At 35.2% G+C, this 85,600-nt stretch carries 83 protein-coding genes, 1 pseudogene and 1 other annotated feature; of the genes and pseudogenes, 72 read left to right on the top strand and 12 right to left on the bottom strand.

The features are described 5' to 3' along the window. Positions 1–116: 116 nt before the first annotated feature. Positions 117–1,049 carry a COX15/CtaA family protein gene (locus ACH0B5_RS08050; RefSeq protein ID WP_341361847.1) on the bottom strand — a complete coding sequence of 311 codons (933 nt, stop codon included), beginning with the start codon at positions 1,047–1,049 and terminating at the stop codon, positions 117–119. Between the two features lie 1,118 nt (positions 1,050–2,167). Between ACH0B5_RS08050 and coxB the strand changes: the two genes are divergently transcribed. The 6 genes from coxB (at position 2,168) to ACH0B5_RS08020 (ending at position 7,715) form a co-directional block, all read left to right on the top strand. Next, a complete protein-coding gene (gene coxB, locus ACH0B5_RS08045; RefSeq protein WP_406927681.1) occupies positions 2,168–3,238 on the top strand; it encodes a cytochrome c oxidase subunit II in 1,071 nt (356 codons plus the stop codon). Between the two features lie 39 nt (positions 3,239–3,277). Further along, the gene (gene ctaD, locus ACH0B5_RS08040; RefSeq protein ID WP_122970243.1) at positions 3,278–5,170 is read left to right on the top strand and encodes a cytochrome c oxidase subunit I; all 1,893 of its coding nucleotides are present in this window, start codon (positions 3,278–3,280) and stop codon (positions 5,168–5,170) included. Continuing rightward, entirely contained in the window at positions 5,170–5,793 is a 624-nt protein-coding gene (locus ACH0B5_RS08035; RefSeq protein ID WP_122970244.1) for a cytochrome (ubi)quinol oxidase subunit III, read from the top strand. The genes ctaD and ACH0B5_RS08035 overlap by 1 nt, the downstream gene beginning before the upstream one ends. Before the next feature lies 1 nt (position 5,794). Continuing rightward, positions 5,795–6,136: a cytochrome C oxidase subunit IV family protein gene (locus ACH0B5_RS08030; protein ID WP_122970245.1), complete on the top strand. Its 342-nt coding sequence runs from the start codon at positions 5,795–5,797 to the stop codon at positions 6,134–6,136. A gap of 140 nt (positions 6,137–6,276) precedes the next feature. Further along, positions 6,277–7,203 carry a cytochrome c oxidase assembly factor CtaG gene (gene ctaG, locus ACH0B5_RS08025; RefSeq protein WP_122970246.1) on the top strand — a complete coding sequence of 309 codons (927 nt, stop codon included), beginning with the start codon at positions 6,277–6,279 and terminating at the stop codon, positions 7,201–7,203. 50 nt (positions 7,204–7,253) lie between these two features. After that, positions 7,254–7,715: a DUF420 domain-containing protein gene (locus tag ACH0B5_RS08020; RefSeq protein WP_122970247.1), complete on the top strand. Its 462-nt coding sequence runs from the start codon at positions 7,254–7,256 to the stop codon at positions 7,713–7,715. Positions 7,716–7,806: 91 nt separating this feature from the next. On the opposite strand, the gene ACH0B5_RS08015 is transcribed toward ACH0B5_RS08020, so the two are convergent. Further along, positions 7,807–8,172 (bottom strand): YugN family protein, encoded by a 366-nt coding sequence (locus ACH0B5_RS08015; RefSeq protein ID WP_122970248.1) that lies wholly within the window; start codon positions 8,170–8,172, stop codon positions 7,807–7,809. Positions 8,173–8,321: 149 nt separating this feature from the next. On the opposite strand from ACH0B5_RS08015, the gene ACH0B5_RS08010 reads away from it, so the two are divergent. From ACH0B5_RS08010 to ACH0B5_RS08000, 3 genes are all read left to right on the top strand, one after another. Further along, positions 8,322–9,386, top strand: a complete 1,065-nt coding sequence (locus tag ACH0B5_RS08010; protein ID WP_122970249.1) for a CAP domain-containing protein — start codon at positions 8,322–8,324, stop codon at positions 9,384–9,386. A 121-nt stretch (positions 9,387–9,507) separates the two neighbouring features. Further along, positions 9,508–10,986: a UDP-N-acetylmuramoyl-L-alanyl-D-glutamate--2,6-diaminopimelate ligase gene (locus ACH0B5_RS08005; protein ID WP_122970250.1), complete on the top strand. Its 1,479-nt coding sequence runs from the start codon at positions 9,508–9,510 to the stop codon at positions 10,984–10,986. Between the two features lie 161 nt (positions 10,987–11,147). After that, complete coding sequence (locus ACH0B5_RS08000) at positions 11,148–11,594, top strand: YlbF/YmcA family competence regulator (RefSeq protein ID WP_122970496.1); 447 nt, start codon at positions 11,148–11,150, stop codon at positions 11,592–11,594. A gap of 65 nt (positions 11,595–11,659) precedes the next feature. Here ACH0B5_RS08000 and ACH0B5_RS07995 read toward each other — a convergent pair whose 3' ends face one another. Next, positions 11,660–12,592 carry a glycerophosphodiester phosphodiesterase family protein gene (locus ACH0B5_RS07995; RefSeq protein ID WP_122970251.1) on the bottom strand — a complete coding sequence of 311 codons (933 nt, stop codon included), beginning with the start codon at positions 12,590–12,592 and terminating at the stop codon, positions 11,660–11,662. A 212-nt stretch (positions 12,593–12,804) separates the two neighbouring features. On the opposite strand from ACH0B5_RS07995, the gene ACH0B5_RS07990 reads away from it, so the two are divergent. Continuing rightward, complete coding sequence (locus ACH0B5_RS07990) at positions 12,805–13,077, top strand: YlbG family protein (RefSeq protein ID WP_122970252.1); 273 nt, start codon at positions 12,805–12,807, stop codon at positions 13,075–13,077. A gap of 23 nt (positions 13,078–13,100) precedes the next feature. On the opposite strand, the gene ACH0B5_RS07985 is transcribed toward ACH0B5_RS07990, so the two are convergent. Beyond that, on the bottom strand, positions 13,101–13,490 hold the full coding sequence (locus tag ACH0B5_RS07985; protein WP_122970253.1) for a DUF7147 family protein: 390 nt from the start codon (positions 13,488–13,490) through the stop codon (positions 13,101–13,103). A gap of 54 nt (positions 13,491–13,544) precedes the next feature. Here ACH0B5_RS07985 and ACH0B5_RS07980 point away from each other — a divergent pair, with 54 nt between their 5' ends. From ACH0B5_RS07980 to coaD, 3 genes are read left to right on the top strand one after another with little or no spacing between them, the layout of a single operon-like run. Beyond that, entirely contained in the window at positions 13,545–14,957 is a 1,413-nt protein-coding gene (locus ACH0B5_RS07980) for an RNA polymerase II (protein ID WP_406927680.1), read from the top strand. A gap of 21 nt (positions 14,958–14,978) precedes the next feature. Next, the gene (gene rsmD, locus ACH0B5_RS07975) at positions 14,979–15,536 is read left to right on the top strand and encodes a 16S rRNA (guanine(966)-N(2))-methyltransferase RsmD (RefSeq protein WP_122970255.1); all 558 of its coding nucleotides are present in this window, start codon (positions 14,979–14,981) and stop codon (positions 15,534–15,536) included. Positions 15,537–15,562: 26 nt separating this feature from the next. Beyond that, positions 15,563–16,051, top strand: coding sequence for a pantetheine-phosphate adenylyltransferase (gene coaD, locus ACH0B5_RS07970; protein ID WP_406927679.1), 489 nt, complete (start codon positions 15,563–15,565; stop codon positions 16,049–16,051). Positions 16,052–16,092: 41 nt separating this feature from the next. Here the strand turns inward: coaD and ACH0B5_RS07965 are convergent, their stop codons facing one another. After that, positions 16,093–16,890: a hypothetical protein gene (locus ACH0B5_RS07965; RefSeq protein WP_241559234.1), complete on the bottom strand. Its 798-nt coding sequence runs from the start codon at positions 16,888–16,890 to the stop codon at positions 16,093–16,095. A 213-nt stretch (positions 16,891–17,103) separates the two neighbouring features. On the opposite strand from ACH0B5_RS07965, the gene ACH0B5_RS07960 reads away from it, so the two are divergent. Beyond that, the gene (locus ACH0B5_RS07960) at positions 17,104–18,159 is read left to right on the top strand and encodes a SepM family pheromone-processing serine protease (RefSeq protein WP_406927684.1); all 1,056 of its coding nucleotides are present in this window, start codon (positions 17,104–17,106) and stop codon (positions 18,157–18,159) included. Positions 18,160–18,188: 29 nt separating this feature from the next. Here ACH0B5_RS07960 and ACH0B5_RS07955 read toward each other — a convergent pair whose 3' ends face one another. Further along, on the bottom strand, positions 18,189–19,397 hold the full coding sequence (locus tag ACH0B5_RS07955) for a nucleotidyltransferase (RefSeq protein WP_122970258.1): 1,209 nt from the start codon (positions 19,395–19,397) through the stop codon (positions 18,189–18,191). Between the two features lie 143 nt (positions 19,398–19,540). On the opposite strand from ACH0B5_RS07955, the gene ACH0B5_RS07950 reads away from it, so the two are divergent. The 36 genes from ACH0B5_RS07950 (at position 19,541) to ACH0B5_RS07775 (ending at position 56,808) form a co-directional block, all read left to right on the top strand. Next, positions 19,541–20,074 carry a YceD family protein gene (locus ACH0B5_RS07950; protein ID WP_122970259.1) on the top strand — a complete coding sequence of 178 codons (534 nt, stop codon included), beginning with the start codon at positions 19,541–19,543 and terminating at the stop codon, positions 20,072–20,074. A gap of 24 nt (positions 20,075–20,098) precedes the next feature. After that, positions 20,099–20,272, top strand: a complete 174-nt coding sequence (gene rpmF / locus ACH0B5_RS07945; protein WP_036202717.1) for a 50S ribosomal protein L32 — start codon at positions 20,099–20,101, stop codon at positions 20,270–20,272. Positions 20,273–20,469: 197 nt separating this feature from the next. Beyond that, positions 20,470–21,219 (top strand): enoyl-CoA hydratase/isomerase family protein, encoded by a 750-nt coding sequence (locus ACH0B5_RS07940; protein ID WP_406927683.1) that lies wholly within the window; start codon positions 20,470–20,472, stop codon positions 21,217–21,219. A 157-nt stretch (positions 21,220–21,376) separates the two neighbouring features. Then, a complete protein-coding gene (locus tag ACH0B5_RS07935) occupies positions 21,377–21,760 on the top strand; it encodes a transcriptional regulator (protein ID WP_122970261.1) in 384 nt (127 codons plus the stop codon). 363 nt (positions 21,761–22,123) lie between these two features. Then, a complete protein-coding gene (locus ACH0B5_RS07930) occupies positions 22,124–23,026 on the top strand; it encodes a ketopantoate reductase family protein (RefSeq protein WP_122970262.1) in 903 nt (300 codons plus the stop codon). A 5-nt stretch (positions 23,027–23,031) separates the two neighbouring features. Then, positions 23,032–23,415: a DUF3397 family protein gene (locus tag ACH0B5_RS07925; RefSeq protein WP_241559244.1), complete on the top strand. Its 384-nt coding sequence runs from the start codon at positions 23,032–23,034 to the stop codon at positions 23,413–23,415. Between the two features lie 131 nt (positions 23,416–23,546). Further along, positions 23,547–25,163, top strand: coding sequence for a bacillithiol biosynthesis cysteine-adding enzyme BshC (gene bshC / locus ACH0B5_RS07920; RefSeq protein ID WP_406927678.1), 1,617 nt, complete (start codon positions 23,547–23,549; stop codon positions 25,161–25,163). A 299-nt stretch (positions 25,164–25,462) separates the two neighbouring features. Next, on the top strand, positions 25,463–25,894 hold the full coding sequence (gene mraZ / locus ACH0B5_RS07915; protein WP_122970265.1) for a division/cell wall cluster transcriptional repressor MraZ: 432 nt from the start codon (positions 25,463–25,465) through the stop codon (positions 25,892–25,894). A 32-nt stretch (positions 25,895–25,926) separates the two neighbouring features. Further along, on the top strand, positions 25,927–26,877 hold the full coding sequence (gene rsmH, locus ACH0B5_RS07910; protein ID WP_122970266.1) for a 16S rRNA (cytosine(1402)-N(4))-methyltransferase RsmH: 951 nt from the start codon (positions 25,927–25,929) through the stop codon (positions 26,875–26,877). Beyond that, positions 26,878–27,246, top strand: a complete 369-nt coding sequence (ftsL, locus tag ACH0B5_RS07905; protein ID WP_122970267.1) for a cell division protein FtsL — start codon at positions 26,878–26,880, stop codon at positions 27,244–27,246. Continuing rightward, on the top strand, positions 27,243–29,450 hold the full coding sequence (locus ACH0B5_RS07900; RefSeq protein WP_483887697.1) for a penicillin-binding protein: 2,208 nt from the start codon (positions 27,243–27,245) through the stop codon (positions 29,448–29,450). Before ftsL ends, ACH0B5_RS07900 begins: the two co-directional genes overlap by 4 nt. Before the next feature lie 66 nt (positions 29,451–29,516). Next, positions 29,517–31,439, top strand: coding sequence for a stage V sporulation protein D (locus ACH0B5_RS07895; RefSeq protein WP_406927676.1), 1,923 nt, complete (start codon positions 29,517–29,519; stop codon positions 31,437–31,439). Between the two features lie 76 nt (positions 31,440–31,515). Then, positions 31,516–32,490, top strand: a complete 975-nt coding sequence (gene mraY / locus ACH0B5_RS07890; RefSeq protein ID WP_406927675.1) for a phospho-N-acetylmuramoyl-pentapeptide-transferase — start codon at positions 31,516–31,518, stop codon at positions 32,488–32,490. Beyond that, positions 32,487–33,836, top strand: coding sequence for a UDP-N-acetylmuramoyl-L-alanine--D-glutamate ligase (murD, locus tag ACH0B5_RS07885; RefSeq protein ID WP_341361853.1), 1,350 nt, complete (start codon positions 32,487–32,489; stop codon positions 33,834–33,836). The genes mraY and murD overlap by 4 nt, the downstream gene beginning before the upstream one ends. Positions 33,837–33,947: 111 nt before the next feature. After that, positions 33,948–35,039, top strand: a complete 1,092-nt coding sequence (locus ACH0B5_RS07880; protein ID WP_406927682.1) for an FtsW/RodA/SpoVE family cell cycle protein — start codon at positions 33,948–33,950, stop codon at positions 35,037–35,039. Positions 35,040–35,110: 71 nt separating this feature from the next. Continuing rightward, a complete protein-coding gene (locus ACH0B5_RS07875; RefSeq protein WP_341361854.1) occupies positions 35,111–35,953 on the top strand; it encodes a cell division protein FtsQ/DivIB in 843 nt (280 codons plus the stop codon). After that, positions 35,931–36,641: a DUF881 domain-containing protein gene (locus tag ACH0B5_RS07870; protein ID WP_341361855.1), complete on the top strand. Its 711-nt coding sequence runs from the start codon at positions 35,931–35,933 to the stop codon at positions 36,639–36,641. The genes ACH0B5_RS07875 and ACH0B5_RS07870 overlap by 23 nt, the downstream gene beginning before the upstream one ends. A gap of 53 nt (positions 36,642–36,694) precedes the next feature. Next, entirely contained in the window at positions 36,695–37,411 is a 717-nt protein-coding gene (locus ACH0B5_RS07865) for a DUF881 domain-containing protein (protein ID WP_341361856.1), read from the top strand. A 7-nt stretch (positions 37,412–37,418) separates the two neighbouring features. Next, positions 37,419–37,787: a small basic family protein gene (locus ACH0B5_RS07860; protein WP_122970276.1), complete on the top strand. Its 369-nt coding sequence runs from the start codon at positions 37,419–37,421 to the stop codon at positions 37,785–37,787. Between the two features lie 98 nt (positions 37,788–37,885). Further along, on the top strand, positions 37,886–39,178 hold the full coding sequence (gene ftsA / locus ACH0B5_RS07855) for a cell division protein FtsA (RefSeq protein ID WP_122970277.1): 1,293 nt from the start codon (positions 37,886–37,888) through the stop codon (positions 39,176–39,178). A gap of 33 nt (positions 39,179–39,211) precedes the next feature. After that, complete coding sequence (gene ftsZ, locus ACH0B5_RS07850; protein WP_341361857.1) at positions 39,212–40,381, top strand: cell division protein FtsZ; 1,170 nt, start codon at positions 39,212–39,214, stop codon at positions 40,379–40,381. A 256-nt stretch (positions 40,382–40,637) separates the two neighbouring features. After that, complete coding sequence (locus ACH0B5_RS07845) at positions 40,638–41,462, top strand: sigma-E processing peptidase SpoIIGA (protein ID WP_122970279.1); 825 nt, start codon at positions 40,638–40,640, stop codon at positions 41,460–41,462. Between the two features lie 134 nt (positions 41,463–41,596). Then, complete coding sequence (gene sigE, locus ACH0B5_RS07840; protein ID WP_122970280.1) at positions 41,597–42,304, top strand: RNA polymerase sporulation sigma factor SigE; 708 nt, start codon at positions 41,597–41,599, stop codon at positions 42,302–42,304. A 210-nt stretch (positions 42,305–42,514) separates the two neighbouring features. Beyond that, the gene (gene sigG / locus ACH0B5_RS07835; RefSeq protein ID WP_097072057.1) at positions 42,515–43,297 is read left to right on the top strand and encodes an RNA polymerase sporulation sigma factor SigG; all 783 of its coding nucleotides are present in this window, start codon (positions 42,515–42,517) and stop codon (positions 43,295–43,297) included. A gap of 100 nt (positions 43,298–43,397) precedes the next feature. Further along, positions 43,398–43,634 (top strand): PRC-barrel domain-containing protein, encoded by a 237-nt coding sequence (locus ACH0B5_RS07830; RefSeq protein ID WP_341361858.1) that lies wholly within the window; start codon positions 43,398–43,400, stop codon positions 43,632–43,634. A 76-nt stretch (positions 43,635–43,710) separates the two neighbouring features. Then, the gene (locus tag ACH0B5_RS07825; protein ID WP_122970282.1) at positions 43,711–44,379 is read left to right on the top strand and encodes a YggS family pyridoxal phosphate-dependent enzyme; all 669 of its coding nucleotides are present in this window, start codon (positions 43,711–43,713) and stop codon (positions 44,377–44,379) included. Between the two features lie 16 nt (positions 44,380–44,395). After that, complete coding sequence (locus ACH0B5_RS07820; RefSeq protein WP_406927674.1) at positions 44,396–44,869, top strand: cell division protein SepF; 474 nt, start codon at positions 44,396–44,398, stop codon at positions 44,867–44,869. 138 nt (positions 44,870–45,007) lie between these two features. Next, positions 45,008–45,289: a YggT family protein gene (locus ACH0B5_RS07815; RefSeq protein WP_122970284.1), complete on the top strand. Its 282-nt coding sequence runs from the start codon at positions 45,008–45,010 to the stop codon at positions 45,287–45,289. A gap of 133 nt (positions 45,290–45,422) precedes the next feature. Further along, positions 45,423–46,205, top strand: coding sequence for a YlmH family RNA-binding protein (locus ACH0B5_RS07810; RefSeq protein WP_406927673.1), 783 nt, complete (start codon positions 45,423–45,425; stop codon positions 46,203–46,205). 97 nt (positions 46,206–46,302) lie between these two features. Continuing rightward, positions 46,303–46,839, top strand: a complete 537-nt coding sequence (locus ACH0B5_RS07805; protein WP_122970286.1) for a DivIVA domain-containing protein — start codon at positions 46,303–46,305, stop codon at positions 46,837–46,839. Between the two features lie 81 nt (positions 46,840–46,920). After that, positions 46,921–47,204: a binding site (T-box leader), on the top strand. Between the two features lie 74 nt (positions 47,205–47,278). Then, a complete protein-coding gene (gene ileS, locus ACH0B5_RS07800) occupies positions 47,279–50,038 on the top strand; it encodes an isoleucine--tRNA ligase (protein ID WP_406927672.1) in 2,760 nt (919 codons plus the stop codon). A 395-nt stretch (positions 50,039–50,433) separates the two neighbouring features. Beyond that, a complete protein-coding gene (locus ACH0B5_RS07795) occupies positions 50,434–51,126 on the top strand; it encodes a GntR family transcriptional regulator (RefSeq protein ID WP_406927671.1) in 693 nt (230 codons plus the stop codon). Between the two features lie 119 nt (positions 51,127–51,245). Then, a complete protein-coding gene (uxuA, locus tag ACH0B5_RS07790; RefSeq protein WP_406927670.1) occupies positions 51,246–52,316 on the top strand; it encodes a mannonate dehydratase in 1,071 nt (356 codons plus the stop codon). A 139-nt stretch (positions 52,317–52,455) separates the two neighbouring features. Next, complete coding sequence (locus tag ACH0B5_RS07785) at positions 52,456–54,030, top strand: MFS transporter (protein ID WP_406927669.1); 1,575 nt, start codon at positions 52,456–52,458, stop codon at positions 54,028–54,030. Continuing rightward, positions 54,011–55,447 carry a glucuronate isomerase gene (gene uxaC / locus ACH0B5_RS07780; protein ID WP_406927668.1) on the top strand — a complete coding sequence of 479 codons (1,437 nt, stop codon included), beginning with the start codon at positions 54,011–54,013 and terminating at the stop codon, positions 55,445–55,447. The genes ACH0B5_RS07785 and uxaC overlap by 20 nt, the downstream gene beginning before the upstream one ends. Positions 55,448–55,467: 20 nt before the next feature. Further along, positions 55,468–56,808, top strand: a complete 1,341-nt coding sequence (locus tag ACH0B5_RS07775) for a mannitol dehydrogenase family protein (protein ID WP_406927667.1) — start codon at positions 55,468–55,470, stop codon at positions 56,806–56,808. 101 nt (positions 56,809–56,909) lie between these two features. Here ACH0B5_RS07775 and ACH0B5_RS07770 read toward each other — a convergent pair whose 3' ends face one another. Both ACH0B5_RS07770 and ACH0B5_RS07765 read right to left on the bottom strand, forming a co-directional pair. Next, positions 56,910–58,718: a UvrD-helicase domain-containing protein gene (locus ACH0B5_RS07770; protein WP_406927666.1), complete on the bottom strand. Its 1,809-nt coding sequence runs from the start codon at positions 58,716–58,718 to the stop codon at positions 56,910–56,912. After that, complete coding sequence (locus tag ACH0B5_RS07765) at positions 58,711–60,450, bottom strand: ATP-dependent nuclease (RefSeq protein WP_406927665.1); 1,740 nt, start codon at positions 60,448–60,450, stop codon at positions 58,711–58,713. The genes ACH0B5_RS07770 and ACH0B5_RS07765 overlap by 8 nt, the downstream gene beginning before the upstream one ends. 368 nt (positions 60,451–60,818) lie before the next feature. Here ACH0B5_RS07765 and ACH0B5_RS07760 point away from each other — a divergent pair, with 368 nt between their 5' ends. After that, complete coding sequence (locus ACH0B5_RS07760) at positions 60,819–61,424, top strand: recombinase family protein (protein WP_406927664.1); 606 nt, start codon at positions 60,819–60,821, stop codon at positions 61,422–61,424. Beyond that, complete coding sequence (locus ACH0B5_RS07755; RefSeq protein WP_341361596.1) at positions 61,408–61,614, top strand: hypothetical protein; 207 nt, start codon at positions 61,408–61,410, stop codon at positions 61,612–61,614. The genes ACH0B5_RS07760 and ACH0B5_RS07755 overlap by 17 nt, the downstream gene beginning before the upstream one ends. Before the next feature lie 486 nt (positions 61,615–62,100). On the opposite strand, the pseudogene ACH0B5_RS07750 reads toward ACH0B5_RS07755, so the two are convergent. Together ACH0B5_RS07750 and ACH0B5_RS07745 are read right to left on the bottom strand one after the other, a co-directional pair. Next, positions 62,101–62,799 (bottom strand): annotated as a pseudogene (locus ACH0B5_RS07750) (IS3 family transposase); the annotation flags it as partial. Between the two features lie 218 nt (positions 62,800–63,017). Beyond that, entirely contained in the window at positions 63,018–63,332 is a 315-nt protein-coding gene (locus tag ACH0B5_RS07745; protein ID WP_044748962.1) for a transposase, read from the bottom strand. A gap of 722 nt (positions 63,333–64,054) precedes the next feature. On the opposite strand from ACH0B5_RS07745, the gene ACH0B5_RS07740 reads away from it, so the two are divergent. From ACH0B5_RS07740 to ACH0B5_RS07725, 4 genes are all read left to right on the top strand, one after another. Continuing rightward, a complete protein-coding gene (locus tag ACH0B5_RS07740) occupies positions 64,055–65,011 on the top strand; it encodes a S8 family peptidase (protein WP_341361597.1) in 957 nt (318 codons plus the stop codon). Continuing rightward, on the top strand, positions 64,992–65,897 hold the full coding sequence (locus tag ACH0B5_RS07735) for an SAR2788 family putative toxin (RefSeq protein ID WP_341361598.1): 906 nt from the start codon (positions 64,992–64,994) through the stop codon (positions 65,895–65,897). The genes ACH0B5_RS07740 and ACH0B5_RS07735 overlap by 20 nt, the downstream gene beginning before the upstream one ends. Further along, the gene (locus ACH0B5_RS07730; RefSeq protein ID WP_141603098.1) at positions 65,873–66,364 is read left to right on the top strand and encodes a DUF7878 domain-containing protein; all 492 of its coding nucleotides are present in this window, start codon (positions 65,873–65,875) and stop codon (positions 66,362–66,364) included. Before ACH0B5_RS07735 ends, ACH0B5_RS07730 begins: the two co-directional genes overlap by 25 nt. A gap of 86 nt (positions 66,365–66,450) precedes the next feature. Continuing rightward, positions 66,451–66,873 carry a recombinase zinc ribbon domain-containing protein gene (locus tag ACH0B5_RS07725; RefSeq protein ID WP_406927663.1) on the top strand — a complete coding sequence of 141 codons (423 nt, stop codon included), beginning with the start codon at positions 66,451–66,453 and terminating at the stop codon, positions 66,871–66,873. Here ACH0B5_RS07725 and ACH0B5_RS07720 read toward each other — a convergent pair. After that, complete coding sequence (locus ACH0B5_RS07720; protein ID WP_406927662.1) at positions 66,803–67,876, bottom strand: restriction endonuclease subunit S; 1,074 nt, start codon at positions 67,874–67,876, stop codon at positions 66,803–66,805. The genes ACH0B5_RS07725 and ACH0B5_RS07720 overlap by 71 nt on opposite strands. After that, a complete protein-coding gene (locus ACH0B5_RS07715) occupies positions 67,866–69,329 on the bottom strand; it encodes a type I restriction-modification system subunit M (protein WP_406927661.1) in 1,464 nt (487 codons plus the stop codon). The genes ACH0B5_RS07720 and ACH0B5_RS07715 overlap by 11 nt, the downstream gene beginning before the upstream one ends. A 310-nt stretch (positions 69,330–69,639) precedes the next feature. Here ACH0B5_RS07715 and ACH0B5_RS07710 point away from each other — a divergent pair, with 310 nt between their 5' ends. The 16 genes from ACH0B5_RS07710 (at position 69,640) to pyrE (ending at position 85,520) form a co-directional block, all read left to right on the top strand. Next, positions 69,640–69,825 (top strand): hypothetical protein, encoded by a 186-nt coding sequence (locus ACH0B5_RS07710; protein ID WP_406927660.1) that lies wholly within the window; start codon positions 69,640–69,642, stop codon positions 69,823–69,825. A gap of 117 nt (positions 69,826–69,942) precedes the next feature. After that, the gene (locus ACH0B5_RS07705) at positions 69,943–70,113 is read left to right on the top strand and encodes a hypothetical protein (RefSeq protein WP_162835916.1); all 171 of its coding nucleotides are present in this window, start codon (positions 69,943–69,945) and stop codon (positions 70,111–70,113) included. Continuing rightward, positions 70,110–71,588 (top strand): recombinase family protein, encoded by a 1,479-nt coding sequence (locus ACH0B5_RS07700; RefSeq protein WP_406927659.1) that lies wholly within the window; start codon positions 70,110–70,112, stop codon positions 71,586–71,588. The genes ACH0B5_RS07705 and ACH0B5_RS07700 overlap by 4 nt, the downstream gene beginning before the upstream one ends. Positions 71,589–71,681: 93 nt before the next feature. Then, a complete protein-coding gene (locus ACH0B5_RS07695; RefSeq protein WP_406927658.1) occupies positions 71,682–71,921 on the top strand; it encodes a hypothetical protein in 240 nt (79 codons plus the stop codon). A 329-nt stretch (positions 71,922–72,250) separates the two neighbouring features. Further along, positions 72,251–72,730, top strand: coding sequence for a signal peptidase II (gene lspA / locus ACH0B5_RS07690; RefSeq protein WP_122970288.1), 480 nt, complete (start codon positions 72,251–72,253; stop codon positions 72,728–72,730). Next, the gene (locus ACH0B5_RS07685) at positions 72,727–73,641 is read left to right on the top strand and encodes an RluA family pseudouridine synthase (protein ID WP_122970289.1); all 915 of its coding nucleotides are present in this window, start codon (positions 72,727–72,729) and stop codon (positions 73,639–73,641) included. Before lspA ends, ACH0B5_RS07685 begins: the two co-directional genes overlap by 4 nt. Before the next feature lie 408 nt (positions 73,642–74,049). Further along, positions 74,050–74,595: a bifunctional pyr operon transcriptional regulator/uracil phosphoribosyltransferase PyrR gene (gene pyrR / locus ACH0B5_RS07680; RefSeq protein WP_122970290.1), complete on the top strand. Its 546-nt coding sequence runs from the start codon at positions 74,050–74,052 to the stop codon at positions 74,593–74,595. Positions 74,596–74,614: 19 nt separating this feature from the next. Continuing rightward, entirely contained in the window at positions 74,615–75,904 is a 1,290-nt protein-coding gene (locus ACH0B5_RS07675) for a solute carrier family 23 protein (RefSeq protein WP_122970291.1), read from the top strand. Positions 75,905–76,055: 151 nt separating this feature from the next. Continuing rightward, the gene (locus tag ACH0B5_RS07670) at positions 76,056–76,931 is read left to right on the top strand and encodes an aspartate carbamoyltransferase catalytic subunit (RefSeq protein WP_122970292.1); all 876 of its coding nucleotides are present in this window, start codon (positions 76,056–76,058) and stop codon (positions 76,929–76,931) included. Between the two features lie 2 nt (positions 76,932–76,933). After that, a complete protein-coding gene (locus tag ACH0B5_RS07665) occupies positions 76,934–78,208 on the top strand; it encodes a dihydroorotase (protein ID WP_406927657.1) in 1,275 nt (424 codons plus the stop codon). Further along, positions 78,208–79,308: a carbamoyl phosphate synthase small subunit gene (locus ACH0B5_RS07660; protein ID WP_122970294.1), complete on the top strand. Its 1,101-nt coding sequence runs from the start codon at positions 78,208–78,210 to the stop codon at positions 79,306–79,308. The genes ACH0B5_RS07665 and ACH0B5_RS07660 overlap by 1 nt, the downstream gene beginning before the upstream one ends. Next, positions 79,301–82,498 (top strand): carbamoyl-phosphate synthase large subunit, encoded by a 3,198-nt coding sequence (gene carB, locus ACH0B5_RS07655; RefSeq protein ID WP_122970295.1) that lies wholly within the window; start codon positions 79,301–79,303, stop codon positions 82,496–82,498. The genes ACH0B5_RS07660 and carB overlap by 8 nt, the downstream gene beginning before the upstream one ends. Continuing rightward, on the top strand, positions 82,498–83,271 hold the full coding sequence (locus ACH0B5_RS07650) for a dihydroorotate dehydrogenase electron transfer subunit (protein WP_341361861.1): 774 nt from the start codon (positions 82,498–82,500) through the stop codon (positions 83,269–83,271). The genes carB and ACH0B5_RS07650 overlap by 1 nt, the downstream gene beginning before the upstream one ends. Beyond that, complete coding sequence (locus ACH0B5_RS07645; protein WP_122970297.1) at positions 83,268–84,179, top strand: dihydroorotate dehydrogenase; 912 nt, start codon at positions 83,268–83,270, stop codon at positions 84,177–84,179. The genes ACH0B5_RS07650 and ACH0B5_RS07645 overlap by 4 nt, the downstream gene beginning before the upstream one ends. Next, entirely contained in the window at positions 84,180–84,887 is a 708-nt protein-coding gene (gene pyrF, locus ACH0B5_RS07640; protein ID WP_122970298.1) for an orotidine-5'-phosphate decarboxylase, read from the top strand. Beyond that, positions 84,888–85,520, top strand: a complete 633-nt coding sequence (gene pyrE / locus ACH0B5_RS07635) for an orotate phosphoribosyltransferase (RefSeq protein ID WP_122970299.1) — start codon at positions 84,888–84,890, stop codon at positions 85,518–85,520. Positions 85,521–85,600 lie beyond the last annotated feature (80 nt).

Raw genomic sequence — 85,600 nt, 5'->3', positions numbered from 1 at the left:
CCATTAACTAAAGAAAAAAAGAATTTACATACAAAAATAGAGAAAGGTGAATTTGAGTTTCCTCAAATTCACCTTTCCCACTATTTGAAGCTAGTTATGTCCCAGCCTCTTTAAATTTATTTACTATTTTTCTCATTATAGTTGCTTCGAGATACAAGTAAAATCATGTAACAGAATAAACCGAATAGACACGAAATAAAGAATGAATGTAATAAAGAAACGATTAAGTTAAGCTTTGTGAAAATAATTAACATACCCGTCATCATTTGTGCTAGTAGAATGAAGAAGGCAATAATCCATCCCCAGTAAATAACTCGCTGTTCTTTGTAATGTCTTATAACATGTATTGCAATATATGTAACCCAAACGAATATTAATAAAACCGCAAAACGATGTCCCATTTGAACCCATTGATGTAATCCCGTTGGCAATGCGAACGGATTTTCATTGTTACAAAACGGCCAATCAGAACAAACTAAACTTGCTTGTGTATGTCTTACTAACGCACCAGTATACACTACGATATATGAATATAAAGTGACACCGAAAGTGTGTATTTTAAGTTTTTTACTTATATAAACTTTATCGGCATCGAATTTTTTATCTACTTCGAAAACAATCATCGCTAATAATAAAACCGATGCAAATGAAATTAATGAAATACCGAAATGAAGTGCAAGAATGAAGTCGCCTTGTCCCCAAAGTACTTGAGCAGCTCCAATTAATGCTTGAGCTACTAAGAAAAAGATTGCTAAAATTCCTAAAAATTTTACTTCACGAATAGAACCAAGTTTACGCCATGTCCAAATGACTAAAATAAGAACGAGGATAGATACTGAACCTGTCACTAATCGGTGGGAAAATTCAATTAAAACTTCAGTTGTTATTTCTTTTGGAATTAGTGAACCGTTACAATCTGGCCAGTTTCGACCACAACCTAAACCGCTTTCAGTTTTTGTAACAAGTGCTCCTCCAATAAGAATAAGCAACATACCGATTGTCGTAGCAAAAGCAATCCATTTCAGTAATTTACTTTGATAATGTTGCATTTTAAGAGCCACCTACTTTTTCTATCTATAAACTTATAAAAAGCTTTTATGCCTTTTATGATAATAGCGAATAAATAGGTAAAAGACAACTTCAAACAGTTAGACCTTAGTTTGGGGCTATGTCTTTTCACAAATTGTTCATAAATTCGTGCTTTTACATTCACATTTCCCCCCCTAAAATGGATTACTATATAGATGTTCTTTTAAAACAATGTAGCTAACCCAAATTGCATTTTGGTCAACTTATCGAAATTTTACTTAATATCTAGAAATAAAGGACAAATTTCGATATAGTTATTGTTAGCGGAATATGCTTACAAAAATGAAAGGAGAGGCAAAATGTTATAGGGCGTGCATTGAATTGATGATATGTCCTAAAAACTTCGTTGATAAAAATTTCTGCACTTATTTTATGATAGGGATTGTAGATTGAAACATAGTACGAACTATTTTTTACATGGGTAAATACACAAATTTATTTCATTTAAAGAGTAATCAATCTCATAACAATAAACGAAGCATCGGACATTTTGTTTCCATTCCTTAAAATTGTAGGTAAATTTTTGTTATTACGGCATCTTTACGCCGTCATGTGGGGACGAGTTGGGATAAGAGCATAGTGTTCTATAGTCAAACTATAGTTTAGAACAGGGCAGTATCGATACTGTTGAAAAAGTTTATTTGACAACTTCGTACTGCTAATAAGTAGTAGCGGATAAATTCCTTTCGGTATGGAAGCGCTAGCTTTTTTCAAGTTTGTATGGCATCCACAGGATATTTACTTTACATATGAACCCATAGTGAGGAATATCGAATAGCAAATATACCAATGCTACTATAGGAAAAGTTTTAAAATGACTAATTGTTTTATGGTATTATAAAACTTAGTGCTTTTAACTTTAGGAAAGTTGGTCAGGCTTTATTATTTTAGCTATTATATTGAATATGGATAACTTGCTCATGTGGTTCAACTTTTAATACAAACGATGATTTATTATGATCAATTGACTTTTGTTATTTTTGGAATTCTTCTTTGAAAAGGGATTCACATAGAACTATAAAACCAACGTCCTAGTTACACATGAAAATACAACAAAGAAAGAGGGGTTAATTAAGCTATGATGAAAGGGCTTAAAAAATGGCGTCTTTTCTCGCTGTTAGCGGTAATGACAGTTTTTCTTTCTGCATGTGGTGAAGATTATATTTCAACACTTAAACCAGCTGGAGCAGTGGGAAAAGAACAATTAAACTTACTATTATTCTCCATCACAATTATGGCTTTAGTAGTAATAGTAGTATCATTCCTTTATTTATATGCTTTCGTTAAGTTCCGTCGTTCAAAACAAGGCGAGAACCACATGCCAAAACAAGTAGAAGGAAGTCATACATTAGAAGTAATTTGGACAGTTATTCCAATCATTTTACTTTTAATCTTAGCTGTTCCTACTTTAATTTCTACTTATAAACTTGCTGACGTAAAAGCAATGGATGAGGTTGACGAAGAAGGAAACAAATCAGCATTAACTGTTAATGTTACTGCGAAATTATATTGGTGGGAATTTGAATATCCAGAACAAGGTATTGTAACAGCACAAGAACTTGTTGTTCCTACTGGTGAAAAAGTTTACTTTAACTTAAAAGCTGCAGACGTTAAGCACTCATTCTGGATTCCATCTATCGGTGGTAAAATGGATACTAACGTAGAAAACGTGAACAAATTCTATTTACAGTTTGACAAAGAGTCAAAAGATCTTGAAGAAGGCGTATTCTTCGGTAAATGTGCTGAACTTTGTGGTCCTTCCCATGCGTTAATGGACTTCAAAGTAAAAACACTTGCTCCTGAAGAGTTTGAAAATTGGGTTGCTTCTATGCAAGCAACAGAAGGTCAAACAGCATCTGCTGATTCTGCCGATTTAGGGGAAGCAACATTTGCGAATAGCTGTTTAGCTTGTCACGCAGTATCTGGCGTTGGTGCTTCAGGTGCTATGGGGCCAAACTTAACAACATTTGGTGACCGTAACCGTGTTGCTGGTGTATTAGAACACAATAAAGAAAGCTTAGAAAAATGGATTACAGATCCAGAAAGCGTTAAACCAGGTAACTTAATGACTGGTAAATATGGTGAACTGTCTGAAGAAGAAATAAGTGCAGTTGCTGATTACATTATGAGTTTATCTGTAGAAGAATAATTTCTACTTCGATAGAAACACTTGAAGGAGGTTAAAGTTGTGAGCTCTGTTGCAGTTGCAAAGAAAAAGGGCTTTGGAGCAACATTATGGGACTACTTAACAACTGTCGATCATAAAAAACTAGGCGTTATGTATTTATTAGCCGGGACTTTGTTTTTCGCAATCGCAGGTTTAGAAGCGCTTTTAATGCGTATTCAGTTAATGTTACCAAATAATGATTTTGTTTCAGCCGGTACATTCAATGAATTATTAACAATGCATGGTACGACGATGCTATTTTTAGCAGCAACACCATTACTATTTGGCTTTATGAACGCCGTTGTACCTTTACAAATTGGTGCACGTGACGTTGCATTCCCATTCCTAAACTCTTTAGGATTTTGGTTATTCTTCCTAGGTGCAATCTTTTTACACCTATCATTCTTTTTAGGTGGAGCACCTGATGCTGGATGGACTTCTTATGCATCATTATCTTTATATTCACCTGGTCATGGTATTGACTTTTATGTATTAGGTTTACAAATTTCTGGTGCTGGTACATTGATTTCAGGTATTAACTTCATCGTTACGATCATTACGATGCGTGCACCAGGTATGACATTTATGCGTATGCCATTATTTACTTGGACTACTTTAATTACAAGTGCATTAATTTTATTCGCATTCCCTCCACTAACAGTGGCTTTATTCTTTATGTTAGTTGACCGCATGTTCGGAGCTAATTTCTTCGACCATGTAATGGGTGGTAATACAATTATTTGGGAGCATTTATTCTGGATTTTTGGTCACCCTGAAGTATATATCTTAGTTTTACCTGCATTCGGTTTATTCTCTGAGATTATTCCGGTATTTGCTCGTAAACGTTTATTCGGTTACTCTTCAATGGTATTCGCTACAATTTTAATCGGTTTCTTAGGATTCATGGTTTGGGCTCACCACATGTTTACAACTGGACTTGGGCCAACTGCAAACGCTATTTTTGCCGTTTCAACAATGGCGATTGCCGTTCCAACAGGGATGAAAGTATTCAACTGGATCTTAACAATTTGGGGCGGTTCGATTAAAGTAACAGTTCCAATGCTATATGCCCTTGGATTTATTCCATCATTCGTAGCTGGTGGTGTTACAGGTGTTATGCAGGCAACTGCACCACTTGACTATCAATTACATGATTCTTACTTTATCGTAGCTCACTTCCACTACGTAATCGTTGGTGGTATCGTATTAGCAATCTTTGGTTCAATGCATTTCTATTGGCCAATTATGTTTAACCGTGCTTTAAATGAAACATTAGGGAAATGGACTTTCTGGTTCTTCTTTATCGGATTCCATTTAACATTCTTCATTCAGCATTTCTTAGGTTTAATGGGTATGCCTCGTCGTGTATTCACTTACCAGGCAGACCAAGGATGGGATTTATTTAACTTTATTTCATCAATCGGTGCGATTATGATGGCCATTGGTGTTCTAATTTTAGTATTTAATATCATTATTTCTGCAAAATCTAAACCATTAAATTGTCGTGATTACTGGGGCGATGGACGTTCACTTGAGTGGGCTCTTAAAACACCAGTACCGTTCTATAACTTTAAACAAACTCCACTAGTACGTGGATACGACCCTTATTGGTTAGAAAAACATGAAGGTAATGAAGAAGGTATGACATATGCTGAACCACTTGGTGAAATCCATATGCCAAATAACTCAATTTTACCTTTAGTTATGTCAATTGGTTTATTCGTTGCTGCCTTCGGTGCACTATATCACCCAGATGGTGAAGCATGGTCTATTCCAGTTATTATTATTGGTTTAGCGATTACAGTTGGAGCTATGATTGTTCGCTCAATGAAAGATGATCTTGGTTTCCATGTACATGTTGAGGAAATTGTTGCTACTGAAGAGCAACTTTATGGAAAAGGGGGTAACAAATAATGGAAGAAACTAAATTCACCCCACAAACTTGGCCAGATAAACCGGAACAAGCTACTCCGGAAGCTAAAAATAAATTCGTAGGAATTTGGATTTTTATTTGTAGTGATATTACGCTTTTTGCCAGTGTATTTGCTACTTACCTTTCTTTAAAAGACAAAGGTCCTGCTGGTATGGAATTTTCAGCTGCAGAACTTTTTGAATTACCGTTAGCATTTGTTATGACAATGTTACTTTTAACATCATCATTAACATCCGTTTATGCAATGTATCATATGAAAAACTATAACTTCAAAGGCGTTCAATTATGGATGACAATTACAGTTCTTTTAGGTCTTGGATTCCTTGCCCTTGAAATTTATGAGTTCTATCACTATGTACACATTGGTTTTGGTTATACTCAATCCGCGTTCTCTTCAGCATTCTTTACATTAGTAGGGACTCACGGATTGCACGTTGTTATCGGTTTAGTTTGGATCATTTGCTTACTAGTTCGTAACGCAAGACGTGGACTAAACTTATACAACGCTCCAAAATACTATGCCGCTTCTATTTTCTGGCACTTTATTGATGTAGTTTGGGTATTTATCTTTACTGTAGTTTACTTGATGGGGGTGTTAGGATAATATGGGACACGATACACAAGTTCAAGCTAAAACAAAAGCACAGTTTGAGTATGAGCGTCATCATAACGCCGTGCACATGCGTAAGCAAGTAATCAATTTTGCGATTATGATTTTCTTAACATTTCTAGCATTTACTGTAGTAGTTGCTGATTTTTCCGCTTATTTCATTAAGCCTTTTATTCTACTACTAGCTGCAGTACAAGTTGTATTACAACTATATTCTTTCATGCATATGGATGATAAGAAAGGACACCATATCGGTGTTATCCAAACATTCGTATGGTTTGGAGCTGTAATTGCATTTACATTCTTCTTAACTTTCTTAACGATCATTTGGTGGTAAGATTGAAAAAAGCGCTTCTAGGCAATCTAGAAGTGCTTTTTTTTACCGCAAATATAGTTAATTGTCATAGTTCGTTCATTGATGTTATGATGTAAGCGTTCTATAATAGAACTACTGAAGTTTAAAGGAGCGCATGATTTATGCCGTTAAGTATATTTGGATTTCAAGCATTATGGAGTCCTTATTTAATTGGGTTTATCGTATTGTTAACCGTTCTCTATTTTTTATTAACAACTACTTGGAGAAAATCGTTTAAAGTAAGTGAGCCCTTAAAGAGAAATGAAGCAGTATACTTTATATTAGCAATGATTTTATTATATGTACTAAAAGGCTCACCCATTGATTTAATGTCACATATTATGTTTACATATCATATGGTTCAAATGGCTTTTCTACTTTTATTAGTTCCAATGTTCTTGATCAAAGGTGTTCCATGGTGGGTTTGGAAAGTCATGATTGAAGCGCCGGTTGTACGTAATATTTTTAAAGTATTTACACAACCGATTGTTGCAGCCTTTGTGTTTGCATTGATGTTTTCTTTGTATCATATGCCTGGTATTTTTGATGTTATTAAGCTGAATGAAACGTATCATGTTATTTTTACTTTCCTTTTATTTGCTGCAGCCTTCTTTATGAACTGGCCATTAGTAGGTAATGTTCCGGGGCAGCGAAAAATGAAACATCTATCAAAATTAGGTTATATTATCGCCAATGCGGTTTTAATTACTCCTGCCTGTGCATTAATCATCTTTAATCCAAATCCAATGTACGCCACATATACGGATGGAGAAACTTGGTTAAAAGCGATGGAGCTTTGTGTTCCTTCTACAACATTAGCAGGGTTATCACTGTCTGGACCAGAGCTATTTAATAATATGAGCCCTCTATCTGATCAACAATTAGGTGGGGTTTTAATGAAAATCATTCAAGAAATTATTTTTGGTATTGTATTGTTTAAAGTATTTTTTGAATGGTGGAGAGTTGAAAAAGCAGATGAGAAGGATATTAACGAAAAGGCATTAAGAGATTTTCAAGCAGCAAAGCAACAGAGCAACAATTTTAATTAAATTGTTTATATAAAGAAAATATAGATTACTAAAAGATAGGAGAATGTTTAATGGGTGTACCTATTCTACCTACGATTAGTACTTCATTTATTGTTATAAGTGCCGTTTTAGTTGCAATTGGATGGGGTCTAATTTATAAAAGAAAAATTGAAGCACATAAAAAAGTAATGTTAGCTGCTGGCGTAGCGGCGTCAATCTTCTTTATCATTTACGCTTCTAGAACGATTTTTATCGGAAACACTTCCTTTGGTGGACCAGAGGAATTAAAAGGTTATTACACGTTCTTTTTAGTTTTCCATATTGTTTTAGCGACAGTGGGAGCAGTATTTGGACTTGTAAGCATAATTACAGGATTGAAAACAAAATTAACGATCCATCGTCGAATCGGACCAATCACGAGTATTATTTGGTTTTTCGTAGCAATAACAGGGGTAGCAGTTTATTTACTGTTATATGTTATTTATGAAGGTGGACAAACGACATCTTTAATAAAAGCAATCTTAGGATTTTAATGGGAACGAAAGGGCAATCTAACTGATTGCCCTTTTTGTTTTAAATAATATAAAAAAGGTAAGACAAAGTGTCTTACCTTAAATGTTGAAATTAAGCTTCGATACCATATGCTGCAAAATCTTTTTTAACGTTCGCTAAAATTTGTTCGCATTCATTTACTAAATGTTTTGGGAAAACTTCATCTTCACCGTATTCAACACCGTGTGGATAATAGTATTTACCAAGAGCTGGTTTACCAATTTTTAATACAGCGCTACGATTACCAACATCCCCAGAAATGGCACTGCAAAATACGCGTAAATAATAGCGACCTTCTTTTAAATCAAAGCGTTTATCGAAAGTCATACGATCGTAGTCCCAAGCACCGTCACATTCAAGACCGTTTTTTCCCATAACACTTACAAGAAGTTCTTGTTCAGCTGTTATATTTTCAAGTGTTTTGTTCTCAAAATACATTAATAAATCCTCCTTTAGCAAAATCGTACATGAAGTATACGCTCAATTTTTATAATAGAGCAAAATATCTTTTGTTGCAATGGCAACATTGTGTCAACCACGATATTATTGATATAATAGTACTAATAAAAATAAAGGATAAAGAACGCATGAAAACTCTTTTTCGAATCTTAATCGTCCTGTCCTTGCTTGCAATTATCTTTTTTTACTCTTCAAACATGGAAGATAATTATGAACCATTAGAAGGACCCAATTCATCATCACAAGTTATACCCAAAACGGATAGCGAGCCGAAAGAAATTCAAGATGCACTACCACGTCCTGAAACAGGAATATCAACACTTATCGGTAAACAAAGTAATGAATTATTAAAGCTATTTGGAGAGCCATCTCGTTATGACCGTTCGCCATATGGTTACGATTGGTGGGTATATAACGAGGATTATAACAAATTTAGTATGTTTGCAGTGAAAGATAATAAGGTTACCCAAGCTTATAGTAGTGGTGAATTAGCAGATGTCTCTCCGTATAAAATGGGTCAATCATTGGCGGAAATTTACCAAATGACGATTATGGAGTCAGAGATTACAGCTACAATTGGTGAAAACATTTATACCTTTACATTGAGCGAAGATGATATGAATACACGGATCTTAACTAAATTAGGTGACATTTTTGCTCAACTATATATCGATAGTGAAAGTGGAAAATTGAGTGGTATACGTTTTTTAGATAGTCAAACTTTAGTTTTACACCGCCCTTATGAAATGTCCTTTGTAGGTGAGTTAATATCACCTCCAAGCCCGAATTCCTATTTAATAGAAGAAAGTAATAAAGACAGTGCAGCACAGCTTTTCGATTTGTTAAACGTTTTTCGTGTGAACAACGATATACCAATCATTAATTATGATGTGTATGTATCAGTAGTTGCTATGCAACATAGTGAAGATATGTATACAGAAAATTATTTATCCCATGATTCGCCGACAAATGGGTCATTAAAGGACCGATTAGAGGAAGAAGGGATTCTTTATGAAGAAGCTGAAGAAAATATTGCGACGGCTTATATTGATTCGATAGAAGCTGCCCATGGTTGGCTAAATTCTAGAACGCACCGGGAGTATATGCTTAGTAGTGATTATACCCACGTCGGTTCAGGAGTTTTTATCAATTACTATACACAAATATTTATTCAAAAAAATGAAGATGAATAAAGTCGCCCTTTAGTCGAGTTGGACTAAAGGGTTTTTCGTTGTGTCCAGTCTTTTCTTAGCCTTTCACTTTTTAGTGTCACGATAAAAACCTAGGCATAAAATAGGGAAAAGGAGTGACAACTTGCAACTGGCAGAACTTTTAAAAGAATGGCCATGTACAGTAAAAGGTGGCTCAATTCGAGTTGAAGTAACTGGAATAGAGGATTATGCACAAGGTGTAAAAAAAGGCGATTTATTTATCGTTCGTAAAGGTAGAAAATCGGATGGACTAAAATATGTTGATACGGCAATTGAAAATGGAGCAGTCGGTATAGTAATTGAAGATGAAAAACAATTAGATACATTAAAGCTATCAGTTCCAGTAATATGGGTTCCAAATGTTTTAAAATTCATGTCGTATAGTGCTGCTAAACTAAATCATTTCCCAGCTGAAGCAATGCAAGTTATTGCTATTACAGGAACAAATGGAAAAACAACCGTCAGTCATTTTATCGGTCAACTACTACACGCACTACATAAAAATGTAATAGTGATTGGAACGAATGGAATTTATATTAATGGAGTAGAGTTACTATTAGATTATGAACATTTAACAACTTTACAACCGAAACATTTACACAGAATTTTAAAAATTGCCGTAAGTCGTGGAGTGGAATATGTTGTACTTGAAGCATCCTCCATGGGACTTGCAAAGCATCGACTAGATGATTGTGCTATTAATATAGGTGTTTTCTTAAACTTAGCAGAGGATCATATTGAAGATCACGGGTCCTATGATAAATATAAAGCAGCAAAACAAATCCTTTCCACATTATCTGAACGACTTGTTTTAAATGGGGACGATTCGTTTTGTCGTACAGTTGGGCTTCAAGCTAAAAAGAAAAAAGCCTATTTTGGTCTAGGAAATCGGGTCGATTATCAATTGCAGCTTCTTGCAGAAGGGGTAACAACATCAACTTGCTGTCTTCAAAGTAATAAAGGGCAAAAGGTATTTTCCGTTCCATTTGTTGGTGAACATCATTTGCAAAATACGATTGCTGCGATTACATCGGTAAGTGAACTCGGATTTCCGATTGCAGACATTTGCGAAGCAGCTGAAAAGCTTACTTTACCAAAAGGTAGGCTTGAAGCAATTCCAAATGATTTTAATTTAGATATATATATTGATTATGCCCATACCGAGGCTGCTTTACGAGCAGTATTGCAAACGTTAAATAAAACTGTAAAGAGAGATTTAATTGTTGTCTTTAGTTGTGGTGGAGATAGGGATAAACATAAACGGATTAAAATGGGCGCAGTTGCTTCGAAATATGCGAATTTCATTTATTTAACGACTGATAATCCAAGAAGTGAGGATCCAGAACTGATTAATTCACAAATTGCAGCTGGATTTTCTCCAAAACAGCAATATGAAATGATATTGGATCGAGCAAAGGCGATTGAAACAGCTATCCTTAATGCAAAAGAAGGGGATACAATATTAATTGCTGGGAAAGGGCATGAGACGACACAAACAATTGGTACTAAAGAAATACAATTCTCCGATTACGAATGTGTCAAGGCTGTTCTCGAAAAACGTCTTACCGATCATGTAGAATAACTATTTTTTCGTTCAACTTTCTTCTCTATTATTAATCATTCAAACAATTCGATACAACGCAATTAACATGTTAAAATATACTAATAACATAATTATAAGCCATTGTTATACAAACATGATTCAAATTCTGCTATGATAATATCAGATTGGAGGAAATAATGGTGATAATGACATCAGAATGGGCCTTCATTTTAGATGAAGCAGATGAATTGAGTGCAATGCTCCTCTCTTCAGAACAAGCTCAAAAGTTACGTAATGCTTATCATGATGTTTATAGTAATGAAGATCTTGTAGAGCAAATACGAGCATTTACACGAATGAAAGAACAATATGAGGATGTACAACGTTTTGGTAAATATCATCCTGATTATCATACAATCATGAAAAAAATTCGCGAACAAAAACGAAATCTTGATTTAGATAAACGTGTTGCGAGTTTAAAACTAGCAGAGAACGATTTCCAAGATTTATTGGATGAAATTAGTTTAATTATTGGAAAATCTGTTTCTGAAGCAGTTAAAGTACCTGTAAGTAACCCTTTCTTTGCAACAAATTCTTCCTGTGGAAGTGGTTGTGGTAGCGGAGGAAGCTGTTCTTGCTCAGCATAATGGAAAAAGGGTAACTTCGAAAAGTTACCCTTTTTTAAGAGTAGATCAAGTCTTTTTGACTTCATCTACTCTTTTTTGTCTTTATTTCGTTCCTCTTCTAATTGCTGTAATAATGGTACGGCGATATCCGGTCGATCAGTTACAATTCCTTTTGCCCCTAATTTAATTAAACGTTCCATCGTATTAGGATCGTTAATCGTCCAAAAATGAACTGGGATATTCAGTTTTCCAAGAAATTGAATAAATTTTGATGACTCTAAAGAGACGACACCAAATTTTGTTGGAATTTGAAAAACATCCACCTTTGGATGATATAAATGGCCAAATTGACTAGTAAATGCTGTAAACGCTTTTCTTACATCATTTTCTCCAGCCCCTAAAGCAACTTGATTTTGGGCATATAAATTAAAACGATCAACTTGCTCACTATAGAAGCTTGTCACAACAATACGGTTTTCAGCTCCGAATTCCTCAATAAGACGCCATAATTTTGATGGCATTAAACTACCTTCGTAACTATCTGGTCCATCTTTAATGTCAATATTAATGTACATATTCGGATAAATTTCAAATAATTCCCGTAATGTTACGATTTCAACTTTTTGTTCACGATAAGGGAAGTTTCCCTCTAAATCTTCGAAGTGATATCCGAAGTTTAATTGTTTTAACTCTTCAATTGTTAAATCTTTAACAAAACCGGCACCATTACTTGTACGGTCTACTGTTTCATCATGAAAGACAACAATTTCCTCATCTTTTGTTAAACGAATATCGATTTCGAAACCATCGACACCTAAAGATACAGCTTTTTCAAAGGCAATCATTGTATGTTCAGGGGCTAGGTGAGAGCCGCCACGATGTGCAAGAACGATTGGATGAGTATGTTGTAAAACTTCCTTATCTTCTCTTTTTTGTGGCTTTGATATCGCTTTGCTTCCGGCCCATGCTGCTGCACTGGCAGCAGCAATTGCAATCGCAACTTTCGTTTTCTTTCCCATTGAGATCCTCCTTCATAATGGAACAGTTCAATTATATAATTTCATATTTCAGATGAATACCATTCTATTTTATTTTTGTGAATGAATAGTTAAAAACAAGTTAACTCTATAAAGATGATTATAACGGAAATTCTTCTCCCGTGTCACTAAACTCTGTTGCTAACAAAATTGACATTATGGTATGCTTTTATGTAAGAAATGAGGGAATTGAAATGCAGGAACGACAAGGTTTAATTGTTTATGTTCATCAGCTAAAACATGCAAAAAGTTTAAGAAAATATGGACATGTTCATTATATTTCTCGAAAGTTAAAATATGTCGTCATTTATTGTAATCGGGATGAGATACAATCAACGTTGAATAAAATACAACGTCTTCCATTTGTGAAAGACGTTGTTGAATCGTTTCGTCCATTTTTAAAAACTGAGTTTGAAAATGCGAAACCGGATAAAGCAAAAGAATATGATTATAAAGTAGGTTTATAATTGCGAGGAAACCAAGATCATTCTTATTGCTTTGGTGGGATGAAATGATTCATTCTTAAAATACCGATTAAATGTTGATAGAACAAAACGGTTTCAGAGTAGAATGAAGAATGCTTAATTTCCATTGGAATAGCTTTTTTTCCTATTTCACTTAATGTTTCTTCAAATATTTCAAGTCTTTTAGAAGGGTTTTCCGGTGTATATGGAATCCCTTCACGACAAATATAAATAGGCATAAATTTGCTATCCCCAACAGGTTTCAATGCTACAGCAATTGATGCGACTTTTTTGTCGCCTTTAGTTGAAATAAAAATAAAAGCATTATGGAATCTGTTTTCGTTTGTTTTAATGAGTTCGCAAAGTTCATAAATATCTCCATAACCTTGTCCTAATTCAATAAATTGTTGAATCAACTTTCACACATCCTTTCCGATAACAATAGTATCACGATGTAGGGGGTTAGGCACATGAAATATGCAATAAGTTTTTTTGGAGTGCTTATTGCTTCAATAAGTGTGATGCTTTTTTTTCAGTATCAAGTTTATTCCGACAAGCTCGAGTCAGGGGATGGTAATTTCTCATATACTCAAGAAATTGATATCACCTACCGGAGCGGAAACTTAGATATTCGTCATCAGTTTCACAATTTACCAAGTGGAACGATTAACATTCAATGGCCAAATTTAGCTGTAAGCCCTGATTGTTTTATGGATTCTGCTAATAGTTGTAATCGTTTAAGCGAAGATAAGACGAAGTTTGAATCGGGAGAAGGACATAGTCAAGCTTTATCATACATAATTCCTTTGGAAGGTGATTTAACTTCTCAACAGTTTTTAAAAGATATATTTGTCAACCTTTCCAATGGTGAGGCTACATATTCAACAGTACATATTTCAACTGATAATGATGTAAAAGGTAGTTGGGTAACTGGGTTACCGTTAATCGGAGAACAATCCTTGTCCCTTGTTAATTATTCAATGTTTAGTGGTGCTGGTGGAGTTCATGAGCTCTATTGGCAAGTTGGTGATTTAACGGTACAACAACTATCTGATCATTTCTCTTTTTATTCTTCTAATCCTTTGTCACCAGATCTTACGAAGCAATTAAAATCTTCGAAGTTATTATCAGATGAACATATTGCCATTGTACAAGCTAAAAATGTGGATGGACAAGGAGAAAGAATTTTATTTCTAGAAGATTTTTCGTTGGAATCAATTTTGGAAAATATTCCTCTATTCCAAGTGGCTAAAAACTATCAATTAAATGAAAACCCAAGATGGTTACGGGAAGTGGTTACTTCATTTTTAACCGATTCTACAATCGGTGGGGACAAGGCAAAGGAAATGGTTAATACTTTAACAACTAACATGTCAGATGATCAATTATCAAGTTGGGTGGAGAAGTTAAAATCGTTAAAAGGTGAAAAAATTTCTTCAGAAATATTAGATAAAGAATTATCATCTATTTTTGACCTTCATACAAAATATTTTACAATGAATGAGAAAATGGATGGGGTTTATCCTTTACTATTTCTTGATAGTAGAGAAATTTATTTGAACTCTGAAAAAATACTTGATGGGGATATCGTGTATAAAGATAGTATGTTGTTCTATCCAGCAGATGCTGTTCTGAAAAAGCTCGGCTTTAAAACTTCAGTAGGAAAAAATGGATACTACGTAGAAAATGAATCGAATCGATACAGATTTCCACAAAACTATGGATTTTATGTTTATAATGAACAACGGTATAATACAACGTCAGAGCCAATCACAATCATTGCTGGGACATATTATATTGAAGAAAACTGGTTAAAAAAATTATTCAATGCGGAAATTACTAAGAATGATACAACCATTACGATAAATAGCTACAGCAATTAACAATAAAGGCAAGGTGATCATATGAGAGTTGTAGCAGGTGAAAGAAAAGGAATGCCTTTAAAGGCTGTAACAGGTACGACGACAAGACCAACAACCGATAAAGTGAAAGAGTCTATTTTCAATATTATTGGACCGTTTTTTGATGGTGGTATCGTTTTAGACTTATTTGCAGGTAGTGGAGGCTTAGGCATCGAAACATTAAGTAGAGGTGCGAGTAAAGCAATTTTCGTTGAAAAGGATGGACGGGCCTTTCAAACGTTGCAGGACAATATAAAAAAATGTCGTTATGAAGAGGTTTCTGAAACATACAAAACCGACGCAACCCGTGCTGTGAAAGGATTAATAAAAAGGGATCTTCAAATTGATTATATCTTTTTAGATCCCCCTTATCGTAAAACAGAATATTACGATTTATTAAGTACATTAATAGAAAATGATAAATTATCAAAAGATGCCATTATCGTATGTGAACATGCAGTTGAAGTAAGTTTGCCATCGAATTATGGTCCATATCAATTAACTCGTCAAGAAACATATGGTAGTACGATCATTTCAATTTATCGGTCTACTCATATGTAATTGATAAAGGGAAGAAGGAGAAACCATTGTCTGAAAAAATTGCAGTTGTACCAGGTAGTTTTGATCCGATTACGAATGGACATTTAGATATTATTAAACGGGCAGCGGATGTATTTGATATTATTTATGTAGCCGTTTTAAACAATTCATCAAAAAATCCACTTTTTTCAATTGATGAAAGAATGGACCTTATTCGAGAGGTAACAAAGGATATTCCGAATGTGCGCATTGAAAGTTCATCTGGATTACTAATCGATTACGCCCGAGCAAAAAATGCGAAGGCCATTGTTCGTGGTTTACGGGCTATATCAGATTTTGAGTATGAGATGCAAATTACTTCGATGAATAAGTTTTTAGATGAATCGATTGAAACCTTTTTCATTATGACAAAAAATCAATATTCATTTTTAAGTTCAAGTATTGTGAAAGAAGTAGCCCGCTATGGTGGAGTTGTCTCTGGACTAGTTCCTGAAGTCATTGAAAAGGCATTAATCGAAAAATATAGTCAACAATAAATAAAATCGACAAAATCACAAAGATGATTTTGTCGATTTTTTTATAGAAATAGTAGGTAGAAAAGGGTTGGAATAAGAAGGGTATAGCAAAGTCTCATGAAAAAGTATGGTTTTAACGACAGTTTCTCCGTTTTTGCAATAACAGCAACTTGCATATGAATGCTTAAACTTTGACTAGTTAAAAAAGTTGCTAAAATTACTAGAAGTAAGGTTGGTTGATTCGAAAATAGTTCTTGTCCAATTTTTAAACCGTTTGTCATCTCTAGCATTGCTGCTATAAGAAGCATCAGATTATTATGTATGTCTGGGAAAAAGCTTTTAACAGAATGCATGACAACCGTGTAAATCGTCGTGAAAAAAATAATGGTAGATCCAACGACTAATACAGTCGGTATACTATCTTTAATACTGCTAGTAAAAGGATTCAATTGGTTACTAGGTGGAACAGCAGAAGTAAAGTCGCTTTCCTTTTCTCGACGACAGTAATAGTAAGCTCCGGTTAAAATAATGATCGAAACGGCATGATATAAAATTAAAAATTTCCAGCTAAATGCAGTATTATTTAATAAATCGTTCCCAACAAAGCCTAAAACGAATAATGGGCTTGGACTATGACAAATACTTAAAAGGATGTTTGCTTCACGAAGGGAAATTTGATTGCTTTTTTTCAAATAAGTAATAGTCGCAGCACCAGTTGGAAAACCACCAAGGGCACTAATACCATAAGTTTTAAAATATAATTTGAATCTGGAAGAAGATTTACTTTTTGTTGGTGTTAATCGTATAAACCATTGGGTTAATATTAAATATGGCAATAGATATGGAAAGAGTGCCTCCATAAAAAGTTCTACCCCTAAATCCGTACCTTCATGGGCGATTCCTGGGAAAAGTAGTAGCAAGCAAATCAACAATATACAAATCAATAGATAAAGTAGTGGAATAAGCATCATCTCTTTTCAAATTTTTGTTTTCCATTTAAGCAAATGCTAAACTAATATATGCGACACTTGAATAAAATAGTCTATAAAAGGTAACTTCAGGAGGTGCCATACATATTGAATAAATCCCTTGTTTATTTAATTATCTCGCTTATCATTGTGTTTTTTCTCAGCTTCTATAAGCTGGACTATTATATTATGAAACCTGGAAGTGCCTATGATGTAAGTGAATTTGTTACGGTGGAAGACGGAGATAAAAATCATGAAGGAACAATGAGCTTAATGACGGTAGCAATGGCTCCAGCAACACCTCTTACATATGCGATCGCCTATTTCAAAGACTTTGAAGAAATTTACAAAGAAGAAGAAGTTCGACAAGAGGAAGAGGACGATGAAGAATATAGTGTTCGGCAGCTTAAGTTAATGACGGATTCTCAATTTAATGCCCTTTATATTGCTTTTCAAAGAGCAAAATTACCTTATACGATCGAGTATCATGGGGTAACGGTATTAAATGTTTTAAAAGATGGAGCAGCAGATGGTGAATTACATGCAGGTGATGAAATTGTTGAAGTGGATGGTCAGTTAATTGAAAAGGCACAGGAACTTACAAATATATTAAGTAAGAAGAAAGAAAATGACAAAGTACATCTTGTCATCGATCGTAACGATGAATTATTGGATCGGACTGTTTCATTAAAACCAATTCCTGGTGCAGAAAATAATCGGGTCGGGATTGGAATTACTTATTCTGAAAGTAAACTTATTAAAACTGAACCGAATGTGAAAGTAAATACTGAAAATATTGGTGGTCCTTCAGCGGGGTTAATGTTTACATTGGAAATATTAAACCAACTGCTCGATGAAGATTTAACAAAAGGTTATCATATTGCGGGTACCGGTGAAATGAATGAAGATGGCACTGTTGGACGTATAGGTGGTATTGAGAAGAAAGTAGTAGCAGCAGATGAAGACGGAATCGAAATCTTTTTTGCTCCTGATGATGAAATAACCGATGAAATGCGTCATGCCAATCCGGATATAAAATCAAATTATGAAGCTGCTGTTGAAACGGCTAAAACAATCGGTACAGATATGGAAATTGTACCAGTTAAAACGATTGATGATGCTTTAGAATATTTAGAACAACTAAAACCAAAAAAAGGGTGACATTAGTGTCATCCCTTTTTAATATTTTTTTATAAACGAATAGGGGGAGTTTGATAATCCTTTGCTATCTTTTCTTTCGTTGATAATTCCACTCCTAGTGCATACATATCGGTTGCGCGGATGTCTAATGCAAGCATTGGGTCTTTAACAGAAGCAACTCGGCTTATTAATGGAAGGGTGAATTGTTTTTTCTTTTCCGATAAATAAGCTTGTCCAGTTGTTGTCATACCTAATAAACGAATATAAGATGGTTTAGAAGATTGATGAAGCTGTTCCTTCGTTATCCCAGTATAAATATGAGTAAGCATTCTTTGAAGCCTTGTCCAAGTGTACCTTTTTGATTTCACATTGTTCATAAAGTCGAAAAAGGAATCACTTTTTTTAGCAGCTTTTATTAGTGCATGTTCAATTCCTTCAGATACATCGGCGAATTGGGTTAACTGTTCTGGGGTATTTCTCAAAATAGCGTAACGCAAGTATGACCATAATGATTCCCAATGGATAAATGTATGATATTGATTGTTCCAATTTTCCAGTTGTAAATAGGTTTCAGAAGGGACGTATTTTTTCACCCTTTGTAATAATTGTTCTTCAAAAATGGCTTTTCGAATTCCAGTTGCACTAGCAATGGATGAATTGACATTGATGCTATCGTGATAGCCTGCTTGAATACGTTGAATGGTTGACGGTTCAATGGATAAATTCAATCGTTTCGCCGCTTCGATGTAGTGATAGCCTAAAATGTTATTTGGCTGAGATAAATCAATTGTTGCTTTTGATACTTTTTGTCGCAGTTGCTCGTATGCCATATATAAACTTTGGGGATAACTAATCCCAGTTGTAACAAACTGTTTTATTAGCGAGTTGTATTCCTCTTCATGGGCTTTAATTAAATGATACGTATTGAAAAATGGTTCAATAGTGCCTTCTTCACTTCCGAAAGTAAAAGTTTCACATCCAATTGCATTTAAAAGCGTTATAGCCCCTTCTGCAAAGTGGGTAGCATGTCCAGTGCTAAAAACATAAGGAAGTTCGATAACAAGATCTATACCATTTTGTAATGCCATTTTTGTTCGATGCCATTTATCAACGAGAGACGGCTCACCTCGTTGTAAAAAATGTCCACTCATCACAGCAATGACGACATCGGCATTGGATTGATTTTTTGATTGTTTTGCATGATAAAGGTGTCCGTTATGAAACGGATTATATTCAACAACAACGCCGACTGCTTTCATTTGCTACACTCCTAAAAATCGTTTTTTCCTACTATCAATTTATAAAAATTATAGTACTCATTTTGTCTAGTGACAAGAAAATATCTTGACATCTAAAAATACACATTATATAATCAACATTGTTGTCTCGAGGTGATTAATGAATGAAATGGTCAATTCATCAATTATCGAAGTATCGCCAAAATGGGATGCCGATAGATGCAGAAGTACAATTGGATGATGTAATGAAACGAAACAAAGATATTCGTCATATTTCACCCGTTCATGTAAAAGGACACTGTACTTTCGGTGCATCGCAAATGACATGTCAATTTACGATGACAGCGACATTAACACTTCCTGAATCTAGAACTTGGGAAGATGTTGAATATCCAATTGAAGTCGATGCAGTTGAGGTTTTCAGCTGGATAGATCCTGAACATCGTGGTCATGACGATGAAGATATACATTATATTGATGGTGAAGTAATCGACTTAAAACCAGTACTAGAAGAACTTGTACTTCTTGAAGTACCGATGCAAGTATTTAAAGAGGATACGGAAGGAAAAGTACAAGGCGGTAAAGGCTGGAGCTATTCAACTGATGAAGATGTTGCTCGTCAAAAGGAAAATGACGAACCAAAAGTGGATCCAAGACTTGCTGATTTAGCTAAGTATTTTGATCAAACAGATGAATAGATAATCTGTAAGGAGGTGCCAATAATGGCTGTACCATTTAGAAGAACTTCTAAAACTGCAAAAAGAAAGCGTCGTACGCATTTCAAATTATCTGTACCTGGTATGGTAGCATGCCCAAACTGTGGCGAAGCAACATTAGCTCACCACGTTTGTAAAGCTTGTGGACACTACAAAGGTAAAGAAGTAGTTAGTAAATAATTCAGTATTTACTAATGATAAGGCTATTAGAGAGACCATGGCTCTCTAATAGCCTTTTTTATTTGTTTAAATAAATGAAAGTATAAAACAAAAGGAATTCCTATATTAGAAACTCCCTTGTAAATTATAGACAGCTCCTTTACTATTTTAATGGAATAGGTTCATTTTAAAGGGGATGTTTAGTTGTGGCTTACAAAATGGAGAACAATGATGGGATTGTAACCTTTACGATTGATCGACAAGAAAAAAGAAATGCGGTCAATGATGAAGTGATGGAAGGATTAAAAGAAACGATTTCATATATCAAACATCAACAAGATGTTCGTTTTTTAGTCGTAACGGGTAGCGGTGAAAAAGCCTTTTGCTCTGGTGGAGATTTGTCTGAATTTCATAGTCTTCATACTGAAGAAGAAGCCTTTAGTATGCTTAGTAAAATGGGACATATTTTATATGACTTAGCTACTTTACGTGTGCCAACGATTGCCCTTGTTAACGGAGCGGCGGTTGGTGGAGGGTGTGAAATTGCAACGGCTTGTGATTTTCGTCTCGTTGCTAGTCATGTTAAATGTGGATTTATTCAAGGAACTCTATCGATCACAAGTGGTTGGGGTGGAGGAACTTATCTATTTGAAAGAGGTTTACGACATGACCACGCTTTAAAAATGCTAATAGACGCTAAAAGTTATAACGCACAACGTTTATATGAAATGGGTTGGGCGTCAGTCGTATTTGAAGGTTCAAAGGAAAAAGCCCTTGAAAATTTCATTGTTGATATGAGGGAAATACATCCATCCGTCCACCAAGCGTATAAAGAGATACAACTTCGAAATTGGAAAGAAAAAAATATGTATGAACGCGTGATGGAAGAGATTCGATTATGTGCAAAACTATGGGAAAGTGACGCTCATAATGAAGCTGTTCAACGCTTTTTAAATAAATCAAAATAGTGAATGCGCCCTCGTGTAGAGAGGCGTTTTTATTTTTTGTTTTTATATAGAAAGGGAGTAGAAAGAAATTAATAGGTCTCAACCTATTTTTCTATGATTGTTATTCTATTTAATCTATTGACCTGCATATAGTAGTAAAAAATGAGAGGTGATAGAAATGGATGGAAAAAGACGTAAAGATCAGTGGACAGCAGATGACGATGAAAAATTAGCTGAAATCGTTATTCAAGCTGTTCAAAATGGTAAAACACAACTTGAAGCATTTGCTGAAGCGGCGAGTGTATTAAATCGTACAAAACAAGCGTGCGGTTTTCGATGGAATAAAACATTACGTCAACAATATGGCCAAATGTTAAATAGTGTGAGAAAGCGTCCGAAGCAATTAATGCGCAGCCATTTAAAACTAGCACTTAGTAGTTTTGATGAATTAACAGAAGCATATAATGAACTAGAAATAAAATATCGGGAATTACAAACTGAACATGAAAGAATTTTAAAATGGCTACAACAAGGGGCAAGCTTCATCGAACATCAAAAATAAATGTTTGAAAATTTATTTTTGAATTAAATAAAATGTTGAATAGATAGGCAATACCGGATTTTTATTCCAATCTTTTATTTGAGAACATTAAGAGGGAAATCCCATAGCCTATGTATTTTCTTTTGTTCTTTTTGGCAAAAGAGATTGCAACAGGTTCATGCATTCATGGATTTATTTACTTTATTAATAGTAGACAAAAAGTTTCATCGGAATAGTTTGTCTACTGATTTATCTATGCATTTAAAAAGGAATAACAAACAAATTACATTACCGTATCGAAAAAATCCGGTATAATAGTAAAAAATACAAGGTCTGCCTCATCGGGTAGACCTTTACTTTTCGTTCGTAATAGGAGGTGACGATTTGGATATTATTGTGATTGGAGCTGGTTCGGTCGGTATGTTAGTTGCCAGCTTTTTATCAGAATGCAATGACACTGTAAAGTTAATCGTTCGTAGAGAAAACCAAGCAGAACAACTTTTACGGCATGGCTTAGTACGGAAAAATTTAGATGGTACAATGACCAAAACAAAAGTCCAAGTAGCAATGGATTTAGAAGGTATTTCAAAACAATCGATTGTTATAATTGCAGTGAAATATGGGGAATTAAATCAAATTTATCCTATACTTCGTACCATCCATGAAGATATCCCACTCCTCTTTTTACAAAATGGTTTAGCCCACTTAGAAGAAGCAGTTCAACTACCACAGAAAACAATCGCCTTTGGTTCTTGTCAGTTCGGTGCTGAAAGGGAAAATGATTATACGATCGTACATCGAGGACAAGGTGTTTTAAAAATTGCTATGGAAAGGGGCACGGCAACACCGTTTCATTTATTTTCACAAAAAACGAATGAATTATTTCAAGTTACTTTTGTAGAAAATGTAGAAGACATGCTATTCGAAAAAGCTTTATTGAATTGTTTTATCAATCCGTTAACCGCAATTTTGCGAGTGAAAAATGGTATGTTAATAGAAAATCCACATACCTATAAATTATTGGAGAAATTATATAATGAGCTTATGATTGCTTTTCCGGAGAAAAAAGCCATATTTCCTTTTGAAGAAGTGGAAAAGTTATGTAGGAAAACAGCTATAAACACTTCATCCATGTTAGCGGACATTTTACATAAAAGACCGACGGAAATTGATACAATTGTTGGAGCGGTTTTAAAAAGAGCAGCAAAAAGAGGGAAAACTTTACCGATATTAACTACACTATATCATTTAATAGTAGCGATAGAAGAGAGCGGTGAGAAAATGTGAAAACAATGATTCAATACATCGTAAGTACAATTATATTTTTCCCTATCATTTTGTTTTTCTTTACATATGTTATTTGGCGAAAACGTAAAAAGAGTAATATTCAATCGATAGGAAGGGCATCGGATGTTACGACCTTCGTATTGTTTTTCTCAGTTCCCCTTTCGATTTCTAGTTTATGGGGAGGAAATTATAGTGGAATCGTCTTTATAGTGGCTATTTTTATTGCCATAATTTTTACATACATAGATTGGCGTACGAAAAAGGAAATAAAAATTTTATCGTTGTTTAAAAAAATATGGCGATTATTCTTCATTTTATTAACCCTTTCCTATTTCGTTATTTGGATTGTAGGATTAATTCAAAGTATAATAAACTATGTCATGATTTAAAATAAGCATTTTCTTTTGAAGAACTTGATGGAAGGTTTACAATATAGAAAGTGAATTATAAATATAACAGATTAGATAGAAATTAGAACATCTTTTAGATAACTGTTCAATGAGTAGAGGAGATATTTTTTATGAGGCTGGAACAGATTGAACTACCAGTTAATAATCAATTATTAGATGATTATTGGTCTGGAAGTGAAAAATTAAAACCATTTTATGAGTATGAGTATAATGATGAATCATTTATTACTCGATTCAATTATTTAAAATCAAAACATTACGAAACAAAAGAGTTAAGTAAAATTATTCGCTCTTATATGGAACCTCTAGGTATTTCCAATAAAATTGAAGAAAATTTAAGTGCCCTTGAAAATGGTTCAGTTGCTATAGTAGGTGGACAACAAGCTGGAATATTAACAGGTCCCTTATACTCTATTCATAAAGCAATTTCCGTTATTTTGTTAGCGAAAGAGCAAAGTGAAAAATTAAACGAAAGAGTTGTGCCGATTTTTTGGATTGCTGGCGAGGATCACGATTTAGATGAAATTAATCATACTTATACAATCGTCAATGGGGCTCCGAAGAAAAGGGTTTATCATGAACGATCAAATAAAAAGACGATGGCCTCAACAACTCCGATTCGCCAAGATGAAATGCGTCAATTGTTGAATAAAATTTTCCAAGATTTCGGTGAAACGGCATATACACATGATCTATATAAATCATGTCTTCAACAACTCGAAAAAAGTGAAACATTCACTGATTTCTTTGCGCGACTGATGAATGAATTTTTTAAAACCGAAGGCCTTTTAATGGTTGATGCCGCATACACACCATTCCGCCAATATGAATCGTCTTATTTTGTGAAAATCATTGAGCAAAACGAGAAAATTGCAAAGGCAGTAGTGGACAAGGAACGGTTATTACATAATGAAGGTTTTGGTACTCCAATTAATGCAACGGTAACGAATGCCAACCTTTTTTATGTGCAAGAAGGTGAGCGCTATTTATTAGAAAGAAAGGACCATTATTACCAAGATTCAACTGGACTTATAAAACTTTCTGAAGAACAACTCTTAAATGTTGCGAAAACAAAACCGGAACAGTTAAGTAATAACGTTGTGACAAGACCTTTAATGCAAGAAATGACCATTCCTGTATTAGCTTTCGTTGGGGGCCCTGGAGAATTAGCATATTGGGGAACTTTGAAAGATGCATTTTATGCAATGGATTTACAAATGCCTATATTGGCACCGAGGTTAAATATTACTTTAGTGGATCGAAAAGTAGATCAACTACTATCAGCGTATGAATTATCTGTCCCAGAAGTTCTATTAGGAAAAGCGCAAAGTTTGAAGGCGCAATATATCGAAAGTGTTCAAGATTTGGAAGCAAAAAAGCAAATTGAACATGTCCACCAATTATTAAAAGAACAATATGAAAAATTAAATAGCCATTTGAATACCCAGGATTTAAATTTACATTCGATTGTAGAGAAAAATTTAAAATATCATAAAGTACAACTGGACTATTTAAGTAAAAAAATTGAGCAGCAAGTGTTCAATAAACACGAAAAGATCATTCGTCAGTTTGATTTAATCAACGCAGAAATCTATCCGAATGATAATTTCCAAGAAAGAGTTTATAACCCTTATCAATATTTGAACAGTTATGGACCGAATTTTATACAGGATTTATGTGCTTTACCTTTGTCGATTTCACGTAATCATTATGTCATTCATCTGTAATATACGATCCTTTTTTTATGATACTGTTCCAAAAGTTAGCATTTTAACTTTTGGAACAGTTTTTTTATGTCTAAATACCTAAAAATGGACCTAATTTGCAGAGGTGGAATGGATTTGATAAGTAAAAAGTTGTCTATGAATGTTGAAATGTCTTAGATTGTTGAGTCGAATTTCATAAAACGGAAAATGTAGAAAAGTACTATATACATAAATTATAAAAAGTTCTTAACAATCTCTTTAAAAATGTGGAGGAAAGTGGGGGAATGTGGTACATTATTTACTAAAGTGGGGTGAGTAGCATGTTCATGGGAGAATATCAACATTCCGTTGATGCAAAAGGACGACTAATTATACCTTCCAAATTCCGTGAAGAATTAGGGAATACTTTTGTTATTACTCGCGGACTTGATAACTGTCTATTTGGATATCCTATGGATGAATGGCGAAAACTCGAAGAAAAATTAAAAGAATTGCCTATGACAAAAAAAGATGCTCGTGCCTTTGCACGTTTCTTCTTTTCAGGTGCAACAGAAGTTGAAATTGATAAACAAGGAAGAATTAATATCCCATCCACACTCGCTACTTACGCAAAACTTGAAAAAGAATGTGTTGTACTAGGTGTATCAAGTAAAATTGAGATTTGGGCAAAGGATTCTTGGGAATCTTATTTCAACGAAGCAGAGGATTCTTTTAATGAAATTGCAGAAAATTTAATTGGCTTTGACTTCTAGTTAAGGTATGAGCCAAAAAGGAGTAATGGTTTATGTTCGATCATACAACCGTATTATTAAAAGAAACTGTTGATGGATTGAACATCAATCCACATGGTTACTATGTGGATTGTACTTTAGGAGGCGCTGGACATAGCGAATACTTAGTACAGCAATTATCATCAGAAGGAAGACTTATTTGTTTTGACCAAGATATGATAGCGATTGAAAATGCGAAAATTCGATTAGCAAATTATTTGGATCGTATTATCTTTGTTCATTCAAACTTCCGCTATGTCAAAGAGGAATTGAAAAAAATTAATATTGAAAAAATTGATGGTATTTTATATGACCTAGGTGTTTCTTCACCCCAGTTAGATACACCTGAACGCGGGTTTAGTTATCATCATGATGCACCTTTAGATATGCGTATGGATCAAACGGCGGAACTTACTGCCTTTCATGTAGTAAATAAGTGGTCTTATGAAGATTTAGTTCGTATTTTTTTCCGTTACGGGGAAGAAAAGTTTTCGAAACAAATTGCTCGCAAAATTGAAGAAGCTAGAAAAGTTGCTCCAATTGAAACAACGGGTCAGCTTGTTGAACTAATTAAAGAAGGAATTCCAGCCCCAGCCCGAAGAAAGGGTGGACATCCAGCTAAACGAGTTTTTCAAGCTATACGTATAGCTGTAAATGATGAGCTAGGTGCAGCTGAAGATTCACTTGTAGATGCAATCGAATTGTTGAAAGTTGGTGGAAGAATAAGTGTCATCACTTTCCATTCTTTAGAAGACCGTTTAACAAAATCGATTTTTAAAGAGGCTTCATCACTTCCTGATTTACCACCTGGTTTACCTGTTATTCCAGAAGAGTTTAAACCAACATTAAAACTGGTGACTAGAAAGCCGATTGTCCCTTCAGAGGAGGAACTTGAGGCAAATAATCGTTCACGCTCGGCCAAGCTTCGAATCGCTGAAAAAATAAATGAAAAAGGACGTGGGTAAATGGCAGTACGTGTTAGGCAAGATTCGTATATTCAACAGCCAGTAGTTCCTGAACATCAACAGCCCCAAAAACAACAAAGTAAAAGAAAAAAATCAAGAATTACGGCTAAAGAAAAGTTTTTATATATTGCATTTGTTGCCATCGTTGCTGTATTGGCTGTTTCGATATTACATAAGCAAAGTTCAATCCAGCAAACGTCGATGGAAATACAGGAGATTGAATCTCAAATTTCTGAAATTGAAAAACAAAATGTTGACTTGAAAGTTCAAGTTAGTGAGTTATCTACGTATGAACGAATTTGGGAAAAAGCAAAAGCACTCGGTTTGACTCTTAATGAGAACAATGTAAAGGTAGTGCCGGGAGAATGAAAAAAAAGAGATTTCGATTCCAATGGGGAGCCTTTCTAATGTTTATTATTTATGGAGGGCTCTTTTTTTCATTATTTATACGAATTTTTACTATCCAAGCAACGGGAGAAGTGAATGGACATCAATTAGAAGCAAGGGCTGCAGCATTATATGAAAAGGAAGCGGTTCTAACGGCAGATCGGGGAAAAATATTAGATCGTAATGGCAGTGTCATAGCAGAAGATACATTAAGTTACAGGTTAATTGCAGTTGTCAGTCCGAAAGCAACTACGAAAAAAGACGACCCACAACATGTAGTAGATCTTGAAAAGACAGCTAAAGTATTATCTGAACATATAGCTATGGAAGAATCGGATATCTATGTAATTTTGAAAGAAGGAGTTTCAAAAGAAAGATGGCAAGTAGAGTTTGGTTCAGCTGGTCGTAGTATTAGCCATGAAGTAATGAATGCGATTAAAAAAGAAGATTTACCAGGCATTGTTTTTGCCAGCGATACTAATCGATATTATCCAAATGGTCCTTTTGCTTCCCATTTAATTGGTTTTGCCTTAAAAGAAGAACAAAAGGATGGTTCCTTTAAAACAGTAGGTAAAATGGGCTTAGAATATATTTATGATAAGGAGTTACAAGGGGAAAACGGCTCCGTTCATTATGAAAGTGATCTATTTGGATACTTACTTCCAAACTCTGAAAAGATGGTTCAACCGGCGAAAGACGGAGATGATATCTATCTTACTTTAGATAAAACGATTCAAAATTTTTTAGAAGAAGCGATGACAGACGTGTATAAAGACTACAACCCTGAGTCGATGGTAGCTATAGTCGCAGATCCGAAAACGGGTGAAATATTAGCAATGTCCCAACGGCCGACCTTTGACCCGGATACAAGAGGGGGGTTAGATTCTTGGACAAATGAAGTAATTGAGTCTGCTATAGAACCTGGTTCAACGATGAAAACTTTCACACTAGCGACTGCCATAGAGACTGGAAAATGGAAACCAAATGCACAATACCAGTCTGGTAGTTATACCATTTTAGATAGAACGATTCGTGACCATAACCAAGTAGGTTGGGGGAAAATTAGCTATTTAGAAGGATTTCAACGTTCATCTAATACAGCTATGGCTAACTTATTAGAAGATATCGGAAACGAAACGCTAATTGATTATTTTAAAAAATTCGGTTTTGGTAAAAAGACTGATATTGGGTTACCAAATGAGGCATCAGGTACACTACTAACGAATTATCCAGTAAACTATGTGACAACATCCTATGGTCAAGGTTCAACAGCAACTCCTATACAGCTTGTCCAGGCAATGACGGCCATTGCAAATGACGGCAAAATGATGCAACCATATGTGATTGATAAAATAGTAGATTCCAATACAGGTAAAGTGATTCAAGAAGAAAAGTCAAAAGTAAAAGGTGAACCTATTTCGAAAGAGACGGCAAAACAAGTTCGTGAAGTACTAGCTTCTACGGTTACAGCTGAAGCAGGGACGGCAAAACGATTTGCCATTGAAGGCTATGAGGTAGCAGGTAAAACTGGGACTGCATGGATTGCTGATACCGATGGCTCTGGATATTTAACAGGAAAAAACAATTATTTATATTCCTTCTTAGGAATGGCACCTGCCGATGACCCGCAACTCATTGTCTATGTAGCCGTGAAACGACCTAAATTAAAATTAACCGAGGCTGGTTCTGAACCAGTAGCAAAAGTATTCACTTCGGTTATGGAAAATAGTTTAAAATATTTAAATATTAATCCTGAAGATGCAGTAGAAGTACAAACAGAATCAATGGGAAATTATGTTGGTAATGATGCGGAAAAAGTTCAGACAGCATTAACGAATGAAGGGTTAACACCGATTATTATTGGTGAAGGTGGAAAAATAACCGACCAATATCCTAAAGAAGGTTTATCTATTCCAAAAGGTAGTTTAATATTTTTAAAGACTGATGGAGCCATTACCCTTCCGTCCTTTGATAATTGGTCTTTACGAAATGTATTAGTCTATAAACAAATGTCCGGTTTACGAATAGAAGTTGCAGGAGAAGGGTTTGTAACAAGTCAAAGTGTTTCTCCAAATACTGTAATAGCTGATGATTCACCAATTGTTATTCAGTTGAAGACACCAGAAGAAGTATACTCAGCGAAAGAGGAAAAAACGGAGGAAGGTGAAGACTTACCGCAAGATTAACAAAACCTTTTCGAATAGAAGTTGTTTTTATTTCATACTTTGTTAAAAACGAGGTGTGAATGTCGAATGAAGTGGATTTCTACCATTTCAAAAAAAAGGTTAAAGTTAATCATATTTGGTTTTGTACTTTTTGGTTTAGCAGTTGTCGTTCGATTGTTTTATGTCCAAGTCATCCAGCATGACAAACTAACAGAATTGGCGAAAGAAAACTGGGACCGGGAAATTCCCTTTGCATCTGAAAGAGGGGAAATTGTAGATCGTAATGGAAAAGTTATCGTTACGAATAAACTGGCTCCAACCCTTTATTTTATGCCAGCTCAAAATGATAATATCGAAGAAGCAGCAAATCAAATTGCTTCCGTTTTAAAGTTAGATCCGAAAAAATTATACGAAAAAATGAACACTAGAGATTACTTGGTGAAACTAGCCCCTGAAGCAAAAAACATTACGTATGAACAAGCTGTACAAATTCAAGGCCTTAAAATTGATGGCTTATATAGTGGTGTCGATTATGTACGACATTATCCATATGGGAGTTTACTATCTAGATTTTTAGGTTTTACAGGGTATGATACACAGGGGCTAGCTGGTATTGAATATCAATACGATAAACTACTCACATCAAAAGATGCGGCAATTCGTCTTTTTACAGATGCACAGGGGAATTCCTTACCCCACGTTGATGATGAGTGGCGGGAAGGCGAGCAAGGTGCTACCGTTGAGCTGACGATTGATTTGGAAGTTCAAGAAGTTGTTGAGCGGGAATTATCCCAGGCGATGGAAAAATACAATGCAGATCAAGCACTAGCAATTGCGATGGATGTCAATACTGGAGAAATACTAGCACTTTCATCTTATCCTACATACGATCCTTCAAATTTTGAAGAAACAGATCAATCGATATACAATCGCAACTTACCTGTTTGGATGACCTATGAACCAGGTTCGACTTTTAAAATCATTACGTTAAGTGCTGCCTTGGAAGAAGATGTAGTTGATTTAGAAAATGATATGTTTTATGACAAAGGTTATACAATCGTGGAAGATTCAAGACTTCGTTGTTGGAAAAGGGAAGGACATGGTAGTGAAACATTTTTAGAAGTCGTCGAAAATTCTTGTAACCCTGGATTTATTGAAATGGGACAACGGGTAGGGGCGACAAAATTACTTCAATATATTAAAGATTTTGGCTTTGGGGAACCTACTGGATCGAACATTGCTGGTGAGGCATCTGGAATTTTATTCTCAGAAGAATCTTTCGGACCAGTGGAGCATGCCACGACCTCCTTCGGTCAAGGGATTGCCGTCACACCAATCCAGCAAGTACAAGCCGTTGCAGCAGCTGTAAACGGTGGGAAACTTTTTACACCTTATGTTGTATCACGAGTGTATGATTCGGAGTCTGGTAACACAATACTTGAAAGTAAGCCTGAATTAAAAAGAAACGTTATAAGTGAAGAAACGTCAAAAAAAGTCCGGGAAGCCCTTGAGTCTGTCGTTGCTAATGGTTCAGGTCGTCAAGCTTACCGGGATGGTCTACGTATTGGTGGCAAAACGGGGACTGCCCAAAAAGTTGAGGATGGACGTTATAAAGACGGTGAATATATCGTATCATTTATAGGATTTGCCCCTGCGGATAATCCGGAAGTTGTTGTGTATGTTGCGATTGATAATCCAAAAAGTTCAGTTGTATTTGGTAGTACAATTGCAGCTCCTATCGTTGGTCAAATCATTGAGGACATTGCACCTGAAATCGGATTAGAAGTAGATCGAGAAGGACAACTTGAAAAACAATATCGTTGGGGAGATCCAATTACGGAGCGAGTTCCTAATTTAGTCGGTTACACATTAGATGAAATCATGGAATTACAATATCCATTCAATATTGAAATACACGGAGATGGAAAGAAAGTTACTTCCCAATTACCAGAAGCAGAGAATATTATTCAACAAGATGGTACAATCCATCTTTATTTAGAAGAAAACTAATCTTTAAAAATGGAAAGAAAACATCTATTATTAGGATGAATCATTTAAGAATGAACAGAATTAAAGGAGATTTATCATGACAATTACAACAACAATAACCATTCTAGCAATTTCATTTATCGCTTCTATGGTTCTAGCTCCAATATTAATCCCAATACTTAGACGATTAAAATTTGGACAGAGTATTCGAGAAGAAGGTCCCCAGTCTCATATGAAAAAGGCCGGTACCCCAACTATGGGTGGGATAATCTTTTTAATATCGATTATTGCTACGACGGTAATTGTTGGAAATATATTTAATCTATTTACAACACAATCAATCGTAATGATACTTGTATTAGCTGGTTTTGGTTTAATCGGATTTTTAGATGATGGCATTAAAGTTATCTTTAAACGAAACTTAGGTTTAACATCTTTACAAAAATTAATCGGTCAAATTATTATTTCAATTGCTGCATTCCTATTATTACGTTTAGGTTCATTTGATACTTCCGTCGGTATACCGTTTACAGACTGGTCAATTGATTTAGGAATTTTATATGTAGCCTTCTTAATATTCTGGTTAGTAGGCTTTTCAAATGCAGTCAACTTAACAGACGGATTAGACGGATTAGTGGCAGGCACAGCATCCATCGCCTTTGCGGCATATGGAGTTATTGCCCTTTATAATGAACAAGCTGATGTAGCGCTATTTACTTTTGCAGTTACCGGCGCATTGCTAGGGTTCTTACTTTTTAATGCAAACCCAGCAAAAGTATTTATGGGGGATACGGGCTCCTTAGCATTAGGTGGAGCCCTTGCCCTCGTTTCGATACTTGTAAAAGAAGAATTGCTACTTCTTTTAGTTGGATTAGTTTTTGTCATTGAAACGTTATCTGTCATTTTACAAGTTGCAAGTTTCAAGTTACGTGGCAAACGTATTTTCAAAATGAGTCCAATTCACCACCATTTTGAATTGTCAGGATGGTCAGAACGTAAAGTAGTCGGCGTATTTTGGACGACAGCTTTAGTTGTAGCATTAATTGCAGTTGTATCGGAGGCATTACTATGATTCCATATTCAAAATTACAGCATAAAAAAGTATTAGTTTTAGGATTAGCAAAAAGTGGCGTAGCTGCTGCAGAGTTACTACATCAGTTAGGAGCTTTTGTAACAGTAAATGATTCCAAATCCTTTGATGAAAATCCCCAAGCCCAAGGGTTATTAAAAAAGGGAATTACCGTCATTTGTGGTCGTCACCCTGAAGATTTATTAGATGAAGGTTTTGAGTTGCTTGTAAAAAATCCAGGTATTCCTTATTCAAATCCGATTGTATCGGATGCTATCCATCGTGGAATTCCGGTTATTACGGAAGTAGAACTTGCTTATTTAGTAAGTGAAGCACCAATCATTGGGATAACAGGCACAAACGGAAAAACAACGACGACAACGTTAATATTTGAAATGTTAAATCGTGGTTCAAGAAATCCCTTAATTGCGGGGAATATCGGCACCGTTGCTTGTGGCGTTGCAGCAGAAGCAACGAAAGAAAATGTTATCGTTACGGAACTATCTTCTTTCCAATTAATGGGGACAATTGAATTTAAACCGGACATCGCTATTTTAATGAATTTATATGATGCCCATTTAGATTATCATGGTACTTTTGAACAATATGTTGAAGCGAAATATGCCATTACAAACAATCAAGATGAGGAAGATTGGTTTATTTATAATGCCGATCAAGAAATTGTTAATCAGCTTGCTATGAAATCGAGAGCTAAAAAAGTTCCTTTTAGTACGAATGGACGTTCAGAAGAGGGAATTAGTGCAGATGAAACGGCGATTTATTGGCAAGGTGAATTTTACTTGGATCGAGCATCCATTGCTCTTCCAGGAAAACATAATTTAGAAAACATTTTAGCTGCCGTCGCTACATGCATTTTATATGGATGTGATAAACAGGCTATTGAAGAAGTATTAAAAACCTTTACTGGTGTTCGACACCGTACTCAATTTGTACGGGAATGGAATGGCCGTAAAATATACAACGATTCAAAGGCAACGAATTGTTTAGCAACGAAAGTGGCGTTAGAAGCATTCGATCAACCAACTGTTTTAATAGCTGGTGGATTAGAACGAGGACACTCTTTTGAAGAATTACGTCTAGCCATGAATCATGTAAAAGGTGTAGTTGCATTTGGAGAAACTGGTAAACGCTTTATAGAATTTGCTCAATCTTGTGGAATAAGCGAGACAATACTAGCGGAAAATGTGGAGGATGCAGTTCCAAAAGCTGCCTCCATATCAGAAAGTGGTGATGTCATTCTACTTTCACCTGCTTGCGCTAGTTGGGATCAATATAAAAGTTTTGAAGTTAGAGGCGACTTGTTCATTGAAGCTGTCATGAAACTTTAGTTTTAATCCCTCCAAATTGTAATAACATTAGTGCTTAGGAATTAAGATTTTCTAAGCACACCTCTTTTGTTTTTTTGATTTCTTAGTTCATAAGAGGAAAGGATGCCTTAACTGAAATTTACTTATAAGAGGCTCTTCATTATTTCTGCTTTCTTGTTGTCATTAATAGGAATTGTGTTTATTTTTTCTGCCGGTACATATTGGAGTTCTATTCATTATGAAGGCGAATTGCCGTTTTATATTAAACAAAGTATGTATCTTTTGCTTGCGATTATCGTCTTTATATTTGTAGCAAATATGCCGGTTTTTACTCGTGAAAAAACATGGATTACTCTATATGTACTATCTTTAATTTTATTAGTACTTGTTTTAATCCCTGGGATTGGTATTGTTCGAAACGGTTCACGTAGCTGGATAGGGCTTGGTCCTTTAACTATTCAACCTGCTGAGTTAGTTAAAATTACAACATTAATGTATTTAAGTTTTTTATTGAGTAAAGTAAAAAACAGTGAGAGAGTTGTTCAAATAAAGCACTTTTTAATCATTATTCTTCCTTGTGCATTAATCATGTTACAGCCTGATTTTGGTTCCGTATTTATTTTAGTTGTATCTGCATTTATTTTATTGTTTATCGCCAGATACCCTATTAAATTATACGTTGGATTTATTGTACTAGGAGTTGTTGGGTTAATTGGTTTAATAGCCTCTGCCCCCTATCGATTAAAAAGAATCGAAGCCTTTATAAATCCTTGGGAAGATCCTTTAAGAAGTGGCTTCCAAGCTGTTCAATCTTTGCTCGCAATCGGACCAGCAGGAATACTTGGACATGGGTTTCAAGAAAGCCGTCAAAAATTTTTATATTTACCAGAGCCACAAAATGATTTTATTTTCTCCATCATATTGGAGGAAATTGGGTTTCTAGGCGGTTGTTTCGTTTTAGTGTTATTTGGAATTTTCATTTATTCCGGTTGTGGACTGGCCATTCAAACTGTAAGAAGTTCCGACTTTTATGCTATTTCAGCTTTAGTAGGGATGGTTGGGTTTCAAGCTGCATTAAATATCGGCGTTGTCATTGGTCTTATCCCTGTAACAGGGGTGACATTACCGTTTATTAGTTATGGTGGGACGTCACTCATGATTATCTGGTTTGTTGTAGCCATTGTCGTTTGTTTCTCAAATCAATCAGAAGTTTATAAAGAATAAGTCTTTTAAACAGATTGACTTATAATGAGGCGATGGATATAAATGGGAAAAGGAGAGGGGGAGTAAAAATTATGGATAAAGTCATTGACATAGAAGAACGCATCCCAACATTACGAGAAAAACGTAGAAAGAGAACAAATAAAAAATTTATCACACTACTTTTATTGTTCTTTTTAACATTATTTTTACTCCTTTACTTTCAATCTTCCTATAGTGATATTAAGAATATTAATATTACCGGGTCCGAATTAGTAGAGGAAGATGTGTATTTAAAACAATCGGATTTAAAAGCTGGAGACTCGTTGTGGGGCTTTAAAACAAGTGATGTTGAGGAGAAGATTCTTGAAGAATACTGGGTAAAAGATGTGAATGTAAAAAGAAAATGGCTTTCCTCTGTTGAAATTGAAGTTGAAGAATATGAGAAGGTCGCCTATATTTCAATAGATAATGATCTGTACCCGATGTTGGAAAATGGAGAAATTTTCAAAGAATCAAGTTTTTCAGGTCCAATTGATGCTCCATTATTTTTAAATTTTGAAGATGAAAAGTTACGAAAAAAATTGTTAGTTGAGCTTTCAAAGTTAGACCCCACAGTTCTTTCGTTAATTTCTCAAATCAATTCAACGCCTTCGAGTGCTGATCCTTATGCTATTACCCTCTATATGAATGATGGTTACGAAGTTAGAGCTGAAATTACATCTCTAGCGAAAAAATTAAATTATTATCCTTCGATTGTTGCACAAATTGAAGGGGCTGGCCAATTTGAAAAGGGCATAATAGATATTGAAGTTGGTTCATATTACAAATCCTATCAAGATGAATATGCTCAATTTGACTTTGATATCGATGGGACAGAAGGACAAGATATCGAAGAACAGGAAGTGATGGCGGATGAAGAAACCACTTCACAATAATAAATTTACAAAAAAGCAGTTCATCGTACTCATTGTATGTATCGCAACAGGATTTATTATTGGCTATTCCTATAATTTGACAAAAGATAAAGCAAAAATGAACAATTCATATGTAGATCAAGAAGAATCCTACCGGGAAGACCTGATTGAACAACAGGAAAGAAATAAAGAGCTGGCTGAAGAATTAAACGATTTGCAAAATCAAATTAGAGACTATGAAAAAAGCATTGCTAAAAATGAAGACCAATATGAGGATTTAATAGAAGATGCTGAAAAACTTCGATTGCAACTGGGCTTGATACCAGTTAAAGGGGAAGGCATTAAAGTAACGTTAAAAGATAACGTATACGATCCAAATTCTACTAATCCAAATGACTATATTGTTCATGAAAGTCATGTTTTATCAGTGATTAATGAATTGAAAATTTCTGGCGCGGAGGCTATTTCCATTAATGGCCAAAGATTAAAGTCCAATTCCTATATTAAATGTAATGGACCAGTCATAACAATTGACGGTCACCAATTTCCAGCACCATTTGTTATAGAAGCAATTGGAAATGCTGAAACTTTAATGGCTTCTTTAAAAATTGTTGGTGGTGTTTTCGATCAATTATTGATGGATAATATTGTCGTAACAATGGAACAAAGCGATCGGATCCAAATGTCTTCCATTAATAATGAAATATAGTATTATTCGGGGACAAGCCTAAAAATAAGAGAATTGTTTAGGAGGGGAAACGATTGAATAAAAAAATAGTTACCCGAATAACGATTGTATCATTTATTGTAGGTTTGATGATTGCTGTTCAATACAATACAGTACAAAATCCAACAACGAGAGATACACGAGACATTTGGGCAATAAGACAAGAATTATCTGAAGAAAAAAAACGTCATTCGGAATTGTTATCCGAAATCGAAAGCTACAACGATTTGATTGAGGAATATGAAAATAATGAAAAAGAACAACAAGCCGATCTTTTAGAAAATACAGTGGAAGATCTAAATGAACAGGTTGGACTTACATCTGTCACTGGACCGGGTGTAATTTTAAATATATCACCGGCGATTGAGCTTATAAATTCCGGTTATTCCATTGAAAATATATCACCGGACCTTTTAATTCGCTTAGTAAACGAAATTTATCATTATAATGGTCTTTACGTGGAAATCGATGGACAACGACTTACCCATACTTCAGCAATCCGCGAAATTAATGGAGACACGACGGTGAATAGTGTTCCTATTGATACTGAAGTTGAAATGAAGGTAATCACCGATTCTTATGAGAAAGCCGAAAAACTTTATGGTTATTTATTTGCTTCAACATTCAAAGATGATTTTTACTTGGATAATTTAAATTTAACGATTAATAAAGCACAATCAGACATTACTATTGCTCCCTATGACGGGAAATTATCAAGTCAATATATAGTTGAAGACAATAAAGGGGAATAAAGAAAGTATGTGGTTACCATTATTAGGATTAATTTTAGGTCTAGGATTAGGGTTATTAGCGGATATTCAAATTCCTACAGTCTATGAAAATTATTTATCCATTGCTGTGCTTGCAGCCCTTGATACAATTTTTGGTGGAATCCGTGCAAATTTACAACAAGTTTATGATGATAAAGTATTTTTATCCGGTTTCTTCTTTAATATCGCTTTAGCTGCTGGATTAGCATTTTTAGGTGTTCATCTAGGCGTAGACTTATATTTAGCAGCCATTTTCGCCTTTGGTGTTCGATTATTCCAAAATATTGCAGTAATTCGACGGATTTTGATAACAAAATGGGAAGAGAGACATATAAAAAAGGATGAAAATACAGTATAATAGCTGTAAAATTAAAGAGTATACACGGAATTATTTAGACAATAGCTGGGAATTACAATAGAATAAAATATAGTAGTAAACGAAGGAGGTGCGGAATGATGAATCACCAAGATATTTATATTTCACTCGATATTGGTTCATCCTCTATTAAAGTTTTGATAGGAGATATTACTGACAATCAATTACATGTGATTGGTGTAGGTAATGTAAAATCAAACGGTATCCGTAAAGGTGCTATTGTTGATATAGATGCAACCGTACAATCAATTAAAAAAGCCGTAGATCAAGCAGAAAGAATGACTGGCATCAAAATAGATGAAGTGGTGCTCGGTATTCCTGCAAATCAAACGACTCTTCAACCTGTGAAAGGGGTTGTTGCAGTCAATAGTGAAAACCGTGAAATTACAGATGAAGATTTAGAAAGAGTAATTGAATCCGCACAAGTGATGTCAATTCCACCAGAGAGAGAACTTGTTAACTTAATTCCACGTCAATTTATTGTAGATAATCTAGATGAAATCAAAGACCCTCGAGGTATGATTGGTATTCGTTTAGAAATGGATGCTACAATGATTACAACTTCAAAGACATTAGTACACAATGTACTTCGCTGTGTAGAGCGTGCTGGGTTACAAATAAGGGAAATTTATTTACAACCATTAGCAGCAGGATTTTTCGCACTTACTGAAGATGAGAAAAATCAAGGAACTGCCTATATTGATATAGGGGGAGGCTCTACAACAGTTGCGGTTTTTGAAGATGGTTTGCTGACTAGAACAGGAGTAATTCCAGTCGGTGGCGAACATTTAACTAAAGATTTATCAATAGTATTAAAAACCCCAACAGAACAAGCCGAAATAATAAAAAAACAGTTTGGACATGCATTTTACGATGATGCTTCGGATGAAGAAATTTTTGAAGTTCCGGTATCAGGTACAGATGCAATGGATCAATATAGTCAAAAATTTATTTCCGAAGTGATCGGAGTACGTCTTGAAGAGTTATTCGAACTCGTTTTAGATGAATTAGCTCGATTAGGAGTTCGTGACTTACCAGGTGGAGTAGTCCTTACAGGTGGCGTTGCTCAATTAGAAGGTATTGCACAGCTTGCTAGACAAATTATGCAAACACGTGTAAGAATTTATACTCCAGACTATATAGGAGTTCGAGAACCTGCTTATACAACTGCTGTTGGTTTAATACGATATGCGCATTTAGATGATGAGTTTTATGGTCGAAGTACAAATCAGACACCTGCATTAGCAACAACTGGTGTCGGATCAACACCTCCTAAAAAACAATCAAACGCACCGGAAAAAGTAAGCAACAGTACGAATAAAACAAGCGTAATCAATAAAGCTAAGAAACTATTTGATAAGTTCTTTGAATAATATTTCGAGATAAATGTGGCAGGAGGAGAAACTATGTTAGAATTTGATACGAGTATAGACCAACTGGCTAACATCAAAGTCATTGGTGTTGGTGGTGGCGGTAACAATGCAGTAAATAGAATGATTGAGCACGGTGTACAAGGCGTGGATTTTATCGCTGTAAATACAGATGCACAAGCTTTAAATCTATCAAAAGCTGAATATAAATTACAGATTGGTAACAAGTTAACAAGAGGGCTAGGTGCAGGTGCTAACCCGGAAGTAGGAAAAAAAGCAGCAGAAGAAAGTCGCGAACAAATTGAAGAAGTTCTACGTGGCGCAGATATGGTGTTCGTAACTGCTGGTATGGGTGGAGGAACTGGTACAGGTGCGGCTCCTGTTATTGCTTCTATTGCCCGTGATTTAGGAGCATTAACTGTAGGTGTCGTAACACGTCCTTTTTCCTTTGAAGGCCGTAAACGTCAAACTCAAGCAATTGGTGGTATTGCAGCAATGAAAGAAGCTGTTGATACTTTAATCGTCATTCCGAATGATAAATTATTACAAATTGTTGATAAAAGTACACCAATGCTTGAAGCTTTCCGTGAAGCAGATAATGTATTACGTCAAGGTGTACAAGGTATATCCGATCTTATCGCAACACCAGGTCTTATTAACCTAGACTTTGCTGACGTTAAAACGATAATGTCTGACAAAGGTTCTGCTCTTATGGGAATCGGGATTGCAACAGGTGAAAATCGTGCAACGGAAGCAGCTAAAAAAGCAATTTCAAGTCCACTTCTTGAGACTTCAATTGATGGAGCTAAAGGTGTTATTATGAATATTACAGGTGGCTCTAACTTAAGTTTATTTGAAGTTCAAGAGGCTGCTGATATTGTCGCTTCTGCATCTGATGAAGAAGTGAATATGATTTTCGGTTCGGTTATTAACGAAAACTTAAATGATGAAATTATCGTAACAGTAATCGCAACTGGTTTTTCTGAAGATGTAATTTCACAACAGCAACGTCAACAAAATTCTCGTCCGATGGGAACTGTACGTGGTGGACAAACACAGCAACCGCAAGTACCAATTCGTGAACGAGTACAAGAACAACAGCAACAACAACAAAATGTACAACATGAACCACAAAGACAGGCTCAGCAATTAGATGATTTATTAGACATTCCGACATTTTTACGAAATCGTCGAAATAGAGGGTAATGAACATAATTCGACAAAAAGGAGACTCATAGTTTATGAGTCTCCTTTTTTTATGTAAAAATACTTCATGATATTTTCTTTCATTCCTTTATTACCAATGATTAAAGGAATTTTAATAATTAAAACGTTTCTGTTTTTCGTGTCATATTTTCTCCTTTAATCGAAAATTTTGTCAAAAAGAAATTTAGATTTCATACAATGTTTTGACATTTTCTTTAACAGACGAATGGTAATCTATTTTTAGGAGGACGCTGAAATGATTGGAGAATTACTCATACTATACAATACGTTGTTTAACTATTTTTTATTAAAGTTCACACAAGAAATAACGGGATTGTATGTAAAAAGGAGTAGATTGCTCCTTAGTGCGTTTTGTAGTGGATTCATCGCAGCAATTTTTTATCAAACGTTATTTGGAGCTGTACTAAGTTTCATTGTATTAATTGGACTTGCATTTTCTTTTCGACTCCAATCGTTGTTAAAACAAGGAACAGTCTTATTTATTACTACTTTCTTTCTTGGTGGTGTTTTAACAAGCCTACTTCCTTTTTTACTAAATCAATCCGAGGTTGCTTTTTTTATTTTATGCATAGCCATCGCCTTTTTAAGTTTAACAACGATTCACACAAAGTGGAGAAATATGATGCAAGAAAAAATTCAACATTCATTTGTAGTGGATTGTGACCTTGAGCTATTTAAAAAAACATATCGTTTAAAGGGTTTTATTGATACGGGAAACGAATGTATTGAACCAATTAGTGGAAAACCGGTTCATTTTCTCTCCTATACAGCAATAAGTAAGGAGCTCCCGAGTGATTTCCAAGAAGCATTACTTACGTGGGATGATAAAAACCCTTATCAATTAAAAATGTTTCCTACTTACGTTTATCCAAAAGTGCGGGTGCTTTCTTTATCGACAGTCCAACAAGAACGTTCATTAGTACTTGCCTTCCGATTTGATAAATTAAAAATTAGTGGTAGTGTTTCAAAGGAAATTGTTGATCAATATGTTGTTTTAACTAGAAATGATGCGAGGTATCCTCAAGACGCACAAATGATTCTTCACGTTTTGGCACTATAACTACTTGTTTTTTAAAAGTTTCATAGTAGTAAATGCTCCGACGGATGTCACAGATTACTTGAAGGCAACTAATCTGGACAGCGAATATAAGCGTATTCGTATTCATCAAATTTACACATAAAGGGGGAAAATGATTGTTTAATAAATTAATCGACTTATTTAGAAAAATTTGGAGTAAGTTTCGACTCAAAGGAACTTACTATATAGGAGGGCACGATTCATTGCCAGTACCATTAACTAGAGAAGAAGAGATGACAGTTATTGAAGCCTTTATGAATGGTGATTTGAGAGCAAGAGACACACTAATTGAAAGAAATTTACGTCTTGTTGTTTATATTGCAAGACGATTCGATAATACTGGTACGCCTATAGAGGATTTAATTAGTATTGGATCCATTGGCTTAATTAAAGCAATTGAAACATTTAATACAGAAAAGAATATAAAATTAGCGACTTATGCTTCTAGATGTATTGAAAATGAAATTTTAATGCATTTAAGAAAGACGAGCCGCATGAAGGGAGAAGTTTCGTTAGATGAACCTTTGAATTCAGATCCTGACGGAAATGAATTACTCCTTTCAGATATATTAGGAACGGAAGAACAAATTATTATGAATGATGTTGAAAAGAAAATCGAACGGCAACATATGTTTCAAGCAATTAATGGCTTAAGTGAAAGGGAAAGATATATTATGGAATGCCGTTTTGGCTTAAATGGAAAGCAAGAAATGACGCAAAAAGAAGTGGCTGACCATTTAGGAATTTCCCAATCCTATATATCAAGATTAGAAAAGAAAATTATATTAGATCTTCGAGAACATTTAAACCAACCAATTTCATAAGCTCATATTGGCCTACATTTTCTTCTGTTAAATATGCGAATGAAGCTATTTCGAAGTAATTGAACAACGTATGAAGTTCAAATTAGAACGCTCCTTTCTCTAATTGATTGGATGAAATTGGACAAGGATTTTGTGCATATTCTTCTTTTTTCCGGACAAACTTAAAAAACAGTTCAGAGATAAAAAACAGACAGTTCGGAGGAAAAGAAGATGGTTCGTACAAAAGTAGAACTTTGTGGTGTAGATACTGCTTCTTTGCCAGTGCTAAAACATGAAGAGATGAGAGAGCTGTTCGTTCGCTTACAGTCAGGAGAAGAATGGGTAAGAGATGAACTTGTTATTTGTAATTTAAGGCTTGTATTAAGTATTGTCGGTAGATTTTCTTATCGTGGTGAACAAGCAGATGACCTTTTCCAAGTGGGATGCATCGGATTATTAAAAGCTATAGATCATTTCGATTTGAAGCATAATGTGCGTTTTTCAACATATGCTGTACCGATGATCATTGGTGAAATTCGAAGACATTTACGAGATCATCACGCATTAAGAGTATCTAGATCATTAAGAGACATTGCTTATAAAGCAATGCAGGCAAAGGAAAAATTTATTTCGGAAAATTTATATGAACCGACAATCGAACAGTTAGCTGAAGCAATTGAAATGAAAAAAGAAGATGTATTATATGCATTAGATGCCATTCAGGATCCTTTATCCTTACAGGAGCCTATTTATTCAGATGGCGGTGATGCAGTATATATTATGGATCAATTAAGAGATGATGATGTGTCGGAAGACCAATGGGTTGCGTATGTTAGTGTAAAAGAAAGTATGCAAAAATTAGACGAACGACAACAAATGATTCTATCTAAACGATTCTATTATGGCGAAACACAAACTGAAATTGCAAAATCACTCGGTATTTCTCAAGCGCAAATTTCGAGATTAGAGAAAAATGCCATTGAGACAATGCAAAAAGACTATAAACTAGGATAACAAATGCAGCGCACTTATTTTAAGTGCGTTTTTATTTTTAAGTAGAAAAGAGAATTTATATAATTTCATCCCATTAAAAAGTAGAGGAAAGGAGATTTTCTTGCGATTTTCAGATGTACAACAAAAGGAAATTATAGAAGCGGGGAATGGAAGATTTATCGGATATATCATTGATGCGGAAGTTTGCGAAAAGACAGGAAGTATTATTGCTTTTCTCGTTGCAGAGCCTAAAAAGTTTATGTCTTTTATGCAAAATGAAGAACATGTAAGAAAAGTACCAATTACTGATATTCTCGTCGTAGGGAAAGATGTTATTTTAGTGCGTGAAGATAGTTAAAGCAGTACTATTCATTGAAAATTACTTACTAGATTGATACAATGAAGGAAACTATTGATGTAAAGTTGGGTTTAAAATGGCAAGAATAATTGATAATTTAAATACTATATCGAAAAAAATTGATGAAGCCAAAAAACGCACACAAGCGACACAAGATGTAACGATTATTGCTGTAACGAAACAAGTGTCTACAGAAAGAGCGGTTGAAGCCGTTGAAGCTGGATTAAATCATTTAGGTGAAAATCGTCCAGAAGGATTATTAAGTAAAAAGGGCGAAATGAATAATCAAGCGATATGGCATTACATCGGGTCATTACAATCAAGAAAAGTGAAACAAGTGATAAATGAAATCGACTACTTACATTCATTGGATCGTTTTAGTCTAGCGGAAGAAATTAATAAACGGGCTGAAAAAACGATAAAATGTTTTGTACAGGTTAACGTTTCAGGAGAACAAACGAAACATGGATTATCGAAGGAAGAAGTTATTCCATTCATTCAATCTTTACAACAATTCGATAAAATTCAAGTAGTTGGATTAATGACGATGGCTCCAAATACAGAAGATGAAACGATTATTCGCCATGTATTTCGTGAACTAAAAAAATTACAGCAGGACGTTGTTGAGTTGAACTTGCCCTTTGCACCTTGCCAAGAACTGTCAATGGGGATGTCAAATGATTTCGACATTGCAGTAGAAGAAGGTGCAACGTTTGTAAGAATAGGAACAGCTCTTGTTGGATAGAAATGAGGGATACTAGATGAGTATGAAAAATAAAATTAAAAATTTCTTTTATTTAGAAGAAGATGAATCAGTAGAAATCGAAGCATCAAGTAAACCAGTTCATATTTCTAAAGAGCAACCCGTTGTAAAGTCACGACCTAAAAAGGAAAGAAAGCTTGCTGAGGTTGAACCCCAACAGTCACAACCACGCAATGTTGTCAGCTTACAGGCGGCAAACTCACTAAAAAATTCAAAAGTTGTAATTGTTGAGCCACGTGTATATGCAGAGGCGCAAGATATTTCTGAGCATTTGAAAAATAAACGGGCAATTATCGTAAATCTACAGCGCATCGATCGTGAAGCGGGAATTCGTATTATCGATTTCCTAAGCGGTACGGTTTATGCTCTAGGTGGAGATATTCAACGTATCGGTACAGATATTTTCTTATGTACACCGGATAATGTGGAAGTATCTGGGGAAATATCAAATTATTTATATGAGGAATTTTAACTTCATTCCCCTAAATGGGGGATGAAGTGACCCTCAAGCAATGTAGAAGTATTTTATTTCTATAGGTACATACTAACTTTTTATAAAGGCTACTTTGCTACAAGAGGAACTTTAATTTAGAGAGGGTAATTAATTTATATGATGATCTATTCAATCAGTACAGTTATTACAATGGCCTTTTCGATTTATTCGTTTATGCTTATCATTTACATTTTAATGTCTTGGGTTCCGGCCGCACAAGGTTCGGCCTTTGGACGACTTCTTGCAAAATTATGTGAACCATATTTAGGTTTCTTTAGAAAATTCATCCCACCTATCGGTATGATTGATTTTTCGCCTATTATTGCGATTTTATTACTGACTTTCATCGAACGTGGGATAAAAATTGTCGTTTTCAATCTATATAACATGTTAACTTAAGTCAAATACTAAAAAAAGAAGTCATTCTTTCGATATTTAAGGAGACGTTTCCAACAATTTTGAAACGTCCCTTTTTTAATACGATAAATTGGGCAGTATATAAATATATAGTTAATCAAAGTGAGCTGAGAAAATGGAGCATTTAATTCAACATTTTAGAAAAGACGAACAAACTTTCATCGAAAAAGTCATCGGGTGGCAAAGGGAAGTAGAAGATCGATTTACACCAAAATTAACGGATTTTCTTGATCCTCGGGAAAGATTTATTGTTTCTTCTATTGTTGGTCAAAATAACGAACTATCCGTTCATCATTTTGGAGGGTTTGATGAAGCAGAAAGACAAAGACTTTTTATTTGTCCCAATTATTTTCAACCAACGAAGAATGATTTTGAAATTTCCTTTTTTGCAGTGAATTATCCTTCTAAGTTTGTTCAGTTAAAACATCCAGATGTATTAGGAGCTTTATTATCGTTAGGCATTGGACGTAGTAAGTTCGGTGATATTCGGATTGAAGAGGATATAATTCAATTTGCAGTCGCTAAAGAAGTCCAAGATTACGTATTAGTGAATTTAACTTCTATTGGTAAATCAAAAGTGAAGTTGGAACAAATTGATTATCATCAATTAATTAAACTAGAAGAAGAATGGTTCGATAAAACCTATACAGTATCTTCTATGCGATTAGACGTTATTATTGCCACAGTTCTTAATATATCGAGACAAAAATCTCAAAGTTTAATTAAAGCAGGCAAAGTTAAAGTCAATTGGACGATAAGAGAGGATGCTTCCTTTGAAGTACAAGAAGGTGATATTCTTTCGGCTCGTGGATTTGGCAGATTAAAAGTGATAATGTCTGAAGGACGGACGAAAAAGGATAAACTTCGACTTCAAATAGGCCGATTAGAGAAAAAATAGTAGATTAAAGTAAAAAATTACGAAATTTTGATGTCATGTTTCAACGACAAGCTGTATAATAGATTTATATATTTAAATGAAGAAGGAGTGTTGACGAATGCCATTATCACCTCTCGATATACATAATAAAGAATTTACTAGAGGCTTCAGAGGATATGCAGAAGACGAAGTGAATGAATTTTTAGATCAAATCATAAAAGATTATGAAATTCTTATTCGTGAAAAGAAGGAATTAGAAAATAAAGTAAAAACAATGACTGAGCAAATGAGTCATTACAATACACTTGAAGAAACGTTACAAAAATCGATTGTAGTTGCACAAGAAGCAGCTGAAGAAGTTCGTCGTAACTCACAACAAGAAGCAAAATTAATTATTAAAGAAGCTGAGAAAAATGCAGATCGAATTGTAAATGAAGCATTATCAAAAGCTCGTAAAATTGCTATTGAAATTGATGCGTTGAAAAAACAATCGAAAGTTTTCCGTAATCGTTTCAAAATGTTAGTAGAAGCCCAATTAGATTTATTAAACACGGATGATTGGGAACATTTATTAGAATATGAAATTGGGTTAACGGAAATCCAAAACCATGCACGACAAGAAGATGATGATTTAGAAATAACAACGGAAGGTTAATTTCTGTCAATCTTCATCGATTTACTTGACTGAATTTCTTCATTTCCATATACTGATATACACGAGTATGAAAAATTGATATTTTGGGCGTTGAAGGAGACAGTATTTTTTGAAAGTGGATAAAAGCGATTCGAGGATGGTGAAAGCTCGAACGAAACATTCAAAAAAGAAGATCACTCCTGAGCTAAATCACTGAAAAGGTGTTAGAACGGTAACACACCCGTTAACCTATAATTAAAATAGGTGGACGATTTTTGATTAAGTGATTTCGTTTCACACGACGTTACAGTGTCTAAGAGGCGGTTAACCATTTCGTTTTCCGCAAATTAGGGTGGTACCACGAGTAATAGCTTCTCGTCCCTTCAGGGATGTGAAGCTTTTTTTATTTTTTAGGTGCTTAACAATTAGACTTAAGGAAACATTAAAGGAGGATTTTACTATGGTAGAGTACAAAGATACATTGCTAATGCCAAAAACTGATTTCCCCATGCGCGGAAATTTACCAGCTAATGAACCAAAAATGCAAGAAAAATGGGAAGAAATGGACATTAACGCTCTAGTAAATGAGCGGACAAAAGATCGACCTCACTTCGTTTTACATGATGGACCTCCCTACGCAAATGGTGACATTCACATCGGTCATGCTTTAAATAAAGTATTGAAAGATATGATTACCCGCCATCGTTCAATGACTGGTTACCATGCACCGTATGTTCCAGGTTGGGATACGCACGGTTTACCAATTGAGCAAGCGTTAACAAATAAAGGAGTAAAGCGTAAAGAATTAACAATTGCTGAATTCCGTGAGCTTTGTGAAAAATACGCTTATGAACAAATTGAAAACCAAAAAACTCAATTTAAACGTCTAGGAGTTCGTGGTGAATGGAATAACCCTTATATTACATTGAAGCCAGAATTCGAATCACGTCAAATTGAAGTGTTCGGAAAAATGGCTGAAAAGGGATATATTTATAAAGGGTTAAAACCGGTTTATTGGTCCCCTTCTTCTGAATCAGCATTAGCAGAAGCGGAAATTGAATATAAAGATATTAAATCACCATCTATTTATGTAAGCTTTGAAATTAAAGATGCAAAAGGTGTTGTACCACAAGATGCTAAATTTATTATTTGGACGACAACACCATGGACGATTCCAGCGAACTTAGGAATTTCTTTAAATGCTGAAATTACGTATGTTGTAGTATCAGTCAATGATAATAAATTCATTATCGCAAAAGACTTACTTGAAACAGTTTCCCAAAATTTAGAATGGGAAAATGCGGAAGTAATTCAAGAAGTAAAAGGTGCAGAACTTGAATATGTTGTGGCTAAACATCCAATTTATGGTCGCGATTCATTAGTGATGGTTGGTGACCACGTAACGACAGAAGCAGGTACTGGGTGTGTTCATACAGCTCCTGGTCACGGGGAAGATGACTTCCTAGTGGGGAAAAGATATGGTTTAGATGTACTTAGCCCAATTAACGACCAAGGTTGCTATACTCATGAGGCCCCTGGATTCGAAGGGTTATTTTATGATGATGCTAACAAAGTGATGACAGAGAAATTAAAAGAAGTAGGCGCTTTAGAAAAATTATCATTCATCACCCATTCTTACCCACATGACTGGCGTACAAAAAAACCTGTTATTTATCGTGCTACGCCACAATGGTTCTGTTCGGTAGAAGCTTTCCGTGATGAATTATTACAAGCAGTTGAAGAAACAGCTTTCACACCATCTTGGGGTGAGACGCGTCTTTACAATATGCTTCGTGATCGTGGAGACTGGTGTATTTCAAGACAACGAGCTTGGGGTGTTCCAATTCCAGTATTCTATGCTGAAAATGGAGAAGAAATTATTACGCCAGAAACGATTGCCCATGTTTCAAAATTATTCCGTGAGCATGGTTCAAATATTTGGTTCCAAAGGGAAGCAAAAGACCTTCTACCAGAAGGATTTACTCACCCAGGTAGTCCAAATGGTAAATTTACTAAAGAAAACGATATTATGGATGTATGGTTTGACTCCGGTTCATCCCACCAAGGTGTCCTTGTAGAAAGAGGAATGAAATATCCGGCTGATCTTTATCTTGAAGGATCTGACCAACACCGTGGATGGTTCAATTCATCATTAATCACTTCTGTTGCCATTAACGGATACGCACCTTACAAAGGGTTATTAACCCACGGCTTTGTATTAGATGGAGAAGGTCGCAAAATGAGTAAATCATTAGGAAACGTCATTATTCCTGAAAAAGTGATGAATCAATATGGTGCTGACATCCTCCGTTTATGGGTAGCGTCTGTTGATTATACTGGTGATGTTCGCATTTCGATGGATATGTTAAAACAAATTTCAGAAGTGTATCGTAAAATTCGTAATACCCTTCGTTTCCTACACGGTAACGTATCTGATTTTGATCCAAAAACAGATCGAGTTGCGTATGAAGAATTGCGGGAAATGGACCAATACATGTATATGCGCTTACAAGATGTCTTAAAAGCAGTGCGTAAAGCTTATGACCGTTATGAATTCGCATCTGTTTACCATACAATCAATAACTTTGTTGCGGTTGAATTATCAGCATTCTATTTAGATGTTGCTAAAGACGTTGTTTATATTGAAGCAAAAGATAATAAAGATCGCCGTGCAATGCAAACGGTTATGTATGATACTTTGTTAACTTTACTTAAAGTATTAACACCAATCCTTCCGCATACAACGGATGAATTATGGTCTTACTTAAATGAAGAGGAAGTATCTGTACAATTAACGGATTTCCCTGAGGTTGATGAACGTAATAACTTTACAGAACTCCGAGCAAAATGGGATAAAGTAATTGCTATCCGCGATGAAGTGTTAAAAGCTCTTGAAGAAGCACGTAATGCAAAAACAATTGGTAAATCGTTAGAAGCGAAAGTAACAATTTATGCCGATAATGAAATTACTGAACTTCTAAATGATCCAGCTATTGATTTTGCTCAAAGCTGTATCGTTTCTCAACTTCAAGTAGTAGCAAATAAAGAAGGTGCTCCTGAAAATGCCCTTGTTCTTGAAAAAACTGCTATTGTAGTGGAGAAAGCAGAAGGGGAAAAATGTGAACGTTGCTGGTCCTATTCGGAAACAGTTGGTCAAAATGAATCCCATCCAACATTATGTAGCCGTTGTGCTGATGTGGTAGAAAAATATTACGTTTAATAATCATTATGAAGATTTTGGAACGACTACTGTTCTATAAATTAAGTGGCTGCTCATTTTAATTTTAAAATGAGCAGCTTTTTTATTATTTTCGATGATCCTTTCCTAAATCGTGTACATATTTTCTTGCCTTTCAATGTCCCTCCTACTTAGTGAATCAAAAAATTGCATACCTAGAATGAAAGAAAGGTTTTTTATAACTGAATAAATCTTTTATTTTTCTTGAAATTTCTAAATTTTCTAAATAAACATCTTGCCAAATTGTGGGTGTCGGCTTATAATAATTCCATAACTACCATACTAGTATATTAATATGGTTAATTTTGATGGAGGAGGTACAATTTGGATCTTTTTTGATATACTAAAAGACAGTATAGAAAGAAAGAGGAAGATGGATGGTAAACAGTATCGTTAATGCAAAAGTATTTGCCTATGAAGAAATTAAAACAGAAATTTTAAAATTAAAATTAACTCCTGGAACGAAAATCTCTGAAAAAACGATGTCTGACCGTTTAAATGTTAGCCGAACCCCTATAAGGGAAGCTTTCTTGAAATTAGCCGAGGAAGAATTGTTAACCATCGTTCCGCAAAGCGGTACGTTTGTTTCACTTATCAATTTAGATCTTGCCGAGGAGGCACGATTTGTTCGTGAGATCATCGAAACAAAGATAGTTGAAAGATGTTGTGAACATATTCCAGAAGAATCTCTCTTCAATCTGGAAGTCAACTTAAAAATGCAAGAGCATTTGGTAAACAATCATAAAGAGATTCAACAAATTGAGAAATTCCAAGATTTGGATGAACTTTTTCATAAAGAACTATTTATTGCTTCTAGAAAAGAGCGTACATGGCGAATGATTCAGAATGTAGCAGGTCATTTAAATCGGTTTCGATTATTGCGATTGATTGATACAAAAGATTTGGATTGGACCGTATTACTGAATCATCACCAGGAAATTTTTCATGCTATTTCTAAAAAAGATAAAAAAAAGGCAGTAGCACTTATGGAAGAGCATATGAGATTGATGCTGTCTGAAAAGGAAATTTTACTTCAAGAGTTTCCTGATTATTTTCATTCCCATGTATAAAAACCAAGTGTTAAGTTAGATTGTTAAAATTGGCGCTGGATAGATTTTAATATAATCCTCAAAAGTGCCGGTCAGTCTAAATAGATTAAAAATGAAAACGCTAACAAGGAGAGCTCGTTATGCAAATGACATTTCGATGGTACGGAGAAGGTAATGACTCGATTACGCTAAAGCAAATTCGTCAAATACCTGGTATGAAAGGTGTTGTATGGGCACTGCATGATATTCCTGTAGGAGAGGTTTGGCCCCTTGAAAGAATTGAGGAAGTAGTAAAACAGGCCAATGCTTATGACTTACATACTCAGGTGGTTGAGAGTGTGAATATTCATGAAGATATCAAACTCGGACTACCTTCAAGAGATCAATATATTCAGAACTATAAGGAAACATTGAAGAATCTGGGCAAAGTTGGTGTAAAAGTTGTCTGCTATAACTTTATGCCCGTATTTGATTGGTTCCGAACAGATTTGTTCAAAGAAATGGAAGATGGCAGTACGGCTTTATATTTTGACTCGGAAAAAGTTCAAGCGCTAACACCGGAACAGGTCGTTAAAAATATGGAGGAAAATGCAAAAGATTTCACGCTTCCAGGGTGGGAACCAGAAAGGTTAAGAGATTTACAGAGTCTATTTGAGCAATACAGGAATATCGATGAAGGGAATTTACTGAAAAATCTGATATATTTTTTGGAAGAAGTTTGCCCGGTTGCAGAAAGTTGCGGAATTAAGCTGGCCATACATCCGGATGATCCGCCATTTTCCATATTTGGATTGCCGCGGATTGTCAAAAACAAGGAAGATATTCAAAGGATTTTACATGCAGTAGATAGTCCTGCAAATGGGATAACGTTTTGCTCAGGTTCGTTAGGCGCAAACTTAGCGAATGATTTAGTAGATATTGTCCAATCTTTCGCCCATTGTATACCTTTTGCTCACATTCGTAATGTAAAGCACTTTGAAGACGGCAGCTTTATTGAATCTTCTCATCTAGTTGCTGATGGTTCTTTGCCCATTACAGACATTATAAAAGCTCTTTATGAGAACGGTTTTGATGGATATATTCGTCCTGACCACGGTAGACATATTTGGGATGAAGAATGCAGACCGGGTTATGGCTTATATGATCGTGCATTAGGAGCGATGTATATACATGGTGCATGGGATGCTTATGTGTTAAAAGGTAAAAAATAATTTTTCAGCAGTGAAATATATAATAGTCTGAGTTTGGGAAATGCAGGGAAAAGAGCAATCATTTTCTCCTGTTATTCCTAGAAAAATGAAAGCGTTTTACTCATTTTTTTCAGTAGTACTCTAAAATATAGGGGGGCTTATGATGCCTAGAAAAAATAAGGAAATTACGCTCAGAACGAGTATTGGCTATGGAGTAACTGATATGATGGGCGGTGGAGCGTTTACCATTATCGGTGCTTGGCTGCTATTCTTCTTTACAACCTTTGCCGGTTTATCACCGGTACAAGCTGCTTCTATTATTTCGATTGCCAGGATTGTGGATGCAGTCGTCAGTTTATTCGTTGGTAGCTTCTCGGATAACTTCTTCCGATTCAAATTTGGCCGGAAATATGGACGCCGTAGATTTTTTCTACTTGTAGGCTCTCCATTAATGTTGATCTATGTGTTACTTTGGGTAACCGGTATGAATTTTTACTATTATTTGTTCACATACTTAGCATTTGAAATTATCGCAGCGCTAGTCTTGATTCCTTGGGAAACACTTCCATCGGAAATGACAACTGATTTTAACAAACGCACAAAACTCTCTACAGCCAGAATGTTTTTTTCTGGTCTAGGTACATTCTTGGCGACCTTTATTCCTGGTCAATTATTCGGTATTCTTGGCCAAGATAGTCCTTCGGCATTTTTAATTAATGGTGCTCTTTTTGCGGTGATTTTCGCTGTTTGTGTTTATATCTCTTACCGCGCTACTTGGGAGAGGGAAGTGCCGGAAGAGATCATGCAGCAATTTATCGATCATAAGAATAACCGTGTAAGTTTTGTCGAAAGGTTAAAAGTGATTGGTCAAACATTAGCTGATTTTTGTTCGACCTTTAAAGTAAAAAGTTTCCGGAAACATTTATTAATGTATATCAGTTCGATGACTGCAAAAGATGCCTTTAATGCAGTGTTTGTTTTCTACTGTGTGTATGCTTTGAATAGTACGTCAGAAGTTGCTGCTAATTTACTTTCTTTTAGTATTATTGGATTGCCAGGCGCAATTGTTTACGGTTTTTTAATGATTAAAATAGGACCGGCTAATTTAGCGAAAATTTCTTATTCAACGATGATTCTTTGTGTATTTGGTTATACCGCTGTTTATTTCTTGCAACCTAGCAACTTAATCCTAACTTTGGTTATCATTTCGTTCGTTTATCAAATCGGGAGAAGCATGTTGGAATTTGTCCCTTGGAATGTATTCCCGTTCATTCCAGATGTCGACGAAATAATTACGAATCAAAGAAGAGAAGGAATTTTCGCTTCAGTTATGACTTTCTTTAGAAAATCTTCTGTTGCACTTGCTACTTTCTTGGTTGGTGCAATTTTGGAGGGTGGAGGATTTATTCAAAAAGCAACGACGCAACCAGACAGTGCGGTTCACACCATTATTGGTATCATGTTGGTTGGCGTAGTAGGTCTACTACTAGTGGCGTTAATTACTGCTTTTACATTCAAACTAAACAAACAAACCCATGGTATTCTTGTGGATGAAATCAATCGCTTGAAAAATAATGGCCGTAAAGAAGATGTGGATTCTAGAACGAAAGAAGTAGTGGAGGCTCTTACAGGGTATAAGTATGAAAAGTTGTGGAACGTACATCCACCTGTTGAATATTCTGGACCGGATACCAATAAAAAAGGGGAAGAATCAAATGAGACCATTTATAGATAAAGATTTTTTATTGCAAACGGAAACAGCAAAAGTGCTTTATCATGACTATGCTGCCAAAATGCCAATCTATGATTATCATTGCCACTTAGATCCTCGGGAAATCTATGAAAATAAAAGATATAAAAATATTACGGAGCTGTGGTTATATGGTGATCATTATAAATGGCGAGCAATGAGAGCAAATGGGATAGAGGAATATTACATTACGGGGGATGCGGACGACTACGAAAAATTTGTCAAATGGGCAGAAACGGTTGAAAAATTAATAGGAAACCCACTCTACCATTGGACGCATTTAGAGTTGAAACGTTATTTCCATGTGGACACGATCTTGAAAAGTTCGACTGCCAAAGAGATTTGGGAAAATTGTAATCAGATTATACAAGACCCAGAATATTCAGCACGACGTTTAATTGAACAATCAAATGTCGTGCTAATCGGTACAACAGATGATCCAATGGATGATCTGCATTACCATAAGCTCCTACAAGAGGATCAAGAATTCTCGACAACCGTGTTACCGACATTTCGACCAGATATTATTATGGCGATTCACCAAACCCAATCATGGACGGAATATGTAGGAAAGCTTGGGAAGTTGACAGAGATTGAGATTACCGATTTCAACAGTCTAATGCAAGCTTTAGAAATTAGAATCGATTATTTTAATGAAATAGGCTGTAAATTATCTGATCATAGTCTTGAGACTGTTGTCTACGAACCGGCTACATTGGAAGAACTTGATATGATTGTGCAGAAGTCATTAAATAACGTGCCGATTTCAATTAAAGAAAATAATCAATTTTTAACTCAGCTTCTTGTAAATCTTGGTAAAGCTTATCACAAGAGGGACTGGGTGATGCAGTATCATATCGGGGCATTGAGAAATGTAAATTCTCGTTTGTTCCGTGCAATTGGAGCAAATGTAGGTGTCGACTCTTTCCGAGATGGGCCAATTGCTATTCCTCTCTCTCAATTGTTGGATGAACTTGACCAAAAACAACAACTTCCTAAAACAATCTTGTATGGTCTGAATCCGAAAGATAATGAAATGCTGGCTGCGATGGCTGGCAATTTCCAAGAAGGTGGCATCCCATCAAAAGTACAGTTTGGATCAGCCTGGTGGTTTAATGATCACATTGACGGTATGGAAACACAGATGAAAGTCCTCGGAAATCTCGGACTGTTATCAAGATTTATCGGAATGCTAACAGATTCACGAAGCTTTTTATCTTATAGTCGCCATGAGTACTTTAGAAGAATTTTGTGTAATATCATTGGCAATTGGGTTGAAAATGGCGAATACCCAAATGATTTAGCTTGGTTAGATCAAATTGTTCAGGATATTTCCTATAATAACGCCCAAAAATATTTTAATTTTCACCTGAAGTCTTCGCCAATGTCGTTTGTACAATGAGGCAGAAAGGGGAAATCCTATTGTTAGAACTAGAAAAGGAGCAATTAAAAAAAAGTCCCGAGAAATTTGAAGAGATCGGGATTAAAACCCCAAAGTTTGACTTTGAAAAGGTATGGGAAGCGACACAAAAGGAGCCGATTTGGTTGCATTTCGGAGGGGGAAACTTATTTAGAGCTTTTCATTCCGTGTTGCAGCAACATTTAATCGAACTTAAAGAAACGAATAAAGGAATAATTGTTGCTTCGACATCCGATGATGCTTTGATCGAAAAAATCTACCAGCCTTATGACAATCTAAGCCTTGATGTCGTTATGAAGGCAGATGGTTCATTGGATATGGAAGTGATTGCAAGTGTGGCAGAAAGTATTCCAACCTACAATGGTCCAACTACGTGGCAAAGGTTAAAAGAGGTGGCAAGTCATCCTTCCCTCCAGTTTATTTCCCTTTCCATTACGGAAAAAGGATATGACTTAAAGGATATGGATGGCAACATACGGGAGTCGGTGCAAGAAGAAATTAAACGAGGGTTGGATCAGCCCAGTCGTCATACAATGATTTTACTGGCAGCGCTTTTACATGCAAGATATAAGGCAGGAAAGGCTCCATTAGCCCTCGTCAGCACTGATAATTTCTCCCATAATGGGGATAAGCTAAAAGAAGCCATTTTAACGGTTGCTTCCATTTGGCAGGAAAAGGATATTGTCGAGCAAGGGTTTATCGAGTATTTAAACGATAAAACGCGCATTACTTTCCCATGGAGCATGATTGACAAAATCACCCCACTTCCCTCTGCATCTGTGCAGGAAAGGTTAAGAAACATCGGCTTCGGCAGTGCTGAGCTAATTCCAAAGAGAGAAAATGGACCGCTCGTCGCACCTTTTGTGAACACGGAAGAATCCGAATATTTAGTGATTGAGGATCGTTTTCCAAACGGCAGACCACCATTAGAAAAAGTAGGTGTTTTCTTTGCCGAACGACATGTGGTAGATCTCGTGGAACGAATGAAAGTTTGTACCTGTTTAAATCCGCTTCATACCGCTTTAGCCATCTTTGGCTGCTTACTTGATTACACGTCAATCGCGGAAGAAATGAAGGATGAAGACCTGAAGGGGTTAGTGGAAAAAATCGGCTATATGGAAGGAATGAAGGTAGTGACTGATCCAGGTATCATTGATCCGATGGAGTTTATTAAAGAAGTCATTGAAGTCCGTTTTCCAAATCCAAATATCCCAGATACACCACAACGGATAGCGATAGATACATCTCAGAAGCTAGGAATTCGCTTTGGGGAAACAAAACAATCAAATTGTATGTCCAGAGGGATGATCTTGATGTCAGAGATTTATCATTTATCCCATTAACGATCGCTGCTTGGTGCCGCTATCTACTTGGCTTGAGTGGTAATCGCAGACATATTGATGTAGCAGTGTTACCTTAAAAGTTTTATTTTATAACCCATCAATTAAACACTTACTTTTTCATTAGTTTGTTTTATGTTTATTCCCGGTAGCCTTAATAGACAACTAATATTTGTTTCAGGTTGGAAATCTTCTCTTACAAAACTTCGCTGACTTGCAGTAAAAAATACTTCTTTCTTTGCTCTTGTTACTGCAACATAAAACACACTAAGTTCTTCTAAAAATTCTACTTCATTGTTTTCATTTACACTAAATATACAATAATCACCAAATATACAATTATTACGATTGCACAATCCGTTATAATTTGGAAATTGATTTTTTTCCATGTCAGGCAAAATAACATAATCCCATTCTAATCCTTTTGCTCCATGTACAGTGGTAACAATAACATTATCATCTAAAATATCAAGGTTTTGTCTTAATGACTTGTTCATAAATGTATCCATAATTATTCTGTATTTATCAGAATTTTGAAGACCCTTAAACTCATTTACAATTTTTTCTAGGAAAGCATGTAAAAGCTTAAATAATGAATTATTCATTGCATCAGAAACATTGTTATATTCTTTTTTTATTTCGTTTAAATAAAATTCAATATTTTTCTTTGAAAGACTTCTATTCTCCTCTATAAATATTGAGTAAAACTTATTCAAGCAAGTTTCATGAAATCTAATATACCGCTGATCTTCATCTGTAAATAATCCAAAAAAGAATTTTATATCGTTATATTTTAATGCTTCTAAAATCAAATTGATGTTGGGTCCGCGTTGTTTCACTAGTATTGCTATTTTACATTTGATATTCTTTGATTGTAATTCTCTAATTTGATTAACAATACCAAAAGCTTCATCTATTTGATTCTTATATAATTTGAAATTGACATTAGCGTCTTTTTTTATTGATGGATTAATTGGTTTCTTTGCATTTTCTCTAATATTTTTTTCAAGCAATAACATTTCATCATTATTTTCAAATCTATAGTTTTTTTCCAGTGCTATGTATTCCATATCGAACAGCTCTAATGTTAAATCTATAAGATTAGGTATAGCTCCTATGAACCCATAGATTCTTTGTAACGAATCTCCTAAAAAAACTAACTTACTTTCTTTATTAATTAATAACTGAATAAACGTCCAATTTAGAATGTTTGTGTCCTGAAATTCATCAATTATTATTATCGGAAAAAACTTAGTATAAAAACTTCTAATATTTTTATATTTATTTAACAACTCTATTGTCAAGGTTATAATTGAATTGTAAGATATAACCCCTTTTTCAATATACTTCGTTTTTATTATATTGTTATATTGTAGATAATTTTCTTTAATGTATTTTTCTTTATATTCCTTCGAAGCAATTGAAATATCCTTTACTAATTTTTTCTCATCTTCTAATAAGTTTATATTAAATTTATTTAGATTATTTTCACTAGAATCATCTATATTTATTAACTGGTCTATATTTTTAAGTTCCTTGCTTAATAAATATCCATATTTTTTTAATATTCGTCTACATAAACCATGAAAGTTAGAAACATATACTTTTCCCTCAATATCAGATGTTTTCAGATTCTCATTATTCGCTAAAAGTGTAGGTAAAATATTGACTACTTCATTTTTCATATTATATGCTGCATTTACGCTAAAAGTTAGAGCAAGAATTTTTTTATTGACTGGTACTTGCTTAGTTAAAATTAAATAAGCAATTTTACTTATAAGTGTTTTCGTCTTTCCATAGCCAGCTGGAGCCTCTACAATCAATCTATTTGCATCAGATAATATTACGTCTAGTTGTTTTTGGTCTCCATTATGAAGCTTTAATAATTTATCAATTATTAACTTATTATTCATATATTGACAACTCCATTGCTTTCTCTATCGCGTCCCTATATGTTTGGGGAATTTTTGTAACTGCCTCCGAAAGTAATCTTCCTTGTAAAATTGATTTATTTCCCCTAAGACTATTTAGAACGTCCGACTTCAATTCTTCTTTTAATCTCTCAAGATTTTGCCCATTATCAATCTTTTCTAGTTCTTTATAAACTGGTCTTTGTCTTGGATTTATATCAATTCCTAACTTTTTTGCTTGCCCCATAAAAAATAAATACTTCTTCGGATCGTCTGTATACTGTTCTTCTAAGTACCTAATGTAATCGGAAAAATTAAAATACATATATATATCTTCTTCGAAATCCTGCCCTTGAGTTATATATAGATTTTTTATATTTTTAAATTTGTCCCCCTCTTTTTTATCTCCATCAATTATAGAAACAGTTTCAATTCCAAATTTATTAAATAAATCAACAAGGGGTGGGATAGAATCTGCACTACCAGCAGAAATAACAGATATTTCGTAATCATCTAAGTCAATTTCCATTCTTTCTGCAAATACCTTTATAGCTAATAACTCACTGTCTCCTTCTACAAATATAACTGTTCTTGAGAAAAATGCCTCTTTAATATATTGCATATGCTTGTTTAGATGTTTTTCTAAATCATCATCCAATTCAATATCTACACCACTTGAAACTAAGACTTCCCCATTGGAATTTTTATAAATTCTAACAATATGTTTATAGTCATCTAATAATATATTTGGTGAATGGGTAACAACAAATAATTGACCTTTTATACTATTAATTCCAAACAAATCAGAAAGAAGATTGTTAAAATTTCTTTGTGAATTAGTAGTTATTCTATAAATATACTTTATTAATTTTCTTTGTAAGTGGGGATGTAGATGAATCTCTGGTTCATCCAATCCTAAAGTAATTGGAAGTGTTACCGTTCCATTACCATCAGTAATAATTGCATTTTCAAACGTTTTTTTTCGCCTTTTTATATTAAATATTCTTTCTAATATAGAAATAGGTACTAAGTTACTAAATTGTATACCATATCCTAGCTTATCTACAGGGAAATTTTCATCGTTTTTTAATATGATCAACCTTGATAATATTTCCTTGATCTCATTTCCTGTATCGGCTTTAATATCATTAGCTTCAAAAGTTTCAATTAGTTCCAATTTCGAATTAATATAATCTAACAATCCTGCCAAATAGGTATTATTAATTAAATCTTCAGGTTGAACTTTCTCATCATTTTTAGTATATAAATCTATCAAATGTGAAAGAAAACGCCCACTTCCGGTTTTAGTATTGAAATTTAATTCATTTGAGGGCTTTCTTAAAGAGTCATAATAAATAAAATTAAGTTTTTTTATTAATGAACTTGATATTACTGTTTCTGTCTCCGCGTGTATAAAAGTTATATTTTCATCTGGATTTTCCTGTAAAGCAATTATGTTAATTTGTCTTTCATTTGTAGGATCAAAAAGATCTTCAAATACTCCAATTTCATCTTCATCCAGAAATAAAGTTATCTTTATTTCTATTGATTTTTCAATATCATTGAAATCCTCATCTATAAAATTTCGTTTATTCACCAATGTATTTAATAGTTTTAGCAAATTAGACTTTTCAATGTTGTTAAGTCCAACAATAAAATTTACTTCTGAATGAAAGCTAAAACTTAGTCCATCCAACGACCTATAATTACTGATATCCAATCTTTTTATTTTCATCTATTACCATCTCCTTAATTTATATTTGTCAAGAACTAAATATAACATTAACGAATTGTAATATTTCTAGTATTTTGTTTCTTGAATATATTTTATCAAAATATTCCCTATAAATTGTTCATATAATGTGAATTATTCATGATATAAAAGACGATAATATTCTTGTTAGTACGATTTGTAGTTCAGACATGGAGGAAATGCCCAGTTGCATTTCTTCTTTTTTTATTTCAGTATAAATTTTCCACTATCCCCCTTTTATGAAACGGCTAATTGAAAAAGTTTTAATCGATCAGCTCGATTTAAAACCTAAAATGAAGGGGTTCCTACTTGCCGAAAGTAATAGAATTGTAGAAAAGGAGTAGACTCTCATGGAATCACACCAATATTATGAACCCAATAAATACTATGAAGATTTTATCGCGGTTTATAACAGGGTAAGTACAGCTCAGCAGGACATTCAAAAGCAGATTCTACTTGCTGAATCTTACATTAATAATAATCATATTGATCCACAAAAAGTGATTTGGTTAGAAGATGATAATGTTTCAGCGAATAAATTAGCAATGGAGGAGCGTTCAGGGTTACAAAAACTCCGAATGCTAATACAGCAGAAAAAAGTAAAGACTGTCATCGTTTACAGTCGTGATCGTTTAGCGCGAAATTTTTATGAATACGTTGCAATAGTTAAAGAGTTTTATAAATACGGAATAAAGGTGGTTTTTACATCAACGAAACAACCACCGTTTTCTCCTAAACTGTCGATTGAAGCACTCTATGGAATTTTTGCACAAGTCGAAGGCCAGAATATTTCCAGTAGAAGAAAGGATACAATGAAGCAATTTCCTTCTTCTATATTTGGATATAAACGGATTGGAAAAAGAAAGGATGTTAAGTATATCCCGAATTCAGAAGTAGTTAATGACTTGAAGTCTTTTTTCTATGAAGTGGCTGAAGCTAATGAAGCAGAAAAATGAACTTCTTACATTGATGGAAAGCGAAGATGTAATTGAAACGATTGAAAAGCTCAAAAAGGAATTACTTCAATTCCTAAATTTCGATGAATTAACTGGGGATATTCTTCATCGACTGACTAATCGAATCGAGGTAAAAGAGGACGGTACACCGATTATTCATTATCGATTTGCCACACCAAAAATTGAATAGAGAGAAACCTTATCTTGCCTCATTTTTTCATTTTTGTGTATTCAAAAAATAAATCTCCTATTCCACCCCCCTCAAACCCGCATTCCACCGTTCGAGTTAAAATAGAAATTTCCGACCGAACCCCCATTTTGACGAATTTCCGGATCAAAAATGACCGTTTTTTCCCGCTTTTTATCGCATTTTTTTCAACTTTTTTCGAGAGTTAAAATAGAATTTTCCGATATTGGAAAGCAGAATATTGGAGATAAGATAATGGAGAAAAGAGTTAAAAGCGGATTAACCCCCGAATATTGGACAGTATCTCACTAATTCGCGTAAAACCTTAGTTTTTCTATTCAGTTCATTAGCCATCATTACATTTGTATCCCTAGATTGCTTGACATGGAGCCTCTGCGGGCATCATTTCCCTGCCAGGGACCAGCTATTCACGAAGCTGGCAACGCCAAACAAGGCTATCATGCCCGCCTCTCCATATCAAGCTGGTGCTTATACACGAATTTCCTTAATCTTTATGGCCATGTGCTTGTTTTTTTCAAAAAACTCCATGGGTGCCATGTCTTGAATGCTTCCATGCATGCGAACTTCATTGTAAAATTTCATGAACTCTGAAACGACTTGGTGGACTTCTTCATATGTTTGAAACTCATATCTGCTTAGACAATCATCCTCTAAAATCCGATGAAACGACTCAATATGTGCGTTCATATTTGGAGTTTTAGGTGGAATTCTCTCGTGTTCGATTTCTAGCTTCTCACAGCCTTGTGTAAAGGCATGGGAAATAAACTGTGGACCATTGTCAGATCTTACCACAGGCTTTTCTTTTTGATCATATTGCTGTCGTTTCCATAGGGCTCTTTTTAAGGTCTCAAAGGCATTTTGTCCTGTGCAACTTGTACCAATGTGGTAATCGATGATACTTCGATCATAGACATCAATATAAGAAAGGACAAAGAAAAATCGTTGCTCCCCTTCAATATACCCGTATTTAATATCCGTTTCCCAAAGTTGGTTGGACCCTGTAATGACTCGATTCCTTGCCAGTCTCCTCGGTACAGAGGCTCTCTTTTGCCGCTGTGGACGCAGAATATTTAATTCTTTACATAGCCGATAAACTTTTTTCTTATTGATGACAAGTTTATGCTTTCGTCGGAGTTGTTTGGTCAATTTGCGGTAGCCATAAGCGTATCCATCACCAGCTACTTCTTCAAGTAGTCATTCTTTAATTTGTTCATCCGAGATCTTCTTGCCGTCCTTCGCGATTGAGTATCCTGGTGCTGGACGACCCTCACTTACTTGCTTTTCCTCAACACGATGGTTCTTACGGTAATAGTAGGTTGAGCGTTTTATTCCGATTATTTTCAGCACGGTTTTCTTGGGATAGCCTTTTGAAATCCAATCATCAGCTACTTCAAGTTTTTCAGTAAGTGAGGGTTTTTCTTTTTTATAAGATCACGCAAAATGGCAATTTCTAAATCTTTTTCGCCTAATAATCGTTTTAACTGATCGTTTTCTTGAGACAACTTTTTTGTTTCAAGAGGGGTAGAAACACCTTGAACGCCATCTTGATCGAATTTACCTTCTTTATATTCTTTCACCCAACGATTTACCATATTGGGGCTTAATTCATATCGACGTGCTACTAGAGCAGCATTACCCGTTTCGATTGATTCATTTGCCACTTGTATTTTGAATTCTTTTGAATATCTTGTACGTTTCATGATGTCAGCTCCTTTGATATGAATAGTATAAAATATCTAACTAGAGCTGTCCAAGTTCATTTTGGGGCTTAAGAGAAAGTTAAGATAAAAACATTGGATAAGTATTGAATTATTATTGGATGAGATGCTGGATAAACCCAGTAATACCAATGGGTTAAGAACAGAACTGTATTGAAAAGATATTGGAAAAAGCATAAAAAAACTCGGGCTCCCTATTGGAAAATACCCGAGAAATTATTGGATTTATATCGGAAATCGGAAGTTTATTTTTTAACTAAAACCGGCTCGGAATCGGAAGTTTATATTTTAACTCGGAAATTTATATTGTTGCGTTACATAGGAAGAATTAAGATAATTAGAAACAAAAATACATACTTTCCTCACAAATCACAGTAATTATCAACTATCTATTTTTGAAAATAGACATTATCAACATGCTTAGGAATAATATATTGCGAATTTCCCTCTATTATCCTTTGGCACGAGGAAAGGATTAACAAAGAAATCTGAGGTTTGGTCATCTGAATACCAAACAATTTATTACAGTTTAGTACATAAAATATTCCAATTTGTTATTTGTTGACAAAAATTTCAAATATTTGGTATTATATAAATCGATAATATTGCCCTGTTTTTTAAATTTAAATAAAGGGGGGAGATTTTCTAATATTTTTCAGTAACTCCAAGATTATTAAGTCTAATATTAGAAGGTATTGGAGGAAATGATTAAAAACATTAAGTATCTATTATTCCTCTTGCTAGTACTTTTTATTATCATACTGACTATTAGTGTAGTTAGAAATAACAGCATAGACATTGTTGGCAATGAGGTAAAAACTATTAAAAAACAGAAGATTGACAATTGGGCTATTAATCTTGTTGGATCGAATCCAACGATGGATACTGATCCTATAAAAATTGCAATCTTAGATAGTGGTATCAATAAGACGCACAAAGAATTTGAAGGCTTATCTTTCAAAGAATATAACTCAATTACTCCTGGCGAGAAAATTAAAGATGAATTCGGGCATGGTACTGCAGTAGCTGGAATTATTGCTGCGAAAGGAATTGAGACCACCGGTATTCTAAAGAACGTTATACTTTACGACGTAAAGGTACTTGATGAAAAAGGACGAGGGAAAATTGAAGATGTGATTGAAGGTATTGAATGGAGTATAGCACAAGAAGTTGACATTATTAATATTAGTTTCGGTTTTTCAAGCGACAAAGTGGAACTTAAATCCGCCATAGATAAAGCTATTGAACAGGGAATTATCATCACTGCGGCTGCAGGAAATACTCTTGGTCTAACGATAGATTATCCAGCTCAATATAATAATGTTCTATCCATCTCTTCTTTTGATGAAGAATTTAAACTTGATCCTTTTTCCGGTATAGGGAAAGTTGATTATTCTGCTCCAGGTGTTGAGATTGTATCTACAGATAACAAAGGTGAATACTCAACATTTTCAGGAACATCATTTGCTACGGCTTACGCAACTGGTGTCATTGCTTCAATTTTGAATGAAAGCGATTCAAATTATAATGCTAATACCATTAGAGAAAAACTCTCCCATTATGTTGTGAAACTAGGGGAAAAAGAACACTTTGGAGAAGGCTTTCTAACATTACAAAAAGAAAGGGTAGAGGAGATTTTAAATGAAAAAGAACTTGATTAAACTATTAGTTGCTACACTTTTGTTCAGTAGTATTGCTGGATTTGCTCCATCTGCATTTGCAGAAGAAACAGAAGTTCCCTCGAATCTAGAGAAAGTTTTAGAAAATGCAGAACAAATTGATGTGAATTTTAATGAAAAAGTTGAGGAAGTTTCAAGTACTGATGATACAACAGTATATGAAGTAACCGCAAATGAATTAGGACTTAACAATGACTCATTTGAAATGGTAGTTGAAGAATCCTCTAAACAAGAGATAACTGTAAACTCTGAGTTAGAAACAGGAGATTTGTCATTTGAATCCGAACTTTACATTAATATTGATACCGGTGAAATGTATGTTACCGAAGAACAAATATCCGAAACTGGAGAAGTGACAAAAACAACATACGACATGTTTTTCACAGAAATCGAAGGTGAAGATTTCATAGCATACTTAATTGATAGAAACTCTGGTGAGCTTTTTGAAATCAATACTATTGATGCCCAGGCTTCAGCTATTCCAGTTCTTGGTTTAATAATAAAACAAGGTGCGAAATGGGCTATTAAAAAGTATGGAAAGAAAGCATTGATTAGTGCCTTTGGAAAATACGCATTGAGTAATGCAATTAAAAACGTTGCTAAATTCACAGTAAAGAATAAGCACTTAAAAGGTGATAAAAGAAATTATGCTAAATTTAACACAAGTAGCCAATCTACTGCTAGAGGATGGGTTAAAGAAGCATTACAAAAAGCGAAAGTTTCTAGTTTTGATATAAATGATAGTGATAAGTTATCATTTAGATTCGATGTCAACTTAGGAAAAAAAGTTGGAACAAAAGGTGAAACAAAAATAAGAATAGTGATAGGATATGATGGTAAGATATGGACAGCATTTCCAGTAAAATAACTTTTGAATACAAATTTGTAAGTGATAAAGGAATTATTTCGAATAGAGATAAAAGTGATGTTCCTACCATATTAGCTGTAGAAGCTACACTTACAATAAAAATCAATAATGAATTATACTTTGAAACAGAACTTGCTATTTTAGAATTCTATAAAGCATTATACGAATGGAAAAACAGAGTCACAGATGAACATACTCCAGAATTCCATTATTATACGATTGAATATGACGATTATGAAGATGGTGCTATTCTGTCTTTAATTCCATTTTCAAATAAAGCAAGAGTGAAATCTATTTGGGCAGAGCAAGATTTGTACAATGTTTTTGATTTAGACTATATCGTAAGGGAATTTATTCAATTAGAGCAAAATCTAAAACGAGATATAGAAAATTACTTTGGAATCGAATTGAAAAAATTCATAAAACATATCCCTTTGATGAAAGGTCCTTATTCGGATGATTATTAGCAAATAAAAGAGAGACTTGAATTAAACAAGTCTCTCTTGCTCTTTTCAAGAAAATATTAATATTAATAGGTTCTATACTAATTGAAATGTTTAATACAGTACAGGAGTTAATCATCTCAAGAAGTAGAATTCGTCCTCAAGCAGAGGTTCATCTTTTTACGAATACCCTTTTCTGTGCAGATTGTGGCCGAGGGATGCATTTTAAAAAGAACCGTAAAGGATATGTATGCGGAAACTTTAACAAATATGGCAGCAAGGCATGTTCTGACCATTTTATTAAAGAAAGAGAGCTAGAAGAAATAATCCTGAATGATATAAAGAGTTTTGCACAGCGAATGGATTTAGATAACCTTATCGACCGAGTGATAAAGCAGTTAGAATCTGATACAAAAAATAATACAACCCGTTTAAGCCAAGTTGAACAGAAAATTGAAAAACTCAAAAAACAGAAAGTGCAGTTAACCTCATTGTTTGCCGATAAATTACTAAATTCTTTATATCATCATTAGAAATATTCGCTTGTCGTATCCCTCTACTTAATTTTGTGATTCTTCGTTTAAACTTTTCTTGTTTAAAACAATATAATAAATATTTAACATTAAGATTTTTTAGAGGTTTAATTTTTGCAACGCGTTGATTTAATAGATAAAATTCATAATCATTTGGAACAATACAAACATTACCATAATCCTCTTTTCCTACAGTTCCTGTGAGCGTTATTAATAAATCACTTGGATATACTAAGTATTTCTCATATTTATCAATCACCTTAGAAACAAAGGTAAGTGTAGTTAAATCAAAATATCCTTTATTAACGGTTCCAATTTTAATAACTGGTACTCCCGATTCAACAAATTCAGTACTTTTAAACGCAAAACCACCTGTAATTTCAATATTGTCACCCAATTTTTTTATTGGCCAATTTTGGGGATTTGTAATCGGATCCCCAAACATCTCTAAAAACACACTTTGCATTAATTGGTCTAATGCTTCGATTTGGGCCTTTCTTTTTTTTATTAATGCTCTAACTTGATCTAATATTTTTACTATTCTTAGTTGGGATTCCAAGCTGGGTAAATTAATCTCAATATTACCAATATCTGTTGTCCTAATACTCGGATAAGATTCATCGATAATTAATCTACTAGGTTTGTACCATTCTAAATAGTATTTTAAATAACTATTGTTTACTAAGTTAGAATTCGGAATAATAGCTGCCAAATGGCTAACAATATAAGCATTATCCGTACATATATATACTCTATTTTTCTTACTACTCATTCCACTTTTAGCAAAAAGAATAGTGCCTTTACCGACTTTCTTTAGTTTTAACTTTTTTCCAGTTTCTTCATCTATCTTAGGTAATTCATTAATTTTATTAGATTCTATTAACGCTTCTAAGTGTCCTGCTCGTATAAATGGTAACCCGTTATTTGAAAAATATTTTTCTTTTGGTGCAGAACTTCCGGTCGTTATTTTTGTGATTTCCTTAAGAAGTACTCTATTTACCATTAAGTAATTCCTCCAAATTTTCTAACCCATTAATTATTTCTTTTTCATAACTTTTAATTTTTTGTATCAAAAGTAAAGGATCCTCATACTCCACTTCTTCATACTCAATCTCTTTATATTTATTAATTGACAGGTCATAGTCATTTTCCCGTAGTTCTTCAACAGGTACGAAGAAAGATTGTTCTGTCCGTTTCCGTTCTTTTTCTGCTTCTAAATTGTTAAATCGTTTAATAATGTCCGGTATATCATTCTCTTCAACTGGGTTACGCTTGTCGTCTAGCGAAAATCCGTCTGCTTTCATATCATAGAACCATACGTTGTCTGTACCACCTGCACCAGTTTTTGTGAAAATCATAATCGCCGTTGAAACTCCTGCATACGGTTTAAACACTCCGCTCGGCATAGAGATAATCGCTTCCAGTTTATGATTGTCAATGATTTCCTTTCGTATCGTTTTGTGTGCTTTTGAACTTCCAAATAACACACCATCTGGAACAATGACCGCAGCCCGACCACCCGGTTTTAAAATTCGAATAAATAAGGATAAGAATAATAATTCGGTTTTCTTAGTTTTGGCAATTTTTAATAAATCGTTCGAAACCGCTTCATAATCTAATGATCCTTTAAATGGAGGATTAGCCAGCACTAACGTATATTTTTCTTTATCTTTATTAATTTCAGAAAGGGAATCCCGATAGTCAATATTTGGATTATCGACACCATGCAGCATCATGTTCATGGCACCAATACGAAGCATCGTCCGGTCCATATCATTTCCGTAGAACATGGTGTTATGGTAATGTTCTTTTAAGCCTTGAACAAGAAACATATCATTGTGATGTTTACGTAAGTATTCGCTTGCGGCTACTAAAAATCCAGCCGTCCCCATTGCAGGGTCAATAATAATATCCTCTGGCGTTGGTTTCATGAGTTCAACCATCATTTCAATAATATGTCTTGGCGTACGGAATTGTCCATTTGTACCAGACGTTGATAGTTTCGAGAGTAGATACTCGTATAAATCCCCTTGTACATCCCGATCATCTAATGGTAGATTGTCAATTCCATCAACAATTTTTGCCAACATATTCGCTGTTGGGATTAAAAACATCGCATCTCCCATGTACTTGGAGTATGCTGAATTATCTTTCCCATGTAAGTTTTTAATGAAAGGAAAAACTTCATCAGAAACAACTCGATACATTTCTTCCGGTGAACCGAGCTGTTTAAAACGATGCCAACGTAAATGCTGTTTATCTTCTGGAAAGATACCCTCAAATGGAATACCTAGAACTTCCGCTTCTTTTTCTTTTATTGTTTCCGTTTCATCCAAACTTTTTATAAATAATAGATAAGTAAACTGTTCGATAACGGTTAGTGGGTTTGTAATTCCACCTGTCCAAAACGTTTCCCATATTTTATCTACTTTATTTTTAATTTCCCCTGTAATCATATAACTTCCTCCTGCTGCATCTAATATATCTTCATTATACCTATTTATCTCATTTTATTAAAAGGATAATCTTGGAGACCTATAACTATTTAAGCAATTGATTAATCCAAAATATCTTAAAGAATTTTAAAATCCTATTAAAATACATTGAATCGATAAGTATAATGTTTCAGAACAAATCGGTTAATCTAAGATTTTTTTATTTCGGTTATATTTTTTATAAAATTCCTTTTTCCTCTTCAAATATGAAAAAACGAAGATACAATGCTTTATGCAAAACGGAAAATACAAATAAAAAAGGAGAAGAAAAATGATTAACAACCAAGGAAATCTAAAGGGATTTCTCTATATAAGAGTGAATCATCCATCAAAACTTTCAACAGAAGAACATTCACAGCTAACTAATTTCTTATTTGAGTATAGTAGAAATCGTTACAATGGAAAGGGAAATACCTATAAACATCGCATTGAAGAATATTTGTACAAAGTCAAATAAATAGTGTAACCCAATAAAAAGCGAGAACCGCAGAGGTTACGTAACCATTCAAATTGTTGGTTATGTAATTCTGCGGTTTTTTATATAGAAAATATTATAAAGGGAGAGCGATAAATCATGAATAGATCAGAAAACACCGTTGAGCGAATTTTTGCAGATACTTCGCTCACCTTCATGGATGTTATAAATTCAATTATTGATCATAAAATTGAAGAACTCGTCAATAATGCTAGTAAGGTAAACACTGCTACATCTCAAAAAGACGAGAAGGAGTATGATTCAAAATGAGATGTGCAGTATATGTTCGTGTTTCTACCGATAAAGAAGAACAAAAAGATTCCTTAAAATATCAGCAAGAACTGTTTTATAATTATATAGCGGAAAAAGGTTGGGATATTTACAAATTTTATATTGACGTTGAAAGCGGGACGACGGCAAAACGAGAAGAACTTCAAAAACTTATTGAAGATGCTCAGGATAGAAAATTCGATATCATCCTTGCTAAAGAGTTATCACGCCTTGCCCGAAATGGAGAATTATCCTATAAAATCAAAAACTTATGCGAAAACCAAGGGATTCACATCATTACATTAGATAATGCAATCAATACATTAACAGGTAACACCCATATGTTTGGCCTTTATGCATGGATGTATGAACAAGAATCTCAAAACACGAGTAATCGTGTGAAAGAGACATTAAAAACTCGTGCAAAAAATGGACTTTTTAAAGGATCAAACCCTCCATATGGGTATGAAGTAAGAGATGGAAAACTGTATATCCGTAATGATGAAACACCAAATATTGTTAGACGAATTTTCAAAGAATATTTGGAAGGAAACGGACGACAAAGTATTGCAAGACGGCTATATAACGAGGGAATTCCTACTCCTGCTCAAATAGCTGGAAAAGCAAACGCAGGAGATAAGTGGCATGATTCTACCATTAGATGCATCTTAACAAATCCCCATTACGTTGGGGATCTTGTTCAAGGAAGAACAACGACAGTAAGTGTAACAAGTAAAAGAAGAAAAAACGTTCCTAAAGAAGAACAATTTATTATCAAAAATGCACATGAGCCAATTATATCTAGGGAAACGTTTGATGCTGTCCAAAATCAATTAGAGCAGAGAAGAAAATATATTACAGCACCCAAGATACATCTTTTTACTAATGTCCTCTTTTGTGCCGATTGTGGTACAGGTATGTGGTTCCGAAGCAATCGAGACGGATACATTTGTGGGGCTTATGCGCGTCATGGAAAAAAAGCTTGTACCGCCCACACAATAAAAGAGGATTTTTTAAAAGAAACAATTCTAAATGACATAAAATCCTTAATTCATCAAATTGACAAAGAGCAATATATAAAGAAGATGGAGAGAAAATCGAAAAGTACAAAATCGGATTCTCAAAAGAAAATCAATAAGATTAACAAACAGATGGATGTTTTAAAAAATCGAAAAAGGAAATTCATCAACCTGTTAGCTGACGGAATCATTACCAATGAAGAATATCAAGAGAGTATTGAAGCAACGAACAAGGATTTAACTGAATTAATGGAACAGAAAACTGAACTTCTTTCATTGATGGAAAGCGAGGATGTAATCGAAACAATTGAAAAGCTCAAAAAGGAATTACTTCAATTCCTAAATTTCGATGAATTAACCGAGGATATTCTCCATCGACTGATTAATCGAATTGAAGTAAAAAAAGACGGTACACCGATTATTCATTATCGGTTTGCTACACCAAAAATTGCATAGAGGCAAGAGAGAAACCTTATCTTGCCTCATTTTTTCATTTTAAAACGATCTGCGAAACGCACTCCACATGGGTTGAATGATGCGGGAGAAAAAATGGCAATAAGTCCAGACCCGCTGTTGGAAGAATTACAGCAGCAACTTCAAGGGATTGAATTGGGGCATCCAGAAACGGTTGGTACTCATTTGCAGCCTATTCTGTCGAGTGAAAGAATTTTTGGTATCAATTTATATAAGATTGGCTTGGGTGGTAAAATAGAAAGATATTTTAAACAACTGATTCAAGGTCCAGGTTCGATAAGGGAGACGTTGCATCATCAAATTCAGAGTCTGTGAATTGAATTGGGACATATAGAGAAAACAGAAAAGACGACTTTAAAATGTTGATTTTATAGTCGTCTTTTTTGTGCAAATAGAGCTTCTGAAATCGCCCCTTGTAATAATATTTTCCTTTTCTTCATTCGAATATCACGAAATTTTTTTAAAATGTATCTCCTTGTATAATGAATGGAAGGGTATATTTTTTATTCGTCAGGATTTTTCATTGGGTTACCTAGACAATTATAGATAGGAAATTACATTTAAAAACACAATTGTGGAATAATTATATTTACTTTTTGTTTTATGTTAGAATAGGAGAGATTATTGGCAAACGGGGGAATACTGTGTATAAATACTATAGTTTAGCTGCAATTGTTGTGTTATTAGATCAATGGACTAAATGGTTAATCGTGAAAAATATGGAGTATGGTGAACGTATTTCTGTTTGGGACCCATGGTTTGCGATTCTTTCCCATCGAAACCGTGGAGCCGCATGGGGTATGCTACAAGGTCAAATGTGGATTTTTATCATCGTAACGCTCGTTGTTATCGCAGGTGTTATTTATTATTTCCATAAACAGGCGAAGGGGAAGCCTTTATTTGCCATTAGCCTTATGATTTTATTAGGTGGCGCATTAGGGAATTTTATCGATCGACTGTTCCGTGGTGAAGTTGTCGATTTTGTTGATATCCTTATTCCAATTATTAATTATGATTTCCCAATATTTAACATTGCTGATGCAGCGTTAACAATTTCAGTTATTATGCTTATTTTAGTAATGCTCAAAGAAGAGCGGGATGAAAAGAAAAAGGTGAAAGAATGACAGTTGTAACAATTACAATAGACGAAAACAATGCAGGAGAACGTATTGATAAAGCGCTATCAACCATTCAAGAAGATTGGTCGAGAACACAAGTGGCAACTTGGGTTGGAGATGGAATTGTTAAAGTAAATGGTGAAGAAGTAAAAGCGAAATATAAAGTAAAAGAAGGAGACATCATTGAAGTGGATGTCCCGGAAGCGGAACCGTTAGAAGTAATTCCGGAAAATTTACATTTAGAAATTATTTATGAAGATCAAGATGTACTTGTCGTAAATAAACCTAAAGGGATGGTCGTACATCCAGCTCCAGGACATATGACAGGTACTTTAGTAAATGGCTTAATGTACCATTGTAAAGATTTATCAGGTATTAATGGTGTTCTAAGACCAGGTATTGTTCATCGAATTGACAAAGATACTTCTGGATTATTAATGGTTGCTAAAAACGATCATGCCCATCATTCTTTAGTGGAACAACTTGTTAATAAAACTGTAACAAGAAAGTATACAGCGTTAGTACATGGCCATATTGCCCATGATAAAGGAACGATTGATGCACCGATTGGACGTGATCCGAAAGATCGTCAAAAACAAGCAATTGTCGATAATGGCAAGCATGCTGTTACCCATTTCCATGTAAAGGAACGTATTAGCGGAAAGTTTACTTTAGTGGAATGTCGTTTAGAGACGGGACGTACCCATCAAATTCGTGTCCACATGAACTATATTGGTTACCCATTAGTTGGGGACCCTAAGTATGGACCAAAGAAAACGATTGATTTTGGAGGACAAGTTCTTCATGCAGGTGTTTTAGGATTCGTTCATCCGACAACAGAGGAATATTTAGAATTTGAAGTTCCTCTTCCTCAAGATTATGTGGAATTATTAGAACAACTACGAAAAGAAGCTTAACATTATGTAATTAATTTAATAAACTTTGTTGACTTCCTGTCGTTTTAAGTCTATACTGACAACAGTGAATAACCCACCGTGATGGGAAAGTAACTTAAAAAATAAAATATTCACCTTTAATGGCAGTCCAGAGAGGCTGAGAAGGTACATGTAGAATTGTTATGGAAATTTGATGACATTTACTGCTACTGATTGACTTGTAATCGTAGTACGGAAAATGGCGATGGTGTCTATGTTGTTGACCCATTAAAATGTCCAAACATGTTTTTTCAACACGTATATCCAACCTCTTAAGCTGGTGCTTAGGAGGTTTTTTTATGTCTTAAAGTATACTCTCTGTTTAGTCATTAACGAAAATGGAACGCTATTTATACTGCTTTTGAAATAAGAATGGGAGGAGGAATTCAAATGGGACAAATTACAGAACTTTTAGATGCACCTTCAATGAATCGAGCATTGACGAGAATTGCCCACGAAATTATTGAACGAAACAAAGGAATCGACGAATGTATTTTAGTTGGTATTAAGACACGTGGTGCTTATTTAGCACGAAGACTTGCAGAAAAGATCACAAAAATTGAAGGGAAACCAATTCGGACGGGTGAACTGGACATTACGTTATATCGGGATGATTTATCGACAAAAAATGAAAATGGGGAAGCCCTCGTACAACAAGTAGATATTGACTACGTTGTGAATAATCAAAAAATTGTTCTTGTTGATGATGTGCTTTATACAGGACGGACAGTTCGAGCTGCCCTTGATGCGATTATGGATTTAGGACGCCCTGCACAAATTCAGCTTGCGGTATTAGTGGATAGAGGACACCGAGAATTACCAATTCGAGCTGATTATGTTGGGAAAAACATTCCAACTTCCAGTTCAGAAAAAATCGTCGTTCGCTTAACAGAGGTTGATAGAGAAGATAATGTAACACTACACAAAGTAGATTAAAGGACAGTGGGGGATAAACATGTCAAAAGCAGTTTTGGACATCCAAGATAAACCAACAACAGGACAACTTATTACTCTTAGTTTCCAACATATGTTTGCAATGTTCGGATCAACGATTTTAGTACCGCAACTTGTAGGGTTAAGTCCTTCCATTGCATTACTAACAAGCGGGATTGCAACAATCGTATTTTTATTAATAACTCAATTTAAAGTTCCAGCTTATTTAGGTTCATCCTTTGCTTTCATTACACCGATTTTAATAGCAGCCGGTGGTATAGAAAACGGAGAAAGTGTTCATCCGGGTAATGCCATGATTGGAGCTATGGCGGTTGGGATTGTATACGGAATCGTTTCACTGCTAATTTGGAAAACAGGTTATAAATGGCTCATGCGTTTATTACCACCAATTGTAGTAGCGCCAGTAATTATCGTAATCGGTCTTGGTTTAGCAGGAACAGCAGTTGATATGGCGATGAACGTTAATGAAGAATATAGTTTCCTACACTTTACTGCAGCTTTGGTTACTTTATTCGCTGCGATTATCTTTAATGTATATTTCAAAAATATTTTAAGTACGATGCCAATTCTCCTTGGGTTAATCGTTGGCTACATATATTCAACCATCATCGGTATTGTAGACTTTACACCGGTAAAAGATGCAAAACTTTTTCAAGTTCCAGACTTCTTAATTCCAGGTGTACATTATGACTTCAATGTTACATCACCGATTTTACTTGCAATGGTACCAATTGTTATTGTAACGATTTCAGAACATATCGGTCACCAATTAGTTTTAGGTAAAGTTGTCAATCGAAATTATATAAAAGAACCTGGTTTGCATAGATCTTTACTAGGTGATGGATTAGGAACATTTATTAGTGCCTTTCTAGGCGGTCCACCGAAAACGACATATGGTGAAAACATTGGTGTGCTTGCAATAACAAGAGTCTTTTCCGTGTATGTCATTTTAGGTGCAGCGGTATTAGCAATACTGTTCTCCTTCTTCGGTAAAGCAATGGCATTAGTACAAACGATTCCTACAGCAGTACTTGGTGGAATTTCCATTTTGTTATTCGGTATTATCGCTTCTAGTGGGTTACGAATGCTTGTTGAAAACAAAATTGATTTCGGAAATAACCGAAATATGGTCATTGCCTCTGTCATTTTAGTAGTAGGAATTGGAGGAGCGGCTCTAAGATTTAATGAATCCTTTGCCATTGAAGGGATGGCGTTGGCTGCAATTGTAGGGGTTATATTAAACCTTGTTTTACCGGGAAGAGAAAAAGAAGTGAATAATTTAGAAGAATAAAGATACCTTTTAATGAATTGTCCAGAGAGGCAAAGAAGGGGAATAGACAGACCTAGGTACGTTGTTTAACGTAGCCTTAGCTTGTCATACCTCCTAAGCCTCGCAAACGATTGCGAGGCCTTTTTATTAAGTGTATTTGGAGGAAAAGACAATGAAAAATTTACTTTCAATGGAACATTTATCAAATGAAGATGTTATGGCGATTATTGAACGGGCAGCTCAATTTGAAGCAGGGGAGCCTAGTAAATTAGCGAAATCTTACAACGTAGCAAATCTTTTCTTCGAACCAAGTACAAGAACGAAAACAAGTTTTGAAATGGCTGAAAGAAAAGTAGGATGTACGGTCATTCCGTTTGATGCAGGCTTTTCAAGTGCTCTAAAGGGAGAAACGATGTATGACACTGTGAAAACGCTAGAGATGATTGGGTTGGATGCTGTTGTTATACGAGCAAAAGAAGATGAATACTACAACGAATTACTTGAAGGAATTGAAGTGGCTGTCATAAATGCAGGGGACGGAGCAGGGCAACATCCTTCTCAAAGTCTATTAGATTTATATACGATTTATAAGGAATTCGGATCCTTTGAAGGATTAAATGTAACGATTGTCGGTGATATTTCCCATAGTCGTGTAGCAAGGTCCAACGCAACCTCCTTAAAACGGTTAGGAGTCAATGTTCGGTTTTTATGTCCGCCGGAGTGGGCAGGAGAATTTGAAGCCCACCACTCATGGGATGGCCTTTTAGAAGATAGTGATGTCATTATGCTACTGCGAATTCAACATGAACGACATTTAATCAATAAAAGCTTTTCAAAGGAAAGCTACCACGAGCAATACGGTTTGACCTTTGAACGGGAAGGGAAGATGAAGCAAAATGCAATCATTATGCACCCGGCACCTGTTAATCGGGATGTAGAAATTGTTTCTGAATTAGTCGAATGTCATCGCTCTAGAATATTTGATCAAGTAAGAAATGGCGTTTATGTGAGAATGGCGATTTTAGAAATGATTCTGAAAGGAAGATAAACATGACGAAATTTATACAAAATATCAAAATGCTAAATGACCAAAGTGAACTAGTGGATACAACAATAACGATTGAAAATGGAAAAATTTCAGCCATTGGTGGAAAACAACCAATTAATGCTGAAGTGATCGATGGAAATGGCCATCTGCTAGCGCCTGGCTTTGTCGATGTTCATGTCCATTTACGCGAACCTGGATTTGAGCATAAAGAAACAATCGAAACAGGTACAGCCTCCGCTGCAAAGGGTGGGTTTACGACAATATGTGCGATGCCGAATACGAAACCAGTGCCCGATTCGGTTGAAAATTTAGAACTCATTAATCACTTAATTAAAGAAAATGCAAAAGTTCGTGTTCTTCCTTACGGTTCTTTAACAGTTGCCCAGTCTGGCGATGCCAGAACGAATTTAGCGGAATTAAAAGCCCACGGTGCCGTAGCCTTTTCGGATGATGGAGTCGGTGTACAACTCGCTTCTACTATGTATGAACAAATGCAAGATGCAGCGAAGCTTGACATGGTAGTTGTTGCCCACTGTGAAGATAATTCCTTAATCTATGACGGAGTAATGCACGAAGGAAAACGCAACAAAGAGCTTGGCTTACCAGGGATTCCTTCCATCTGTGAATCAGTACAAATTGCCCGCGATGTCCTTTTAGCAGAAGCAGCTGGAGCAAGATATCATGTATGTCACGTTTCAACAAAGGAATCTGTGCGGGCTGTAAGGGATGCAAAACGTGCTGGCATTCGAGTGACAGCTGAAGTTTGTCCTCATCATTTATTATTAGAAGAAATGGATATTCCGAGTGACGATGCGAATTGGAAAATGAACCCACCGTTACGAGCAAAGGATGATCAAGATTCCTTACATCAAGCATTACTTGATGGCACAATTGACTGTATCGCTACAGATCATGCACCTCATACAGTTGAAGAAAAATGCTGTGAGATGGTAGGAGCACCCTTTGGAATTGTTGGTTTTGAAACAGCCTTTCCCCTTTTATATACCCAATTTGTAGAGACGGGGAAATGGACGTTAAAACAATTAATCGATTGGATGACTGTAAAACCTGCTGAAATTTTTAACCTTCCATACGGAAAAATTGAAGTAGGTGGTTCGGCTGACTTGATTTTAATCGATTTGCAAAAAGAACAAACAATCAACGCAGAAGAGTTCGCATCAAAAGGGCGCAATACGCCATTTAACGGTTGGACTGCAAAAGGATGGCCAGTATTAACAATGGTAGAAGGCAACATCGTCTATGAGGAGGCAAAATAATGAAAAAACGACTATTGATTTTAGAAGATGGAACAGTTTTTAATGGGGAAGCTTTCGGAAGTGATAAAGCATCTCGAGGGGAAGTGGTTTTTACGACAGGGATGACTGGATATCAAGAAACTTTATCAGATCCGTCGTTCTATGGACAAATCGTTACATTTACTTACCCATTAATCGGCAACTACGGAATTAACCGTGATGACTTTGAATCAATTACGCCGGCTATTAAAGGGATGGTTTGTAGAGAGTTGGCAAAGGAACCTTCCAACTTCCGTAGTGATTTATCATTAAACGATTACTTACTATCACAGGACATTCCTGGAATTGAAGGAATCGATACACGAAAATTAACTCGCATTATCCGATCTAAAGGTGCAGTAAAAGCAATGTTAACTGCTGCAGATGAAGACGTAAATGTAGAGGAAATTGTGAATACGTTAAAAGCAACGCCTCTTATGACGAACCATGTGAAAGAAGTGTCACCAAAAGCGGCATATCCAAGTCCAGGTAGAGGAAAACGGGTCGTGTTGATGGATTTCGGCATGAAACATGGAATTTTACGTGAATTAAATAAAAGGGATTGTGACGTTTTAGTTGTCCCTTATAACACGTCCGCAGAACAAATTTTAGCTTGGCATCCAGATGGAATTATGCTTTCTAACGGACCTGGGGACCCAGCAGATGTTACGGAAGGGATTGAAACAATCTGTCGATTAATCGGAAAAGTGCCAATTTTCGGTATTTGTTTAGGTCACCAACTATTTGCTCTAGCTTGTGGTGCAAAAAGTTTCAAATTACCATTCGGACACCGTGGAGCGAATCACCCAGTAAAAGACTTACGTACTGGACGTACAGAGTTAACGTCTCAAAACCACGGATATGCCATCGATGAAAATTCTTTAGAAGGAACGGATTTAGAAGTAACCCATGTCGCTTTAAATGATGGAACAGTAGAAGGGTTACGCCATAAAAAATATCCGGTGTTTACCGTACAATATCACCCAGAAGCCTCACCGGGGCCAGAGGATTCAAATCATTTATTTGATGAGTTTATTGAATTAATGGAAGCCTATGCAGGGAAGGAGAAACAACATGCCTAAACGTACAGATATAGAAACTATTTTAGTAATCGGATCAGGTCCTATCATTATTGGGCAAGCAGCAGAATTTGACTACGCAGGAACACAAGCTTGTCTTTCATTAAAAGAGGAAGGCTACCGTGTAATTTTAATTAATTCGAACCCTGCAACCATCATGACGGATACGCAAATTGCGGACAAAGTTTATCTTGAACCAATCTCTTTAGAATTTGTTTCTCGAATTTTACGTAAGGAACGTCCAGATGCCATCCTACCTACCCTTGGCGGTCAAACAGGGTTAAATATGGCGATTGAATTAAACAACTCGGGTATTTTAGATGAGTTAGGAATCGAGATTTTAGGAACAAAACTTGATGCGATTCATAAAGCGGAAGACCGAGACCAATTCCGTAACTTAATGTATGAGCTTGGTGCACCTGTACCGGAATCAGATATTATTCATAACTTACAGGAAGCAAAGAACTTTGTTGAAAAAATCGGTTACCCAGTAATCGTTCGCCCTGCCTTTACCCTAGGAGGAACAGGGGGAGGTATTTGTCATAACGATCAAGAATTAGAGGAAATCGTAACGAGCGGTTTAAAATATAGCCCAGTAACTCAATGTTTACTTGAAAAATCGATTGCTGGTTACAAAGAAATTGAATACGAAGTAATGCGTGATTCTATCGATAATGCGATTGTTGTATGTAACATGGAGAACTTCGACCCAGTGGGCATCCATACAGGGGATTCCATCGTTGTGGCTCCTTCCCAAACGTTATCGGATCGCGAATATCAAATGTTGCGTAACATTTCATTGGACATTATTCGTGCGCTAAAAATTGAAGGTGGATGTAACGTTCAATTAGCCCTTGATCCAAATAGTTTTAATTACTATGTTATTGAAGTAAATCCAAGGGTATCTCGTTCGTCAGCATTAGCGTCAAAAGCAACGGGTTATCCAATTGCGAAACTCGCAGCTAAAATTGCAGTAGGTTTAACTTTAGATGAAATTATTAACCCTGTAACAGGTTCAACTTACGCAGACTTCGAACCCGCCCTTGACTATATCGTAGCTAAAATTCCACGTTGGCCTTTTGACAAATTTGAATCTGCAAAACGTAATTTAGGAACGCAAATGAAGGCGACTGGAGAAGTAATGGCATTAGGACGTACGTTTGAAGAAGCGATTTTAAAAGCAGTACGTTCTTTAGAAACGGGTCAAGTCCATATCGAATTAAAACATGCAGACGACAATTCGGATAACTGGATTGAAAAACGTATACGTAAAGCTGGAGATGAACGTCTATTCTTCATAGCTGAAGCCCTTCGTCGTGGGGTAACGATTGAACAAATCCATGAATGGTCCCAAATTGACTTATGGTTCTTAAATAAACTTCAAAACATTATACAAATGGAATCAACTTTAACAGAAAACGTAAATAATCCTGTCGTTTTACGCCAAGCTAAACGTATGGGCTTTGCTGATAAGAAAATTGCGGAACTTTGGCAAACAACGGAAAAGGAACTTTACGAATATAGAAAAGAACAAGGAATCATTCCAGTTTATAAAATGGTGGATACTTGTGCAGCGGAATTTGAATCAACAACACCATACTTCTACGGAACTTATGAAGATGAAAACGAATCAATCGTAACGGATAAACCGTCTGTTGTTGTATTAGGTTCTGGTCCGATTCGAATCGGTCAAGGGGTTGAGTTTGACTATGCAACTGTACACTCCGTATGGGCAATCCAAGAAGCAGGTTATGAAGCGATTATTATTAACTCGAACCCTGAAACAGTTTCAACAGACTTTTCAATTTCAGATAAGCTGTACTTTGAACCACTAACAATTGAAGATGTTATGCATATTATTGATTTAGAAAAACCAATTGGAGTAGTAGTTCAATTTGGTGGTCAAACGGCAATTAACTTAGCAAATAAACTAGCTGAAAATGGTGTGAACATTTTAGGTACTAGTTTAGAGGCGATTGATCGCGCGGAAAATCGTGATAAATTTGAACAAGCTTTACACGAACTAGGTATTCCACAGCCAGCAGGGGAAACGGCAGTATCTACAGAAGAAGCACTAGAAATCGGTAAAAAACTTGGCTTCCCAGTTTTAGTTCGCCCTTCTTACGTACTTGGTGGGCGTGCAATGGAAATTGTTTATAATGAACAGGAATTGAAGCATTACATGGAAAATGCTGTAGAAGCATCTCCGGATCATCCTGTATTAGTTGACCGCTATTTAACTGGTCAAGAGTTAGAAGTAGATGCCATTTGCGATGGAGAGAACGTATTAATTCCAGGTATTATGGAACACGTTGAACGAGCAGGGGTTCACTCTGGTGATTCAATTTCGGTTTATCCGCCGCAAAAATTAACAGAAGAACAAAAAGCTACTTTAGTTGATTACACGACTCGATTAGCAAAAGGGTTAAACATTGTAGGATTAATGAACATTCAATACGTTCTTTCAAAAGGAGAAATTTACGTAATTGAAGTAAACCCACGTTCAAGTCGTACTGTACCATTCTTAAGTAAAATTACAAACATACCGATGGCTAACATTGCAACTAAGGCAATTCTTGGTCAATCGATAATAGAACAGGGTTATACAACTGGCCTTGCTAAAGAGCAAAAAGGCGTTTTCGTAAAAGTACCGGTATTTAGTTTTGCAAAACTTCGCCGTGTAGACATTACGTTAGGACCTGAAATGAAATCAACAGGGGAAGTAATGGGGAAAGATGCTACCTTTGAAAAAGCATTATATAAAGGTTTTGTAGCATCCGGTATGGAAATTAAAAGCCACGGAACGGTTTTATTTACAGTTTCCGATAAAGATAAAGAAGAGGCAATTGGCTTAGCTAAACGTTTTAACACAGTTGGCTATCGAATTATGGCAACTGAAGGTACTGCACGCAGTTTTGCAGAAGCTGGTATTCAAGTCGATGTAGTAGGAAAAATCGGTTCTAAGGAAAAAACATTGTTAGATGTCATTCAAAACGGTGAAGCTCAACTAGTAGTGAATACATTAACAAAAGGGAAACAACCTGCTCGTGACGGCTTCCGTATTCGACGTGAATCCGTTGAAAATGGGGTTGCATGTTTAACATCCTTAGATACAGCTGAAGCTATGTTAGAAGTAATCGAATCGATGACATTTACGGCAGAAGAAATGCCAAAAGCGGAGGTATTTCATTAATGATTCAACAAGAGCGAATGATCGTCGTTCGTCAAAGTGAAATTGCTCATCATATTTTTGAACTAACTTTACAAGGACAAATTGTTCAGGACATGAATCCTGGACAATTTGTCCATATTCGAGTGTCAGAAACCTTTGAGCCACTTCTTCGACGACCTATAAGTATTGCAAATATTGATAAAGAAACAGGAGAAGTAACGCTCATCTATCGTGCAGAAGGGAGAGGAACAAACCTCCTATCTCAAAGGCAAGTTGGCGATGAAGTTGACGTTCTCGGTCCTTTAGGTAATGGTTTTTCCGTGGAAACAGCTCCAGAAGGTGGAACAGCTTTACTAGTTGGTGGTGGAATTGGTGTACCACCGTTATATGAACTATCTAAACAGTTAAATGCACGAGGTATTCGAACGATCCACGTCTTCGGCTTTGCAACGGAAGAAGTGACTTTTTATGAAGAACAGTTTTCAACTTTAGGCGATACCCATTTCGTTACAGTGGACGGAACGAAGGGAACGAAAGGTTTTGTAACAGATTTACTAGAGGAGTTAAAACCTGAATTTGATGTTTTCTATGCTTGTGGTCCAATGCCGATGCTTAGAGCATTAGAACAATTTTATCCGGATAAACAAGGATATCTTTCCTTTGAAGAACGGATGGGTTGTGGTATAGGTGCTTGTTTTGCATGTGTTTGTAAAACGACTGATAGTGCGGATAAAGATTATGTGAAAGTATGTTCAGATGGACCGGTATTCCCGAAAGGAGTTGTACAACTATGAGACATTTAACGATTCAACTCCCAGGTTTAGAATTAAAAAATCCAATCATGCCTGCTTCTGGTTGTTTTGGTTTTGGTAAAGAATATGGTGGGCTATATGATCTCTCTAAACTAGGAGCCATTATGATTAAAGCAACTACGGTGGAAACGCGTTTAGGAAATCCGACTCCACGGGTTGCTGAAACACCTGCTGGGATGCTAAATGCGATTGGATTACAAAATCCAGGTTTAGAAAAGGTAATGGCAAATGAACTTCCATGGCTAGAGCGTTTTGACGTACCGATTATTGCGAACGTTGCTGGTACAACTACGGAAGACTATGTAGAAGTGGCAAAAAAAATATCAACTGCTCCAAATGTGAAAGCTTTAGAACTAAATATTTCTTGTCCAAATGTAAAGCATGGTGGGATAACTTTCGGAACAGATCCAGTTGTTGCCCGAGAACTAGTCGAAGCTGTAAAAGCAGCTTCGACTGTACCTGTTTATGTAAAACTTTCACCAAATGTAACAGACATTGTTGAAATTGCAAAAGCCGTTGAAGCTGGTGGGGCAGACGGTATTACAATGATCAATACGTTAATTGGTATGCGACTCGATGAACGAACAGGGAAACCGGTCATTGCGAATGGAACTGGCGGACTATCTGGACCTGCTGTAAAACCCATTGCCATTCGTATGGTATACGATGTGTACAAGGCGGTTTCGATTCCGATAATTGGAATGGGTGGTGTTTCTTGTGCCCAAGACGTCATTGATTTTATGTCGGCAGGAGCTTCTGCTGTTGCAGTTGGCACAGCAAACTTTGTCGATCCATTTGTGTGCCCGAATATTATTGATGCATTACCTGCTAAATTAGAAGAACTTGGTGTGAAACATATTAAAGAAATCATCGGAAGGAGCCACCGATAAATGAATAACAAACCAATTATTGCTTTAGATTTTCCTGGAGAGCATGAAGTATTTCATTTTTTGCAACACTTTCAAGAGCCGTTGTTCGTTAAAATTGGGATGGAACTTTATTTACAGGAAGGCCCTGACATTGTTCGAAAAGTGAAGGAACAGGGCCATGATATTTTTCTAGATTTAAAGCTTCATGATATTCCGAATACGGTTAAATCGGCAATGAAAGGGTTAGCTCATTTAGGAGTAGATCTTGTTAATGTTCATGCTGCCGGAGGTATTCAGATGATGGAAGCGGCATTGGAAGGTTTGGAAGCAGGTACTCCAGTTGGCAAAAAAAGAGCAAAATTAATTGCAGTAACCCAGCTTACCTCCACAACGGAAGAACAAATGAAAAGCGAACAACAAATTCATTTATCTCTATTAGAATCAGTATTGCATTACGCAAAAATAGCTAAACAAGCACAACTTGATGGCGTTGTATGTTCAGTTCATGAAGCAAAAATGATTGCGAACGAATGTGGAGAAGAATTTTTACGTGTAACGCCTGGCATTCGTTTAGCTGGTGGAGATGTTCATGATCAAAAACGGATTGCGACACCAGATGGAGCTCGCGCGGATGGATCATCTCTTATCGTTGTTGGCCGAGCTATAACGGGCTCGAGGGATCCACTTGCTGCATATAAAGAAGTTTGTTCATTATGGGAGGGAAACTAAATGTCAGTACAAAAGGAAATTGCAAAAGGTATGTTAAAGGTTGGAGCAGTTGAATTAAATCCAACAGAATTATTTACATGGGCGTCAGGTATTAAATCACCAATTTATTGTGATACACGATTAACCATTTCAGATGTCTCTGTACGTAAACAAATTGCTCGAGGTCTTGCAGAAAACATAAAAAAACATTTTGGTGAAACAGAAGTTGTTGCTGGTACAGCTACTGCTGGGATTCCACATGCAGCATGGGTTTCAGACCTTTTAGAGTTGCCAATGGTATATGTTCGTTCAAAAGCAAAGGAACATGGTCGAGGTAATCAAATTGAAGGGAAAATTCAACCTGGTCAAAAGGTTGTTGTAGTGGAGGATATTATTTCTACTGGCGGTTCATCCATTACTGCAGTCGAAGCATTACGTGCCGCTGGTTGTGAAGTTGTTGGTGTCGTATGTGTATATACATATAATTTACCTCACGCAGAACAGGCTTTTGAGGAAATAGGAGTGAAGTATGTTTCATTAACAAACTTTGATTATCTTGTGGAAGCTGCATCAGAAACGGGAATAATTGAAGGGAACGATATTCCTTTCTTACAAGATTGGCATAGTAAACTAAAGGCAGGAGAACTTAAATAAAGTGGTTCTAAGTCAAATGTTGGGGTGAGCATTTAGCTCACTCCTAATTTATGCGACCCGAACATCTATATTTTTATATT

It is taken from the genome of Ureibacillus sp. 179-F W5.1 NHS (assembly GCF_045369345.1).
GTDB lineage: Bacteria > Bacillota > Bacilli > Bacillales_A > Planococcaceae > Ureibacillus > Ureibacillus halotolerans.
This window is presented reverse-complemented; position numbering and strand designations above follow the sequence as displayed.

Coding starts and splice junctions, on each gene's coding strand:
- ACH0B5_RS08050 (WP_341361847.1), bottom strand. CDS start 1,049: ATGCAACATTATCAAAGTAAATTACTGAAATGGATTGCTTTTGCTACG.
- coxB (WP_406927681.1), top strand. CDS start 2,168: ATGATGAAAGGGCTTAAAAAATGGCGTCTTTTCTCGCTGTTAGCGGTA.
- ACH0B5_RS08035 (WP_122970244.1), top strand. CDS start 5,170: ATGGAAGAAACTAAATTCACCCCACAAACTTGGCCAGATAAACCGGAA.
- ACH0B5_RS08030 (WP_122970245.1), top strand. CDS start 5,795: ATGGGACACGATACACAAGTTCAAGCTAAAACAAAAGCACAGTTTGAG.
- ctaG (WP_122970246.1), top strand. CDS start 6,277: ATGCCGTTAAGTATATTTGGATTTCAAGCATTATGGAGTCCTTATTTA.
- ACH0B5_RS08020 (WP_122970247.1), top strand. CDS start 7,254: ATGGGTGTACCTATTCTACCTACGATTAGTACTTCATTTATTGTTATA.
- ACH0B5_RS08015 (WP_122970248.1), bottom strand. CDS start 8,172: ATGTATTTTGAGAACAAAACACTTGAAAATATAACAGCTGAACAAGAA.
- ACH0B5_RS08010 (WP_122970249.1), top strand. CDS start 8,322: ATGAAAACTCTTTTTCGAATCTTAATCGTCCTGTCCTTGCTTGCAATT.
- ACH0B5_RS07995 (WP_122970251.1), bottom strand. CDS start 12,592: ATGGGAAAGAAAACGAAAGTTGCGATTGCAATTGCTGCTGCCAGTGCA.
- ACH0B5_RS07990 (WP_122970252.1), top strand. CDS start 12,805: ATGCAGGAACGACAAGGTTTAATTGTTTATGTTCATCAGCTAAAACAT.
- ACH0B5_RS07980 (WP_406927680.1), top strand. CDS start 13,545: ATGAAATATGCAATAAGTTTTTTTGGAGTGCTTATTGCTTCAATAAGT.
- rsmD (WP_122970255.1), top strand. CDS start 14,979: ATGAGAGTTGTAGCAGGTGAAAGAAAAGGAATGCCTTTAAAGGCTGTA.
- ACH0B5_RS07965 (WP_241559234.1), bottom strand. CDS start 16,890: ATGGAGGCACTCTTTCCATATCTATTGCCATATTTAATATTAACCCAA.
- ACH0B5_RS07955 (WP_122970258.1), bottom strand. CDS start 19,397: ATGAAAGCAGTCGGCGTTGTTGTTGAATATAATCCGTTTCATAACGGA.
- ACH0B5_RS07950 (WP_122970259.1), top strand. CDS start 19,541: ATGAAATGGTCAATTCATCAATTATCGAAGTATCGCCAAAATGGGATG.
- rpmF (WP_036202717.1), top strand. CDS start 20,099: ATGGCTGTACCATTTAGAAGAACTTCTAAAACTGCAAAAAGAAAGCGT.
- ACH0B5_RS07940 (WP_406927683.1), top strand. CDS start 20,470: ATGGAGAACAATGATGGGATTGTAACCTTTACGATTGATCGACAAGAA.
- ACH0B5_RS07935 (WP_122970261.1), top strand. CDS start 21,377: ATGGATGGAAAAAGACGTAAAGATCAGTGGACAGCAGATGACGATGAA.
- ACH0B5_RS07925 (WP_241559244.1), top strand. CDS start 23,032: ATGATTCAATACATCGTAAGTACAATTATATTTTTCCCTATCATTTTG.
- bshC (WP_406927678.1), top strand. CDS start 23,547: ATGAGGCTGGAACAGATTGAACTACCAGTTAATAATCAATTATTAGAT.
- mraZ (WP_122970265.1), top strand. CDS start 25,463: ATGTTCATGGGAGAATATCAACATTCCGTTGATGCAAAAGGACGACTA.
- rsmH (WP_122970266.1), top strand. CDS start 25,927: ATGTTCGATCATACAACCGTATTATTAAAAGAAACTGTTGATGGATTG.
- ftsL (WP_122970267.1), top strand. CDS start 26,878: ATGGCAGTACGTGTTAGGCAAGATTCGTATATTCAACAGCCAGTAGTT.
- ACH0B5_RS07900 (WP_483887697.1), top strand. CDS start 27,243: ATGAAAAAAAAGAGATTTCGATTCCAATGGGGAGCCTTTCTAATGTTT.
- ACH0B5_RS07895 (WP_406927676.1), top strand. CDS start 29,517: ATGAAGTGGATTTCTACCATTTCAAAAAAAAGGTTAAAGTTAATCATA.
- mraY (WP_406927675.1), top strand. CDS start 31,516: ATGACAATTACAACAACAATAACCATTCTAGCAATTTCATTTATCGCT.
- murD (WP_341361853.1), top strand. CDS start 32,487: ATGATTCCATATTCAAAATTACAGCATAAAAAAGTATTAGTTTTAGGA.
- ACH0B5_RS07875 (WP_341361854.1), top strand. CDS start 35,111: ATGGATAAAGTCATTGACATAGAAGAACGCATCCCAACATTACGAGAA.
- ACH0B5_RS07870 (WP_341361855.1), top strand. CDS start 35,931: ATGAAGAAACCACTTCACAATAATAAATTTACAAAAAAGCAGTTCATC.
- ACH0B5_RS07860 (WP_122970276.1), top strand. CDS start 37,419: ATGTGGTTACCATTATTAGGATTAATTTTAGGTCTAGGATTAGGGTTA.
- ftsA (WP_122970277.1), top strand. CDS start 37,886: ATGAATCACCAAGATATTTATATTTCACTCGATATTGGTTCATCCTCT.
- ftsZ (WP_341361857.1), top strand. CDS start 39,212: ATGTTAGAATTTGATACGAGTATAGACCAACTGGCTAACATCAAAGTC.
- ACH0B5_RS07845 (WP_122970279.1), top strand. CDS start 40,638: ATGATTGGAGAATTACTCATACTATACAATACGTTGTTTAACTATTTT.
- sigG (WP_097072057.1), top strand. CDS start 42,515: ATGGTTCGTACAAAAGTAGAACTTTGTGGTGTAGATACTGCTTCTTTG.
- ACH0B5_RS07825 (WP_122970282.1), top strand. CDS start 43,711: ATGGCAAGAATAATTGATAATTTAAATACTATATCGAAAAAAATTGAT.
- ACH0B5_RS07820 (WP_406927674.1), top strand. CDS start 44,396: ATGAGTATGAAAAATAAAATTAAAAATTTCTTTTATTTAGAAGAAGAT.
- ACH0B5_RS07815 (WP_122970284.1), top strand. CDS start 45,008: ATGATGATCTATTCAATCAGTACAGTTATTACAATGGCCTTTTCGATT.
- ACH0B5_RS07810 (WP_406927673.1), top strand. CDS start 45,423: ATGGAGCATTTAATTCAACATTTTAGAAAAGACGAACAAACTTTCATC.
- ACH0B5_RS07805 (WP_122970286.1), top strand. CDS start 46,303: ATGCCATTATCACCTCTCGATATACATAATAAAGAATTTACTAGAGGC.
- ileS (WP_406927672.1), top strand. CDS start 47,279: ATGGTAGAGTACAAAGATACATTGCTAATGCCAAAAACTGATTTCCCC.
- ACH0B5_RS07795 (WP_406927671.1), top strand. CDS start 50,434: ATGGTAAACAGTATCGTTAATGCAAAAGTATTTGCCTATGAAGAAATT.
- uxuA (WP_406927670.1), top strand. CDS start 51,246: ATGCAAATGACATTTCGATGGTACGGAGAAGGTAATGACTCGATTACG.
- ACH0B5_RS07785 (WP_406927669.1), top strand. CDS start 52,456: ATGATGCCTAGAAAAAATAAGGAAATTACGCTCAGAACGAGTATTGGC.
- uxaC (WP_406927668.1), top strand. CDS start 54,011: ATGAGACCATTTATAGATAAAGATTTTTTATTGCAAACGGAAACAGCA.
- ACH0B5_RS07770 (WP_406927666.1), bottom strand. CDS start 58,718: ATGAATAATAAGTTAATAATTGATAAATTATTAAAGCTTCATAATGGA.
- ACH0B5_RS07765 (WP_406927665.1), bottom strand. CDS start 60,450: ATGAAAATAAAAAGATTGGATATCAGTAATTATAGGTCGTTGGATGGA.
- ACH0B5_RS07760 (WP_406927664.1), top strand. CDS start 60,819: ATGGAATCACACCAATATTATGAACCCAATAAATACTATGAAGATTTT.
- ACH0B5_RS07755 (WP_341361596.1), top strand. CDS start 61,408: ATGAAGCAGAAAAATGAACTTCTTACATTGATGGAAAGCGAAGATGTA.
- ACH0B5_RS07745 (WP_044748962.1), bottom strand. CDS start 63,332: ATGAAACGTACAAGATATTCAAAAGAATTCAAAATACAAGTGGCAAAT.
- ACH0B5_RS07740 (WP_341361597.1), top strand. CDS start 64,055: ATGATTAAAAACATTAAGTATCTATTATTCCTCTTGCTAGTACTTTTT.
- ACH0B5_RS07735 (WP_341361598.1), top strand. CDS start 64,992: ATGAAAAAGAACTTGATTAAACTATTAGTTGCTACACTTTTGTTCAGT.
- ACH0B5_RS07730 (WP_141603098.1), top strand. CDS start 65,873: ATGGACAGCATTTCCAGTAAAATAACTTTTGAATACAAATTTGTAAGT.
- ACH0B5_RS07725 (WP_406927663.1), top strand. CDS start 66,451: ATGTTTAATACAGTACAGGAGTTAATCATCTCAAGAAGTAGAATTCGT.
- ACH0B5_RS07720 (WP_406927662.1), bottom strand. CDS start 67,876: ATGGTAAATAGAGTACTTCTTAAGGAAATCACAAAAATAACGACCGGA.
- ACH0B5_RS07715 (WP_406927661.1), bottom strand. CDS start 69,329: ATGATTACAGGGGAAATTAAAAATAAAGTAGATAAAATATGGGAAACG.
- ACH0B5_RS07710 (WP_406927660.1), top strand. CDS start 69,640: ATGATTAACAACCAAGGAAATCTAAAGGGATTTCTCTATATAAGAGTG.
- ACH0B5_RS07705 (WP_162835916.1), top strand. CDS start 69,943: ATGAATAGATCAGAAAACACCGTTGAGCGAATTTTTGCAGATACTTCG.
- ACH0B5_RS07700 (WP_406927659.1), top strand. CDS start 70,110: ATGAGATGTGCAGTATATGTTCGTGTTTCTACCGATAAAGAAGAACAA.
- ACH0B5_RS07695 (WP_406927658.1), top strand. CDS start 71,682: ATGGCAATAAGTCCAGACCCGCTGTTGGAAGAATTACAGCAGCAACTT.
- ACH0B5_RS07685 (WP_122970289.1), top strand. CDS start 72,727: ATGACAGTTGTAACAATTACAATAGACGAAAACAATGCAGGAGAACGT.
- pyrR (WP_122970290.1), top strand. CDS start 74,050: ATGGGACAAATTACAGAACTTTTAGATGCACCTTCAATGAATCGAGCA.
- ACH0B5_RS07675 (WP_122970291.1), top strand. CDS start 74,615: ATGTCAAAAGCAGTTTTGGACATCCAAGATAAACCAACAACAGGACAA.
- ACH0B5_RS07670 (WP_122970292.1), top strand. CDS start 76,056: ATGAAAAATTTACTTTCAATGGAACATTTATCAAATGAAGATGTTATG.
- ACH0B5_RS07665 (WP_406927657.1), top strand. CDS start 76,934: ATGACGAAATTTATACAAAATATCAAAATGCTAAATGACCAAAGTGAA.
- ACH0B5_RS07660 (WP_122970294.1), top strand. CDS start 78,208: ATGAAAAAACGACTATTGATTTTAGAAGATGGAACAGTTTTTAATGGG.
- carB (WP_122970295.1), top strand. CDS start 79,301: ATGCCTAAACGTACAGATATAGAAACTATTTTAGTAATCGGATCAGGT.
- ACH0B5_RS07650 (WP_341361861.1), top strand. CDS start 82,498: ATGATTCAACAAGAGCGAATGATCGTCGTTCGTCAAAGTGAAATTGCT.
- ACH0B5_RS07645 (WP_122970297.1), top strand. CDS start 83,268: ATGAGACATTTAACGATTCAACTCCCAGGTTTAGAATTAAAAAATCCA.
- pyrF (WP_122970298.1), top strand. CDS start 84,180: ATGAATAACAAACCAATTATTGCTTTAGATTTTCCTGGAGAGCATGAA.
- pyrE (WP_122970299.1), top strand. CDS start 84,888: ATGTCAGTACAAAAGGAAATTGCAAAAGGTATGTTAAAGGTTGGAGCA.